Annotated in this window: 103 protein-coding genes (2 of these 103 cut by a window edge); 47 read left to right on the top strand and 56 right to left on the bottom strand. The window is 43.5% G+C overall.

Translation table 11 applies throughout. The features are described from left to right. Positions 1 to 371, bottom strand: the 5' portion of a protein-coding gene (locus IM792_RS06150; protein ID WP_194100962.1) for a DUF4040 domain-containing protein. Its footprint begins 166 nt before the window's first position; only the first 371 of its 537 coding nucleotides appear in the window; it begins with the start codon at positions 369 to 371; its stop codon lies off the left edge, out of view. 125 nt (positions 372 to 496) lie between these two features. Continuing rightward, on the bottom strand, positions 497 to 2,968 hold the full coding sequence (locus IM792_RS06145; protein WP_194100961.1) for an AAA family ATPase: 2,472 nt from the start codon (positions 2,966 to 2,968) through the stop codon (positions 497 to 499). A 259-nt stretch (positions 2,969 to 3,227) separates the two neighbouring features. Here IM792_RS06145 and IM792_RS06140 point away from each other — a divergent pair, with 259 nt between their 5' ends. Beyond that, the gene (locus IM792_RS06140) at positions 3,228 to 3,653 is read left to right on the top strand and encodes a hypothetical protein (protein WP_194100960.1); all 426 of its coding nucleotides are present in this window, start codon (positions 3,228 to 3,230) and stop codon (positions 3,651 to 3,653) included. Between the two features lie 621 nt (positions 3,654 to 4,274). Here IM792_RS06140 and IM792_RS06135 read toward each other — a convergent pair. The 8 genes from IM792_RS06135 to IM792_RS06100 form a co-directional block, all read right to left on the bottom strand. After that, the gene (locus IM792_RS06135) at positions 4,275 to 5,393 is read right to left on the bottom strand and encodes a hypothetical protein (protein WP_194100959.1); all 1,119 of its coding nucleotides are present in this window, start codon (positions 5,391 to 5,393) and stop codon (positions 4,275 to 4,277) included. Between the two features lie 110 nt (positions 5,394 to 5,503). Then, on the bottom strand, positions 5,504 to 6,328 hold the full coding sequence (locus IM792_RS06130) for a hypothetical protein (protein ID WP_194100958.1): 825 nt from the start codon (positions 6,326 to 6,328) through the stop codon (positions 5,504 to 5,506). Beyond that, positions 6,325 to 6,849, bottom strand: a complete 525-nt coding sequence (locus tag IM792_RS06125; RefSeq protein ID WP_194100957.1) for a hypothetical protein — start codon at positions 6,847 to 6,849, stop codon at positions 6,325 to 6,327. The genes IM792_RS06130 and IM792_RS06125 overlap by 4 nt, the downstream gene beginning before the upstream one ends. Positions 6,850 to 6,993: 144 nt before the next feature. Further along, positions 6,994 to 7,140 (bottom strand): J domain-containing protein, encoded by a 147-nt coding sequence (locus IM792_RS06120; RefSeq protein WP_194100956.1) that lies wholly within the window; start codon positions 7,138 to 7,140, stop codon positions 6,994 to 6,996. Positions 7,141 to 7,447: 307 nt separating this feature from the next. After that, entirely contained in the window at positions 7,448 to 7,930 is a 483-nt protein-coding gene (locus IM792_RS06115) for a hypothetical protein (RefSeq protein WP_194100955.1), read from the bottom strand. Beyond that, positions 7,927 to 8,430 carry a hypothetical protein gene (locus IM792_RS06110; RefSeq protein WP_194100954.1) on the bottom strand — a complete coding sequence of 168 codons (504 nt, stop codon included), beginning with the start codon at positions 8,428 to 8,430 and terminating at the stop codon, positions 7,927 to 7,929. The genes IM792_RS06115 and IM792_RS06110 overlap by 4 nt, the downstream gene beginning before the upstream one ends. Before the next feature lie 701 nt (positions 8,431 to 9,131). Further along, a complete protein-coding gene (locus IM792_RS06105) occupies positions 9,132 to 9,395 on the bottom strand; it encodes a hypothetical protein (RefSeq protein ID WP_194100953.1) in 264 nt (87 codons plus the stop codon). A 683-nt stretch (positions 9,396 to 10,078) separates the two neighbouring features. Next, positions 10,079 to 10,465, bottom strand: a complete 387-nt coding sequence (locus IM792_RS06100) for a hypothetical protein (protein WP_194100952.1) — start codon at positions 10,463 to 10,465, stop codon at positions 10,079 to 10,081. Positions 10,466 to 11,129: 664 nt separating this feature from the next. Here IM792_RS06100 and IM792_RS06095 point away from each other — a divergent pair. Further along, a complete protein-coding gene (locus IM792_RS06095) occupies positions 11,130 to 11,768 on the top strand; it encodes a helix-turn-helix domain-containing protein (protein WP_194100951.1) in 639 nt (212 codons plus the stop codon). 49 nt (positions 11,769 to 11,817) lie between these two features. Here IM792_RS06095 and IM792_RS06090 read toward each other — a convergent pair whose 3' ends face one another. From IM792_RS06090 to IM792_RS06070, 5 genes are all read right to left on the bottom strand, one after another. Beyond that, positions 11,818 to 13,686 carry a DEAD/DEAH box helicase family protein gene (locus IM792_RS06090; protein WP_194100950.1) on the bottom strand — a complete coding sequence of 623 codons (1,869 nt, stop codon included), beginning with the start codon at positions 13,684 to 13,686 and terminating at the stop codon, positions 11,818 to 11,820. 7 nt (positions 13,687 to 13,693) lie between these two features. Beyond that, positions 13,694 to 14,368 (bottom strand): hypothetical protein, encoded by a 675-nt coding sequence (locus IM792_RS06085; RefSeq protein ID WP_194100949.1) that lies wholly within the window; start codon positions 14,366 to 14,368, stop codon positions 13,694 to 13,696. A 63-nt stretch (positions 14,369 to 14,431) separates the two neighbouring features. Next, positions 14,432 to 15,262, bottom strand: a complete 831-nt coding sequence (locus IM792_RS06080; RefSeq protein WP_194100948.1) for a hypothetical protein — start codon at positions 15,260 to 15,262, stop codon at positions 14,432 to 14,434. A gap of 56 nt (positions 15,263 to 15,318) precedes the next feature. Then, positions 15,319 to 16,611, bottom strand: coding sequence for a site-specific integrase (locus IM792_RS06075; protein WP_194100947.1), 1,293 nt, complete (start codon positions 16,609 to 16,611; stop codon positions 15,319 to 15,321). Positions 16,612 to 16,895: 284 nt separating this feature from the next. Then, positions 16,896 to 17,660: a hypothetical protein gene (locus IM792_RS06070; protein WP_194100946.1), complete on the bottom strand. Its 765-nt coding sequence runs from the start codon at positions 17,658 to 17,660 to the stop codon at positions 16,896 to 16,898. A gap of 488 nt (positions 17,661 to 18,148) precedes the next feature. Here IM792_RS06070 and IM792_RS06065 point away from each other — a divergent pair, with 488 nt between their 5' ends. Next, the gene (locus IM792_RS06065) at positions 18,149 to 19,183 is read left to right on the top strand and encodes a basic secretory protein-like protein (RefSeq protein WP_194100945.1); all 1,035 of its coding nucleotides are present in this window, start codon (positions 18,149 to 18,151) and stop codon (positions 19,181 to 19,183) included. Between the two features lie 129 nt (positions 19,184 to 19,312). Beyond that, a complete protein-coding gene (locus IM792_RS06060) occupies positions 19,313 to 20,101 on the top strand; it encodes a DUF5995 family protein (RefSeq protein WP_194100944.1) in 789 nt (262 codons plus the stop codon). 94 nt (positions 20,102 to 20,195) lie between these two features. On the opposite strand, the gene IM792_RS06055 is transcribed toward IM792_RS06060, so the two are convergent. Further along, on the bottom strand, positions 20,196 to 21,359 hold the full coding sequence (locus tag IM792_RS06055) for a tRNA amino-acyl synthetase (protein WP_194100943.1): 1,164 nt from the start codon (positions 21,357 to 21,359) through the stop codon (positions 20,196 to 20,198). 85 nt (positions 21,360 to 21,444) lie between these two features. Further along, a complete protein-coding gene (locus IM792_RS06050; protein ID WP_194100942.1) occupies positions 21,445 to 22,146 on the bottom strand; it encodes a hypothetical protein in 702 nt (233 codons plus the stop codon). A gap of 170 nt (positions 22,147 to 22,316) precedes the next feature. On the opposite strand from IM792_RS06050, the gene IM792_RS06045 reads away from it, so the two are divergent. From IM792_RS06045 to IM792_RS06030, 4 genes are all read left to right on the top strand, one after another. Next, positions 22,317 to 23,342, top strand: a complete 1,026-nt coding sequence (locus tag IM792_RS06045) for an SDR family NAD(P)-dependent oxidoreductase (RefSeq protein WP_194100941.1) — start codon at positions 22,317 to 22,319, stop codon at positions 23,340 to 23,342. 78 nt (positions 23,343 to 23,420) lie between these two features. After that, positions 23,421 to 24,230 (top strand): helix-turn-helix transcriptional regulator, encoded by an 810-nt coding sequence (locus IM792_RS06040; protein WP_194100940.1) that lies wholly within the window; start codon positions 23,421 to 23,423, stop codon positions 24,228 to 24,230. Positions 24,231 to 24,351: 121 nt separating this feature from the next. Continuing rightward, a complete protein-coding gene (locus tag IM792_RS06035) occupies positions 24,352 to 25,188 on the top strand; it encodes an SDR family NAD(P)-dependent oxidoreductase (protein ID WP_194100939.1) in 837 nt (278 codons plus the stop codon). An 82-nt stretch (positions 25,189 to 25,270) separates the two neighbouring features. Beyond that, a complete protein-coding gene (locus IM792_RS06030) occupies positions 25,271 to 26,191 on the top strand; it encodes a helix-turn-helix transcriptional regulator (protein WP_194101421.1) in 921 nt (306 codons plus the stop codon). 30 nt (positions 26,192 to 26,221) lie between these two features. On the opposite strand, the gene IM792_RS06025 is transcribed toward IM792_RS06030, so the two are convergent. Further along, positions 26,222 to 27,850 carry an SIR2 family protein gene (locus tag IM792_RS06025; protein ID WP_194100938.1) on the bottom strand — a complete coding sequence of 543 codons (1,629 nt, stop codon included), beginning with the start codon at positions 27,848 to 27,850 and terminating at the stop codon, positions 26,222 to 26,224. A 145-nt stretch (positions 27,851 to 27,995) separates the two neighbouring features. Here IM792_RS06025 and IM792_RS06020 point away from each other — a divergent pair, with 145 nt between their 5' ends. From IM792_RS06020 to IM792_RS06000, 5 genes are all read left to right on the top strand, one after another. Beyond that, positions 27,996 to 28,970 carry a tetratricopeptide repeat protein gene (locus IM792_RS06020; protein WP_194100937.1) on the top strand — a complete coding sequence of 325 codons (975 nt, stop codon included), beginning with the start codon at positions 27,996 to 27,998 and terminating at the stop codon, positions 28,968 to 28,970. A 714-nt stretch (positions 28,971 to 29,684) separates the two neighbouring features. After that, entirely contained in the window at positions 29,685 to 30,242 is a 558-nt protein-coding gene (locus IM792_RS06015) for a discoidin domain-containing protein (RefSeq protein ID WP_194100936.1), read from the top strand. Between the two features lie 28 nt (positions 30,243 to 30,270). After that, positions 30,271 to 33,393: a TonB-dependent receptor gene (locus IM792_RS06010; RefSeq protein WP_228084965.1), complete on the top strand. Its 3,123-nt coding sequence runs from the start codon at positions 30,271 to 30,273 to the stop codon at positions 33,391 to 33,393. 34 nt (positions 33,394 to 33,427) lie between these two features. Then, positions 33,428 to 35,239 (top strand): RagB/SusD family nutrient uptake outer membrane protein, encoded by a 1,812-nt coding sequence (locus tag IM792_RS06005; protein ID WP_194100935.1) that lies wholly within the window; start codon positions 33,428 to 33,430, stop codon positions 35,237 to 35,239. A gap of 189 nt (positions 35,240 to 35,428) precedes the next feature. Then, positions 35,429 to 36,400 (top strand): hypothetical protein, encoded by a 972-nt coding sequence (locus IM792_RS06000; RefSeq protein ID WP_194100934.1) that lies wholly within the window; start codon positions 35,429 to 35,431, stop codon positions 36,398 to 36,400. 67 nt (positions 36,401 to 36,467) lie between these two features. Here IM792_RS06000 and IM792_RS05995 read toward each other — a convergent pair whose 3' ends face one another. The 8 genes from IM792_RS05995 to IM792_RS05960 all read right to left on the bottom strand — a co-directional run bounded on the left by IM792_RS05995 (position 36,468) and on the right by IM792_RS05960 (position 51,672). Then, the gene (locus IM792_RS05995) at positions 36,468 to 37,700 is read right to left on the bottom strand and encodes a DUF4998 domain-containing protein (protein WP_194100933.1); all 1,233 of its coding nucleotides are present in this window, start codon (positions 37,698 to 37,700) and stop codon (positions 36,468 to 36,470) included. Positions 37,701 to 37,721: 21 nt separating this feature from the next. Further along, positions 37,722 to 38,927: a DUF4959 domain-containing protein gene (locus IM792_RS05990; RefSeq protein WP_194100932.1), complete on the bottom strand. Its 1,206-nt coding sequence runs from the start codon at positions 38,925 to 38,927 to the stop codon at positions 37,722 to 37,724. A 24-nt stretch (positions 38,928 to 38,951) separates the two neighbouring features. Continuing rightward, complete coding sequence (locus IM792_RS05985; RefSeq protein ID WP_194100931.1) at positions 38,952 to 40,967, bottom strand: RagB/SusD family nutrient uptake outer membrane protein; 2,016 nt, start codon at positions 40,965 to 40,967, stop codon at positions 38,952 to 38,954. Between the two features lie 16 nt (positions 40,968 to 40,983). Next, complete coding sequence (locus IM792_RS05980) at positions 40,984 to 44,214, bottom strand: TonB-dependent receptor (protein ID WP_228084964.1); 3,231 nt, start codon at positions 44,212 to 44,214, stop codon at positions 40,984 to 40,986. A 704-nt stretch (positions 44,215 to 44,918) separates the two neighbouring features. Continuing rightward, positions 44,919 to 46,544: a RagB/SusD family nutrient uptake outer membrane protein gene (locus IM792_RS05975; RefSeq protein WP_194100930.1), complete on the bottom strand. Its 1,626-nt coding sequence runs from the start codon at positions 46,542 to 46,544 to the stop codon at positions 44,919 to 44,921. Between the two features lie 89 nt (positions 46,545 to 46,633). After that, on the bottom strand, positions 46,634 to 49,864 hold the full coding sequence (locus tag IM792_RS05970; RefSeq protein ID WP_228084963.1) for a TonB-dependent receptor: 3,231 nt from the start codon (positions 49,862 to 49,864) through the stop codon (positions 46,634 to 46,636). Positions 49,865 to 50,021: 157 nt separating this feature from the next. Next, a complete protein-coding gene (locus tag IM792_RS05965; protein WP_194100929.1) occupies positions 50,022 to 50,966 on the bottom strand; it encodes a FecR domain-containing protein in 945 nt (314 codons plus the stop codon). Between the two features lie 67 nt (positions 50,967 to 51,033). Then, on the bottom strand, positions 51,034 to 51,672 hold the full coding sequence (locus tag IM792_RS05960; RefSeq protein WP_347343799.1) for a sigma-70 family RNA polymerase sigma factor: 639 nt from the start codon (positions 51,670 to 51,672) through the stop codon (positions 51,034 to 51,036). 303 nt (positions 51,673 to 51,975) lie between these two features. On the opposite strand from IM792_RS05960, the gene IM792_RS05955 reads away from it, so the two are divergent. After that, positions 51,976 to 52,554 (top strand): hypothetical protein, encoded by a 579-nt coding sequence (locus IM792_RS05955; RefSeq protein WP_194100928.1) that lies wholly within the window; start codon positions 51,976 to 51,978, stop codon positions 52,552 to 52,554. A gap of 153 nt (positions 52,555 to 52,707) precedes the next feature. Continuing rightward, positions 52,708 to 53,628 (top strand): AraC family transcriptional regulator, encoded by a 921-nt coding sequence (locus IM792_RS05950; RefSeq protein ID WP_194100927.1) that lies wholly within the window; start codon positions 52,708 to 52,710, stop codon positions 53,626 to 53,628. A 71-nt stretch (positions 53,629 to 53,699) separates the two neighbouring features. Here IM792_RS05950 and IM792_RS05945 read toward each other — a convergent pair whose 3' ends face one another. Beyond that, positions 53,700 to 55,931 (bottom strand): glycoside hydrolase family 95 protein, encoded by a 2,232-nt coding sequence (locus tag IM792_RS05945; RefSeq protein ID WP_194100926.1) that lies wholly within the window; start codon positions 55,929 to 55,931, stop codon positions 53,700 to 53,702. Between the two features lie 323 nt (positions 55,932 to 56,254). Here IM792_RS05945 and IM792_RS05940 point away from each other — a divergent pair, with 323 nt between their 5' ends. The 5 genes from IM792_RS05940 to hemN all read left to right on the top strand — a co-directional run bounded on the left by IM792_RS05940 (position 56,255) and on the right by hemN (position 62,718). After that, positions 56,255 to 57,880: a glycoside hydrolase family 31 protein gene (locus IM792_RS05940; RefSeq protein WP_194100925.1), complete on the top strand. Its 1,626-nt coding sequence runs from the start codon at positions 56,255 to 56,257 to the stop codon at positions 57,878 to 57,880. A gap of 112 nt (positions 57,881 to 57,992) precedes the next feature. Then, positions 57,993 to 59,183 (top strand): PAS domain-containing sensor histidine kinase, encoded by a 1,191-nt coding sequence (locus IM792_RS05935; RefSeq protein ID WP_194100924.1) that lies wholly within the window; start codon positions 57,993 to 57,995, stop codon positions 59,181 to 59,183. Further along, positions 59,180 to 60,229, top strand: a complete 1,050-nt coding sequence (locus IM792_RS05930; protein WP_194100923.1) for a response regulator — start codon at positions 59,180 to 59,182, stop codon at positions 60,227 to 60,229. Before IM792_RS05935 ends, IM792_RS05930 begins: the two co-directional genes overlap by 4 nt. Positions 60,230 to 60,310: 81 nt before the next feature. After that, positions 60,311 to 61,345, top strand: a complete 1,035-nt coding sequence (locus IM792_RS05925; protein WP_194100922.1) for a 2-hydroxyacid dehydrogenase — start codon at positions 60,311 to 60,313, stop codon at positions 61,343 to 61,345. 5 nt (positions 61,346 to 61,350) lie between these two features. Then, entirely contained in the window at positions 61,351 to 62,718 is a 1,368-nt protein-coding gene (gene hemN / locus IM792_RS05920) for an oxygen-independent coproporphyrinogen III oxidase (RefSeq protein ID WP_194100921.1), read from the top strand. Between the two features lie 60 nt (positions 62,719 to 62,778). Here the strand turns inward: hemN and IM792_RS05915 are convergent, their stop codons facing one another. Beyond that, positions 62,779 to 63,897, bottom strand: coding sequence for an acyltransferase (locus tag IM792_RS05915; RefSeq protein WP_194100920.1), 1,119 nt, complete (start codon positions 63,895 to 63,897; stop codon positions 62,779 to 62,781). Between the two features lie 484 nt (positions 63,898 to 64,381). On the opposite strand from IM792_RS05915, the gene IM792_RS05910 reads away from it, so the two are divergent. Beyond that, positions 64,382 to 64,681, top strand: coding sequence for a septum formation initiator family protein (locus tag IM792_RS05910; RefSeq protein WP_194100919.1), 300 nt, complete (start codon positions 64,382 to 64,384; stop codon positions 64,679 to 64,681). Positions 64,682 to 65,349: 668 nt separating this feature from the next. On the opposite strand, the gene IM792_RS05905 is transcribed toward IM792_RS05910, so the two are convergent. The 5 genes from IM792_RS05905 to carA all read right to left on the bottom strand — a co-directional run bounded on the left by IM792_RS05905 (position 65,350) and on the right by carA (position 69,721). Further along, positions 65,350 to 66,099 (bottom strand): LytTR family transcriptional regulator DNA-binding domain-containing protein, encoded by a 750-nt coding sequence (locus tag IM792_RS05905; protein ID WP_194100918.1) that lies wholly within the window; start codon positions 66,097 to 66,099, stop codon positions 65,350 to 65,352. Beyond that, the gene (locus tag IM792_RS05900; RefSeq protein WP_228084961.1) at positions 66,077 to 67,129 is read right to left on the bottom strand and encodes a histidine kinase; all 1,053 of its coding nucleotides are present in this window, start codon (positions 67,127 to 67,129) and stop codon (positions 66,077 to 66,079) included. The genes IM792_RS05905 and IM792_RS05900 overlap by 23 nt, the downstream gene beginning before the upstream one ends. A gap of 20 nt (positions 67,130 to 67,149) precedes the next feature. Beyond that, a complete protein-coding gene (locus IM792_RS05895; protein WP_194100917.1) occupies positions 67,150 to 67,485 on the bottom strand; it encodes a DUF4288 domain-containing protein in 336 nt (111 codons plus the stop codon). Between the two features lie 55 nt (positions 67,486 to 67,540). Continuing rightward, positions 67,541 to 68,422, bottom strand: coding sequence for a LiaF domain-containing protein (locus IM792_RS05890; protein ID WP_194100916.1), 882 nt, complete (start codon positions 68,420 to 68,422; stop codon positions 67,541 to 67,543). A 198-nt stretch (positions 68,423 to 68,620) separates the two neighbouring features. Continuing rightward, entirely contained in the window at positions 68,621 to 69,721 is a 1,101-nt protein-coding gene (carA, locus tag IM792_RS05885; RefSeq protein ID WP_194100915.1) for a glutamine-hydrolyzing carbamoyl-phosphate synthase small subunit, read from the bottom strand. 290 nt (positions 69,722 to 70,011) lie between these two features. Here carA and panB point away from each other — a divergent pair, with 290 nt between their 5' ends. After that, positions 70,012 to 70,827: a 3-methyl-2-oxobutanoate hydroxymethyltransferase gene (panB, locus tag IM792_RS05880; RefSeq protein WP_194100914.1), complete on the top strand. Its 816-nt coding sequence runs from the start codon at positions 70,012 to 70,014 to the stop codon at positions 70,825 to 70,827. 125 nt (positions 70,828 to 70,952) lie between these two features. Next, positions 70,953 to 71,651 carry an RluA family pseudouridine synthase gene (locus tag IM792_RS05875; RefSeq protein WP_194100913.1) on the top strand — a complete coding sequence of 233 codons (699 nt, stop codon included), beginning with the start codon at positions 70,953 to 70,955 and terminating at the stop codon, positions 71,649 to 71,651. A gap of 98 nt (positions 71,652 to 71,749) precedes the next feature. Here IM792_RS05875 and IM792_RS05870 read toward each other — a convergent pair whose 3' ends face one another. Further along, positions 71,750 to 72,793 carry an NAD(P)-dependent alcohol dehydrogenase gene (locus IM792_RS05870; protein ID WP_228084960.1) on the bottom strand — a complete coding sequence of 348 codons (1,044 nt, stop codon included), beginning with the start codon at positions 72,791 to 72,793 and terminating at the stop codon, positions 71,750 to 71,752. Between the two features lie 163 nt (positions 72,794 to 72,956). Here IM792_RS05870 and IM792_RS05865 point away from each other — a divergent pair, with 163 nt between their 5' ends. Together IM792_RS05865 and purN are read left to right on the top strand one after the other, a co-directional pair. After that, positions 72,957 to 73,448, top strand: a complete 492-nt coding sequence (locus tag IM792_RS05865; protein ID WP_194100912.1) for a lipocalin family protein — start codon at positions 72,957 to 72,959, stop codon at positions 73,446 to 73,448. A gap of 66 nt (positions 73,449 to 73,514) precedes the next feature. Then, positions 73,515 to 74,093, top strand: a complete 579-nt coding sequence (gene purN / locus IM792_RS05860; RefSeq protein WP_194100911.1) for a phosphoribosylglycinamide formyltransferase — start codon at positions 73,515 to 73,517, stop codon at positions 74,091 to 74,093. A gap of 33 nt (positions 74,094 to 74,126) precedes the next feature. On the opposite strand, the gene IM792_RS05855 is transcribed toward purN, so the two are convergent. Both IM792_RS05855 and IM792_RS05850 read right to left on the bottom strand, forming a co-directional pair. Beyond that, positions 74,127 to 74,411, bottom strand: coding sequence for a type II toxin-antitoxin system RelE/ParE family toxin (locus IM792_RS05855; protein ID WP_194100910.1), 285 nt, complete (start codon positions 74,409 to 74,411; stop codon positions 74,127 to 74,129). An 11-nt stretch (positions 74,412 to 74,422) separates the two neighbouring features. Beyond that, a complete protein-coding gene (locus IM792_RS05850) occupies positions 74,423 to 74,671 on the bottom strand; it encodes a hypothetical protein (RefSeq protein WP_194100909.1) in 249 nt (82 codons plus the stop codon). 109 nt (positions 74,672 to 74,780) lie between these two features. On the opposite strand from IM792_RS05850, the gene purH reads away from it, so the two are divergent. The 6 genes from purH (at position 74,781) to rodA (ending at position 82,107) form a co-directional block, all read left to right on the top strand. Continuing rightward, positions 74,781 to 76,307, top strand: coding sequence for a bifunctional phosphoribosylaminoimidazolecarboxamide formyltransferase/IMP cyclohydrolase (gene purH, locus IM792_RS05845; protein WP_194100908.1), 1,527 nt, complete (start codon positions 74,781 to 74,783; stop codon positions 76,305 to 76,307). Between the two features lie 96 nt (positions 76,308 to 76,403). Further along, complete coding sequence (locus IM792_RS05840) at positions 76,404 to 77,426, top strand: rod shape-determining protein (RefSeq protein WP_194100907.1); 1,023 nt, start codon at positions 76,404 to 76,406, stop codon at positions 77,424 to 77,426. An 83-nt stretch (positions 77,427 to 77,509) separates the two neighbouring features. Then, positions 77,510 to 78,340 (top strand): rod shape-determining protein MreC, encoded by an 831-nt coding sequence (mreC, locus tag IM792_RS05835; protein ID WP_194100906.1) that lies wholly within the window; start codon positions 77,510 to 77,512, stop codon positions 78,338 to 78,340. Next, positions 78,333 to 78,848 (top strand): rod shape-determining protein MreD, encoded by a 516-nt coding sequence (locus IM792_RS05830; protein ID WP_194100905.1) that lies wholly within the window; start codon positions 78,333 to 78,335, stop codon positions 78,846 to 78,848. Before mreC ends, IM792_RS05830 begins: the two co-directional genes overlap by 8 nt. Further along, on the top strand, positions 78,849 to 80,849 hold the full coding sequence (gene mrdA, locus IM792_RS05825; protein WP_194100904.1) for a penicillin-binding protein 2: 2,001 nt from the start codon (positions 78,849 to 78,851) through the stop codon (positions 80,847 to 80,849). Then, the gene (gene rodA, locus IM792_RS05820) at positions 80,839 to 82,107 is read left to right on the top strand and encodes a rod shape-determining protein RodA (protein ID WP_194100903.1); all 1,269 of its coding nucleotides are present in this window, start codon (positions 80,839 to 80,841) and stop codon (positions 82,105 to 82,107) included. The genes mrdA and rodA overlap by 11 nt, the downstream gene beginning before the upstream one ends. Positions 82,108 to 82,650: 543 nt before the next feature. Here the strand turns inward: rodA and IM792_RS05815 are convergent. The 7 genes from IM792_RS05815 to IM792_RS05785 all read right to left on the bottom strand — a co-directional run bounded on the left by IM792_RS05815 (position 82,651) and on the right by IM792_RS05785 (position 87,892). Next, positions 82,651 to 83,721 carry an ATP-grasp domain-containing protein gene (locus IM792_RS05815; RefSeq protein WP_194100902.1) on the bottom strand — a complete coding sequence of 357 codons (1,071 nt, stop codon included), beginning with the start codon at positions 83,719 to 83,721 and terminating at the stop codon, positions 82,651 to 82,653. 62 nt (positions 83,722 to 83,783) lie between these two features. Next, entirely contained in the window at positions 83,784 to 84,128 is a 345-nt protein-coding gene (locus IM792_RS05810) for a nuclear transport factor 2 family protein (RefSeq protein WP_194100901.1), read from the bottom strand. Between the two features lie 119 nt (positions 84,129 to 84,247). Next, positions 84,248 to 85,303 (bottom strand): hypothetical protein, encoded by a 1,056-nt coding sequence (locus tag IM792_RS05805; RefSeq protein WP_194100900.1) that lies wholly within the window; start codon positions 85,301 to 85,303, stop codon positions 84,248 to 84,250. 114 nt (positions 85,304 to 85,417) lie between these two features. Next, entirely contained in the window at positions 85,418 to 85,801 is a 384-nt protein-coding gene (locus IM792_RS05800) for a hypothetical protein (protein WP_194100899.1), read from the bottom strand. Positions 85,802 to 85,877: 76 nt separating this feature from the next. Continuing rightward, positions 85,878 to 86,213 carry a hypothetical protein gene (locus IM792_RS05795; protein WP_194100898.1) on the bottom strand — a complete coding sequence of 112 codons (336 nt, stop codon included), beginning with the start codon at positions 86,211 to 86,213 and terminating at the stop codon, positions 85,878 to 85,880. A 61-nt stretch (positions 86,214 to 86,274) separates the two neighbouring features. Beyond that, positions 86,275 to 86,631 carry a hypothetical protein gene (locus tag IM792_RS05790; protein ID WP_194100897.1) on the bottom strand — a complete coding sequence of 119 codons (357 nt, stop codon included), beginning with the start codon at positions 86,629 to 86,631 and terminating at the stop codon, positions 86,275 to 86,277. A 55-nt stretch (positions 86,632 to 86,686) separates the two neighbouring features. Continuing rightward, on the bottom strand, positions 86,687 to 87,892 hold the full coding sequence (locus IM792_RS05785; protein ID WP_194100896.1) for a hypothetical protein: 1,206 nt from the start codon (positions 87,890 to 87,892) through the stop codon (positions 86,687 to 86,689). A 75-nt stretch (positions 87,893 to 87,967) separates the two neighbouring features. Between IM792_RS05785 and IM792_RS05780 the strand changes: the two genes are divergently transcribed. The 3 genes from IM792_RS05780 to IM792_RS05770 all read left to right on the top strand — a co-directional run bounded on the left by IM792_RS05780 (position 87,968) and on the right by IM792_RS05770 (position 91,487). Then, positions 87,968 to 88,537 (top strand): thymidine kinase, encoded by a 570-nt coding sequence (locus tag IM792_RS05780; protein ID WP_194100895.1) that lies wholly within the window; start codon positions 87,968 to 87,970, stop codon positions 88,535 to 88,537. Between the two features lie 127 nt (positions 88,538 to 88,664). Beyond that, the gene (locus IM792_RS05775; protein ID WP_194100894.1) at positions 88,665 to 89,033 is read left to right on the top strand and encodes a response regulator; all 369 of its coding nucleotides are present in this window, start codon (positions 88,665 to 88,667) and stop codon (positions 89,031 to 89,033) included. Positions 89,034 to 89,105: 72 nt separating this feature from the next. Continuing rightward, positions 89,106 to 91,487 carry a PAS domain-containing protein gene (locus tag IM792_RS05770; protein WP_194100893.1) on the top strand — a complete coding sequence of 794 codons (2,382 nt, stop codon included), beginning with the start codon at positions 89,106 to 89,108 and terminating at the stop codon, positions 91,485 to 91,487. A 16-nt stretch (positions 91,488 to 91,503) separates the two neighbouring features. On the opposite strand, the gene IM792_RS05765 is transcribed toward IM792_RS05770, so the two are convergent. Next, positions 91,504 to 91,989, bottom strand: coding sequence for a hypothetical protein (locus tag IM792_RS05765; protein WP_194100892.1), 486 nt, complete (start codon positions 91,987 to 91,989; stop codon positions 91,504 to 91,506). 46 nt (positions 91,990 to 92,035) lie between these two features. Here IM792_RS05765 and IM792_RS05760 point away from each other — a divergent pair, with 46 nt between their 5' ends. From IM792_RS05760 to IM792_RS05750, 3 genes are all read left to right on the top strand, one after another. Next, on the top strand, positions 92,036 to 92,509 hold the full coding sequence (locus IM792_RS05760) for an ABC transporter ATPase (protein ID WP_194100891.1): 474 nt from the start codon (positions 92,036 to 92,038) through the stop codon (positions 92,507 to 92,509). 185 nt (positions 92,510 to 92,694) lie between these two features. Next, positions 92,695 to 93,315: a YdeI/OmpD-associated family protein gene (locus IM792_RS05755; RefSeq protein ID WP_194100890.1), complete on the top strand. Its 621-nt coding sequence runs from the start codon at positions 92,695 to 92,697 to the stop codon at positions 93,313 to 93,315. Positions 93,316 to 93,331: 16 nt separating this feature from the next. Beyond that, complete coding sequence (locus IM792_RS05750) at positions 93,332 to 93,805, top strand: hypothetical protein (protein WP_194100889.1); 474 nt, start codon at positions 93,332 to 93,334, stop codon at positions 93,803 to 93,805. Here IM792_RS05750 and IM792_RS05745 read toward each other — a convergent pair. The 5 genes from IM792_RS05745 to rpsF form a co-directional block, all read right to left on the bottom strand. After that, the gene (locus IM792_RS05745) at positions 93,802 to 94,368 is read right to left on the bottom strand and encodes a PH domain-containing protein (RefSeq protein ID WP_194100888.1); all 567 of its coding nucleotides are present in this window, start codon (positions 94,366 to 94,368) and stop codon (positions 93,802 to 93,804) included. The genes IM792_RS05750 and IM792_RS05745 overlap by 4 nt on opposite strands. A gap of 36 nt (positions 94,369 to 94,404) precedes the next feature. Then, positions 94,405 to 95,115 (bottom strand): monofunctional biosynthetic peptidoglycan transglycosylase, encoded by a 711-nt coding sequence (gene mtgA, locus IM792_RS05740; RefSeq protein WP_194100887.1) that lies wholly within the window; start codon positions 95,113 to 95,115, stop codon positions 94,405 to 94,407. A 119-nt stretch (positions 95,116 to 95,234) separates the two neighbouring features. Continuing rightward, positions 95,235 to 95,678, bottom strand: a complete 444-nt coding sequence (gene rplI, locus IM792_RS05735) for a 50S ribosomal protein L9 (protein ID WP_194100886.1) — start codon at positions 95,676 to 95,678, stop codon at positions 95,235 to 95,237. A gap of 17 nt (positions 95,679 to 95,695) precedes the next feature. Continuing rightward, entirely contained in the window at positions 95,696 to 95,959 is a 264-nt protein-coding gene (gene rpsR, locus IM792_RS05730) for a 30S ribosomal protein S18 (protein WP_095705209.1), read from the bottom strand. Next, complete coding sequence (gene rpsF / locus IM792_RS05725) at positions 95,959 to 96,324, bottom strand: 30S ribosomal protein S6 (RefSeq protein WP_194100885.1); 366 nt, start codon at positions 96,322 to 96,324, stop codon at positions 95,959 to 95,961. The genes rpsR and rpsF overlap by 1 nt, the downstream gene beginning before the upstream one ends. 159 nt (positions 96,325 to 96,483) lie before the next feature. On the opposite strand from rpsF, the gene IM792_RS05720 reads away from it, so the two are divergent. The 3 genes from IM792_RS05720 to IM792_RS05710 all read left to right on the top strand — a co-directional run bounded on the left by IM792_RS05720 (position 96,484) and on the right by IM792_RS05710 (position 97,914). Further along, on the top strand, positions 96,484 to 97,110 hold the full coding sequence (locus IM792_RS05720; RefSeq protein ID WP_194100884.1) for a hypothetical protein: 627 nt from the start codon (positions 96,484 to 96,486) through the stop codon (positions 97,108 to 97,110). Positions 97,111 to 97,159: 49 nt separating this feature from the next. Continuing rightward, positions 97,160 to 97,405 carry a hypothetical protein gene (locus IM792_RS05715; protein ID WP_194100883.1) on the top strand — a complete coding sequence of 82 codons (246 nt, stop codon included), beginning with the start codon at positions 97,160 to 97,162 and terminating at the stop codon, positions 97,403 to 97,405. Between the two features lie 77 nt (positions 97,406 to 97,482). After that, the gene (locus tag IM792_RS05710; protein WP_194100882.1) at positions 97,483 to 97,914 is read left to right on the top strand and encodes a DUF1801 domain-containing protein; all 432 of its coding nucleotides are present in this window, start codon (positions 97,483 to 97,485) and stop codon (positions 97,912 to 97,914) included. A gap of 74 nt (positions 97,915 to 97,988) precedes the next feature. Here IM792_RS05710 and leuS read toward each other — a convergent pair whose 3' ends face one another. Beyond that, positions 97,989 to 100,790, bottom strand: a complete 2,802-nt coding sequence (leuS, locus tag IM792_RS05705) for a leucine--tRNA ligase (RefSeq protein WP_194100881.1) — start codon at positions 100,788 to 100,790, stop codon at positions 97,989 to 97,991. 131 nt (positions 100,791 to 100,921) lie between these two features. Here leuS and IM792_RS05700 point away from each other — a divergent pair, with 131 nt between their 5' ends. After that, positions 100,922 to 101,089, top strand: coding sequence for a hypothetical protein (locus IM792_RS05700; RefSeq protein ID WP_194100880.1), 168 nt, complete (start codon positions 100,922 to 100,924; stop codon positions 101,087 to 101,089). 730 nt (positions 101,090 to 101,819) lie between these two features. Here IM792_RS05700 and IM792_RS05695 read toward each other — a convergent pair. Then, positions 101,820 to 103,145, bottom strand: coding sequence for a DEAD/DEAH box helicase (locus IM792_RS05695; RefSeq protein WP_194100879.1), 1,326 nt, complete (start codon positions 103,143 to 103,145; stop codon positions 101,820 to 101,822). A 277-nt stretch (positions 103,146 to 103,422) separates the two neighbouring features. Here IM792_RS05695 and IM792_RS05690 point away from each other — a divergent pair, with 277 nt between their 5' ends. From IM792_RS05690 to IM792_RS05680, 3 genes are all read left to right on the top strand, one after another. Continuing rightward, positions 103,423 to 104,805 (top strand): pitrilysin family protein, encoded by a 1,383-nt coding sequence (locus IM792_RS05690; RefSeq protein ID WP_194100878.1) that lies wholly within the window; start codon positions 103,423 to 103,425, stop codon positions 104,803 to 104,805. Between the two features lie 18 nt (positions 104,806 to 104,823). After that, on the top strand, positions 104,824 to 106,158 hold the full coding sequence (locus IM792_RS05685; RefSeq protein WP_194100877.1) for a pitrilysin family protein: 1,335 nt from the start codon (positions 104,824 to 104,826) through the stop codon (positions 106,156 to 106,158). A gap of 116 nt (positions 106,159 to 106,274) precedes the next feature. Beyond that, a complete protein-coding gene (locus tag IM792_RS05680; RefSeq protein WP_194100876.1) occupies positions 106,275 to 106,490 on the top strand; it encodes a DUF2945 domain-containing protein in 216 nt (71 codons plus the stop codon). Positions 106,491 to 107,128: 638 nt separating this feature from the next. On the opposite strand, the gene recG is transcribed toward IM792_RS05680, so the two are convergent. From recG to IM792_RS05660, 4 genes are all read right to left on the bottom strand, one after another. Beyond that, positions 107,129 to 109,249 carry an ATP-dependent DNA helicase RecG gene (recG, locus tag IM792_RS05675; RefSeq protein ID WP_194100875.1) on the bottom strand — a complete coding sequence of 707 codons (2,121 nt, stop codon included), beginning with the start codon at positions 109,247 to 109,249 and terminating at the stop codon, positions 107,129 to 107,131. Between the two features lie 22 nt (positions 109,250 to 109,271). Then, complete coding sequence (locus IM792_RS05670; protein WP_194100874.1) at positions 109,272 to 109,652, bottom strand: RidA family protein; 381 nt, start codon at positions 109,650 to 109,652, stop codon at positions 109,272 to 109,274. Then, complete coding sequence (locus IM792_RS05665; protein ID WP_194100873.1) at positions 109,649 to 109,792, bottom strand: DUF6728 family protein; 144 nt, start codon at positions 109,790 to 109,792, stop codon at positions 109,649 to 109,651. The genes IM792_RS05670 and IM792_RS05665 overlap by 4 nt, the downstream gene beginning before the upstream one ends. Positions 109,793 to 109,873: 81 nt before the next feature. Then, positions 109,874 to 111,220, bottom strand: a complete 1,347-nt coding sequence (locus tag IM792_RS05660; protein WP_194100872.1) for an OmpA family protein — start codon at positions 111,218 to 111,220, stop codon at positions 109,874 to 109,876. A gap of 150 nt (positions 111,221 to 111,370) precedes the next feature. On the opposite strand from IM792_RS05660, the gene IM792_RS05655 reads away from it, so the two are divergent. The 3 genes from IM792_RS05655 to IM792_RS05645 all read left to right on the top strand — a co-directional run bounded on the left by IM792_RS05655 (position 111,371) and on the right by IM792_RS05645 (position 114,868). Further along, positions 111,371 to 112,660 carry an aminopeptidase P N-terminal domain-containing protein gene (locus IM792_RS05655; RefSeq protein WP_194100871.1) on the top strand — a complete coding sequence of 430 codons (1,290 nt, stop codon included), beginning with the start codon at positions 111,371 to 111,373 and terminating at the stop codon, positions 112,658 to 112,660. A gap of 169 nt (positions 112,661 to 112,829) precedes the next feature. Then, positions 112,830 to 113,813 carry a glycosyltransferase family 9 protein gene (locus tag IM792_RS05650; protein ID WP_228084959.1) on the top strand — a complete coding sequence of 328 codons (984 nt, stop codon included), beginning with the start codon at positions 112,830 to 112,832 and terminating at the stop codon, positions 113,811 to 113,813. Continuing rightward, the gene (locus tag IM792_RS05645) at positions 113,801 to 114,868 is read left to right on the top strand and encodes a glycosyltransferase family 1 protein (RefSeq protein ID WP_194100870.1); all 1,068 of its coding nucleotides are present in this window, start codon (positions 113,801 to 113,803) and stop codon (positions 114,866 to 114,868) included. Before IM792_RS05650 ends, IM792_RS05645 begins: the two co-directional genes overlap by 13 nt. Here the strand turns inward: IM792_RS05645 and IM792_RS05640 are convergent. Further along, positions 114,865 to 115,343 carry the 3' portion of a glycosyltransferase family 2 protein gene (locus IM792_RS05640; protein WP_194100869.1) on the bottom strand. 217 nt of this gene lie beyond the right edge of the window, so the window shows 479 of its 696 coding nt (coding positions 218–696); its start codon lies beyond the right edge, outside the window; the stop codon is at positions 114,865 to 114,867. The genes IM792_RS05645 and IM792_RS05640 overlap by 4 nt on opposite strands.

Raw genomic sequence — 115,343 nt, 5'->3', positions numbered from 1 at the left:
TCAAACATGCTGTAAGACGTATCTCGCTTATCTAGCAACACTTCAAATTGCTTCCCATTTTGATTGAAGTAGAAAGTGTCGAAATGGGTTCGATCGTAATAAAGGAACCATGTATAGAATAAACTGTGAAATACCAATGAAGCGACTACGCTATTATAGGCGAATGCCTTACCAATCACTCTATAATTAGTGCTATAGTATATGACGAGCCCTATGATAAGATTAACAATGAAGATTGTAGGAACAATTAATAACTCAGCAATAGACACATCTGGTGTTGCATCCATCCACCAAATAAAGGCAGCCAACAAGCCAACATCAATTACAAGTAGTGTAATTAAAGCTTTGAGTAAATGTTTATTAACTTGCACTTAGCTAATATTGGGATATTTCAAGAAATATAACCTTGAAGCAAAAAGCTTTTGCTGTCCGAACTGTGATATCTAACATTTTTACTCCTGTTTGTTAAAATAAACTTAGGCTTTGCATTTGCTATCTATAAGTATTCATTTTCAAGTGCTTTTTTGTTATTAGCACTTTTCATAATAATCTCTTTCTGTTTATCAAGCTCGGCTCTTAATTTATCAGTAAATCGTACTTCCGTAGACCCCAATGCTAAATCAATGAATTCCTGACCCTCCAATTTTGCTAAGTAAGCGATAAAAGCATCAATTCTTTCGATCCGAACTTTGATTCGAGACATGAAATCCTTATCTTGATAATACCTTAGCTCCATGTTAGATGATCTAACTAATTGATTATTTAAGGTTTCATCAAATATTGCACAATCAACGCATATTAAATCAATGTAGGCAAAATTAAAAGCTAGATAATTGAATAAATACTCACCGAGAGCCGTTATTTTAACTGAGTCTACCTCATCGGAAAAAATTTCTAAGCGGTTATTAGCTTCAATTAAACCTTTTTCTAAGAACAATATTAAATGACCTATGCAATCTTCTTTAGCACCGTATGTCGAATCAAAAATTTGAATTAAGTACTTTGCATCTACGAAACCATTTGACTTAGAATTACCACTGCTATTATGTAGAAATTGTAAAATTCTTAGTCCTGTAAAATGTGAACTATTAGCATCATTTCTCAATTGATATAGATTTGGAATCTTACTCTTTTTTTCATCATAGAAAAAACGGTCAGGAATCATCATTGGTTTGATCACTTGATGAACCTGAATATACCAATCCGCATGAGCCGCCATTTCAGATATATTAGTGTATCCAGATGTAATGAAACCCTCAAAAAAATTCAAGGCCATTCTAACGTCACCATGTGTACCATATCTTAAAAAAGAACTTAAAGGGGAACCGTTTTTCTTGAGTTGAGATTTGCAGATCTCAAAAAAGGCATTTAAGACGTTCAAGTCTGATGTATTCTTTATCCCATATTCAAGATCCACATCTGCCGTAAACTTTAGCTGGTCTAAAATGTAGTTGATACGTTTTATAATAACTTCTGGAATTATTGGTGATGATAGATGGTAACCAGGATTCTTGTAAGCATCTAAAACGCCTCGCATTTTTGCTTGATAATATCGCTCCTCTCGCATTGAAACTATAGCAATACAGCTTAATCTTTCCGAAATTTCCACCGCAGTCAAAAAACAAACGTCTTGTAAGTCTTCTGTTAGCTGATCAACGTTATCAATAAAAACTATTAAACCTTTATTTTTTGACTTAATTTTTATACTCAGTTTTTCACAAAATAATTTCGTGTTTTTTGTGTGAGTTAATAAAAAGTCTCTTAATAGGCGCTGATAATCGTCGCTTTCCTCTTTTAACCCTACTAGAATTTGTTTTTTGTAAATTTCAAACTCTTCTTCGAACAAATTCAATAGTTCCTCTCTAGATCCTGCACGAATTTTCGTTTTATCAATGCTTGCTAAAGTTTTTTCCCAGATTTCATTTGTCAGTTCTTCTTTGGTTTGAGACGATGATAACAGACCTATTAAGGCCACTTCTGAATACATCTCTATCTCACGTGGTTTAATATGAAAAAGGAGTCGCTTTAGAAATGTTGATTTTCCAGCTCCACGTCCGCCAAATAAAATTAAGACGTTGTTCAAACCTTGCTGCTGAACAAGATTTGATAACCTAATGCCGAAGGCTCCACCTTGCTTATCATCTGTAAATTCTCTAAATCCAATGTTTTTAAAATATGGCGTTAATGAGTCATGAATAAACCCTTGAACGTCCTTTTGTAAATTGTCGTATTTTCCTTTATTACTAACATAACAGTGGTTCATAAAATTCCGATCATTCTCAGGAATTATGCCCAAATACTTGTTTGCGATAGTTGCGAGTGGACCAGCATATTTATTGCTGTTAACCGTAGTGTTATAACCAATTATACTGTTTTTAGGATAAAATATTTCATGAAATACTTTTTTACTGATCCCGATGTTTTGTGACAAAGAATTATTATTCACAACATTGTGATAGCTAAAAATATTTATAGCTTCGGTAAAATCTTCTATAAAATAATCTAAGCTTTTAATAACAAAGGCCGGTAATTTTTTCCAAGGTTTTTGTGAACTAGAAACTTTAAAGAATATCCATGTGCTCCCATTGCAAATCGCTGCATATTGACATCCTAAATCTTCAGCATAATCTCTAACTTGATAAATTGCGTCTTTAACATATTTTTCTGTTAATATCTGTTCAAGAATTATTTTTTGATAATTTTTATCCGAGTTGCTCTTATTTGGAAGTTCAAAATATTTGCCACTTTTTTTACTTTCAATTATTAACACCGGTTTATCGTTCTTGCCCTTCAATACATAATCTGCTCTGGTTCCGCTTACGATTACTTCTGTGTAAATAGGTTCACTTGGCCACTTCAAAACATCTTTTAGAATACAATCAATAATTTTGAAACGAGTGTCAGATTCATTGAGGCTTCGATTAGAATAGGTGGATTTAAGGTGTAATAATATGTCAATCTCTGTCATGATAGGTTTAACTTGAGAGTTAAAGTTAGAAAAATATTTAGATCATACGAATTACTATTTGCTGTCAGCGAAGCCGCTGCGAGTTGAGGTCAACGTCTGAGTGAAGGGAATCGCAAGACGATCACTCAGAATTTCGCGAATCATTGACGCTACGCTGGAAGTAATGATATCAAATCTTTCTAATATCAAAGTTTACACACAATAATTTATTTCACTGATTAACAGTGTATTATTAATATATTTGATAAAAGCACATATCATGAGTAATTCAGGAACTCCCGCGTCAATTTCAGAAATTGAGAAAGATATAGTAGAAGCTCTCAAAGTGTATCACAGTATGGCGATTAAACTACATAGTATTTATGTTGTGTTGGGTTTGATAGCAATATCATCATCTGTATTTGTTACCACATTTGTTTCAGGATCGCTCCAGTCGGGAGTATACAAAGATGCGTTGCCATACGTTTCATTTGCTGCTACAGCTTCACTTACTTTAATTACTGCTTTTAACTTGGGAAATAAAGCAAACAATTGTAGGAAAGGATGGAGATATCTCCATTACGCATTTGCTCGATATAAAGCTGATATTATAAAATTGCCTGAGTTATTAAAAGCAAGAGATGAGGCAGAAACAATTCTTGGTGGTGTTGACTTTCAATATAATCCTAAACCTACTCCCAACTAATAAAGTATCTGAACTTGCATTTTTAACCAATATGCACTTTCGTGGCTGCGAAGCCGCTGCGAGTTAAGTGAGGGTCTGTGAAGGGAGAGCCGAAAGGCGACTTCACAGATATGCTTCACAAAGTATTGGCGTTGCTTTTGGCTTATAATGCTTGTGTGTTGGGTTTCAAAAGCCATGACAATACTGAAGCCCGAACGATTGCGCAGGCGAGCTTAACAAGGAAACTGCTTGCATTCAAGAGTAATGAAGCGAAGCGTAATGCTATTGGAGGCAGAGAAAAGTTTCATGGAGAACAACTTTGCTTTAGATCAAACCTCGTGACAGATTGCAGAAGCGTTTAGGCTATATAAGCTAAAGACACATTTTTTTCACTGTGGGTATTAGTGTAAGGGTAGAGAAATAAAAATGTGTATGGCTTATGAGTGTTGGGGCAGTGAAGTTTAATGTTTGCGTAGCAATCTTTAAACGTAACAGCATCTGGCATCAGGGTTTGAAAAGCTTAGGCGTTCGTAATACCGATGGACCTGGTGTGGTGGCCTAATCAAGCGACAGGATGTAAGCAGAGCTATCCATAACCTGTTGTAAGCAACCAAAAGCGGGTTGGGGATAGCGTAGCTTATATTAATTTTCCTGGGGATGAAACTGCATTAATCTACCTGATTTGTCTATGCGGAAGGTATAATAATTCCCATTATAATAGTAACCTTGTTCATCATATCTATTGTAAGGCTTATTGGCTTTAAGGCAATTTTCGATTTCAATCTTATGATTACGTATGATTATTTCAATGAGTCTTCGAATATCTCTGTAATGATATTGAAAACTAGTTCCTTGACCTTTGCTTGATCCAGTTAGAAAGAAACCTTTGTAATGGCGCAAATAGATGTGTATGAACCGTTCAAAGTCCCACCATACTGGATGCGTCCAACCCCATACATCAATTACAGTAGTTTCGAAGGACATGACAACGCCCATAAGTTCCTTCCATGAATCATAATTTGATCCTTTAAAAGCATCTAGAACCTTGATAGATATTCCCAGGTGTTTTAATATAAATTCAGTACGTTGGACTCTTCGCTTTTTTAAAGAAGTATTTAGAAGCAGCTTAGCGGAGCTATCATTATTATCAACAAAGTTGTGATAGTATGACCAGATAGTGATAACAACATCATCGTAAACTGTATTGGTTTTATTGTCGTCAAGTATCTTTTTTACTTCTGCCCATGTTGCTTCGTTGGGATGTATTAAAAAATTCAAACACGTGTATCGTTGCTTTTCGTTGGGAAGGAGTGGCAATCCTCGCTCAATCCTATTTGTGAAGTTTAAGTGCTCTAATGCATGAAGTTTACTTGGATTAGATTTAAATTTTATTTCAACTGTGTTAGGTATTTCCTTGATAAGACTGCTCTTGTAAACTTTTTCTATCGGTCGTGAATCAAGGGCTGAAAGCCGGGAAATATCGCGAGCATAAAATCCACTAGTTCTCAACTCTTTATAGAAGGGATTATCTTCAACGACATCCAGCTTTATAAGGCCATCATTATTACTGTTATTGCCAGGCATGATAGCCTCTTCAAGAGTTGCTCGCTCCAATGGTGTATAAATTATTAAACCATGTACTGTTGATCCGTACTTTAGAAAGGCAGACGAGTTGTAGTAGAAATCAAAAATAGCATATCGATCATATTGTCCAACCTGGATATATATATTTTCAATGGAATGGTTTAAGGTTTTAGTCATCCTTAAATATATTGAGAATTATAGGCAAATAAAAAAGTCTAATCACTTACCCAACTTAATTTCAAATATTTATTAAAGCCTTAAAGGTCTGCCCCAATAGGCAGACCTGTTTAATTTATATAAATCGAAGCAGATACCAAATCAAATGTATCATGATCACCCTGAACACACTTTGCGACAATAGAAGTATTGACTTTTGCCAAACTCTGAAACTTAGTTGCAATTTCATTAGTACACTTTAAAGGATAGAATATTACGTAAGCATCACTGCCGACAAACTCACCCTTTTTAATGCTTATAACGATCAGTGTTCCGTTATCAAATGTTTTTACGTCGGTTATAGTACCATCAAACTCATAAGATGGGCCATCAGGTGCAACACTATCATAATCTTCCTTTATCGGATATAGATCACTATAAGCGAAATAAACTTCTTTGCTTTTAATGCTGTCGGATGGGTTTATGTCTTGATATAAGCGTTCGTAAGGTTCGGCATTGTAAACTTCGGCTGTATCAGTACTTGTTCTTTTAGTTGCTTCCTGGGGTGCGATATATTTTGCATAGATCATTTTTTGAATACCACCTGCTTTATGCCAATACTCCCAACCCTGAAATTTATTGAGTTCATCAATGTTGATGTAGCCCATAGTATCAACAGTTATACTGTCTTCTCCATATTTATTCTTATCAACATTTCTGAAATATACAAAGCATGAGCCGGAGCTACCTTTAAGTTCCTTATAAACTGCTTTATCTAACGTTTCAATGTCACCACTGAAGCTATTAATCCCTACTGTGCCATAACTCCATTTAAAGTTGTTTACGGTGAGTGTGCCTTTTGTTTTATCGTATTCAACTAAGGGAGTACCGATGAAAGGTATCTGCTTGCATGCCGACAGGCACACAAGCAGTAGTAATAGCTTCAGTTTTCTCATAATGTTAATCCTAGTATGAATGGTAAGGCCACAAATGAGAGAAGTAGAATTGTTGCTATTATGTTCACCGATAGTGATGTGTTAAGTAATGCTTTAGCCTCCTTGCTGAATTTTGAAACACTCAGCCGCAATATCAAAATCATACCTAAGAGACCGCAAACGGAAGCGATGACATTAAACTGGATCTGGCCACCAGCAAGCGCAGATAGAACAGCAATTACGAAATGAAACCCAAAGCATTTATACAATACGGCTTCATATTTTTCAACAGCTTCTTCTTTTACTGACTCAATTGCAAAAATTTCATGTTTCGAGTCTTTATAACCAAGCTCGACAGCCTTACCATACTTTTTTAAAGCAATTTGCGGTTGTGTTATGGATCGATAGATGTCGCCTTGAATGTGATATAGAAACCCATCATTTGGTGAATGCTTTATGGCTTTACTAATTTCTTCCAATGCTTTCGCCCAATTGCCTTTATTAAACCACTCTTGAGCCCAATAGATGTAATCATTTACCACATCGTGTTCTTCGGTTGGCTTTGATTGCTTTTTAGTCTGTGGCTCCTCCCTGGCTTCTTGTTGTTTCTTTGGATTAAAAAAATCGTAAAGCTGTTTGTCGTAAGCTTCTTTTTTAGAATAATTGCTCAGGATATCATAAGCTTCTTAAATCTCAATAAACTTTTCAGCGAAGAAAGGGTCATTATTATGCTTGTCAGGATGGAATTTTGTAGCTAAAAATTTAAATGCTTTCTTGATTTCTTCAGGATTAGATGGTGGTTCAAGTTGTAAAACAGAATAAAGATTTTTCATTTGTGATAACGTACCATTGTAATCCTTATGGTAGGTTTAGAAGCACGAAAGCGCAGGACTACTAACTTAGCTTGCACTTCAGAGGCCCTAGGAAGCCCGTACAGCAACAAACAAGTCTTCGCCCTACGCTCTCGCGTGGACGTTGAACTCGCTTGTTCCTACTGTACTGAAATTTCCTAGGTTTCTGAATGTAGAACAAACAAAGCTTAACGCTTTATATCTTAATTAAACTATATGTGTCAGATGATAGCTATGTTGATGTTTTCCTCCTTTGTTTAATCACAAAGTTAATTAATGAACATCAGGTTTAAGCGACAGCTTTCAACTTTCTTTTAGCGGTTTTGGGTTTATAAAGTAGTTGCTTGAAAGTGTGATGCCTCAAACCTCTTTCCTCAATGTACTGGTACATTTCACTTGGGCTGTTGACGAACCAATCCGTTCTAACACAATCTTCAATGTTTACAGCAGTGCTGTCCCGGCTTGTTTGCTTGTAAAGCAAGCGTACAAATTGTGTTGTCACCGTACTAAGCTCAACTGATTTACTGATCTGCTCGAACCCAAAATGAATGGCATAGGTATCATCAGTATGATGTTCTAAGCGGATATATAACAATGGGTTTATTAGTTCATTTATGACTGTCCCGATTCCGCTGAACTTATCTTCACGCACTAGCATAAAGCGTAGTTCTTCTTGCTCAATAGAGCCAAGCATTTGCCTGGCTTGCTTTAGAATTTGGGCATAGCTGTCCCTTACAGCTTTGTTATAAGCCGTTAACTGTTGTGTTTTCATCTTTTAAAATTTAGAGTGTTCGGTTTAATTGTGGTTTGATATATTGGGTCTTGGACTTTAAGTACGCTTTCGTAGAATTTAGTGCAGTTGGGCTGTTTGGGTGTATGTATAGCAACTTCATTGTAAGGGTAACCAATCATCATGTGACGTATGGCATCCTCAAATGGGCAGTTATAGAAGTCGTATTCAATTATAAAATCAAATGTAAGCCTGCACTCTAAATAAAAATAAAAATGTGGTGTAATGAAGCTGTGCATGCCAAATAAGCCTTGTGATTTATCTCTGCGGTAGTCACGTTCAAAAATTATCGTGCTATGATTTAGCTGTTGGTACATCAATTTCACCTTTTCAACGATCCGCATGTAACCATCTTCTACAAGCTCATTACGGACTTTTAAGAGGCTGTTTCCATTGGACATACGTTTAGCTTGCACCCATCTTTTGGTGCCTCGAATGTTAGCGATAGGGTTATTATTAACCCTTTCTTTGATCTCTTTCATAATTATTGTGGATTTAAAGTTTGTGAATGGTGAGTTTTCTTGGTTGGTCTGCGGCCTGCGTAAACCGATAAGGCAGTAGTCTTAGCGTAAGTTTAAGAAGAAACAGAGAATCGGATTTTCAGGAACTGAAAATTGATTTGAAGGAGAAGCTGTAAGGCCGATCCACAGAAAACTTTTCGTTTTTATTTCCTGATATGGTGGGGCGATGAATCGTAGCGCCTTACGCGCTCTTAACACTCACATTTTTTTATAAGAAGGCTTCTATATACGTTTTGAAGCTAAATTTACGTAATGGGGGGGCTTTATTTTAGAGTTGGACATGCAGGGTTGAACCCACGGCTTGATTGCTTAAAAGGCTTAGAGGATGGCGCCTTTGATTGAATAATTGTACTAATAGTTATACAAATGTTCTTAAAAGAAAACAATTATTGTATCAATTTATATACGATAACTTAGGGTGCAGCACAGACCTAAACCTACACGTTGAGAATATTATTAATATATATAATTGATATACAATAGTTTATGTTGAATTGCCTACTATCAACGACACAGTAAATAATAGTGGGCATATTTGTTGTAAAAGGGATTACAGTTTTTAATCAATAGTTAGTCCTTCAGATCAGCGAGTGATGTGAAGGGCTTTTTTGTTTTCAGGCCACCTGAAATTTTATTATGAAGACTATTATAGACTCAATTCCTTAATTCGATAGCGATATCTTTTTTAGTTTTAAATAATTTTTAAGGAGCTCACCAAAAGCATTTTCATTAGTTACCATTTTCACTTCTGGTGAATAACCAAGTAGGTTGCAAACTATCTCGTCTACACTCATTCCACCGCGTTGATCAATATGCCTAAGCGATTGACCAAAATTTTGCAGTGCGTGTCGCTCGTTTAACAACTCGTTAGGGATTTCGTCAGGTAAACTGTATTGATCTTTTACGTAGCTCCAAAGTACTTTCATATTGTTTTCGTTAATAGATAATCAATTGATCGTAAAACGAAAATCATTCCATATAAGAATATAGCTTATTTAAGCAGTTAAACTATTATAACTGGGTAATGAGTATGGATTTAATTGCCCGAGATGGGGAATTTAATGAAGGAAAAAAAGCTGCGCGAAGCAGCTTTATAAATTGTTAAACTGAGCTTTCATAGTCAGTTTGAGGCTATACATTATAGGTAGTAATAAGGCCAAGCGAATATAACGATTTACTCATGGCTTCTTTACTTTTAATGAGATAAGGGAGGTGTATATAAAACATTAGCTTGCATCAGCTAATATATTATAAAAGAAAAGACGCAGCCGGCTTTCGCCAGTGCGTCTCATCCTGATGTATATGTATAGTTACCTTAGATTCAACATCATTAAACTGAAACAGTTTTGATATAATGAAAAAGCGCATCCCTTGTACCTCAACGTAAAAGGATGCGCCCAATAGTTAGTAGACAGAGCTATAATACAATAGCTCTTATCTACATTTACGTATGAATGTTCCCAAAAGTTGTAGTGCTGTAATAAAAAAAACGCATCGGAATTTCACAACTCGGATGCGCATTAATTAACTATACAGACCACATGGCCTGATGGATATATAACTCATTTGATAACAATTAGTTTGTACCTCATAAACAAAGAAAGCTGCACTAAGCAGGTTCTAAACTAGCTTGTATTTTATCTAATACTTTTTGCATTCGATATGCTTTGTTAAATTCATCTGCTTCTATCGATTCTATTTGTTTAAAATCTGCAATTTTTATTATCAATAGTACCTTAATCATAAGATAAGCCTTTGTAAGTATATCATCTGCTGATTGAATTCTTTTTAGCAATTGTAAAACGTCTTTTTTACAATCATAATTCAAATAAGGGAACCTGATTTCCACATATAATAATAGATCTGTAATCATATCACTGGTTTCTTGTTCTGATATTATATCAGCTTTATCTTTTTGGTCGATCTGTAAAGAGCTTATTAGCTCATTGGCCTGTTCATTAATATCCACTTGCTGGATATAATCTTCATTTTGCATTTCTTTAATTACTATGATTTTAACGAATTAGATCTTGAGGGAGGAAGCATCTTTCAAGTGACTTAAGCGATTGTAAGTCTGATTCTTATATAGCATAAAGATACCTAAAAATCCTGACTAACGCAACTAAAAGTGAACTTTAATGGGCTGGTTTAAAAGCCAAATGACTTCATTTATGAGCCTCATCCTCATAGAAGTAAGTCGTAAATCGAATAAGGGTCAAACCTTAACCAGGATATAAAAAAAGACAGGTTTTGGACCTGTCCTTCAAGCCGAAAATATTGTGTGCTATCGCTAACAGACATATATAAATATACGCAAAACTTATCGCATTATAAGCTCAAATCTGCTCGAACCAAATGATTTACCTGAAGTGTATCGTAACTATACAGTAAGTAATATATATAGTATAGTTAGTGTACGGATTAGGAAATTTTGATACTCTCATTCAATATATCAGGTACCAATAATCCAAGTTTATTTTTTTCCCTAAGTGTATCGTAACTATACAATATATAAGTAAAAGTAGTTAGCATTCACGTTAGGAAATGATCTGGATTTTTCGTATCTTTATGTTAGATAAGTCGCTATTAATCAAAGATATTCAATCTTAGATAACCTCAAATCCCCAGATACTTAGCCGAAAATTTAATGACAAATTGCTATGCCAAACAACGGACGATTCGTTGCTATGCCTATGTTTTTACAACTACAAAAGGAAAAACTTAAATACTTAGATGCACTTATTTATATAACCATTAGATCATTTAATAATTCAGATACTAACGAATGTTATCCCGCTTATGAAACCATCGCTGAACGCTCAGGTATGGGACGTACTTTTGTTACCCAATCCATCAAAAGGCTTGAAAATGCCGGGTATTTAAAAGTAAAACGCTCTAAAGTGAAGCACGTTTGTAATTCATATTCACTTGAAAAGAAATTGCCCTACTTTGAATGTATACCTTATGAGATATTTGACTGCGACCTTACACCTAATCAAAAAGCCATGTTGATATGTTTAAGGCCATTGTTCGTTGAAGGGTTCCTACAGTGCAGTATGAGTATTGAAAAGATGGCGGAATTGATAGGAGTTAGCTACAGGACTGTTCATGCCCAATTAACTGGGCTGATTACCAAAGGCTACATCGACCGAAAATTCATTATTCATAAGAACAGTGATAAAGCACATCAACGTTTCTTTTTTAGCGATAAAATAGATTGGGTATTTGACTATACTCCCAAAAAGGATATAGTTCAACAATCAGCTCAAAATCTTAAGATTAAATTAAAGATTGCCTAATGTTATTACACATTTTTATTTCTAAGGGTATTAAGCAATAGTCTTCGATCTAAAAATGTGTATCTGTTGAACGATACCTATTGTAAACATACTCAATCAAAATGTAGCCTCGTGCAGACTTGCCTTTTAGCTTGTCGAACTTTTTAAACTTAAAATACTTTTCTATATCCGTAGCCTTAGCTGTATAGTTAATTTGAAATTCATCGAATATCTTTTGTAGGAGTGGTTTAATATCTTTTGATAGATACGGTTGGTTCAGCCAAACTTTATCGTATATCTTATCGATAACAGGTAATTGGTTAAGCCCTTCCTCAATATCCATTTCCTTAATCCTCTTCTTGATCTTTTTGATATCGAAATGCAAACCCTGAATGGATTTATATCCCATACGATCATACGCTTCTAAGACGTAAGGAAACCGCTGCTGTATTTGATGAATTGCATTATTATATATATCAGTGCCCATTATATTTTCAAGTTCTATGACTTGATCAAGAATGTTTACGATGTTCTCTTTTGTATAGCGTATCTCTATATTTTTTAATTTGGCAATATCCTCCTTGGGAATCCTCACAGATTCAGGTATAAGTAAAAAGCTATTAGTATCAAGATAAGCATTTTTAAGATTGGTGGAGTGAGAGTAATAGCGCCTGACACGGTTTTCATTTAGATGGTAATCATACAAGTAATGCGAAAACTTTTCGTCATTTAACATATTATAATAAGGTCGCATACGGCTTATAGCATCTTCAAAGAATGATAGATAGCCTTGATCTATAAACGCGGTTTTGAGTGTACTCATAAGTTCGTAGGCACCCCTGCTATCTTGAAAAGATTTTTGTTCTTCATCTTCATCAACGACATTAACGCACTTGCTCGTGTTATTAATATGAATAATGTTACGATAACTCTTAGTTCGCTCATCATCGATAATGACATCTCTTACCCTACCGATAATTTGTTTAGTATCGGTGAATGGATCTATAATAGCATGTTTACGGTAGCCACAATCACTTATCATGATGATATCAGGATTAGTATGATTCGGTAGGATTATATCAAGACCTGCATTAAAACTAGATGTGAAGAAATTGAATTTTGCAGGTTCATTAAAGTAGTCGCTGGTATTAGTCTGTCCAGTTAGCTTTAACAGATCCATGCTTTCGCCAGAGCAGAAAATTTTGTAATCAGTAAGTTTTAACTCATCAATTATGTTGAGTATGCCTGAAACAGTATTGAAAAAGATTAAATACATATCCAGTGGATTAGCTGCAATGTAATTTTGCAAAGCGCTAGTCACATTGTTTGTATCAATTAATCTAATTGGTGTTAGTGGTCTTTTATCAGGTACAACTTCAATCAATTCAAACTTTTCATTTTTAAATCTGGGATCACTTGGAAGTAATGGAGTAGCAGAAACCAAGGCTTTGTTTTTAAAAGCGAAGAAGCTATCCATCATCTCTGTCATATCTTTTCGATATGAGGCATCTTTGACTAGCTTGTGGCATTCGTCAACCAATAAGAAATAATCATCTTTGTAAACAGCGCTGATTCGACTCAAAGCCCGCATGATCTTTTTTAAACCATAAGGAGTAGTTAACAGCTTTTTACGTTTATTGTCTTTGACAAGATAATTGTAAATCTTATTGACGCTTATAGTGCCGTAAACTGGAAATGTATTGTGATCTGCTGCTGAATCCTGGCTCAGCGATTCATGTTTGCCCTTTATGATAGATATGTTGGGAAAAACAATAATGCTATTTCGCGGTGCCAAAATCTCGCTATGTGTAGCACCCAACCCGCAAACGAACTTGTGAATGATTGAATTTGTAGGTATTGGATATACCTCTTGTATTTCACTGAAGTAAGGGTTACCTGTGTAGGTAACCCTTTTTACATCTATTAATTGATCTTTCATGGAACGTTTACTTTGAAGTATTATCAGCTTCACCTTTATCGCTGTCGTCGTCATTCGGATTCCCGTCGTTAGCTTCGGTATCAGCTTCAGGAACGTCAATGTCTGTAGCAGCAGCGCTTAAATCACCCTCTAATTCAATTAGTTCGTCAGCCAATTCTGTACCTACAGAATCCTCATAATCTTTATAGATATCTTGCAAAGTTTTGTTGGCGCGCTTATAAGTCATTACCAAGGCATCTCTAAAATCTTGGTATTTAGGTGTTTTGTTGATAATATCCCATTCAACTTTAATTATTTCTCTGTTTAATACACCTTTTGCTTGAGTAATGGACTTGATGTGCACGATTTTATCGATGAGCAATTGAGGTTGTATTGTTTTTGGCCCAATGGATTCAGCATGATATAAACTGCCTATTTCTACATCAAAAGTTATATTTTCTATAAATTTATTTCCATCTAAAGGAATCCACTCGCAAACAGCACATGTTGAATCACTGTTAGAAATTTTCATCACAGCGCGTTCACCCGAGGTTTTTCTATAAAAAATGCTTTTGACAATCAAGTACCCAACCCTTGGAGTCATTGAACCCGCATTTACTACTTGAGCCTTCGCAAAATTTACTTTGTTTTGTTCTTCTAAAATTTTTATAAACATTTTGTTTTTTGTTAAGTCAGACATCATTGTCTTGACAAAACAAAGTTGCTCATGATTCGTGGAGCGAGAGGAAATACTGAGATACCACTTTTAAATCAGTTTATTTCCTTGGCTTACAAGCATATCCTTTTTGAATTTGTTCTTTAATAACGTCCGCATGTAGTCTTTAGGTTCAGATGATATGTTGTCAGGCGATAAGAATTCAAATAGGCAGAGGAGATCAAAATAGAAGTTTAGCTGCGCATCGGAAACCAATGTGTTTTCAGATGGCTTAATACTGGTTTCATTAGTAAGATATGGATATAGATACAAGCAAAATTCAATTAATTGTTCATTGTAACGTTTTTTGGGAGATTCAAGATTAGTGTTTGCCTCTCTGCGCAATTTCGTTAAACTCAATTTTAAGTCGTTGCCATCCTGGTCGAAGAAACGATCAATTGTGTTATATTCTATCACTGACAGTGGAACATTGCCGGTCTTTAAAGCCTTAATCAAACTATTACCGATTAACTCAATTAAATTCGCATCTTCGATTTTTGCAGTACTGGTCTGCGTTTTCAAGATCAAACCATTTCTTCTACTTATATCACTTTCTTTAAAAGCTAATAAGTATTGTGCTAACTCGCGAGTACGCTTAGCATAACTATATGCCCAATCATATTCGTAGAGTACCGAATCAATAATATTAATTTTATTAAATACTAAATATAGTAGATTATTTAGGTGGGCAAACAAGTCGTACTTGTTTACAATGGTTTCAAAACCCTGTCTGATAGCGCTTGCTTGTTCATTAGTTGTGCACATCATTAATTCAACTATTAAACCACCGCTATACTTCTCTTGCATTATATCCGGCTCCGTTGACAGTCTATAATATTTCGATAACAGATGATAATCGGGTTTAACTAAGAAGTTGGTCATAGCGCAAAACTAATAATATGATGTAGCAGGACAATATATCCTGCTACTTTAGAAGCTTAAGACTGTTGCGATTTTATCATGTGCTCTAACATGATATTAGCGTGATCAGTTTGATGTAACTTAATGTACTTGAAAAAAGCTTGTTCTGTACGATGGCCTGTAATTGCCATTATAGTTTTTGAGGGCACTCCTTCCAAATACTTGTTAGTAGCAAATGACCTACGCGCAGTATGAGTTGATACCATGGACCATTTCGGTACATCCTGCTCCAATCGAATCCCACCTTTGGTATAGGATATTGTTACTTCAGCATGCATTGAATCAACCAACTTTAGTAGTTCCTTAAGATACTTATTGGTTTTTTGATTACTTATCAGCCTGGGTAATTGATTCAAATACTTGGAAAAGATTTGTTTAACCCTATTGTCAATGGGAATTGCGGTTAATTGCTTAGTCTTGGTTTGACGAATTTGTATTATACTATTAAACATTCGTTGTGGTACAATTTGATAGTAGTCTGAATAACGTACACCAGTCCAGCAGCCAAGTAAGAAATAATCACGTACTATAGCTAAACTAGGCTTAGCTGATAAATCAATGAGTTGAAGCTCATGCAATTCATATTCTGTAAGAAAAACATTATCTGTATCCTCTCGAAAACCTGCAAAGCCCTTTTTTAAAAAACTTTGATTACTGTGTATGCTTAGTTCAAACGCGTCAGCCATGACAGCTTTTAGAAGCTGAATGTACTTACCAACACTATTGTTAGCAAATTGCAAAGTTTTCATGAGATACGTCTTGTACGATTCATAAAACCGTAAATCAAGGTCGTCAAATACTAATTGTAGATTGTTTAGCTGTTGATAGGCTTTAAAATGTTTGAATGCTGTTCGATAGGTTTTTAATGTGTTCTCGGTTATTGGTTTACTACTTTTCAGTTGTACTCTCGTACCATCGGTGCATCTTTTAATAAAGTCTGAGAAGAAATCATTGACTAGCAATACTTCCTCTTTTACTTCCTCTACTGGCTTAATTCTTTTGAAATGTAAATCCAATAGATATTTATAATGGTCCTTAGTAGGAGGTTCGTGGTTATTGTCATTAAAGTAGCGCCGGTAAACGTCCTGGATATCGTTTTTTATAGCATTGATTCGAGCATTTAACTCTGCAACTGAACCATTATCAAGCCCTTTTAAGGCTTTGGCCTTTTCCTTTGACCTATCCCATTGATTTGGGTGTACCTTCTCGTTAAGGTAATATTTAAACGATACCGGGTGATAATAGATTTTTGCAAAAATAGGACTTGGAGCATTTGAATTTGGGGATTTCAAATATATATTGACTTCCATAATAATCGTAAAACGTTGATTGATTGATCAATTCCATACCATTCTCGGGGGACAGTACGGGGGACAGTTCAACCGCTATTTTGAGGTGTTTTACAGACTTTTTGCTAATTGATCTTGCGGTTATGATTTTAACAACCCTTTGTAATGCACTGATAATCAACGAGCGAAGTTGATAGAGGCGTAGCACTGAAAATCCTTGTGTCGCTGGTTCGATTCCAGCTGGCACCACACCGAAAGCCTCTTAGAGAAATCTGAGAGGCTTTTTTGTTATATAATAATCGGCTTTACACTCTATTTCGCAAATACACTGAATCTATGATATATGTTTTTGAGATCTTAACAAGCGTACTGTCTTTATCCATAACTCTAAGTCCACTCACAAAACAACTATCGCATGGAGGATAGTCGAACATCGTAGCATAAAGAAAATGGTATTCTCTTAGATACCGAAACATATCTTTTGTTTTCTTAAACTGCATCTTAGTACTCGCACTATCAATTTTTTTTATATTAGCTAAGGCCATCTCCTTAAATACTTTTATCCCTACTTCATCATATTTAAAAAGGGTGTCGTGCCCAATATTAATAAATGTAACAGAATCAAATTTACCTTTATTCGATTCGTATGTTATTATTCGAGTATAAGGTAAACCGGGTGCATCCTTAATATCCTCAATGCTCCGATTTATTTCCGCAATAAATGGATCTATTTCAGGTGAATCATTCGATTCATCAATCGTCACAATACTGCCTAATGCTAACATCAAATTCATAATCAACACTGTTAACAATAAAGCAAATATTGTCTTCTTGGCATTTGTTCTTGTAATAATCCAATATCCAAATAATGCAACCAGTAAATAAAAATTAGTGAAGCAATTTGCTATAAAACGAAAGGTATAGTCTTCATTAGTGATAAATAAGTCATTGAAAAAATAAGTAAAAAAGATACCATACAATGCAGTGATAAACACATATGACAAAACATCGAGATAACCTTGTCGGGTGGATTTGATAATTTTTCCAACGATGTATATAATTGATGCCATTAACACGGTAAAACCAAAAGTGGTGACTAACAACTTTACAATTCCGAGATATGGTGTTGGTCGCAATACAAATAAAAAAACGCCTACAATTATGCAATACAAAAGTATCTGTGTTATACGATTTGTTGCATTTTGACTGTAGTGAAAGTCAAAAAACTTACGCGACGAATGGAAGACTACCATCAAGATACTAATCCAACTAATTACTTGGCTTAATTTTATACGGTTTAAAAAAGTATTTAGAAATTTAATTTGTGTCATTTATTTGTTTCACTTATCGTGTTAATCAGAATAATAATAGTTCTTCAAATCATCTACAATTTATAAAGTTTGTTAAATAGTGTTATAGCTTTTTTAATATCCGGCTTCGATTTATCATTAATCCCACTTGTGGCCATCAATAAATGCTCCCCCCTCCAAAGCAACACCCTTTTTACAAAACCCTATCTCTGCATACACTATCTTTAGGGCAATTAACTATGCCTCACATGATAAAACGTATTACCACATTTGCATTTTCTGTGCTGCTATCGGCAGCAACTATGGCTCAAACTACCGCACCGGCGCAAAACGAAAAAGCGCCGCAGCGCATGCGTAACCAGCCACGAACGTTTACCTTAACGGTTGTTGATGCCGCCAAAACCAAAATTGATACCGCCAAGCTTGGCGCGGCTTTCAGGAGTGTGTACCCGCCGTTCGCTGTGGCTGATGGGTACCGCACCAAACGCGAGGTAACCATGCGCATTATTGATACCGCTAAAACTTTCACCATGAAAGCTGTACCCGGCGAAATTGTGGCGAACGGTAAATGGCTTAAAAACAAAAAGAACCTGGCCGCTTTTCAGCAATTGCTGAATGATGCCCTGCATAAAAACTGGACATCGGTTGATACCATTAAAAAAGATGGCTACTCGCTGGTGTTCATCAACAAAAACTCAAACTTCGATGCCACCATCCAAAAGAACCTGATAGAAACCTATTTTGAGGTTTACCCCAAACTGGTGAGCATGTTTAACGATAAGGCCACGCACGATGTGGTTTTTGTGACCGATACGGCCTACAACGGCGTGGCCGAAGCATCAGGCAACCGCATTTTGTTTGCTACTAAGTACATGAACAAGTTTCCGTTTGATGTTGACGTGGTAACGCACGAGGGCATGCATTTGGTGCAGGGCTACGGCTACAGCTACGGTCGCGATTTGGTGTGGTTAACTGAGGGCATTGCCGATTTTGTACGCTATAAATATGGCGTTGACAATGTAGGGTCGAAATGGTTTCTGCCATCGTTCAAGGCTAAGGACAAAGGTTACCGCGACAGCTACCGTACCACGGCGCGCTTTTTTGAGTGGATAGACCAAAAGGTTAAACCGGGTATTATTATGCAGATTGACAAAGAGCTGAGAAACGGCACCTTTAAGGATAGCACCTGGAAAGATCTGTCGGGCAAAACGCTTGATGAACTTTGGGCAGCCTACTCTGCCGATCCGGTTCTGCATTTAATTTACAGCAGCAAAAACGTATAACAAAAACCTATTGAGTTAGCGGCCCGGGCCGCTAACTCAATATCCTGATACTTCCCCCTCCTGTCATCTCTCCCCTCAATAGATCGGTACGCAAAACGATACATAGGTTATTATTTTTTTTTACTAACTATGTATATGACATTGCCAACCACTGTAGATGAGGTACTTATCAGCTTAGATAGCATTATTAACGATTGCCGAAACCGCGATAGCCGTGCGGGTTACTTTGCCGTGCTGTACCGGCAAATGACACTGGCCGTAAAAATAGGCATGATCAATGGCGCATTTGAGGATGCCCGCAGAATGGAGCGGCTGGATGTGATCTTCGCTAACCGCTACATCAGCGCGTGGCATGCTTATAATAGCAAGCAACCTTGCAGCAACTCGTGGTGCGCGGCGTTCGATGCCTGTAATACAACCAACCTGATAGTTTTACAGCACCTCATATTAGGCATAAACACCCACATTAACCTCGATCTGGGTATTGCCGCTGCCGAGTGTTGCCCCGGTGATAGCATCGGTGAGCTCGAAAATGATTTTAATAAGATAAATGATGTAATAGCCGAGCTGAGCAACAACATACAGGAAAAGCTGAGCCAGATATGGTTCCCCTTGCGCTTGCTCACCAAAATAAGCAATAACCGCGAGGATGCCATACTCAACTTCAGCATCGGCATAGCACGTAAGGCGGCATGGACAAATGCCTTGTTGTTAGCCTATCAGTCATCCCCCGATAAAGAGCAGCATATTAAGCTGATGGATGATAAGGTATTGCTGCTGGCCAATAGAATAGTCAGTCCCGGCTTTTGGGTGAGCTTTATATTGAAGCCCGTGCTGTGGATGGAAAGCAAGAGCGTAAAAAACATTATTGATATCCTACGAAAAGAAGACACCAAAGCAGCCCGAATATTGGAGTGATCTGTGGGTATTATTTATGCCTCTTTTCTCGCAGAATCATTTAATCTGTAAATAAAAGCGAATATGAGTGCTATATGTCACGAAAAATAGAAAATCATCTGAAGATATCGAAATCACTTAGCCTGTCACACATACGAATATGCCTTTCAAGGAGCTCCTCATAAGTCAACAGTTTTATATCATTAAAATCAAAATCTTTTTTTAGCTGCTCAATTAAATCTAAATGATCCTCTTTTTCACTTTTCGATCCCATAAACAAAGTATACTCATAGTTATCGTATAATCTATTCAGATATTTGCTGATATATTTAAGATTATTAGAGTTTTCAGATTCCATGTAAGATTGATATCTCTTAACCTGTCCAAAACTCTTTTTCGCTTTGCTAATAAAACGTTCATTACTTCGAATGATTTTCTGCGACCAGCGCTTTACTTCGAAAATTTCTGGTGATCTCAGGGAGTATTCGTGTGGTGTATTTATAAAGTCGGGAATATCTATTTTATTTCCCAATTTATATAAACGGGGTTCGTAAATAGGCTTTGAGTAATTTTCACCTAATAACAACGTATTATTGTTTTTAAGGAAGTCGTGCGTTTCCTTCTCCATATATTTAGATGGATTATAAGTTGCCCGATATATGTGTTTCTCAAACTGCTCGTTTCTTTGGTTTAACAACTGAGCATCGCTATTTGCCCATATATAATTGAGCCGTTTTGATTTTACATTAACAAAATCTTTTGTAAGAACCTTTAATCTATAATATGAAATAAACGCCTTTCGGTCATTGGGGTGATAAGTCAATGTTTTAGGATCTAATCCTATTAAATCTAAATCGTTAGCAAGAGAATATCTCCATTTCTTTATTGCTGATTTAATTGCGGTCCGGAGTTTTAAAGGATTTGTGGGGAAATCACTTACTACCTGATCAAAATCTGCCCTAACAGCACTGGATTGTTTATCATCATCTTCAATTAATAATATAGGTAGGGCTCTTAATTGAAAATTTTTAGATGAATATATATGTTCAGAGTTTCTAAGCCAACTCACAATTTCATTTGCGAAACTTACATTGACTTCCCAATCTGTAATAATAAAATCAATGTGTTTTTGCCCTTCAACTACTCGTTCTAAGAACTCTTTAGCCAAATTAAAATCATTGTATATATGTAGATCCTCCGATTCACAAAATGGCTTAAACCAGGCCATCGCCTCACTTTTATTAATCGCAAATCTTTTAGAGATATAAACAACCTGCATTTCAGCTTCTTTTCGAATCTAAAATAAAAGAAATTCAGGTCATTGGCTTTTACTTTGTGGAACTCATAGTTGGTCTAATAAATACTCAAATCGAGACATTGACATTCTTTCCACTTTCACTACTTGCCGGATCGTTCAGCCTGTAAATAAAAGCGAATATGGCAGCTGTTGCCACCACGCCGAAAAAATGCCATAAAAAGTGCGTGCCGATGCTCACCCACTGCCATTTATCGGCCACCCGAAAAAACAGGGCTACAGCGAATGAGAGCAGCGATGCCGCTACCAGTCCCGCGTTTCGCCATTGCATCCTATTAAGTAATAAGGCCAACGGCAGTACCACCATTACTACCATTACACCATAGTTAAGGCTGATGGCTAATTGAATATCCCGCAAGGGCATAAACATGCGGATGCCGGTTACCACGCCTATAAATATCAGTAAGGCCAGCATGCCATAATACCATTTGCCTAAAAGCTTGTGCCAAAAGTAAACGCTCGCCATAAGGCATAGCAAAGCGATGGGCACCCAATCCATGTAAATAAAAATTCGCCACTGGCGCAGGCCGTGGTAAATGGTACCGCCAATACTGGCAATAAGCAACAGATAAGTGGCAACACTCAAAAAGACATGCTCCCTGTTAAACCCCTTTAATTTTATAAGCCAATAAACAGCCGGAATAAAAAACAGTGCCGCCGTTATCATGTTAAGCGGTTCGGGCAGGTAGTGATGCAGATCGGTTTCAGTATAAAGCATACCGCCATCGGCAGGGCGTAGTTGAAACGGCATATACAAGTTTTGGTTGATAACGCTAAGATATGCTTAATGTTTACGACGTCATTATCAGCCAAATGTCAGGAAACACACCGCCTTTTAAACAAAGCACATTTCGCCTTCTCAACAAAGCAAACATTTTGATTTCAGGCATACATTTGTCTTAAATAAAAACATATCATCCTATGGAAAACATAACAAATAATTACAACGGCGCGCTACAGCACCCTGTAGGTTCAGGCTTTGATGCAGCATCAACAGCGGCCGATGTTGTAAAAGGCATTGACCTTAGCGGCAAAACAGCTATCGTAACCGGTGGCTACTCGGGCATTGGTGTTGAAACCGTAAAAGCCTTGGCCAACGCGGGCGCACAGGTATATATACCTGCCCGTACTCCCGAAAAGGCAAAAAAGAATTTAGAAGGTATACCTAATGTAACCCTGGTTGAACTTGACCTGATGGACCCGGCATCTATCGACGCTTTCGCGGATAGCTTTTTGGCAGAGAACAATGCGTTACACCTGCTGATCAACAACGCGGGTATCATGATGGCACCATTACGCCGCGACGCGCGCGGATATGAATCACAGTTCTCAACCAATCACCTGGGGCACTTTCAACTTACGGCGCGTTTGTGGCCTGCCTTAAAAAATGCTGATGGCGCGCGTGTGGTCAACGTATCATCATGGGGGCATCATATAGCGGAGGTAAGTCTGGACGATCCGAATTTTGAAACCAGCGAATATGATCCTTCAATTTCTTATGGTCGCGCTAAATCGGCCAATGTATTGTTTACAGTTGAGCTGGATAAACGCGGACAAGCCAACAATGTACGCGCCTATACCCTGCACCCGGGCGCTATATTTGATACCGACCTGAGCAGGGATGTGCCTAAAGAGGCCCTGGAATCATTCGGGGTTTATGATGAAGATGGCAATGTTAAACACGACCCTTATAATGGTTTTAAAAATGTGGAGCAGGGCGCTTCAACCACCGTATGGTGCGCTACCAGCCCTAAGCTGGATAACATTGGCGGCGTTTATTGCGAAAACACAGAGATAGCCGAAATTGATACCGAATGGAAAGGCTTTGATCCTGAACACTTCGCTATAACCAAAGGGGTAACAGCACAAGCTGTTAACGGCGAAACCGCCCAAAAACTGTGGACACTGAGCGAGCAATTAACCGGCGTTCAATTCAACGCGGATTAATCCTCATTCTTTAAAAAGGGAACGCATTTATTCGTAGCCGGATAAATGCGTTTCTTTGTATAAAACATAGCTATCAATATGTCGATATACTGGAGCTCACCCAACGAGATCATGCTGCCCTGCATACAGGAGAAGTATTTTAAGCAGGAGCTCATCTCCGGCGATCATTCGTTTGGCCGCATCATATCCGGTGAGGTAAACGTGCTTATTGCCGAAAAAACGCATGTGCTTAACGCGGGCGACACCTTTTTTTGTCCGCGTAACCAGTTGTGTACCTTCATCAAAACATCAAAGGATGGCAAGCCTTACAGCTCCATCATGATCAGTCTGCGGGCCGAGCGGTTGAAGGATTTTTATACCCGCCATAACATAGCGCCGGTACCCAAACATCATCACGGCATCAGGCAATATAATAATCACCCTTTGCTGGAGAGTTTCTTCGGCTCCATACTGCCCTATTTTGGTTTGGATGGTGAGATACCGCCGCCTATCGTCAGCGTAAAAATTGAGGAGGCGATAACCATACTACGCACCCTCGACGCGGATATTGACCGCTGCCTGGCCAACTTTTCGATACCCGGTAAAATTGACCTGCCCGATTTTATGGAGAAGAACTTTATGTTTAACATGCCGCTCCAAAAATTCGCTTACTTTACGGGGCGCAGCCTCACCACCTTTAAAACCGATTTTAAAAAGGCATTCAGTATTAGTCCGCAACGCTGGTTAACCCAAAAGCGGCTGGAGCTGGCCCATTACCAGTTAAGCGAACAAAAACGTAAGCCCGTTGATATTTACCTGGAGGCGGGTTTCGAGAATCTTTCTCACTTCTCGTTCGCGTTTAAAAAGCATTTTGGCTACGCGCCAACATTGGTTACGGGCACATCCTGACCTGTAAAAAGATAACAGCCGGGGGCGTTTCTCATTTAGGCTACAAATGTCCCCATTTAGACTACAAGCGGGCAAACATATAAGCCCACCTTTGTTGTATTAAAACTTAAAATATCAATTTATGGAACATTCAAATAAAGTATGGTTCATTACCGGCGCATCACGTGGTTTTGGTCGCGTTTGGGCCGATGCCGCCCTTAAACGTGGCGACAAGGTTGTAGCTACCGCCCGCAAGCTGGATAGCATTGCCGAACTAAAAGATAAATATGGCGACAACGTTTTAACCCTCGAGCTCGACGTTACCAATACCGAGCAGGTTAAAAGCACCATCGCGCAAGCACACGCGCATTTTGGCCGTTTGGATATTGTGCTTAACAATGCCGGCTACTCGCTGGTAGGTACAATTGAAGAAGCAAGCGCCGAGGATGTTAAGGCTATGTATGATACCAATATATTCGGCCCGCTGGCGGTGATACAAGCGGCATTGCCTTTACTGCGCGAGCAAGGTTACGGCCACATAATGGGTACATCAAGCAACCTGGGGCATGTTACCCTGCCGGTTATTGGTTACTACGCTTCATCAAAATGGGCGTTTGAGGCCATACACGAAAGTTTGGCCGAGGAGGTGAAAGCCTTTAACATTAAGGTTACCATTATTGAGCCGGGCGCTTACGCTACCGAATTTGGCAGCCAAGATTCGCTGAAATTTGCCGCCGGTATGGATATTTATACCGACTATAAGAACCAGTTTTTTGAAAGCCTGAAAAACATGGAACGCGGCGACCCGAACGCTACCCCTGATGCCTTGTTTAAGGTGGTTGACTCAGAAAACCCGCCGCTGCGCTTTAACCTGGGCGCCAATAACCTGGCATGGACAGAGGGCGCTTACAACCAACGCCTGGCCTCGTGGCGCGAATGGCAGGATGTAGCCGTATCGGCACAAGGGCAGCCTAAGTAAAACCCACACCGTACTTGATTAAACACAAATGATAACCGATATTTAAACATAATATCGGTTATCATTTTATTGGTTTTTGATGATGAAGAAAGAAGATAACATTCCGCATAAATTTGAATCGCTGGCTGATGCTTACCGGGCCTTTGGCCTGGCCAAACCAAAGCACCCGCTTATTGGGGTATTGAACGGTCCTGACGATATTTCGCCCATGCTGGTACCGCACCAAAACCATGTGCTCAGCTTCTACAAAATATCGTACAAGCCCAAGCTGGGCGGCAAGCTTAAGTATGGCCAAAGCTATTACGATTTTGATGAGGGTGGCCTGCTGTTCGCTTCGCCGGGGCAAATTATAGGGGCTAATAATAACGATGCCAGTGTGTGCTCGGCGTTTACACTGCTTATTCACCCCGATTTCTTTTTGGGTTACCCGCTGGCCAAAACCATTAAACAGTACGGCTTTTTCTCGTACTCGGCCAACGAAACGCTGCATTTGTCGGAAGAAGAAAAGGCAACCATTATGTCCATATTCATGATGATCGATACCGAGCTGAGCAGCCGGATAGATGATTTTAGTCAGGACGTGGTGATTGCCCAGATAGAGTTGCTGCTTAACTATGCCAACCGCTTTTACAAGCGCCAGTTCATTACCCGCAAACCGTTGAACAATGACTTGCTGCAAAAGCTGGAAGACCTGCTGAACAACCACTTTGACAATGAGAACGCGCTAAGCCGGGGCATACCCACCGTGGCCTACCTTGCCGAACAACTCAACCTAACACCAAGTTATTTAAGCGATATGCTGCGCTCCCTTACCGGACAAAACGCCCAACAACATATACACGATAAGCTGATAGAAAAGGCCAAGGAAAAACTATCAACCACCAACCTATCGGTAAGTGAAGTAGCCTACGCGCTGGGGTTTGAGCATTCGCAATCGTTCAGTAAGCTGTTTAAAACAAAAACCAATCTGTCGCCGCTGGAGTTTAGGCGGGCGTTTAATTGAAAGGGGTAGATTGACTTATTCATTTGGGGCTTACTTTTCAGATGCTATTTTAGTAGTTTGCTCAACAGCGACTGCATGATCAATAATATCTATTTGAATTCCATATTTTAGATAATCATAAAAACAAACCATTTTTCTAATGTCTGTATTCTTCTTGTTGTCTTCATTATAATTATCTTTTAAGAATTCAAGTAATTCGTCCAAATCTATATTTTCCTTTTTTAGAAATGGAATATAGTAAAGAGCGTGTTTATTGCCATACTTGGTAACTAAATCAGCTATTCCTGTGCAATTGTCCTTTATTTCTGTATGCTTTCTAAGATAAGTGATACTTTTAGGATAGTATATTTTAACAGTGTTCTCTTTAACTGCTTTAACAACCTTCACACCATAATTCCCAGTTTCGAACAATTGACCGTTATCGTCAAGTTCACCACTTTGTCTTAGATATTTATATAGCGGTAAATAAGTATTTCCTTTAAATAACTTTGGCAATACATCTTTTATAACAATTTCCGCATCCCATCCTTTGTTATCATGGATGATGTCTTCAAAAATATTGTCGTTGGATATACCAATATATCCCTGCTCGGAATATAAATTTGCAACACCCACACCTATTACAAACTGAACATCATCATCGTCTTTAATATTGTCCAAATCCCCGACCAGCATAGTTTTAACTGGATTATTTGTTTTGATTAGCTCGTAAACAGCATTACGGCATTTCCGTAGCACCTTAATTGGCAATCTTTGTTTAAGACTTGCTAACACCTTATACAGTGGTAGAAATGAATTAAGCTTAATATGTTTGATTGGCAGGGGCATACGCTCAATAACTATATTCCCGTCGAGCATTTGCATATCTTCAACGTCAGGTGACCATTCTACAAATATTAAACGGTCACGTAACTTTTCGATATTACTGTTATCGACACATTCTACAATCGAGTTGAGAATACTTATAATATTCGAATCAGATAATGAGTAACCTAAGAATATTATAGGATGTTCGGCAAATATGGTAAATAATTTTGCTGCAAGAAATTGGTTTTTTTTATGAAAGGAAACATAATCTTCAGTAGTGACTACTATGCTTTCAGGTTGACCAACTGTCCCATGAATTTTATATATCTCACCAATTGCAGTATTATCAGAAAACAACAATTGATTTTGACCGATAAAAACTTCAAAATCTTCAAGCAAACTGTTCGTAAACTCGTCCCAATTAGTTGTTATCACACCATCTATAACTGCTGAGCGCAGCAAATCGATTTCTTCATTGTAATCATTATTGAGAACAGCCATTTCGCTTACAAACTGTGCTAATTCAATTTTGAAAGGCTGTTGTACACTTAATTGCGCTTGTCGACTAAATTTCTCCCTGTTGGCTGCAAATGTTTCTGACGTCCACCAAATCTTATGAAAATGTTCCGCTAAGATACTTGCGAGTTTTGGCAAGTCACCCTCAACTTGAGATGCATAAAAGCCAAATTCATATGGAAGCTCTAATCGTCTTGAAAATGCGGACAATAAATCATACCAAGTAGGCAAATTTAAATACCTGCGAGACAAACCAGATCCAATAAAAAGGTAAGGGCTTGTGTTAAAAAGGTCTAAGTGAGATTTAAACTTTGCACTAAAATGAACAATGCTCATTATCTTCTAAAGTTGATTAGTTTAAACATACATATTTTTAAAACCTTAAACAACGCCCTCTTTAATATGTATACCATATTCTAATTCAATGCTGTCCGAAATTCCAAATCTCACCCCTCCTTCCTATCTTCGGATAATGAAGCCTATGTTAAAACATCTGATAATTGCCGTGTTGCTTATAGCTGACCTGTCCTGCTTTGCGCAGGATGCCCGCACGTTGATAAAAGAAGGCAGCGAACTGGCCGATAAAAAACAATACACTAACGCCATCGAAAAATACAAGGCGGCCCTAACCCTGGAGCCCAACAACAGCACCGCCAACTACCAAATGGCCTTTAGCCTGAATGCGGCCGGTAAGGCTAAGGAGGCTATACCATACGCGCAAAAAGTAACCACATCAGATGCTTCGGCGGCGGTAATATCATCGGCTTACAGCCTGATGGGTAACATTTACGACAAAAGTGCGCAGCCCAAACCGGCGATCGATAATTACCTGCAAGCCATAAAAACCGATTCGGCAAATTATAAGCTGCATTATAATTTAGCACTGGTTTATTTCCGCGCCCGGCAATATGCTCAGGCGGAAAAAAGCGCACTTAAGGTATTAGCCCATGAACCCAAACACACAGGCAGTATACGTTTATATGCCCTGGTAACCTTTCACCAAAACAAACGGGCACCGGCGTTATTGGCGCTCTGTTATTTCTTATCACTCGATCCCGATGGCGCCAGCAGTGCCGAGGCTTACGGCAACCTGCAAAGCATCCTTAAAGGCGGTTCGCTTAAAATTGCCCCCGGCGAAAAACCACCCGTTATTGACGCCCAAACCCGTGAGCTTAACCAGGCGATAGTTACCGCGGTAAGCACTGTTGATAAAGGCAAACAAGCCCCGGCAGCACTCTTGAGCAAACAACTAAGCGCGGTATTTACAAACATAGGCGGCATTACTCAAAAACGATCAACCGACGCGCCGTTCTTTAACCATCTGGCCACACACTATGCGCAGCTGGCACAAAGCAACCGCATGCCCGCCTTTGCCAATTATATAAGCCAAAGTGTTGATAAGGCGGCCGCCGCGTGGGTAAAAGCACATAGTGCCGAGATGAGCGGGGAGTGGTAAATGCGCTTATTCTATTTAAAATACCCGCTCGGCTGTTTTGAGGACATTAATATTTGGCATTAAGCCATTTAATTAATTTTATATAGATGCAAAGCTGAATTTATATTCAACACAGCATTTGTTTAATATATTATACATCATACATTCGTCCAATCAACTAAAACTCACCGGTGTTATAACATTACGGGTGTTACAAAATTGCCATTTTCATAATTTGCAATAAATTATTTCGTAAAACACTGATTTACCCGCCTCATTTTTCAGAAGTTAAGATAATATCAAAAGAAAATTAAATTTTTTGATAAATCGCTTTACCTTTTGTAAAAACAATTATTTATATTTACCGATAACGACGATTAAAACATGGAAAGTGCTGGTTGTTAGATAAAACGTTTTAATTATATCGTTACTAAAATTCTAACTTTTATCATTTAATTAATTTAAACCGGCATGCCTATGGCAAAACACTTGACCTATCTACCCCTACCGACGCTGACAGTAACACGACTGAGTAAACCTCAGTTATCTATATAGTTACTGCGTCGATAGCAAAAATTTTAATGATGTAATTATTGGTACCGAAGGCCTTAAAGCCTTTGTATCAAAGCATAATAATAACGTGCCTTTTTAGGCGCGCTGGTAACTTTTTGTGCCTTTTTTACGGGGCATATTTCTTCTAAACAATTAACTATTAAACTTTTAACAAATTAACTTATGAATCTAATGAAGTTAACCAGCCGGGCATTTACCATGCTATGCCTGTCGTTGGTGATCTGCTCGGGATGTAAGAAGGATGAGGCCAGGCATTATGACCTGTTGCCACCTGATCCGGAAGACGTAACCAGCACGGCTACCATAACGGTGAATTACGATAACTCGGGCGGGCCTACCGCTAATGAAGGATCGCCAAAGGTTATTGACGGGGATCTTGACTCTAAATTCCTGAATAACTACAACGCTGCAATGTATATGCAGTTAGGTTTTAACAAGGCGCAATGTGTTACTACTTACACATTAACATCAGCCAATGACGCGCCTACCCGTGATCCAAAAAACTGGACCATAACAGCATCAAACGACGGCGAGAACTGGGTAACACTTGATACACAGACCGACCAAGCCTTTGCTGCCCGCAGAGAAACAAAAACATACGAGTTTGAAAACGGCACAGCTTATACCTATTACCGCATGAATGTTACCGCCAATGGTGGTTCAACACTATTTCAGCTGGCCGAGTGGCGTGTGATCGCAATCCCCTTATTAGATCAATAATTATCACTATTAAACTAAAAAAGAAATTATGTCCCTAAATCGACTCTATAATATTCTGAGTGCCGGATTGAAAGATGGTAAGCGCATAGCATTCATAATGGTATGTATGCTTATGGCCTTTAAAGCAAGCGCGCAAGAGCAAATACTACAGGTTTCAGGTACCGTTAAGGATGAATTTAACGTAACCCTTCCCGGTGTAACCGTTACCAACATGAACAGCAATAAAGCCGCCATGACTGATGTTAACGGTAAATTCAGCATCCAGGCTAAACGTGGCGATTCAATCTCGGTAACCTACGTAGGTTTTAAACCATATACTACAGCCGTAAAAGATGTTATTAATATCACTGTTACCTTGCAAGCCGCATCAAACAGCTTAAATGAGGTTGCGATCGTAGGTTTCGGTCAGCAAAAAAAATCGAGCCTTGTAGGCGCGCAATCAAGCGTCAACCTGGAGGATATTAAACAACCCGTAGCAAACCTGAGTGCTACATTAGCAGGCCGCATAAGCGGTTTGGTTGGTGTACAACGATCAGGCTTACCCGGCCAAAACAGTGCCGACCTTTGGATACGCGGTATATCTACCTTCAATGCTAACAACTCAGCAGCGCCACTTATTGTGCTTGATGGAGTACAGGGTCGTGATCTTGACAACATTGACCCGGAGGATATATCATCATTCACCATATTAAAGGATGCTGCCGCTACAGCAGTTTACGGTGTGGCCGGTGCAAATGGTGTTATATTGATAAATACCAAAAAAGGTAACACAGGCAAAACCAACCTGATGTTCAACTACAACCAAGGTATTACTCAATTTACCAAACGCCCCGAGCTTACTGATGGTGTTACTTACATGACTTTACGTAATGAGGCTGCTTTGGCGAGCAATCAGTCTAAACAATACAGCAATAATTATATTAACTCAACTATACTGAATGAAGACCCCAACCTATACCCTAACGTGGATTGGATGGACGCTTTATTCAAAAATACCTCACAAAACCGCAGAGCGAATTTTAGCGCCCGTGGTGGTAGCGAAAATTCTACCTATTACATTTCGGCGGCTTACTATGATGAGGAAAGTTTGTTAAGAACCGATGCTTTACAGAGCTACAACGCATCAACTAAATTTAAGCGTTATAACTTTACATCAAACGTTACCACCAACTGGACAAGTACTACTAAGTTCGAGTTGGGTGTTCAGGGTAACATTCAAAACCTGAACTACCCTGGTGTAAGCCCTAATGATGCTTTTTCTAATGTAATGCAAACCAACCCGGTTTTATACCCGATCATGTATCCGGGTAATTTTGTTCCGGGTATTAGTCAAGCAGGTGCGCAGCCAAACCCTTACGCGCAGATCACTCAAACAGGTTACCAAAACATGTTTAGTAACCAGGTATTATCAAATGCCAGGTTAACACAGGATCTGAAATTTTGGGTGCCGGGTTTAACATTTTCAGCCCTATACTCATTTGACGTATTTGGCTCACACACCATAGCACGTACCAGAGAGCGCAGTAGCTACAGCATTAACAGGGCAAATCCTTATAATGCGGACGGCTCTGCAAACCTGACCATTGTTAGGCAAGGACGCGATGAATTAGGCTTTGCAAGAGCTAATGATGCTAACCGCCAGTTTTACACCGAGGCATCATTAAACTATGACCGTACTTTTGGAGAAAAACATCACGTAACCGGTTTGGCTTTATTTAATCAACGCGAAAGAACACAGGCTTTTGCGAATGATCTTACCTCATCATTATCATATCGTAGCCAGGGTTTAGTTGGCCGTGGCTCATACTCTTATGATGATAAGTATTTTTTTGAAGCAAGTTTTGGCTACAATGGTTCAGAAAATTTTGCTCCAAGCAAAAAATTCGGTTTCTTCCCGGCATTTGGTGTAGGCTGGATATTGTCAAAAGAGAAATTCTTTGAGCCTTTGAAAAACACATTCCAATACTTTAAGTTACGTTACTCTGATGGTTCAGTAGGCGATGGTGGTAACGGCGGCAGAAGGTTTGGTTTCTTAACCATAATAAATACCGGTGCTGGTGGCTATACCTTTGGTAATGGCAATGGCAATACAGGCTATGGTGGCACTGCAATATCTGATTATGGCACTGAAGTTCAATGGGCTAAATCACATAAAAGGGATTTAGGAATTGAATTTTACACCTTAAATTCAAATTTGACCGTAACTGTGGATCTTTTCCATGAAAAACGGACAGACGTATCGCTTCCAAAAACCTTCCTGCCTGATTTAATAGGCTTAATTTCTAAACCTACAGGTAACGTTGGTGTTTTAACTAACAAAGGTATTGACGCTACAGTGCAGCTTAACCCTACCAAATTAGGTGAGTTTACATTAGATGTGCGTGGTACCTTTACCTACAATCGTGATAAGGTAATTGAAAATGCCCAGCCTATGCAGCCTTATCCTTATATGGAACGCCGCGGTGTTAACTATCTGTCAACATTTGGTTATGTTGCTGAAGGCCTTTTCCAAAGCCAGGCAGAAATTGATGCTGCACCGAACCAATCAACACTGTTAGGCACTGTTAGACCGGGAGATATCAGGTATAAAGATTTAAATGGGAACGGAGTTATTGACCAATATGACCAAACCCGCATTGGTAATGGTGATGTGCCTACTACCATATTTGGTTTAGGCTTTAACTTACAATATAAACGTTTTTATGTTGGCTTATTCTTCCAAGGCACCAGCGGCGCTCAAAGGCTGTTAGGTGGCGATGGTATAATCCCTTTTAATAACAGTACCGGTGCTGAACGTAGTAACCTTTTTGCTATTGCTGAGGACCGCTGGACACCTGAAAATCCTAACCCGAATGCTTTTTACCCACGTTTAGCGTATGGTAATGCCGCTAACAGAAATAACTCTGTAGCATCAACGTGGTGGGTTAAGGATGTTGATTTTATCCGCCTGAAAACAGCAGATTTTGGTTACAACCTGCCACAAGGCACGCTTAAAAGCATAGGTATGAAAAGCGCGCGTATATATGCGCAAGGTTACAACTTACTATACTGGAGCCCTTTCAAATTATGGGACCCTGAACTCAACACAGGGAATGGTACTGCTTACCCTAATACCCGAACAATTACTTTAGGATTACAGGCTAACTTTTAAGCATACTTAGAAACAAAGAAATATTTTAAGCAATATGAAAAAGATTATATATGCAGGTTTGATTTTGCTGGTAGGCATGAGCTCCTGCAAAAAATATCTGAGCCAGGTGCCGGATGATGTACTTACAGAGGATAAGATATTTAACACAAGAAATAATACAGATAATTTTTTGGCGAATATTTACAACTCTATCCCTAACGAACTACAGCAACGCTTTACCGGTTCTGAAAACTCAGGCCCATGGATCGCAGCATCTGATGAGGCTAAATATACCTGGGATTTTAATTATGCTAACAACATGATATCAGGTACCTGGAGAAGCGATGACGGCAGTGTAGCTGTTTTTTGGGCAAATTACTACCGTGCCATACGTAATGCTACTTACTTTATACAACATATAGAGGATGCGAACCCATTAGAACTTGATCAAACTGTTAAAACACGCTACAAAGCTGAGGCGCGTGCATTAAGAGCCTTATATTACTTTTGGTTACTACGTACCTATGGCCCGGTGCCAATTATTGGTGAAGAGGTACTTGATGTAAACGCTCCTATAGAAACCTTGCGATTGCCGCGTGCGCCATTTGATCAGGGCATTGATTATGTGGTTAGCCAGTTAGATACGGCTTATAAATATCTGCCGGTAAATCCAACATCAAGCCAGTGGGGCAGAATGACCAAAGGCATGTGTAAAGCGTACAAGGTTGAAGCCTTGTTATACAAAGCCAGCCCGTTATACAATGGCAATACGGAGTATGCCGCATTAAGAAACGCTGATGGCACACAGCTTATAAGCCAAACTACCGATGTTACAAAATGGGCAGCAACAGCTACCGCGGCTAAAGAGTTTATAGATGAGTTTGTACCAACCACCTACAGCCTCTACACTGTATCAAACAGCGACCCGTTTACAGCTGCTTATTTGGCATGCCGCAATGTGGTAACTACTGATTGGAACAGCGAGTGGATATTTGCCCGTTCAAACAGCGGCAGTTATTCACAGTATGATCGTACACCTAAACACGTAGGTTCACCAGAAACCAATGGCGGTTTTCAGGGTGCAGGTTCATTGGGTGTAACACAAACCATGGTTGATGCTTATTTTACAGCTAACGGCCGCTCAATTGATGATCCGGCATCAGGCTATGTATCTACCGGTTTTACAAGCTACCAAGCCCCTATGGATGATGTATCAAGAAGCATTTACAGCCAATGGGCAAACCGTGAGCCGCGTTTTTATGTAGGTGTTACTTACAATAACAGCGCATGGCTTAACAGGTTGGGTGACAACGCCGCATTGATCACCAACTTCTTTTACAATGGTAACTCAGGCAGGGTACATAGTATATCAGACGTTTCGCCAACAGGTTACTGCGTACGTAAAAACGTAACTAACGGTGATGGCGCCAGAGGTATGGTATTATTAAGATTAGCCAATATTTACTTAGATTATGTTGAAGCGCTTAACGAGTCTGACCCGGGTAATGCTGATATATTAACGTACCTTAATATGATCCGTCAGCGTGCCGGCGTACCACAATATGGCAGTACAGATCTGCCTGCTCCTGCTGGTCAGGCTGCTATGCGCGAAGCTATCCGCAAAGAGCGCCGTGTAGAGCTTGCTTTCGAGAGCGTTCGCTTCTTTGATACCCGTCGTTGGAAGATAGCCGAAACTACCGATGGTGGTCCGTTCTATGGTATGGATATGAGCAAAAATGATAACACTTTTTATAATAGAGTATTGATTGAAACGCGCTCATTCCGTAGAGATCGTGATTATTTGTTTCCGATACCGAACAGTGAGATGTTAAATAACAATAACTTAGTTCAAAACCCCGGATGGTAAATTAAACAGGCTGCCCGTAATGCTTATGGTTACGGGCAGCTTAATTTTATAGTTAAGCTGTAAGAACAGTTAATTTTTTTTTCAGAACACGGCTATGCGTAGTGGAAAACGTAAACCGTGTTCTGTTTTTTTAAGAACGATTTTCTATCTTGACAACAAACCAATTATAAATTATACATCTGCAAAAAAATGAAGAAAGCATATTTAGCTGCCGTAGTGCTGGGCCTTGCCGCTACAGTGGGTTGCAGCAAAAAAACAACCGTTACACCAAGCAATAACAATAATACCGGAGGCGCAAACATTGAACCTGCCGATGCCCCTGCCCTTACCTGGCAGGAACATTGGTTTGAGCATGCGCAAAACCTAAGCCGTATATCATATGATGATAATGTGGTTATTTACTACGATAAAGATGTTCGCCGTGATATTGTATGGCCTAAAACCTATATGGCACAAGCATGGGTGTACACCAAAAAAACCTATGGTGCATTTGGCGATGATCCGCGTTTATACGCCGTATTTCATTCAGGCAAATACTCTGGTGGCCACCCATCAACCTATATGGATGCCAGCCACGATTACCATAACGTTACCGATTGCGGATCGGGCGACATGAATGCCTGGGTAAGCGGCGCGGGTAACGATATTGATCTGGCCACGCATGAGATAGGCCACATTGTTGAAGGCGCCGCTAAGGGTGTGCATGGCTCGCCGGCATTTGCTATTTGGCATGATAGTAAGTGGATGGAAATATACCAGTACGATGTATACCTCGGCCTTGGCCGTAATGATGATGCCGTACGCTGGCATAACCTGAAACAGCAAACCACGGATGATTTTCCGCGCCAGGGCACACATTGGTACCGCGACTGGTTTTACCCTATTTACAGCGAACATGGTAAAACCAAAACGCTTACAGGCTTTTTCACCCTGCTATCAAAGTACTTCCCTAAACGCACGTACAACAATGGCAAGCAAACCTATCCTGAATACTCTCGCGATCTGAACTACGGTGAATTTATACACTTTTGGAGCGGCGCTGCCGGTGCCGACCTGAAAGAGCTTGCCCTTACCGCCTTTGGCGACAAGGATGAGTGGGGTAATGATTGGCAGGCTCAATTAGACAAAGCCAAAACTGATTTTCCGGATATAAAGTATTAAGCTACCTTATCATGAAAAACAAAAAAACCGCCGGTTAACTCCGGCGGTTTTTTGTTTTAAATAACTATCAATCTAAGGGGCGTTGTTTTAACCTTACGGCGCTTATTCGCCAGAAGGTGCCGTCGCAACAGCCTTTATTTTCAAGGTTACCCACAAAGCCTAATGATACCTGCTGGGCCGAGGTAAGCGTAAAACTTATTTTATGCGTACCGGTCAGGCTTGTTTTGGCATAACCTAAAGAGGATGCTATATTCTCGATATCCGGAATGGTTGTGCCCGCGGCGGCAACGGTATAAAAGTTACCGTTTTGTGTACAATCGGGTATATCCATCTCCAGGGTATAAACACCGGCCGGCAGGTTAACGGTTTGGTATATTTTACCGTTGGTAATGGTGGTCATGTTATCTGTAGACCAGCCGGCCTCCATGGCCAGCTGCGGCCCGCCAAACCAGTAATCAACACCCCCAAATTTCACACCCGGCGATTGGGTAAAGTTTAACACGGTGGCATTAGTTATCCAATCTTTAGGGATGCCCCACCTGTCGCCACGCACGCTGGTTTCAAACGGCACTTTGGTATTGCTGAGGTATTGCGAGGTTACCTCTTTTGATATACCCACCTGTACCGGCGCGGTGTAAAAGGTATCAATACTGGTTGCTTGCGGCAAATACAGCGTACGGTACGTTAATGATACCGCACTCGATGCCAGATCACTAAACACCGTTTTATCTTCATCAATAGGCACCCTGATGGTTTTTTCGCCGGTGGTTGATTGATAGGTTATTTCGGTAGCAATGGGCCCTGCCGAGAGATCGATAGGCAACCATTCTACTTCGGTATTGGCACCTAAAACCGCCGCGCCGCTTACCACACGGTTACTTAAGGAGTTAATGTAACGCGGCCCATACACCTGCCCAACTGCATTAACCGCTACCGAGCTGTTGCCATCGGCATCATAAGTGTATATCGTAAAGTTTTTGATGCCTTCCTCAAGCGGGAATACGCGCTCGAACAATCGCGGATCAGTAGCCATGTTTATGTCATACATTACCGAATCCTTGCCGCTGTTCCAGAGTATCTTCATCCTGGTGATCTTGGGGTCGGCTTTGAGCATAGCGCTGATCTTGATACGCTCGTTGCCCGACAGGAATTTAACCGAATCGGCTTTGCCGGTGTAAATGATCTCGCCGCCCTCCTTATATTTCTTGAACTCATCCCATTTTGAGCAGGAGAAGGTTAGCAGGGAGATACTCACCGCTGCCAGCGCCATTTTTATTTTATGTTGAAGTTGTGGTTTCATAAATTTTCAGTTTTAATAAATTTAAAGCGTTGAACCATAAACCTCTAACTCATTGATGCTTTGCGCCGTGCCGCCCGCCCAATTCTCGAGGCAGCGTATACGTATGTAGCGTACCTTGGGCGCGTTAAGGTCAACCTCCCAGCTAAAGCCCGCCGCCGCGGTAGCCTGATCCTCGGCATTATCATTACCATAGGGCAAGCCCGATGGCTTTTTAACTTCGTAGGTACCCATTAACGTCCAACTGGCATCCAACGCGCCGTTGAGTGACGGACTTGACGAGCCGTATATCTCGAACCTGCGCATGGTTGACAGGTAGTAGAACCTTGTCCCTTCGGGGAAAGGCCGTATCCATATACGGCTTATTTTGGCTGATACACCGGTATCAAACGTAATCATGTGTGGGTCGGGGCCGCCGGTTACCTGGGCGGTAAAGCTTACATATGGCCAGCCTAACAAGCCATCCCAGGCATACTCCAGGCGGGCGCCGTTGGTTACCTGCGGCGCATCGCCCGGCAAAACATAACCCCTGAATTTTGTAGGATCGAGCTTGGCCTCGTAAATAGGCTTAACATTCTGGTACAAGGTATCAGAGCTGTTACCCCATTTATCCTTAACATAAATAGCGAACTCCTGCGTGGTGGTATCCAACCCCCTGATTTTCGATAGTATCTCATCAGTACGGGTGTACACGCTCTTAAAGTTATCTACCTCAAACTGGTTAAAGGCGTTGCGGCGCATTACTATAATGGCCACGTTATCGCGCGTTGGGTTCAACGCGCTCAGGTTATAACCACCAAAGGCATTGAGCACCTCAATGGTTTTAAACACCTTTTTAAACGGCGCCTCCAATGGTCTTATCTTAACAACCACGGGCGATGATAATACCTCGCTGCGGCTTACCGAATACAGGCTTACCTCATGCTCGGCAGTATCGGCAAAGCCCTCAACCGTAAGTGTATCTTTGTAGTACGATGATTTGGTTTCGCCCATTTCACCGTTTGATAGTTTGTAAACCGCCTTTACGTAAAGCAGATTTTTATCATTAGGCAGCTTATAAGTGATCCGGGCCTTACCGGCCAAATTTTCAACACTTACATTGCTTACCACCTGCGGCACCGAACCATCACCGCCCGAGGGGGTTTTAAAATCAAGGTCTTCCTTACAGGCTGCCAGCCACAGGCCCATTACTGCTAAGGCTATATATCTTATTGATCTGATCAATTTCATAACTCAACTATTTAATATTAATACTTACCATCCCGGGTTTTCAACCAGCTTAGGGTTACGCCTTATCTCGTAGTTACCAATAGGCCAGAAATAATCGCGCGGGGCGATGAAGGTTTGGCCGAATACGGTACGCTCAATATTGTAGCTCTCGGTGGTTTTACCCAGTATGCTAAAGCCGGTAATATCCTTATTCAGCTCCTCGGCTGATAGCTTCCAGCGGCGCAGATCCCAAAAGCGTTGACCCTCAAATGCCAGCTCTATCATACGCTCACGCTGAATGATTGACCGCAGGCCATCCTGTGTACCATACTTGCCCGGGTTGCGCGAAAAGTTACTCCACGATTCAACCACCCCACGTAAACCGGCACGCAGCCTCACCCTGTCGAGGTACGATATCGCCATGGGCGATGCCGGTTCAACCTCGTTCAGGGCCTCGGCATACATCAGGTATAGGTCGGCAATACGTATCTCAGGCCATGGGTAGGCTTTCCAGGTCGGGGCGTTGTTACTATTGGTTGTTGATTCCCAATGCACCAGCTTTTTTATAAAATACCCGGTTTCGTTCCAATTGGTAAAGTGCCCAAAGCCGGATATCTGCGCATTCTTCATCTGCACATACATGCCGTTAACATCGCTGCCGGTGGTGGTACCATCCTTCATGTACCAGCGGCCGCCATCAAAACCCAGGTCGGCATAAAAGCGGGGTTCCCTGTCGTAATTAAGGCGCGCGGTGGCAAAGCCGGGTTCAATGTAAAACTGCTCGGTAGTAACAGCAGTACGGGTTTGGGTATAGTTGGTAAAATCAAGCGTTTTATCCTCCTCAATAGGCACTCCGTTCTTACTATAGAACATTTTGGCTATTTTGATAGGCGCCGCCCAAACACCCTGTAGCTGAAACCTATCTACATTACTGCCACGCACCAGCGGTGGCATACATAATGCTTCGTTCACGAAATAGCTGTTTGATAAGCCCCAAACCACCTCGGTGCCCCACCTGTCGGTTATAGCGTTACGAATGTTGAGCTGTGTTTTGGTTTCGGCGCTCAGGTTATAAACATCATTACGATACTCGTACAAGGCATTGCCATTAGCCTCGGCGGCATCAATAGCGGCCTTGGCGGCATCGCGAGCTTTTTCCCATTTGCTTTGATCAATGGTTGCGTTGAACAAAGCGACGCCATCCTTATCGGTAAAGCCGGCAAAATCACTGTTACCATTAAACAGCGGGCTCGCGGCCATCAACAGCAGTTTGGCCTTTACCGCCAAAGCTATCGACTGGGTAACACGGCCCAGCTCCTTATTCTCATCCACAATACGTGGCGGCAGTTTGGCAACAGCGGCATCCAGCAGGTTTGATATGTAGGTAACGCACTCATCAACCGGCATACGTTTGTAGTACAAGTCCTCGGGCGCTGATGATTCGGGCGCGTTAACATCAATAATAGGCACCGGGCCATACATCCGCAGTAAATAATAATGATAGTAGGCCTTCAAAAATTCTACCTCGCCTATCCATCTTTCCCTTTCTGAGCGGCTTAGGTCGGGCACCTTGGTTTCATCCTTTATATTCTCTAAAAAGATGTTGCAATGGCGTATACCCCTAAACATAACCAGGTAGTTGAACCTGCCGTCGCCGCCTTTAAGGTCGCCGCCCCATTCGTTAAACAGTGGCCTGTCCTTATTTTGTTGCCCCTGCGCAATGCGGAACGCCGGGTGCCAGTGTGCCTGGTCGCTTTGCGGTAGCCATATCTCGTCGCCGCTCATCATACCCGCGTTAAACCAACCATCGCCATTTTTAGGCAGGTACGAGTAGCAGGTGAACAGGTATTTTTCGGCCTCGGTACGCAGCTTAAAGGCGTTTTCAATAACGGCCACATTATCGGGCACTATATCCAGATATTTTTTACAGGCCGATAAGCCCGACGCTATGGCAAATAAACCTGCAACAGCTATAAACCGGCTTTTTTTGCCATATATTACCCTGCTGATGCCTTTTGCAAATGCACCGCGGGCGTTGTTAATATTTTTAAGTGTATTCATTGGTTGTTGCTGATGGTTAAAAGTTAACTTGTACCCCAAGGTTGTAAAGCGATTGCAGCGGATAGTTTAACCCATTGCCCCGCATCTCGGCATCCCAAAGCTTAAATCCACTGATAATGAACAGGTTGGTGGCCGAAAAATACAGGCGCGCCCGTTGCATCTTTACTTTCTTCAGCTTATCAAAGGTGTAGCCGAACTCAAAATTTTTGAGGCGTAAAAAGCTGCCGTTACGCATCCACCAGGTTGATATTTCGTTGTTATTATCAATACGATAGGTGCTCAAACGAGGCCAGAAGGCGTACATATTAGGGTTACTTTCTGACCAGTAATCATTAGCCACGGCTTGCAGCAAACCGGTTTGGTAGCCACCACTCTGGTAAAATGGCTGTATTTGCGCCGAGTTGATAAAGAATGAAAAACGTGATGAACCCTGGAAATAAAAGCTCATATCAAAATTCTTGTAATAAAAGCTCGAGCCAAAGCCGTAAATTATTTCGGGTTGGGTTGGGTAACCGATAGGCACACGGTCATCACTGTTGATGATGCCATCCTGGTTAATATCACGGTACTTGATATCGCCCGCCCTTAAGTTGGTATTGCCAAATTGTACCGGCGAGTTAGCTACTTCCTCATCATCAGCAAATAAACGCTCGGCAACGTAGCCCCATGTTTGGTTGATGGAATATCCCTTGCGCGACAGGTAAGCCAGATCGCTTGAGTAGGGCAGCTCGTCTATCCTGTCGATACGTGTAGTGGCATAAGTAAATGTACCACGTGCGTTGATAGAGAAATCACGGGATAGGTTGACCTTGTACGTGCCCGACATATCAACACCCTTGGCTGTAACCCTGCCAAAATTGGAGAATGGTATGGCCATTAAGCCCGCGGCGTTATCAATGTTTGATATAGGTTGCAAAATGTTTGAGCGATCCTGCTTATAAGCATCCACTATCAGATCGAACGAATTAGCAATGCTCAGATCCACACCCAGGTTTATTTGTTTTGAGCGCTCCCAGGTAATATCGGTATTGGCATAACGGGCTATTGATACACCATCGCGATAGTAAACCGCCGTACCATCATTACGGCCAAAGGTTGAGCCGAAGGCCGGATTGTTAAGATTAACGTTAGACATGTAGAAGAACCGCTCGTTAACGCTGCCGATAGCATCATTACCCACTATACCGTATGTGCCACGCAGTTTCAAGTTTGATACCACGCCGCGTATCGGCTCAAAGAACTTCTCTTGTGAGATGCGGTAACCCAAACCTATTGATGGGAAGAAACCCCAGCGGTTGCTCGCGTTAAAGCGCTCGGAGCCGTTATAACCAAAGTTGAACTCGAGCAAATAACGATCATCATACCCGTACGAGAAACGACCCGATACACCCGCGTTACGGGCAGGCAGAGATTGTATCACATCCGAAGCATTGGCGTTCTCATAACTCGACATGTAGGATACGAGCATACCGCCAAAGGCGTGTTTATTTTTAAATGTACGGTTGTAATTAACCGAGCCTTCCAGCCAAAACCTTGAGTCAATCTCTTTGGCATCCTGGTTATAATCCAAAAACTCACGACCAACAGGCTGCAATGAATTGGCCGAACCATCATTAAGCGCGGTTAAGCTGTACGATTGATCCTGCGGGTTGATGGTAGCCGAGTAGTAGAACGGCACATAGCTGCGGTTTACCCTGTAAAATGATATACGGCGCAAATAACCCATAGCGCGCGCGGTTAAGCCCGGTGTTAAGCCACCCAGATCCTGCTTAAGCTCCAGCTGCGGTTGCAGGTTTGATGTTTTGTAAACCTGGTAGCCCTTTACCATTTCGGCATAAGGGTTTACGTACATGGTTGAGCTAAGGCTCAGATCGGAGTTACGGGTTTGTGCAGAACCGAACAGCGGGTGCTCAATAAACGGCAGCTTTGATGCCGGGTACACCGCCGGGAACATTACCGGGTTAGCATTAAGCGCGTTACGGAAGGTTTGCTCACCGCCCGATATACGTACGCCACTTTCATTAAACCCGCCTATAGGACCCTGATAATCATCAAACTGGCCATACATGCGCACAATAAGTACGGTGCTTTTGGTTACGCTAAAATCAACGTTTGAGCGTATGGAGTAATTTTTAAGGTTGATGTTGGTATTAAAATCATTAATAGGCTCAACCTTTAATATGCCGTTATCCTTATTATAAGTACCGGCTATGTAATACCTTGCACGGTTTGAGCCACCGCTGATGTTGAGGTTATAGCCCTGGTTTATGGTATAGTTTTTTATCAATTGCTTTAACCAGTTGTTGTTAGGATACAAATACTCATCCTCGCCCGCGCGGGTGCTGTTTATCTTGTTTTGAGTGTAGGGTTCAATACCGTTAACGTTACGGGTTAGCACGGCTTCATTACTCATGTTCATGTAGGTAATATTGTCGGCAAACTCATAGTCGCGGGTATTGCGCGATAGCCTGTTCTCAACCCTGAAGTTGAACTGCGGCGCGGCATCCTTACCCATTTTGGTATTGATGAGCACTACGCCGTTAGCACCACGCGCACCGTAAATGGAAGCGGCGGCAGCATCCTTCAGTACCGAAAAGTCAGATATATCATCGGGCTGCAAGCGGGCCATATCGGTTGATGATGATTCAACACCATCGATCAGTATCAGTGGGTCCTGCTTACCAGAGCCGAATGTGGACAGGCCACGGATGTAGAACGTAGAGTTATCAGTACCTAAACCCGGCTCGCCACTGCCCTGAAAGGCAATGATACCGGCCACCCTGCCCGCCAAAGCGTTGGTTAGGTTGGATGATGGGGTTTTCAGATCCTTAACATTCACCGTGGTGATGGAGCTTACCAGACTGGCCTTTTTTTGCGTGTTACCAAAACCGGTTACGGCAACTTCCTCAAGCGATGTGGTATTTACCTCAAGCGTAACCGTAATGTTTATGATGCCCGCGGCGTTGGCCTTATAGTCGGCAAGCATGATCTGCTTGGGTTTGTAGCCAATGGTTGAGTAAACCAGCGTGGCATTAGCCGGTGCCGTTAATTTGTAGCGGCCCAGGTTATCGGTATTAGCGCCCTGTCCGCCCCCCTTTACCGTAACGGTGGCAGCCGGAATGCCGCCAACGGTATCCTGCACTATGCCCTGTACGGTTACCTGTTGCGCTTTAGCAAACATGGCCGTTAACAGAAACAGTAGCAGGATGGGTAGCTTTCTTAAAAAACGAAAGTAATTTTTCCTCATATGTTTACAGATTGATTTGGTTAGTGATCGAGTGGTTATTGGCTTGCGCGATAATTTCGATGGTATCGCGGGAGAGCTATGTTCAAGGTGGCATCATCGTTTAAATAATAAGGTCTGTATAAAATAAAGCCCGGAATACTTTGCCAAAAAGTCCCTACACCACAGCACATACCGGTTCCACAACGGGCAATAGGCATCCCATTCCGAATTATAATTGGTATAATCAGTTATTAAAACCGGTAGGCTCGCGAATAATAGAATGCAGGCAGCCGGTGTATCTAATCGGTTATTACATCATTGCTCAGCCAATGCCACAAAAGCTTGCTGAACCAGCGTTGACTAATAACCCGATGAGAGCAGATAGCACTTAAGCCTAAGTACAGATCTTTCCATGAAAAAATGATTTAAAAGTTGGTTATTACAATTGATTATGAACCAAATATATATGAATATTTTTAATTGTAAAAAAAACAATAAAAAATATTTTTTGGAATAATTTACAACTACAATCGATTGCGTTTAGTTTAGATATATGCTAAAACGAGTAACTTTAAGTTCATATACCTCAATAAAAAAGTTAAAATCTTCCATTTTAATTGTAAATAGTACGTTTATTAAATTAAAACAGAGTCAAAACATCGTACATAAACAAAAAAGGCAGCCCTGTAAACAGGACTGCCTTGCACTTAAATGATAAGGTATAATTAATAACCCGGGTTTTGTTTCAGGTTAGGGTTGTTAGCTAACTGTGTTGATGGTATAGGGTATATCTCGCGGTTAGGATCATTGGTCGGGGTGCGGTGATCCCACCATGTACCCTGATTAAAACGACCGAACCTGATAATATCCGTACGGCGTCTGCCTTCAAAAACAAACTCACGGCCTTTCTCTGCCAAAAACTCATCTAACGTTAACGAGGCTACGGTATATTGCGCCTGTGCCCAATCAGCATCAGTAAAGGCACGCTTGCGGCTGGCATTTACCAGTTCAACCGCCGCTTGTGTTGCAACGCCACCGTTTTTACGCATCAATGCTTCGGCCTTGTCAAAATAGATCTCCGTTAAACGATAGATCATAAAATGATTTTCGCGGTAGTTAGCATCACTTTGGCGACCGGTTTTGTATTTATTGAAACGGGCACCGCTGTTCTCCTCACCCTTGGTCATGCCACCTTCGCCGGTGGTTTCACCCTCGGTTGCACGACGGATGTAGTTCACGTAAACCAATGGCTTACCATTATACTCCTCAGTACCTAAAATTGGCTCGGTAGTACCGTATTTATATTGCGGACCAAACAGGAACCACTCACTTTTACGCAGATCGTTAGCGGCATAGGTATCAAAAAATGTAGGGATAACTACGTAACCGTTGTTACCGGCATAGTTAACATCAAGCGCGGCGCTCATGTTGCTGAAACCAAACAGCGGAATCCAATCCCACACGAAACCACCTTTGTTGCTGTATGCATATTGAAATAATGCTTCGGGCGCGGTGCGGTTGGTGTTGGCAAAGGTTTCGGTAAGGTTTGGCGCCAGGCGTGGCGTACCAGCCACACCACCAGCTTCTCCATTAATAATTTTATCGCAAGCGGCAATACACTGATCCCACATTGGGGTTTCTGCCCATTTTTCGGCATTCAGGTAAAGCTCGGCAAGCATGGCGTAACCACCGGTTTGCGCTACACGGCCGGTATATTCGGCAGAGTATTTAGCCAGCTGAGGCACGTAAGTTTCCAACTCAGTTTTTATAAAGTTGAACACCTCGGCACGCGGCGCTGTTGGCGGGTTAGCCGGTAAACCTACCTGTGTAACAATTGGAATATTGCCCCACAGGTCCATCAGTTTTATGTAATGGAAAGCGCGCAACACGTGCAGCTCAGCCAAAATGGTATTCACCTCAGCTTGTTGCATGTTGATGGCGGCGTAATCCAGCTTCTCGATATCCTCAATGGCGGCGTTGCAATAGCCTACACCAGTCCACATACCGGCCCAGGCGTTACGCATACGGCCCTCATTGTCAGTCCAGCTATGGTAGTGCTGACGGATGTGGTCGCCATTATCATAAGCGTGACGGCCCTTTTGCGGCCAGGCCACCTGATCCGAACACATTTCGGCATGGTAGTAATAACCATCGCCACGTATAGGCGCAATCCACGATTGCATGTGCGTCATCGGCCTTAGCGCGGCCTGCAATACCTCGGTACGGCTTTTATAAAAGTTTGATTTGTATAAGCTGTTGTAAACCGTTTCGTCGAGCTTGGTACAACCGGCGCCCATTATCATGCTAAGGCACAGGCCGCCGTAGTATATTACTTTTTTATATGTATTCATTTTTCTTCCGTTTTTTCAGATACGGGCAAAGCGATATGGCCTTGCCCGCAGTTGATATTTAATTACTTACTATTTGGGCTTGCTGAGGGTTAAAAACCTACGTTCAAGCCAAGCGTCCATGAGCGGGTACGCGGGTAAAAACCACGCGAGTCAACACCGGTATTAAAGCCGGTATCTTCCAGTTCGGGATCAAGACCTTTGTAGCCGGTAAGCGTTAACAGGTTGCGGCCGCTTACATAAAAGCGCAGGTTACGCAGGTAAGGTGTTTTCAGCTTAACATTGTAGCCAAGGGTGGCGTTATCAAGCTTAACAAAATCACCTTTTTCCAGATAGTAGTCTGAATATTGAGGCACATCATTCAGGGCGGCATGGCGGGTGAACGCGCTGTTGAAGATGTTATTTGGCAGATATTTTTTGTTGCCGTAAAATACCTCCTGAAGGTTCAATATATCAAAGCCGAACTTACCACGCAGCATTACCGTCAAGTCGAAGTTTTTGTAACGGAAGCTTTGGCTGATGCCCAGGTTATATTTAGGCACGCCATTACCTATAATGGTACGGTCGTTCTCGTTTATCTGCGATGCAGGCACCCTGCTGCCGTCAGCCTTGTAAAATAACCAGGTTCCGTCATCAGCAAAACCCGCGAAGCGTTTGCCATAGAAGTTACCTACTTTACCGCCTTCATCTAAACGGATGGCTGGGCCCATAGCTCCCGGGTTAGGGATATCGGCAAATTGCAGGTAAGTAGCCTTGAACTGATCGTTTGATAATTTAGCCAGTTTGTTTGATTGCGAGCTGGCGGTCAGGTCAATATTCCATTGAAAATCTTTGTTTTTGATAGGCACACCGCTTATAAGTATCTCCACACCCTTGTTGCTGATGGTACCAACGTTGGTATACAAGCTGTTAAGCACAAAGGCCGGTTGCTGCGCGGCATAGCTGTACAACAAATCGCTGGTATTGCGCGAGTACACATCAATAGCACCGCTTAAACGGTGGTTAAGCAATTCGTAATCTAAACCAAAGTTCCACTCGGCTTTTTTCTCCCAGCGCAGGTTAGGGTTAGGGTTACGTGAAGGGCCGTAGGTTTGGTAGTAAACGCCATTTTGCGGATATACACCACCGGTGCTCAGCGTAATTAACGATTGATAGTTAGGGATGCCCTGGTTACCGGTAACACCGTAACCAACACGCAGCTTCAGGTTATTGATAACGCTGATGTTTTTTATGAAATCCTCCTCGCTCAACGTCCAACCAACAGATGCCGCCGGGAAGTTACCCCACTTGTTGTTGGCGCCAAAGCGTGATGAACCCTCGCGACGAAGGATGAACTGCGCGAAGTATTTGCTATCGAACGAGTAGTTAACACGGCCGAAGAAAGCGATAAGGGTATTATCCTCCTTAAAGCTACCTACACCCGGCCTTGGTAACGCGGTATTGGTAATGGCGCTACCTGCACCCAGGTTCCAATCCAAAAAGCCATCGGTAGTAAAACCGTTGTTGTTGGCGCTGAATGATTCGAGGGTTGAATACTGGTAACTGTAACCTGCCACCGCTGTTACGCTGTGCTTATCCCAGGTTTGATCAAAGTTAATGGTAGGTTCAAAGGTTTTTGTCCAGGTAAGGTTGTTGCCTTTACCTGCGTAACCCATACCCTGGTATGAGGTACCCACACGCTGATCCCAATCATTCATTGAGCGGAAACCACGGTCGTTAAAATTATCGCGCTGGTATGAACCGAATGCGCTTACCGAAATTTGCTTGGTAGCGTAGAAAGTGAACTTAGCATCGCCCGAGAAGGTTTGCTGATCGCGTTCGCTCTCGCGGGTAAATAAGCGTGAGTATGGGTTAACACCCTCCTGCACCTGGTAAAAAGTACCATCAGGTTTGTAGATAGGCGCGGTTGGGTTCCATACCACAGCCTGCTCAAAGCTATCGGTACCACCGCCAAGCAGGTTAGCCTTGTTCATGTTAGCGGCGAGGTTTACCTGTAAGGCCAGCTTATCATTCATACCACGCTGGTTAATGTTCAGCCTGCCACCAAATTGCTCGCGGCTGTTCTCTTTAGCTATACCCTGAAAATCATTATAATATAATGATGCACGGTAGTTTGATTTTTCTGATCCGCCTGATGCTGAGAAGTTATGGTACTGGCTCAGGTTCTTTTTGTTGATCAGCTCATTATACATATCTGTTGAAGCGCCAAGATCAGACGTTTGCGGGATAATACCCTCGCCTATACGTTGCCTGAATTGGGCTGCCGACAGAAAATCAGGTTTCTTATCAACATAATCGCGCTGGAAGTAGGTATTGTAATCGTACTTAGGGTCGCCGCTTTTACCTTTTTTGGTGGTGATCAAAATAACACCGGCGTTACCGCGTGTACCATAAATAGCCGCCGCCGAACCATCTTTCAGCACGCTGATAGATTCAATATCATCCTGCTGTAACAGATCGAGGTTACCGCCCGGTATACCGTCAATAACAATAAGCGGAGTAGTTGTACCGGTTAACGAGGTTACACCACGCAATTGTAACGATGCACCCGCGTTAGGGTTGTTACCTTGTGTTTTGGTGATATTCAAACCGGCAACCTTACCTTGAATAAGCTCCATAGGTGAGCGTATACCGCCTTTGTTAAAATCTTCAGCCTGTACTGATGCTACCGCCGATGTGATCTCGCCACGTTTTTGTGTACCGTAACCTACAACCACTACCTCGTTAAGGGTAGCCATATCGGCCTTAAGTACCACATTAAGCGTAGCTGACTGATCGCCGCTAACGGTTATGCCCTGGAAGCGCTGTGTTTTAAAGGTTACATAAGTTACCTCAATGGTGTACACACCCGGCGCTACCGATATGGAGTATTTACCCTCACCATCACTGGCCGTTGAACGATTTAGCTCAACCACACGGATGGTTGCACCCGGTAATGGCATACCCAATTCGTCAGTAACTGTACCGCGAATGCTGCTTTGTTGCTTGGCAGCCATTTCGCGGTTGGTCATGGCGCGAACAACTATAACACCATTTACATCAGCATAGGTTAAACCTTTGGGCGTCAATAAATGATCGAGCACCATATTAACGGGCTCGTTGTTAAAGTTATATTTTGAGGCCCTGAACTGTTGTACCAGTTCCCTGTCATACGCGAAATTTAGATCGTTTTGCGTTTGAATTTGTTTAAGAGCATCCTCAAGCGTGCCTTTATTTATGCTGCCTGATATTTTTTTGCTCAGCTCCTGACCGTTGCTGGCTATGGCCGGAACCATGAGCGACGTAGTGAGCACTAAACTTATCGAAACAAATGTGAGTTTCATTGCTTTGATGATAAGATCGTTACTTTGATTACTAATAAGTCGTGATTTATTCATACATTGTATGGCTTTAGTTTGTGAAATGAATTATAAGCGTTAAGCCGTTGCAGCGGCTTACTATGGAAGGCTTTGTTGCAGCAGAGCCTTCTTTTTTTTGAGTCTATCGGCTAAATTCTATAGTGTCCCTCCTGTGTTTAATTTTTAAATGATGTATTGATGCCAGCACCTCGGCAGCCTTTTCGGCCGTGAGCGCGTTTGGCATAGTAGCGGTATAACGGCCTTTGGTTACGCGCTTATCGGCAGCTATAACCTTTACCCCATAGTAATTCTCCATGGCCAGGGCCACTTCATTAAAATCATAATCCTTAAAAAGTAGCTTACCATCGCGCCAGGCGGTAACATCTTCGCCAAAGGTTTGCACATCACTTTTACCGGTAAGCAGGTTGTAGGTAACACGCTGCTGCTTGATAAGCATAGCCAGATCGTGCTCAGTATCATAAACCCGCACCTTGCCACGCAGTACCGATACCGAAAGTTTGTTAAGCTTTTTGTAAGCCTTAATATCAAAAGCGGTACCTAACACACGGGTGGTAACATTGCCGGTATGTACATAAAATGGTGCTTTGGGATTGTGGTGTACATCAAAAAAAGCCTCGCCCTCAACCAGGTCTATACGGCGCAGGGTGTCATAACCATCGTACACACGCAGCTTTGATGCAGCGTTAAGTATAATTACCGAGCTATCGCCCAAAGTTAGCTGCCTGCGCTGGCCAATACCGGTAACATACTCCTGGTAGTTTAGCTGCGCGGATGCGTTGCCCGGCTTCAGTTTATCCATACCCAGCCATAAGCCTGCACCTGCCACCACAACTATACTGGCGGCAACCTTAAGATAGAAATACAGCGAACGCACCTGGTGCCGCGGTTGCAGCTGCGGCTCAATACGCTGCCATATTTTTTCTTCCAGCAGCTTTTCATCGCTGCCGGTAAGGTTTACCTGTTTTTGTTCGCCAAGCCTTTGGTACCAGTCGTCAACCTGTTGTTGCTGTGCCGGGGTAGCCTTGCCTTTGAGGTAACGTTTAAATATCTTCCTGATTTTTTCCATTATCTATACATCCATATCCATGGAAATAGATTTTGGTACCATACCAAGTACGTAAACTTTATATTAATTAATTATTAACTCCAAAAAGCAGATAGGCAATGGCCGAGCATATAGCCAGATCATTTTGCAGGTAACGGCTAAGGCTTACACGCAGGCGTTTCATGGCCATGGTAAGCTGGTTTTTTACCGTTTGTTCGGAGAGGTTGAGTTGAGAGGCAATATCGGCAATGGACAGATCGTACTGCCGGCTGAGGTTAAATATAAGCTGCATGCGCTGGGGCATCAGGTTAACCTCGCTGTTGATAACCTCCTGTAGCTGGCGGGCATCATAGGCCGATTCAATATGTGGGTCAAAGGTGATATCAAACCATTCGGGAATGGAGGTAACCTGCGCATCATAAGCAAAATACGATACGATGCGGTACTTAAGCGCCGTGTGCAGATAGCGCTCCAGATCATCAGCCGATTCAATGGTGATGGCATTACGGCGTTTCCATAAGGTTACCATTACTTCCTGCACCATATCCTGCGCGGCATCATCATCAATACGCTTGCAGGCCGATATGTACAGCGCTTTCCAATACTTTTGATAGAGCTGCTTAAAAGCGATGGTATCATCATTTTGTACCGCCGCGAACAGCTCATTAAATTCAGTATTAGGGATTGCGATCACGGGCGCAAAGGTATCGCTTTGTAAATTATACACTAAGGCTTGTTGTGTTAAATTACCGTTAAGAAAATTTTTTAATACCGCCATCCCATCATTTTATAACGTTTTAGCCCGGTGATTACGAATTGCTGACACTTTACGGAAAAATTGGTTAGCCAAACCGGATTTTAGGAATTGCCCACCCTGCCGGGCCGGTATACCTTTGTACCGTCAATAAATAATTGGCATAGCACAATTGCTAATAAAACCAGGTAATACGCGGCGGCCGGCACCGCAACATTACCTAAAAACAAAGCCGATCCCATTAAAAAGGAGAAGCAACTAATAGAAGAACACAAAATGAAAAATTTAATTAAACTAAGTGCACTGACACTTGCATTCGTATCATTATTAACAATTTCTACTCAAGCTCAGGATGGTGGCTCAAAATCAACCACAACAGGTTCAGGTATACGCTTAAGCGTTGGCCCCGATTTTGGTTTGCCTGTAGGTAGCTTTCACGATAGCTTTAACTGGAGCTTAGGCGGTTCGGTTCAGGCTGAATTCCCTATCCTGAAAGAGCAACTTTATGTAACCGTTAATGGTGGTTTTCAAAACTACTTCGCTAAAGAAATTAATGGCGTAACCGGCGAAGATCTGCAACTTATACCAGCTAAAGCAGGTTTAAAATACTTCCCGGTAAGTAACTTTTACGTACAGGGTGAGGCCGGTGCCGCTTTCTTAACTAACAAAAGCGATGTTGGCGCAACCAAATCAGCAGCGTTTGTTTACGCGCCGCAGGTAGGTTACCTGTTTAACGTTGGCGGTAACAACTACCTTGATGCCGGTGTACGTTTTGAGGGCAACAGCAAATTTACCGACAATGGTAAAAGCAACAACCTGTTTGCACTGCGTGTAGCTTACACTTTTGGCTTATAATTCTCGCTAAACTAATACCTATGAAAGGAGAGCCTGCCGATAAAACGGCAGGCTTTTTTTGTGAGCCGTGACATTACTTTAACCCAATTATGAATTTTCTGTTACCATTATTTTGCCCAAAGCCGCTTCTTTTGCTACCTGTAATATTTATATATGAGTAAACTCTACAAAACTGATGCGATAGCATTAGACAGGCAACCGGGCATATACCATCAGTCCGAAACATTGGCTGTGCCGAGGTTACCCAAGCACTATGTAAGCAGCCCGCTTACGCTATCACGCCTCGAATTTACTGAGGCTCTGCCTGCTGATCTGTCGCTTATTGACCACCACCTCATTTTTATTTTTCAGGGACACGGCACCGTTGTAGCCCGCGACCTAACCTACGACCTGCATGCAGGCAGCATTTTATTGTTACCGCCGGGACATATACCTGATTTCACCCTTGCATCGGCTGATCTGCGGGGTTACCGCCTGTCGTTCGGGCCGGGATTGTTGCGTAAGGGCTTGGTAAAGCAGGCCGGTATTGAGGAATTGCTCAGTCAACGTGAAAAAGCCGCGCCGCAATGCGAGTTACAGCCCGACAGGCAGCATGCCATAAAAGAGCTGTTTATTAAACTGGAGAAGGAACTGGCATTGCCCAAGCAATTTCAGGCCGAAATGATACAGCTAACGTTTATTGAACTGCTGCTGCAAGGCTACCGCTTTTGCCATAACCAACCCGCCGCCGAGCTGCACGAAACCCGGGCACAACAACTCACCCGCCAGTTCGCCGCTTTGGTTGATGCCCACTTTTTGGAGATGCGCACCGTACAGGAATATGCCGACCGCCTTTTTGTAAGCCCTAAGTATTTAAGCGAAGTAATTAAGGCCGAAACTGGTATAGGCCCTTTGCATCATATTCATCAGCACTTATTTCGCGAGGCGCAGTACTGGCTATCAGCCGCGAAATATACGGTTAAAGAGGTGGCGGATAAACTGGGCTTTGATACCCCATCGCACTTTAGTCGCTTTTTTAAACAGTATACAGGCCATAACCCAAGCAGTTACCAATTGGCTGCCGAGGCTGTATAACATCAATACAAGTAAAAATCACAAACTGACACATACAAAAGGGGCTCAATAATTATTGAGCCCCTTTTGTATTAATTGCTGAAAGTGTAAACCCCGCCGGGTTTGGTTTTTAAGCTGTATTGTTTACCAATGGCTTTGCCGCCATACTTTAACACGTTAGGTAAACGCAGTTTACAATCGCCACCTGTGGTTGATTTGATGACCAGCCGGGTTAGCTTACCCGCTTTCCATTGCATATCGGATATTTCGAAACCACCACGGGCGCGTAAACCTTTTATGCTGCCTGTTTGCCAGGCTTTTGGTAAGGCGGGTAATAGCTCCAGCGTACCGGTTTGGCTTTGCAAAAGCATTTCGGCAACACCGGCTACGTAGCCAAAGTTACCGTCAATCTGAAAAGGCGGATGCGCGCAAAACAGGTTGGCATAAATACCGCCGCCCTCGTTATAATCCACTCCCGATCCGCCCACCAGCGTAATAAAGTTATTGAGTATGCGATAGGCGTGGTCGCCATCGTGCAGGCGTGCCCAAAAATTCATCTTCCATGCCATTGACCATCCGGTTGATTCATCGCCCCTTGCTTCAAGGCTTACACGGGCGGCCTTGGCCAGATCGGGCGTGGTGCTGATACTTATTTGCCTGCCGGGATGCAGCGCGAATAAATGCGAAGCATGCCTGTGCTTATCCTGCTGATCATCTCGGTCGGTTTCCCACTCCTGTAGCTGACCCCACTTACCAATTTTAGGTTTTAGCAGATGCGCGCGCATATCAGCCACATGATCGCGGTAAGGTTTATCAACACCGAGCACATCCGCGGCTTCAATGTAGTTGGTGAACAGGTCATAAATAATTTCCTGATCATAAGTAACGCCATCCTCATGCGGCCCATGCTCCGGCGACCAGCCGTCAGGCGCTACCAATGTACCATCGGGGCGTTTTTTCAGGTGATCATCCCAAAATTCTACTATCTCTTTTATTATAGCGTAGCCAAAGTTTTTAAGATAGGCTTTATCTCTTGTAAAGGCGTAATGCTCCCAAATATCCTGCACGTACCAGGCGCTGCCGGGGGTGTTCCATAAAAAGCTTTCGCCGCCAAAAATATTGTTTTCGGTCTTCACCGTCCAGCCGCGTACGCCGGGGTATTGCTCTTTGGTGTTATCCTTTTTAACCTCGCGCATGCTATTAATGTAATCGAGGTACGGGAAATGGCATTCGGCAAGGTTGGTAGGCTCGGCCAGCCAATAATTCATTTGTATGTTGATGTTGGAGTGATAATCGCTGCGCCACGGCGGGTTGTTGCTTTCGTTCCATAGTCCCTGTAAGTTGGCAGGTAAGCCACCCTTACGCGATGAACTGATGAGCAAGTATCGGCCAAACTGAAACAGCAGGCTCTCCAACTGCGCATCAGGTGTTTTTTTGTAATTGATAATGCGCTGATAGGTTGGCAAAGCCGCGGTTTTCGCATCGCCCTTACCCAAATCAATAGCTACCCTGCTGAACAACTTTTGATAATCAGCCAAATGATCGGCCAGCAACTGCTGATAGTTTTGTTTCGCAGCGGCAGCCAGCACCTGCTTAACCTTACCTTCGGGAGCTTCGCCGCGCCATTTGCTGGCACGCTGGTTACTGTAATCGGTAGCTGCCGAAAGTATGATGGTGAACGAATCGGCATCCTTAATATTGATCTGCGTACCGCCCTTGCCATCAGGCCCTACCACCATATAGCCCGAGCCTTCGGTTTTAACCTGTAAACCGGCATAATAAGCCAGTCCGTTTTCAAGTTTTCCGCTAAAACGCATGCCCATATCGGCAGGCTCAACAACACTTTTGTGGGCATCGTTTAATTTAATAATACCATTGTACGCGCCTTTTCTATCAGCCGTAAACCGCAGCACCATCACCTTTGCCGGGAAACTGCAAAAGTACTCACGCTTAAAGTTTATCCCTTTATCAGTATAGGTAATTTGTTGTGTAGCCCTGCTCAAATCCAATTGCCTGCGATAATTTTCGGGCTGGCCGGTACCCTTCAGACTGATAAACAGGTCACCAAAGGCCTGGTAAGCGCCGGTTTCCTTTTCGTCGCCCGTCCACAAGCTTATTTCGTTAAACTGTATATGCTCCTCGGTAACGCCGCCAAACACCATACCACCAACACGGCCATTACCCATAGGGTAAGCTTCGGTCATCCAGGCGGTGGCGGGCTTATCATCCCACAACAATAAATTAGCATTGGGCGCGGGCTGCTGGGCATAGGTTAACTTGCAGGCCAGCAATAATAAAAAGCTGTAGAGTATTCTTCTTATCATACTTATTATCAAGAATTACAATGGTTTATTCAGCTCAATTATACATTTTTTTGGCATACGGATGATGCACATTTCGGCGGCATTTTATTCCGCTAAGCTATCCGCCTTAAAAATTGCCACTTTAACTTAATCAATAGCCAGTATTGCAGAATGCCGAAAACAGCGCTTACCTGCCCTATCCGCATCAATTAACACAAACGTTTGCGTAGCTTATGCAAACGTTTGTGTTGATGTTTTTTTGGCTATGAGCCGCCATCCTCTTTTTTTAGTCGTGCTTTTGGTTCATATTTATTAAAACACAATTAACCCTTATTTAACTACCTATGCGCCAAACTATACTATCCATCCAGTTTTACCGGTCAATATCAAAACTTGTTATTATTATGTTGATGGCGAGTAAAGCATCAGCCCAAAACATTACTGTTGATATTAAAAAAGGTGAGCAATGGTACGGTGGCGTGGTTAACGAGGCGCATACCATGCCGTTTAAGGATGGTTATAGTTTTGACCTGTTCGCTAATACGGGCACCAACCAGGCAAGCCCGCTATTGCTATCAACCAAAGGGCGATATGTGTGGAGCGATGAGCCTTTTAAGTTTACGGTAAGCGGCGGAAAATTACTGATATCAGGCAACAGCCAACCTGTCGAGATCGACTCCACAGGGCATAATTTAAAGGAAGCATTTATCAATGCCAATAAAAAACACTTCCCCACAAAAGGCAAACTGCCGGATACCTTGTTGTTTAGCCGACCGCAATATAACACCTGGATAGAACTGGTTTACAACCAAAACCAGGCCGACATACTTAAATACGCGCATGATATTGTTGCCAACGGTTTCCCTACCGGGGTGCTGATGATTGATGATAACTGGGCCGATTACTATGGCCGGTTCGATTTCAGGAAAGACCGCTTTAGCAATGCTACCGCGATGGTTGACAGTTTGCACAAAATGGGCTTTAAGGTGATGCTATGGATAAGTCCGTTCGTATCGCCTGATACGGAGGTTTTCCGCGAATTATTAGGCAAAAAGCTATTACTGTACAGCGGAGATCAAAAAACCAAGACCTGGAACGAGGCTACCAACCCGGCCATCATCAGCTGGTGGAATGGCTATAGCGCCGTGCTCGATTTTACTAATCCGCAGGCTAAGGAGTGGTTTAAGGGCAGGCTCGATCACATGGTGAACACCTACCACCTGGATGGTTTTAAGCTTGATGCAGGTGATGCCGATTTTTATCCGGCGGATGCTATCTCGTTTAAAAAAGTTACGCCTAATGAGCATAGTCGCCTGTGGGGCGAGATCGGGTTGAACTACCCGCTTAACGAATACCGCGCCATGTGGAAAATGGCCGGCGAGCCGCTGGTACAACGCCTGCGCGATAAGCAACACACCTGGGTCGATCTGCAAAAATTGATACCGCATATCACGGTGGCCGGTTTGCTGGGCTATAACTTTACCTGCCCCGATATGATTGGCGGCGGCGAGTACGGCTCATTCATCGGCAAGGATAAACTGGACGAAGAATTGGTGGTTCGTTCGGCACAATGTTCGGCGCTGATGCCTATGATGCAGTTCTCGGTAGCGCCATGGCGGGTGCTGAGCAAGGAGAACCTGGCACTGGTAAAACAAGCTGTGGAGATCAGGAAAAAACATACGCCTTACATTATGCAGCTGGCCAAACAATCGGCAGCTACAGGGCAGCCCATAGTACGCAGTATGGAATACCAATTCCCTGATCAGGGTTATGCCGAAGTGAAGAGCCAGTTTATGTTGGGCGATAAATTGCTGATAGCCCCGGCAGTATCAAAAGAGCAAAAGAAAACCATATACCTACCCAAAGGCAAATGGCGCGATGATAAAGGCAAAACCATAAAAGGCCCCGCCAAAATTGAGCAGGATGTACCGCTTAACAGGCTGCCGGTTTTTGAGTGGGTGGGCAAATAGGCAATAGGCTCAGCTAAAAAAATGATCGCCGTCACTTTTCGGGTTGAGCATCATCATTTGAGGATAGGACTGTGTATTATGATATTTGTGAGCAATATCATATTTTAACCGCATGGAGAACGCTGCCTTGCTAAACGCTATCATTCAAAACGCTATTGACGGTATCATCACCATTGATGAGCGTGGCAGGGTGGAATCAATCAACCCGTCGGCATGCAAGCTTTTTCAGTACGAGCCCGAAGAAGTGGTTGGCCGCAACATTGCCATGCTGATGCCCCCGCCCGACAGGGAACGCCACGATGATTATATTCACCGTTACCAGCATACCGGGCAGGCGCACATCATAGGCATTGGGCGCGAGGTGCAGGGTTTGCGTAAAAACGGCACTATATTTCCATTTCGTTTGGCGGTGAGCGAGGTACAATACTCGGGGCGGAAGATATACACCGGCTTTATACATGACCTTAGCCGCGAAAAGCAAGCCGAAGACCGCCTGCGCGAATATGCCGCTAACCTTGAGCAACAGGTGGAGGAACGTACCCTATCGCTCAAACAAACGGTTGATGCCCTGCAAATAGCCAAAGAAGAAGTAAGCCAATCGCTGGAAAAGGAGAAAGAACTCGGGCAGTTGAAAAGCAGGTTCGTATCTATGGCCTCGCACGAGTTTCGTACCCCGTTGAGCGCCATACAACTTTCGGCCGTGCTTATTGAAAAATATGCCTCGCAGCTCGAAAACCCTAATATTACCAAGCATATCAACAAAATAAAGGGATCAATAGGTAACCTTACCAGCATCCTGAACGATTTTTTGTCGTTGGAGCGATTAGAGGCCGGAAAGGTGGAACCCGTTTTTACACCTTTTGATGTGGTGAAGTTTGCCGAAGAAATTACCGAGGAGATGCAGATGATAGCCAAGGAGGCGCAAAACATTGTGTATCAGCATACCGGCACCACCAGTTTAGTAAGCCTTGATCAGGGTTTGTTGCGCAATTGCATTATCAACCTCATCAGCAATGCTATAAAATACAGCGGCGAGCATACGTTCATTGAATTTAATACCGAACTGACCGGCGATCAGCTCATCATCATTATAAAAGACAACGGCATCGGCATACCCGAAAGCGACCAGAAACATTTGTTCGAGGCGTTTTTTAGAGCGCATAATACAGGTAACATACCCGGCACGGGGCTTGGGCTTAACATTGTAGCGCGCTATGCCGCATTAATGAACGGGCAAATAGCCTTTGAAAGCAAGATAAACCAGGGTACATCATTCACATTAGCATTTCCGGTACGAGTATGACAACCATATTAATAATTGAGGATAACAACGACATAAGGGAAAGCACCGCCGAAATATTGGAGCTTAGCGGCTACAAGGTTCTGCAAGCCAGCAATGGCAAGGCGGGCGTTGATCTGGCCTTTCAGCACAAAACCGACCTGGTGCTGTGCGATATTATGATGCCTGAGTTGGATGGCTATGGCGTGTTGTACATGCTGGGCAAAAACGCCGATACGGCGGGTACACCATTCATTTTTTTGACAGCTAAGGCCGAACGGGTTGATTTCAGGAAAGGGATGGAAATGGGTGCCGATGACTACCTCACCAAGCCCTTTGATGATATTGAGCTGCTGAACGCCATTGAATCGCGCCTGAAAAAGAAACAACGGCAGGAAGAATACTATAATCAATCGATAGATAAATTGGAGAAACTGGCCAGCGGCAGCGGGCAGGGTTTGGCCGAACTGAAAACCATGATAGCCGGGCGCAAGGTGCGGCAGATCAAAAAAAAGCAGATACTTTATTATGATGGCGATACCCCGCAAGGCCTGTACCTGGTGCTTGAGGGCGGTGTAAAAACCATTAAAATGGCCGAGGATGGCCGCGAATTACTCACCGGGCTTTACAAGGCCGATGATTACCTAGGCATACATGCCCTGCTGCTTGATGAAAGCTATACCGATACCGCCGAAGCGGTTGAGGATTCGGCAGTGTGTTTGTTGCCGAGGGATATGACCATTAACCTGCTCAATAAATACCCGGATGTGGGCCAGCAATTCATCCGCATACTGGCCAATAACGTGCGCGAAAAAGAGGAACAGCTGATAGAACTGGCTTACAATTCAGTACGTAAACGCTTGGCACAGGTGCTTATCCGCCTCAGCAAGCAATCGGCCGACCCGGCGCAGTTCAAAATATCTCGCGATGAGCTGGCAGCTATGGCCGGTATGGCTACCGAAACCGTTAGCCGTACACTTACAGATTTTAAGGAAGAAGGCTCGATAGAGAAAAAAGGCAGCCAGGTAACCATACTGGACATAAACCGCCTGATAAAAATGAAAAACTGACGAACATCATTTTTTGTACTGACGGCAGGCATGTTTTAGCTGATGTCACCCGGCTAACTTTGTTGCAAAGCATTTAGCAAAATGAAAGTTGTAGCCTACAGTATAAAAGCTTTTGAGAAGGAGTTTCTGGCAAAATCCAACCAAAAAAAGCATGATATAACGCTCATATCAAACCCGTTGAGCATTGAAACGGCCGCCTATGCCGAGGGTAAGGATGCCGTGGTGCTGTTCACCAATGATGATGCCTCAGCCCCGGTGATCAACAAACTGGCCGATATGGGCATTAAATACATTGCTACCCGCTCAGCAGGTACCGATCATATCGATAAAATTGCCGCGGGCAGTCGGGGCATTAAGCTGGCCAACGTACCTGTATACTCACCACAAGCCATTGCCGAACATACCGTAGCGCTTGCCCTTGCATTAAGCAGACGTATTACCGTGGCCCATAAGCATAGCCTTAATTTTGATTTTAAGCTGGACGACCTGATAGGCTTTAATTTTTACGGCAAAACCATAGGCCTGATAGGCTTAGGGCATATCGGCCTGGCAACGGCGGCTATTTTTAAGGGTTTGGGCTGCCGGGTTATTGGCTATGATGTTAACAAGCCCGCACGCCTGCCCGATATTGAATTTGTACCGCTGGATGAATTGCTGCGCCAAGCAGATGTTATATCACTCCACGCGCCGCTTACTCCGGATACCTTCCACATCATCAACAGCCAAAGCATCGCCAAAATGAAACCGGGTGTTATGCTGCTCAATACTTCGCGCGGTGGACTGATCGATACCCCGGTGGCTTTGCAAGGCCTCAACACCGGGCAAATAGGCTATTTAGGTTTAGATGTTTATGAAAACGAAAAAGGTTTGTTTTTCCAGGATCACACGCATGATACATTGAAGGATGCTTTGCTTACGGAGCTGATGTCGCGCCCGAACGTGTTAATTACCCCGCACCAGGCATTTTTAACTAACGAGGCCCTGCAACAAATATGCGATCAAACCATTAAAAACCTCGATTTGTGGCAGCAAAACAAATGTACCGGCAATGCCTGTGCCTGCGCCAACAGTTGCCGCGCCGAAGTGCAGCCCATTAAAAACATAGCTCGAATGTAATTGCCATGCCCGTACCCGAAGCATTAACCGATAAATACAATGTTGCAGCGCCACGCTACACCAGCTATCCTACCGTACCCTACTGGAATTTATCACGTTTTGACGTGACGGATTGGGAACGCACGGTAAAGGCATCATTTGTACAAACCAATAATACCGATGGCATAAGTTTGTACGTGCACCTCCCCTATTGCGAAAGCCTGTGTACCTACTGCGGCTGCAATACCCGCATCACCAAAAACCACGGTGTTGAGCTGCCTTATATTGAAGCCGTGCTGAAGGAATGGGCCATGTACAAAGCCCTATTTAATGATCAGCCCGTATTACGCGAGATACATTTGGGCGGTGGCACCCCTACCTTTTTCAGCGCGCAAAATTTGCGGGTGTTGATAGATGGCTTATTTGATGGAGCCGCAATACATCCTGATGCTGAATTTGGCTTTGAGGCGCATCCGGGTAATACTACTACTGAACATTTGCAAACGCTGTTTGATCTTGGTTTTCGCAGGCTGAGTCTGGGTATACAGGATTTTAACCCGAAGGTGCAGTTCATTATTAACCGCATACAAAGCTTTGAGCAGGTAAAAAAAGTGACATACGAGGCACGTGCCATCGGCTATACTTCGGTAAATTTCGATTTGATATATGGCCTGCCCCTGCAAACCTTAGAAAGCATGGCCGATACCCTGCAACAAGTTGCTTTGCTGATGCCCGATCGTATAGCCTTTTACAGCTACGCCCATGTGCCGTGGGTAAAACCCGGTCAGCGCCGCTATACGGAGGGTGACCTGCCGGATGCCTATCTTAAACGTAAGCTTTACGATATGGGCTGCGAGCTATTTTGCAAAATAGGCTATCACGATATCGGTATGGATCATTTTGCGCTAAGTACCGATAGCCTTTACCATGCCGAACAGAACGGTCAGCTGCACCGTAATTTTATGGGCTATACTCATCAGTATACACAATTACTTATCGGGCTGGGGGTATCATCCATAAGCGATTCGTGGTATGGTTATGCTCAAAACGCCAAAAAGGTGGAGGATTATATGACGATGATCAATGCCGGGCAACTGCCATTGATCAAGCTGCATAAACTTACTGACGAAGATATGCTGCTGCGTCGCCATATACTCAACATTATGTGCAAAGGCCAAACCTGCTGGAACCACCATACCCACCACTCTGCCGGACTAATAAACAGTATTGAACGACTCGAACCTTTGTTTGATGACGGCCTGATAGAACTGAACTCCTGGTGCCTTAAGGTTACCCCGCTTGGCAAACGCTTTTTACGCAATATATGTATGGCCTTTGATGAAAGACTGTGGCAAAACAAACCCGCCACCCAGCTTTTCAGCATGAACGGATAACGTATACAACCCCAACAATTAACAATCAGAGTGGCCGGGATATTATTCCGGCCATTTGTACTATGCCTTTTGCGCGCGGCGCTTTAACCATGCCCGTACTGGTTCATCATACCATTTTAGCGCGGTGTAAGCAACGGTTATTGATACCACAAACGTTAGCAATGCAAACGGTATAGCATGGCCGAAACTCATGCCTTTATCCTTACTTACCCAACCCGTGTAAACGTATATAAAAGGGTAATGGGTGATATATAATGGATACGACAGATCGCCCAGAAACTTGCTGATGCCCTTACCTGCCTTGCCATGCACCTGTCCGCTGGCACCCAAATAAACTATCAGCGGGAACACAAAAATTATAGCGAACGATTCGTATAGACCGTTCATCCATAAATTCTCGGTGCCGCCAATGCGTGGTATGGCCAGGGTAACTATCAGCAGCGCGCTGCACCATAAAAAAGCGTTTTTAATATAGGTGGGTTTAGTGATGCGCGATAATAGTAAGCCGCCGAAGAACGGGAACAACATACGGGTAAAGCCAATGCGCATTTGCTCGTAATTGGGTGTCCAGCCGCCAATAACATCTCCGGCAGGGCCGGTTACCAGGTAATGCACCAACAATACCGCCGAGGCTATCACCAGCACCCATAACGCGCCTTTAGGCAGCTTGCGCAGGCCAAGCGCATATAAAATATTGGCTATGTATTCAAAAAATAACGACCATCCCGGCCCATCCAGCGGGTGCATCTCCTGCCAGCCGCGGATATCCCACGATAGCGGGACGGGTATCAGCGTGAAGCCTACCAGCATTACCACCAACAATTTCCAAACAGGTACGGTATGTATATCGGGCCACAGCGGCGAATCAGACGAGTAAAAGCAAATGGCACCGATGATCATGCCCACAATAACCATGGGTTGCAATCGCGCCAACCTGCGCCTGAAAAAACCGCCGATTGTGAGCGTAGTCCAGCGATCATCATAAGCGTAGCCGATAACATAGCCCGAAAGCAGGAAAAAGAAATCGACCGCCAGGTAACCGTGGTTGATTATCATATCAAACTTACTGGTAGCATGCGCCTCGCAGATATGGAATATTACCACAATAAGCGCCGCCACGCCGCGCAGTCCGTCAAGTATTTGGTAATGGGGTTTGGTTTGTAATTGGTTAGATTGCATGAACCAAATTTAACAGAATGGTTGAGAAATGAGGAATAAAGGGGTTTTTAATACGTGCAAAAAAAGCTGACTGACGATTTTTAACAGCACTTTCACTGCTCATGAGTACAATGATATACTCACTTGAATCGTTAGTGGTTGTTACTTTCTTTTTTGCAGAAAAAAGAAAGTAACCAAAGAAAAACTGCCGGCTGTTTAATTTTCTATGAAAGCCAGTGTTTCTTTAGTGCTACCCGAAAATTAAGAGGCCGGAATTGTAGCGTATTCATGGTTTGTGCTTAAACTTTTGTGAAGATGCCTTCCCTTTAGAAGAGGATTTAAGGAGAGGTAATAGAAATTCGCTGATTTATTTTTACTTCTCTTACACCCAGCGCATTCCAAAAACAGCTAAACATTATGCACGCATGTTAATTAGTTAATAATGATATTTGCATCCGTCAAAAAATATAGATAGCTTTAGATGAATATTATAGCGCCCGAAAAAATGAAACGTCTTATTGCCTTGTTCAGCAACAAGTTCTTCCTGGTAACGGTTGCTTTTGTGGTGTGGATGATATTTTTTGATACCAACGATCTGCTTTCGCGCTACGAGTATCACCAGCAACTGAACAAGCTGGAACAGGAACGCGACTTCTACAAAACCGAAACCGACAAGGTTACCAAAGACCTTGACGAACTAAACTCCGACCCCCGCCACCTCGAAAAATTCGCCCGCGAAAAGTATCTCATGAAAAAAGAGAATGAGGATGTTTACATGGTAAGTAAAGAAACCAAAGAGGAGTAGTTTTACTCTCTACTATTGTAACTTTTGTCATTTCGATCGAAGTACGAGGAGAAATTTGTCGCCTTAATAACCTCACCCCGACCCTCTCCTAAAGGAGAGGGAGCTAAAAGTCCTTATACAAAAGCACAAACCCTAAATAACCTATTCTACCGGCATCAGAAATGCCCGGAGTAGCACAGTCCCTGCAAAAACACACCCTTTCACCGGGCAGGGCGTAGCCGGCGATTTTTGTTTCTTTTGATCGCTCAAAAGAAATTGAGGACAAGTAATGAAGATGCTGTGCTTTTACGAGAGGATCAAGCTTTAAACCAAAGGTTGTACTTTTATTATCGTTAGTCTGCTCTTGGGCGCAGAGCCCAGTTACTTTGTCTTAGACACAAAGTAACCAAAAGTCAAGGCAGAAAAAACCTTCCGCCCACAGTCCATACACCCTGGCCCGGTTTTCTGCCAGGCCGACGCGCTTTTTGTTAACCTATTTTTTGTCATTTCGAACGAGGTACGAGGAGAAATCTGTCCGCGTTCATACCATAGCGTTAGATTTCTCGCTATCGCTCGAAATGACAGTCTTTATAATAGATCATTTTTTAAAGTCCTCCCCCTCGGGGAGGATTAGGTGGGGTTGTACGACAGGAATTTCTCGCTATCGCTCGAAATGACAATGATGAGAATTATATCCCTAACACCTGCTTTAACTTAGCATACCCTGTTTTACTTACCGGTATCTTGGCGCCCGATTTCAGGATGGCCAGGTGTGAGTCCTTTTCGTAGGGGTCTATACGGGTTATCTCGGCAACGCTTAGTATGTATGAGCGGTGTACACGTACAAATTGCGAACCATCAAGCGTTTGCTCAAAAAAGCTCATGGTTTTGTTTTTGAGGTATGCGCCCTCGGCGGTTATGATGCTTACGTAATCATCATCGGCTTGCAGGTACAAAATATCACGTACCGGGATTATCTTAACCTTGGTACCGGTTTTTACTACGATGCGCTCGTGCTGGGCATGGCCCTGGGCAACATCTTCCAGCAGCTTCTCAGTTTTGGCGGCAGGTTTGGCATCCGCGGCAGATAGGGCCAGGTATTTTTCAATTGCCTTGCTAAAACGCTCCTTACTGAAGGGCTTTAACAAATAATCAATAGCATGTGCCTCAAAGGCCTTAATGGCATATTCATCAAAGGCGGTGGTAAAAATTACTGATGGCGGTTGGTCAACCAGCTCGAGCATTTCAAAACCGGTTATTTTGGGCATCTGCACATCCAGAAATATAAGGTCGGGTTTGTGTTGTTGAATAGCTTTTAAACCTTCAAAACCATCGCCACACTCCTGTATAAGTTCTATCTGATCTTTAAACTCAAGCAAATACTCCATTACAACCATCCGTGCCAATGGCTCATCATCAATAATTAATGCGCGTTTCATCCTGTGGTACCTTTATAATGGTTGTAAATATATTATCATTTGCATGAGTTTCCATCAAATCGTTACGGGCAAATAACAAATATAACCTACGTTGCACGCCACGCAGCCCAAAACCGGTACCCTGCTTAGGGCGCGACGTTTGCGGATCGTACGGATTTTGCACCATCAGTACCAAGTAGTTATTATCCATTTCGCCACGTATGCTGATGGTTACCTGGCCGGTAGTATCATACAAACCAAATTTTATGGCATTCTCCACAATGGGCTGCAACAGCATGGCAGGCATAATGGCCTCGCCGCAGGTACGGTCGCAGCTTATTTCGGTTTGCAGGCGGTGGCCAAAGCGTACCTTTTCTATTTCGAGGTAAAGGTTAAGGTGCGCCAGCTCCTCATTCAGGGTAATACGTTGCTGATCATCCTTGCGCAGCGTACCGCGCAAAAAGTCGCTCAACTGATGTATCATCTTCCGCGCCTGATCGGGCTTAAAGCCTATCAGCGCGTTAATGGAGTTAAGGCTGTTGAACAAAAAGTGCGGCTGCAATTGCTGGCGCAGGTTATATAACTCCGCATCGCGGGCCAGGCTTTCGGCCTCGTTGCGGCGTTTCTCGGTTTCTTTTTGATCGAGCTGCGAGAACCATATAGCGCTCAGCATGGCCATCCAGCCTATAGCCAAAAAGTTAGTGAACAGGCGGATAATGAGCGATTGCTGCAAAAAGTTAACATACACCTCGCCCGGTTTTAGCAGCGGCAGCAGGTAGCGTACACCCGCGGCGCAAATAGCGGCTAAGGCCACACACCAAATAAACAGGTTAATGTAGCTGCCCCTACCCGGTTGATAGTAGCGCAGGTTGTTATTAATTAACCAGCAGGCACCGCTAAGCAGCAACGAGCTGCCCACGCCATCAATTATGGCCATATACCAATCAAACCCAAAGCTATGTATAACATAGGTTTGCAATGCCGCCCAGGCAACGCCACCTATGGCAATAGCCAGGTAAGCCCGTGATATTTCTGATTTAGAGATAGCCAAAACCGTGCGCCCTTATATTATTAATTGTTAATTGCTAACAAAGCCGATCTGTGGTGAGCCCAGGCAATGTACAGGTCGGCATCAGGTGCCTCGTGTATCTGGTAATGCAGTTCGGCACCATCGGTAAGTCCGTTTATGGGGTTTACCTCGGTAACATCAACAAACTGCCAGCGTACCATTTGCTTTTGGGCATTGGTGAAACTGTCCTGAATATCAACACCTATGCTGTTGGCCTTTTTAAAGGCGGCTTGCTCGTTATCGGCATTAATAAGGCGTAATTGCTCGTCAAACTGAGCGGGATGGTTGCCATCGCCGCTAATTATCCTGAAGATAAGTTTTGTTACGTACCAGTTCATGTGGGTAAATGGTTTGTTGTGTGTATTAATTGTGAGGTTAGTTGGTATATATCAATTAGTAGCTGCGTATCTCGATGCCGGCAAATATGCTCACACCTTTAATGATCAGCACCTTCTCGTTAGTAATGGTGGTGGTATGGCGCATGCGCTTATCATCAACCCCGGCAAATATGGCCGATACATCAGATATTACATGCCAGTGCGGCGGAACGATCAGCTTGGTACCACCAAACACCTGGGTTACCTCTATCATAACGTGGCCATGTATGTCGGCTTTGGTAAGGTCTATCTCGCTGCCACCAAATATGTTAACGATCTCGCCACCACGAAAATCCTTCGAGAATACTATCTTATCCACACCGCCAAATACAGCGGTAGCGTCCAGTATATCATCATTATATATCTTGCCTTTTACGGTGAAAGGCTCGCTTGGTGCTTCGGCTTTGGGCTGCTCGGCAGTGGTGGGTTGTTCAGCATCGGGCGTTACGCGGTAATCAACTACCGGGTCGGGCGTAAAGGGAGGCGGGGTGCCAAAGTCAACAGGTTGTTTACGGCCACCGTTTCGTAGTTTATCCCATTCGGCGGCATCGTGCCTGTTGCCTCTGCGTAGTATCATCCAAATACCAAATACAATGAATGCTACCGGCCATATCACGCCATCGGCGTTTACATTATAACTATCAAATGCTTCGTTGGCCATAAAAGCTAAACCTAAACCCACCAGTATAAACCAGGCTGATTTGTGGAAGTTGCTGCGTGTACCTATATATATGCCCGGTAGTATTAAGAACCACATTGGCCAGCTAATCAACCAACCCGGGAATAAAACTATATTTAGTTGTTGGATGAGCATCACACCACCCAGCACCAGCAGGATCACGCCGGCGATGGCCTTGCCGTTACGTGGTCCTTTTTTATATTCTATATTATTGCTCATGTTAGTTTTCTCTACAATTATTTGATGATATAAAACTACTATAACATTTATAACAGGCAAACACCTATTGGGTAGCATAAGGTAACTACTCGGTAAACACGGTAATTTTGGCGGTGAAAATTCCGTAAGCTAAAATCAGGGGTATAAAAAAAGCGACCGGCAATTAACCGGTCGCTGTATATTTTACGTTGGATGATACTATTTCATCAGGTCGATGAAATCATCAAACAGGTAGCGCGAATCGTGCGGGCCTGGTGACGATTCAGGGTGATATTGTACCGAGAACGCTTTTTTATCTTTTACACGGATACCTTCTATCGATTGATCGTTCAGGTTAACGTGGGTGATCTCAACTTTGTCTGATGATCTTACAGCCTCGGGCACTACACCAAAACCGTGGTTTTGTGAGGTAACCTCGCAATGATCCTTAATGATGTTTTTTACCGGGTGATTTAAGCCGCGGTGACCGTTGAACATTTTTTTGGTCGGGATATCATTAGCCAAAGCCAGCAATTGGTGACCAAGGCATATACCGAACATTGGTTTATCGGCAGCCAATATCTCTTTTACGGTTGCAACCGCGTAAGGCATGGCCGATGGATCGCCGGGGCCGTTTGATATAAAGTAGCCTGTCGGGGCAAAATCCTGCTCCATTTCGGCAAAGGTTGTTTTTGCAGGGTATACCTTAGCGAATACATCACGATCGGCAAAGTTGCGCAGGATGTTCTTTTTAACACCCAGGTCAAGCACGGCAACACGGTAAGGCGCGTCCTCATTACCAAAGGTATAAGTTTCGGTAGTTGATACCTGTGATGATAACTCCAAACCATCCATTGATGGTACTTCGGCTAACTTGGCTTTCAGTTCATCAACATTCAATATCTCTGATGAGATGATGGCATTCATGGCACCTTTATCGCGTATGTGGCGCACCAGCTGGCGGGTATCAATATCTGATATACCTACAATGTTTTGCTCCTGAAAATAATCCTGTATTGATTCATCGGCCTGTTTACGGCTGTAGGCAATGTTGTAGTTTTTACAAACCAAACCAGCTATTTGTATCCTGCCTGATTCAACTTCCTCGCCGCTGATGCCATAGTTACCTATGTGGGCGTTGGTAGTAACCATAATTTGACCGAAGTAAGATGGATCGGTAAAAATTTCCTGGTAGCCGGTCATACCGGTGTTAAAACAGATCTCGCCGGTGGTGGTGCCGATCTTTCCGGCAGCTTTGCCATGAAAAACTGTACCGTCAGCCAGTAATAATACAGCCGGTAGTTTGGTGTAGTTGGTCATTATAAAATAAATTAAATGATTTAAAAACCCGGTTTGCCTGGTGCGACGCGCCGATAAAACTTATAGAATTAATGAAGTAAGGCACTTCCATTTTCACGCCGCAAAGATACGGCAAAGCAGTGTAATTTTAAAGTATGTTTTTGTATTTTTTAATATTTGAATAATGGCTTGTTAACACCATGTTAACCACGCTCAATTACCAAGCAATTAGCGGTTTGCCTTAACATTGTATTCGGTGTTGAAAAAGCGCTTTACAATTACATACCTTTGCCATCAAATTCAGCAAGCTCATGTCTGTTAACAAAGAGATAAAACGCGTAACCACCCGCACCGTACAGGAGATGAAGATGAGGGGCGAAAAAGTATCAATGCTTACCGCTTACGATTACTCCTTAGCCACCATTGTTGATGATGCCGGGGTTGATATTATACTGGTAGGCGATTCGGCCTCGAACGTAATGGCCGGCCACGAAACCACTCTGCCCATAACGCTCGATCAGATGATCTATCATGCCGCATCAGTAGTACGTGCCGCCAAGCGCGCGCTGGTAGTGGTCGATCTGCCTTTTGGCTCGTACCAGGGTAACTCAAAGGAAGCCTTAAATTCGGCTATCCGTATTATGAAGGAAGCGGGCGCGCATGCTGTAAAAATTGAAGGCGGTATTGAAATAGCCGAATCTGTTACCCGCATACTGGCAGCTGGTATACCGGTTATGGGCCATTTGGGTTTAACCCCGCAATCGATATACAAATTTGGCACCTACACCGTAAGGGCCAAAGAGGAAGCCGAAGCGCAAAAGCTGCGTGAGGATGCCCTTAAACTACAGGAGCTGGGCTGCTTTGGCGTAGTGCTCGAAAAAATACCCGCCCTGTTGGCTAAAGAAGTTACCGAGAGCCTGAGCATACCTACCATTGGTATTGGCGCAGGCCAGCATTGCGATGGCCAGGTATTGGTGATACACGATATGCTGGGCATTAATAAAGGCTTTAAGCCACGCTTTTTACGCCAGTACGCCAGCCTGTACGATGTGATGAACGATGCCATAAAAAGCTACGTTACCGACGTAAAATCGGCAGATTTCCCTAACGAGAAGGAACAATATTAGGCAGTTGATAGTTATTACCGTAGTTCATGGTTCATAGTTAATAGTTCATGGCAGCTCTATTCAGATTGCACTAAATACTATGAACTATTAACTATGAACCATGAACTCAATATCATTAGCAAAACATGAGCGAACCTATTACCGATTACGATATATTATATGAGGATAATCACCTGATTGCCGTTAACAAGCGCGCGGGTGATATTGTGCAGGTAGATGATACCGGCGATGAACCATTGGATGAAAAGGTAAAGAAATACATCGCCAAAAAATATAATAAGCCTAACGGCGCATTTTTAGGCGTGGTGCACAGGTTAGACAGGCCAGTGAGCGGCGTTATACTTTTCGCCAAAACCAGCAAGGCTTTGGACAGGATGAACCAACTGTTTAAAACCCGCCAGATACGCAAAACCTACTACGCTGTGGTACGCAACAAACCCGAACCCGAGTACGGCGACCTGGTACACTGGCTGGTAAAAAATCAGCAGAAAAACGTTACCAAAGCCCATGGGCATGAAGTGCCGGGCAGCATGCGCTCCGAACTGCATTACCGCTTGGCAGGCGAGGCTAATGGCTATTATTTGATTGAGGTGAACCCCATAACCGGCAGACCGCACCAGATACGGGTACAGCTATCAACCCTGAATTGCCCCATAGTAGGCGATAATAAATATGGCTATCCGCGCGGCAGTTTGCGTAAAAGCATTAGTCTGCATGCCCGTAAACTCCAGTTCATCCACCCGGTAAAAAATGAGCCTGTTGAAATAAAGGCCCCGCTACCCAAGGATGGCTTTTGGGATAAGTTTGCGCATTTGATGGAATGATTTAGTCCATGGACTATGGACCATAGACCATGGTCGCTATAAAACAAAAATGCCTCATTGATTACATGAGGCATTTTTGTTTTATAGCAGTTTACCGCCTACTTCAAACTCGCAATATCGATAACGAAACGGTAGCGGACATCATTTTTGATCATGCGTTCGTAGGCTTCGTTAATGTAGTCGATGTTGATCACTTCCACGTCAGACACGATGCCGTGCTCGGCGCAGTAGTCAAGCATTTCCTGGGTTTCTTTAATTCCGCCAATCATGCTGCCTGCAATGCGGCGGCGTTTGCTGATCAGGTTAAAGGCTGATACCTGTGGCGCTTCCGGCGGTATGCCTACCAATACCATGGTGCCATCAAGCTTCAGCATCTGCAAGTAAAAATCATATTCGTGCTGTGCCGAAATGGTGTTCAAAATAAAATCAAAAGTATTAGCAACCGCTTTTACCTGCTCCTCATCCTTAGTTACTACAAAGTGGTGGGCGCCCAGCTTAAGTGCATCCTCCATTTTTGAGGCTGATGTGCTCAGTACGGTAACCTCAGCGCCTAATGATGCCGCGAACTTAACCGCCATGTGGCCTAAACCACCCAGGCCAACTACGGCAACCTTATGGCCTTTACCAATTTTCCAGGTCATTAACGGCGAGTAGGTGGTAATACCGGCGCAAAGCAGCGGTGCTACACCTTCCAGTGGTAACTTGTCTGATACGTGCAGGGCGTATTTCTCATCGATAACATATTGATCAGAGTAACCGCCGAAAGTCGGGGTGCCATCTTTGTAAGTACTGTTATAGGTGAACGACAGGTGATTATCGCAATATTGTTCCTCACCGGCCTCGCAGCTTGGGCAGTGGCGGCACGAGTCGACAAAGCAGCCTATACCGGCAGTTTCGCCAACTTTGAATTTGGTAACCGCATCGCCAACCTTAACTATTTTACCTACAATTTCGTGGCCGGGCACCATCGGGAATATTGATCCGCCCCATTCGTCGCGTATCTGATGAAGATCTGAGTGGCAAACACCGCAGTATAATATCTCTATCTGAATGTCATTAGGGCCAACCTCTTTACGGTCGAACTTAAAAGGTGCCAGCGGGGCACTTGCCGCATTAGCAGCATAAGCTTTTGTTGCAATCATAATAAATGGTGATGTAGTGGTTAAATGTGAAACAAAATTACAGGCGTATGTTTAGGTAAAGATAATTCAAAAGTAATATTTACGTTCTGCAAACAGCGGCGGCCATTAATTATTTGATAGCCAACAGCCGGTATATTTTTTTACTTTTGAGCGCATAAACACAATGAAGCGATCGGCCATATTATTCATAGCAGCATTTTTTGTGATCTCGCTGTACAACTCGTGCAAAAAGGATGATCCTACCAATATACGCAACCTGTTTACCGCCGGGCCGTGGGAGCTGGCATCGTTACAGGTTTTTAACTACGTAGGTACCACCCAGGGCGAAACCGATACGCTGAATACTGATTGTGATGTAAAGCAGATATTCCGTTTTAATGCCGATAATACCTGTACTTATGAAAATTACAGTTGCCTTGATCAAACGGCGACGGGCACCTGGTCGTTATCGAGGGACAGGCTGTATTTAATATCAGATATAACCTGTCAGGATACATCAGCATCAGGCAGTATACAGCCTTTTACCAATACCAAGATATTGAACCTTGGCCAGTACTCCATGGTGCTGCAAACCGGCGATTTTCAGGAAACCAACCAGCCTAACCGCGTGCGCCGCGTGGTGCAGTACAGCTTTATAAGGCAAAGAAATAACTAAGTATAGCAAACAAGTTGATCAAAATTTTATATTTGAAGTAATTGTAGAACCCCAAATACCCTGCACTTGAAAAAACGTATAGCTATTTTCGCCTCCGGATCAGGTTCAAACGCTCAAAAAATAATGGAGCACTTTAAGCGCCACAATGATGCCGAGGTTGCCATTATACTCACCAATAATCCGCAGGCTTACGTTTTACAACGGGCTGATAATTTTGAGATACCATCGCACGTATTTAACCGCCAGGAGTTTTACGAGGGCGATGATGTGATACGTTTGCTAAAAAACCTTAACGTTGATATTATAGTACTGGCCGGTTTTTTATGGCTGGTGCCGCAATCATTACTAAAAGCTTTCCCTAACAAGATCATTAACCTGCATCCGGCGCTGTTACCCAAATACGGTGGCAAAGGCATGTATGGCGATAATGTGCACAAAGCCATCTTGGCAGCGGGCGAAGAAGAATCGGGGATTACCATCCACTTTGTGAACGAGCATTTTGACGAAGGCGAGGTGATCCACCAGTCCCGCTTTAAAATTGAACCCGGCGATACCCTTGAAATAGTAAAATTCAAAGGCCAGCAACTGGAGCACCACCATTTTCCGCGCGTGGTGGAGAATTTGCTGAAGAAGATGAAGAGCTGAGGGTGTGAGTTGGGAGTGGTGAATAGTGAGCTTTCAGGCCAGTAATGAACCATGCACTATTTCATACACAACTAATTTGTTGCCATCTATTTTAAAGGCAATTACCCAATCATTAAAATGCGAGCAGGAATAATCGCTTTCCAAAAATACTTTATGATTGCATAAAGTGTATTGCACGTTTGGTACAGCTAACCTTTTAATTGCTTCTTTGAACTTTAGGGCATAGCGGGCGCCACTTCCTTTTGTGTTTTGTGATTCAACAAACCTTGCTATGCTATCAATAGCGGTTAAAGCTCTTTCAGAGATTATTGCCTTCAAAACGTTAATACCTATTTATCGTCGTCTGAATATTTAGAAAAAGCCTCGTCAATATCAATGAATTTATCGTCCTTATGTTTCTCAAAATAATGCTCCCATTCTGCACTGGTTGCGGGCCGACCAATGCCAAATGCCAGGGCATCAGCATCAAGTTCAATAAAATCAGGCTGCATCTCGGCCTCTAAACCGAGTTCTTTAGCCAATTTTATCAGCAGATCGGTTTTGGTTTCCGAATCAGATTTTATGATTACAGTGGTCATGACACTAAATTACTAAAACTTTTTAATACTGATTTAATTTTTGTTTGGCCGGATAACCTAATTAAGGCTGCTAATCACTACCTTTGCGGCTTAAAATTCGCAGTAGTACATGAGCAATCCCGTTCAAATAAAAAACGCTTTAATTTCAGTTTATTACAAGGATAATCTTGAGCCCATCATTCACGAATTGAACAGGCTTGGGGTAACCATTTACTCAACCGGTGGTACCGAAACTTTTATTCGTAACCTTGGTGTTGATGTAGTAGCTGTTGAAGACCTTACATCTTACCCATCTATACTGGGCGGACGTGTAAAAACCCTCCACCCAAAGGTATTTGGCGGCATTTTAGCCCGCCGCAGTTTTGAAAGCGACGAACAACAACTTGCTCAGTACGAAATTCCGGAGCTTGACCTGGTAATTGTTGATCTGTACCCGTTTGAAGAAACTGTACAATCAGGCGCCGGTCAGCAGGATGTGATCGAGAAGATCGATATCGGCGGTATATCACTGATCCGCGCGGCCGCCAAAAACTTTAAGGATGTGGTTATCGTAGCCTCAAAAGACGATTACGGTACTTTGGAGAACATCCTGAAAACACAGGATGGCCAAACCAATATTGATCAGCGCCGCGCCTTTGCACGTAACGCGTTCAATATTTCATCGCACTACGATACCGCCATCTTCAACTACTTTAACGAGGAAGAAGCATTACCGGTATTTAAGCAAAGCATACAAAGCAGCCAGGTATTGCGCTACGGCGAAAACCCTCACCAAAAAGGTACTTTTTACGGTAACCTTGATGCCATGTTCACCAAGCTGCACGGCAAGGAGCTATCATACAATAACCTGGTTGATGTTGACGCCGCCGTTGCCCTGATAGATGAATTTACCGAGCCAACCATCGCCATATTAAAACATACCAACGCCTGTGGCGTAGCTACCCGCTCAACAATTAAAGAGGCGTGGATAGATGCCCTGGCTTGCGACCCGGTATCGGCATTTGGTGGTGTAATTATAGCTAACGACGAGATTGACGCGGCTACAGCCGAAGAAATAAGCAAACTGTTTTATGAGGTGCTTATAGCCCCTGCCTTTACTGATGAGGCCGTAAGCATACTACAATCAAAAAAGAACCGCATTATATTGGTTCGCCAGCGTACCGAGCTGCCTGTCAAACACTTTAAAACATTGTTGAATGGTGTTATTGAGCAGGATAAGGATGCCGTTATTGAAGGCCCTGAACAAATGAACCCGGTTACCAACCGTAAGCCAACCGAGCAGGAGCTGAAAGACCTGTACTTTGCCAACAAAATTGTTAAGCACACCAAATCAAACACCATAGTTTTTGCCAAAAACAACCAGTTAATGGCAAGCGGTGTGGGTCAAACCTCAAGGGTTGATTCGTTGAGGCAGGCGGTACTTAAGGCTAACAGCTTTGGCTTTGATCTTAACGGCGCGGTAATGGCATCTGATGCCTTTTTCCCCTTTCCGGATTGTGTGGAGCTGGCTGCCGAAGCAGGTATTACAGCAGTGTTGCAACCGGGTGGTTCAATAAAAGATCAGGACTCGATAGACATGGCTAACCAGAAAGAAATTTCAATGGTTACCACAGGTGTACGCCATTTTAAACATTAATTAACGTAACACAATAATCATCGTAATTTGACGCTTTAAAGTACAGCTAAATTAGTGTAGTTTTATAACCCGCAAATTATTTGAAGCATATAGCAAATGGGCCTGTTTAACTTTTTTACCCAAGAGATCGCCATAGATTTAGGAACAGCGAATACGCTGATCATACATAACGATAAGGTTGTTGTTGATGAACCATCAATAGTAGCTTTTGACCGTAAAACCAACAAGGTTATTGCCATTGGGCGCCAGGCCATGCAAATGGAAGGTAAAACCCACGATAATATACGTACCATACGTCCGCTTAAGGATGGCGTTATTGCCGATTTTGATGCTGCCGAGTACATGATACGCGGCATGATCAAAATGATCAACTCGGGCAAGGGTTGGTTCTTCCCGTCGTTGCGTATGGTTATCTGTATACCATCGGGCATTACCGAGGTTGAAAAACGCGCGGTACATCAATCGGCCGAGCGTGCTGGTGCCAAAGAGGTTTACCTGATACACGAGCCAATGGCAGCCGCCGTAGGTATAGGTATTGACGTTGAGGAGCCTATGGGCAACATGATCATCGATATAGGTGGTGGTACTACCGAGATCGCCGTTATCGCCCTTTCAGGTATCGTGTGCGATCAGTCTATCCGTGTAGCCGGTGATAACTTTGATGCTGACATTGTTCAGTACATCCGTCGCCAGCACAACATCATGATAGGTGAGCGTACCGCCGAGAAGATCAAAATTGAGGTTGGCGCGGCATTGCCTGAGCTAACCGACCCTCCGGGCGATTTTGCTGTTCAGGGTCGTGACCTGATGACCGGTGTGCCTAAGCAGATCATGGTATCATACACCGAGATAGCGCATTGCCTTGACAAATCTATCTCGAAGATTGAAGAAGCTATTTTAAAAGCCTTGGAGATCACCCCTCCTGAGCTTTCGGCAGATATTTACCAAACCGGTATTTACTTAACCGGTGGTGGCGCCTTACTACGCGGTTTAGATAAGCGTGTGGCCGCAAAAACCAAGTTACCAGTTCACGTAGCCGAAGATCCGCTGCGTGCCGTTGTTCGCGGTACCGGTACCGCCCTTAAAAACATAGGTAACTTTAAATTTTTAATGCAATAATTTAGTGAGTGGCGAATGGTGAGTAGTGAATTGCTTACCATTCGCCTCCTATTATTCACCATTCACTACTCACCATTCACCATATGCGTAATCTGCTGATATTTATCACCAAGTATAGCGCATTTTTCCTGTTCCTGATATTTGAGGGTATCGCGTTGTATGTTTTTATAAACTATAACGATTTTCAGCGGGCATCATTCATCAACACCAGTAACGAGCTTACGGGCAACCTGTACCGTAACATCAGCAACGTGAATGATTATTTGAAGCTAAAGGAGATAAACGATAGCCTTGCCCGGCAGAATGCCTTACTGCGCAATCAGCTCATGTCATCATTATATATTGATACCGCGGGGCACCGTAAGGTTAACGATAGCGTTTACAAGCAGCAATACACTTACATTGAGGCGCGTGTTATCAACAACTCGGTAAACAAGCGCATGAACTATATTACCATTAACAAGGGCAGCCTTAACGGTATTGGTAAAGGTATGGGCGTTATAGCCGATGGTGGCGTGGTTGGTATTGTGATGCAGGCATCGCCACACTTTTCAGTAATACGTTCGCTGCTGCATAAGGATACCCGCATCAGCGCTATGCTGGCTAACTCAAAAGAAGGCGGCTCATTCATGTGGGCTGAGGATATGGACCCGCACAAGGGTTTGTTATATGATGTAGCCAACAGCGCGCAACCGCATTTGGGCGATACCGTGGTTACCGATCAGCACTCGCTGTTCCCTATCGGAGTGCAGTTGGGCAGGGTAAGTAATCTTAAACCAAAAACAGGCGGTTTCTTTTTGAATATGGAAGTTAAGCTTTCGGTTGATTTTAGCAAGCTGGAATACGTGTACGTGATCAACAACAAATTCGCGCAGGAGCAGCAGGGACTGGAGGCCCTACAAAAAGATGAGTAGGGTTATATTCGCTAATTTCATCCGGTTTGTGGTGCTGGTATTTATCCAGGCATTTCTGCTGAAAAACATTACAGTTTACGATCTGGCTGTGCCGTACCCATACATCCTGTTTGTGATGTTGCTGCCTTTTGAAACACCTAACATCCTGCTTTTCCCACTGGCTTTTTTAATAGGATTAAGTGTTGATGCCTTTTATGATACGCCCGGGCTGCATGCCGCGGCAACCGTATTGCTGGCCTTTGTACGTGTGCTTTTCATCAGCATAACCGTACAAAAAGATGGTTTTGATAACGACCCTGAGCCTACACTGGGCGGCATGGGTTTCAGGTGGTTCTTTACCTACTCGGCCGTACTTACGCTGGTGCACCATTTTATACTGTTCAATCTGGAAGTTTTTAGATTATCAGAGATGGAGTACACACTAAGCCGCTTTTTAATGAGTTCTGTATTTACAGTATTTTTGATGTTGATTACAGGTTTATTATTTTTCAGGAAGAAAAGGGCGTAAATGAACAACAGTTTTTTTGAACGCAGGTACATTATAGCGGCAATTTTTATAACCTTTATGGTTATACTGCTTGGCCGCCTGTTTTATATTCAGCTTGTTGACGACCGCTACCTGTATTTTGCCAATAATAACGTTATCCGTAAAAAAGTGCTGTTTCCGGCCCGCGGCCCCATACTTGACCGTAAGGGAAAAATACTGGTACAGAACGAACCGGTGTACGATTTGATGGTGATCCCCAAACAGGTACAACCTTTTGATACCCTTGAGTTTTGTAAGCTGATAGGTATTGATATGGAGGGTTTCCATAAACGCTTTGAAAAAGCCAGAGGCCATTCAGTGTACCTGGCATCAATATTTGAAAAACAAATGTCGGTATCGTTATACCGCTCATTGCAGGAAAAACTTTCAGACTTTCCCGGCTTTTACGGGCAATTACGCTCGGTACGCAGTTACCCTGATTCAGCCGCCGCGCAATTTTTGGGTTATACCGGCGAGGTTAGGGATAAGGATATTGAAAAATCGGGCGGCTACTATCGCCTGGGCGATTACATCGGCATTACCGGTGTCGAAAAGGCTTATGAGGATGTGCTGCGTGGCCAGCGTGGCGTGGAGAACCAAATGGTCGATTCGCGCAACGTACCCAAAGGTCGCTATGCCAATGGCGCTTATGATACCGCCGCCGTTGCCGGCGAGAGGCTGATATCATCTCTCGACCTTAAAATTCAAAAACTCGGCGAAAAGCTGATGCGCAATAAGGTAGGCAGTATTGTAGCCATTGAGCCATCAACCGGTGAGATATTGGCCTTTGTGAGCAGCCCAACGTATGATCCGAACCAAATGGTTGGTCGTGAACGTGGCAACAATATGGCCCGCATGTACCAGGACCCATACAACCCGCTGCTGATACGCCCTATACAAGCTTACTACCCGCCGGGATCATCATTTAAACCGCTGGATGGTTTGATAGCTTTGCAGGAGGGTATCATCAATCCGCAAACCACATTCTTTTGTCCGCATTATTACATGGCAGGTAACCACCGTGTAGGTTGCGAGCACTTTGACGGGCCTACTAATTTGAGTAAGGGCATAGCCATGTCGTGCAACACTTACTTCTGTAACGTGTTCGACAGGCTGATCAACCGGAACGGGCCTAAACGCACCCGCCAAACGTTTATCGACTGGAAAGCCAAGGTAAACAAATTCGGCTTTGGCGTTAAATTGGATGTGGACTTACCGAACGAGAAAAAAGGTAACGTACCCGCTCCTGAACGATATGATAAAATATTTGGCGAGAACCGCTGGCGTTCAAGCTCTATTATATCCTTAGCTATTGGGCAGGGCGAGTTGTTAGCCACACCATTGCAATTAGCCAATATTGAATGTACCATTGCCAACCGTGGCTTTTATTATCGCCCGCACCTTATTAAGGCCATTGGCGATAAACAGATCACCAAAAAAGAATATACCGAACGCAACTTTGTAGGTGTTGATGAACAGTATTTTGAACCGGTTATTGATGGTATGCAGCAGGTGGTTGAACACGGTACGGCCGTTGGCGCACGTATACCGGGCATAGTAATGTGTGGTAAAACCGGTACGGTGCAAAATCCGCATGGTAAAAACCACTCTATATTTGTGGCCTTTGCGCCAAGGGATACCCCGAAAATAGCTATTGCTGTGGTGGTTGAGAATGCCGGTTTCGGGTCATCATGGGCGGCACCTATTGCCAGCTACATGGTTGAAGAATACCTGCGCGATACCATTACCAAGCCAAAAGCCCAGGTTGAATATATTATGAATGCCAACCTGTTGCCGCCACCAAAAGGCAGCAAGGTAAAGGAAGCTAAACAAACCAAAGCCGATAGCCTGAAAAAGGCCAAAGCCGACAGCGCCGAAAAACCTCAGCCTGTTTTAAAATCGGTAAAGCGTAAAGCTAAAAAGCAGCCATCGGCAGTATACTATGCTAACCAGCCGGCAGTAAGGAGGGACGATGAGCAGTAATGAGCGCGGCTTTTTCCGTAATATTGATTGGATAACCATACTGCTTTACCTGTGCCTTTGCACCATTGGCTGGTTTAACATCCACGCCGCGGTGTATGATGAGGAGCATCGAAGCATGGTTGACCTGAGTACTAACTATGGCAAGCAATTCGTATTCATTGCGGTATCGCTGGTGATGGCCATGGTTATCCTCCTGCTTGATTATCGCTTTTTTAGCGCGCTGGCTCCGCCGTTTTATATTGTTACTGTACTGCTGCTGATACTGGTATTGGTGGTAGGTCGTAACGTGGGTGGTAACCAAGCCTGGATTTCGCTTGGCGGAGGTTTCAGGCTCCAACCGTCGGAATTTGCCAAGCTGAGCACCGTATTACTGTTAGCCAAATACCTGAGCGGTACCAATGTTAAAATAACAGATACCGAATCGTTTTTTATAACGGCAGGCATCATTATACTGCCTATGGCGCTGATCATGCTACAACCCGATACCGGCTCAACGCTGGTGTTCTTCTCGCTGATATTTGTGCTTTACCGCGAGGGTTTGTCGCCCTACTTTTTGATCATTATCGCGCTTTCGGCTACGCTATTCATCCTCTCGTTATTGGTTAACCAATGGCTGCTGGTGGCGGGTATAGCGGTAATTGGCGCGTTGCTGGTTTTCTTTAACCTGCGCAACCGCAAGTTCATATTCGGTTTGCTGGTATGGATAGTAGGCTCGTTAGGGTTTGTACTGGCTGTAAAGCCGCTTTACAGCAATGTGCTGCAAAGCCACCAGCGTGCACGTATTGATGAATTGCTGGGTATTACATTTGATCCACGTGGAGCGGGTTATAACGTAAATCAATCTAAGATAGCCATAGGCTCGGGCCAGTTATGGGGTAAGGGTTATTTGCAGGGCACACAAACCAAATACTCTTTCGTTCCTGAACAAAGTACCGACTTTATTTTTTGTACCGTTGGTGAGGAATGGGGCTTTGTAGGCTCATCCGTTGTTATTGGCCTATACCTGTTTTTGCTATTACGAGTGATACAAATAGCCGAGCGACAGCACATGGCCTTCTCCCGCATTTACGGCTACGGAGTGGCATCCATCATCTTTTTCCACGTGCTCATCAACATCGCCATGACCATCGGCCTGATGCCTGTTATAGGCATCCCGCTGCCCTTTATCAGTTATGGTGGTTCATCATTGATCAGTTTTACTTCGCTGCTGTTTATATTGCTTAAGCTGGATTCAAACAGGACTGGATATACTTATTGAGATTTAAGTTGTTATTTCGAACTGATAGCAAGAGATTTCTACGCGTTCGACCCCTCCTAAATCCTCCCCGAGGGGGAGGACTTTAATAAAAGCTTTAATAATTATGTCATTTCGACGAAGGAGAAATCTGTACACGTTCATTAGCCGAGCGATAGATTTCTCCTCGTACCTCGTTCGAAATGACAAGAAATATATCAAAAAAAGCGCGGTGGCCTGCCGGAAAACCGGGCCAGGGAGTATGGCCTGTGCGGATGAAGGTTTTTTCCGGCTTGATGTTTGGTTACTTTGCATCTAAGGTAAAGTAACTGGCCTCTGCGGCCAAGAGCAGGCTGGCGATGGTTAAAAGCACAATCACCTAACAATAGCACTATCTTAAAACCGCTTCATTACTTGTCCTAAATTTCTTTTGAGCGATCAAAAAAGACAAAAATCGTCGGCTACGCCCTGCCCGGTTAGAGTTTCTACTTTGGCAGGACTTGTGCTACTCCGGGCATTTCTGATACCGGTAGTATAGAGTATTTACGGTTTGTGCTTCGGGTTTTATTATTTAATCTTTTGAGCATCCTTCCTCCAACTCTGCTTCAACATATTAGATATCAAATCATCAAAACTCCAGCCTATTTTTCGTGCAGCCAGGGCGGTTAAGCTGTCCTGATCGGTACGATGGGGACGGGAAGCGCCGGTCATGTTGGGTTTCATGTTGAGGTCGAATAAGAAGTTTTCGCCCTGGGCGTTAGCACGGCAATCGATACGTATGGGGGCGCGGCTTTGTACTAATTTGGCCGCCAACTCGCATTGCTGACAGAGTTGTATCATGGCCTCGGTCTGTAGTTCGGAATCATTCAAAACCTCGCTGTTGTGTATCACGGCTACGGTGCCGTTGTATGGCGCTATCCCGTTGGCATGGTTAAAACGCCTTACCGGCGGTAACGACCAATGTTGATCTTTTTCCAACACCTCGCCATCAATAACATACCCGCCGGGAGGCATCACGGTAATGGTAACCTCGGTACCCGGCAGAAATTCTTCTGCGTACAGGGCATCGCCATAATCACCGGAACTGAACATATCCGCAAGTATATCGGTAAGTTCTGTTGGAGTATTAACCAGGTAAACCCCCTGACTACCCCTGCCGCGAATGGGCTTGGCCACTACCGGGTAACCAAAGTTCAGTTTAAAAGTATCGGCATTATTGTGTGTGATCAGTACTGATCGGGGTATGGGCAGATGGTTGTTTTTCAGCAACTCGTTAGTAACCAATTTATCATCAAAAATATCTACCTGTTTGGGTATCTGCCCAACAACAGCGATGCCTGCATCAATAAACTTTTCGATAGGGTGCCCATCGTACAAAACAGTGTTGAGCCATATGGTGTCAGCGCCTTTATTTATGGCCGCCTGTATACCTTCCGCCGTGTCGGGGAAAACCCAGTCGAGATCCGCCTCGGTGCCTGGTTCATCAGCAGGTGATATTACATCGATGTTTTGTTTACGGAGGGAGTAGGCAATATCGGCGCCGCTATCGGCATAGCCTCCCGGTTTCATGGGTTTAATAATTCCGTTACGTGCCGGTGGTGTTTGTGTTTGATAAATTACTGCTACTTTTTGCTGCATTAAATAGGGATAGATGAAAAGGTAGATGTTAAAGGCTGTAAGCCTTGATGCCAAAATCACAATTACGCCTCGATAACAAAAGCCTTTAGTTCGGCCATTTTACCATCGCGAAACCGCCATACATCGCAATAGTCATAATGGATCATGGTGCCTGCTTCATCCTTCATGCTGATCTTGCCTATGGCGGTAACAAAGTCGCCCTCGGCTATCAGTTGCTCTACCATAAACTGTGGCGGCTCAATGTAAGCCTTGGCCATATATTGCCTCACGGCTTCCTTACCGTGCAGGGTTTGGTCGCCTACAAAAGTCCATTGGGTGTCATCGGTACAGTATTGCAGAAAGCCCTCATTATCGCCCGCGGTAACGGCGGCGTTGGCTTGTTCGAGTATTGTTTTGTTGTTTGCCATGTAGATAAAACAACGCCCGATAGGATGCACTTGTTTTATTTGGCAAAAAGCGGTTGCGGCGTAAAGTATTAAATAAAATGAAGGAGGCTATTTAAATTGATAATAGCCTCCGCCATTTATTATCTTAATATAAGCTTTCTTATGGTTTCGTTATCCGAAAAATAAATGGTGCTTTCATCTTTAGAGAGGGCCAAATAATTTGCAAAAACGTAGGCGTTTTTACCTACCCCATCCGGCGACGAAAACTTACCGTTAAGGCCAACAAGTTTGGTTAGTTTATTATTTGAAACGCTCACAATTTCACCTCCCGAAACCATATAAAGTGTCCGGCTATCTTTTGTGGCTACAAGATCAGTTATCTCCCTAAAGTTAATATCACGGAAAATTTGCGTGAACACACCACTTTTGGTAAGCTTATAAATATACTTACCGCGTGTAACAAGGTATTTAACGCCATTGTTACCGCAGTACATCCGTGTAATGGCCGATGCTTCCCGGCTCGGGGTGTTCAGTGAATCTAAAGGTGGGGTATAGGGGTGACGGCCCGCTACGCCATTTACAATTTCGGCGCTTTCAATAAATCCCTGCCTCAAGCCTGATCTGCCGGTTACATAGCGGTCGCCGCATATTTGCAGATAATCGCTGAAGGGATCTTTACTCAAACTATAATATACATACGTATAGTAGTTTACCTGCGCGGCAGGTGTCAGTAATTCGCCGTTGGGTTTTAATATCCACAGCCTGTGCAGTGATTCGGGCGAAACAGCTATGCTTGTTAAAATATTAATCGATCCATCTTTTGAAAAGAGCACCTTTTCGGGATAGCGCAGCCGTTGCCCATCAGCAGCGGCCGGTATGCTGATCGTTGTAACAACACCATCAGGTGTAACCTTACGTATGGCATCATTAAACAGATCGGCAACGTACAGGTTGCCATCCTCGCCAATATCAATGCCGTAAGGATAATGAAAACGGGCTTGCGAACCGGTACCATCTACAAACCCATCGGTATTGTACTGCCCCGCAATGGTTATTACAGATAATGGAGGTACGCTGGCGTTAGTTGTTAATTTGCCTGAACCAGCATCATTACTTAATGTCGGCTGCTCGCTTTTTTTACATGCCCCAATAAATAATAAGGCACTTAAAAGCACTAATTGAACATACTTTTTCATGGGAGTAAATTTGGTATGGAATAAATTGGTAAGTCAAATTTACACCCTGCCTAATTGGCTTTACTACACAAAATATGGACAAACAATATAGCTTAATACGTTACGGTAATGGGCTTACTTCAACCGATAAATATCCTCGCTCTTAATATAATCCTTACGACTAATGGTGTAGATGATATTGTCGTTTTCATCCTTGATCAAGCCAACGCTCTCGTCATTAGCTATCGGGAAGTTGATTTTGTAGCCCCGGCCATCATCTAACTTAATACCGTAGGTTTCTACTCCATTAGCGATGTTGACGGCGTTTTGCGAATAGCTTAGCGTTGTGGCTTTCTTGGTGCTATCGGCTATGCTAAAACTCTTGGCCTCGAAGGTAATTTCCACTTTCTCGCCATCCGGGGTCATGCCTTTCCACTTACCGCGATAAGTATCCGACCCGCTACAGGCTGTTAGCAACAAAGCAAATAATCCTAAAAAGGATAATACAATAGATTTCATATTTTATTTAGTGTAAGGTTAAGAATTAATGTATTACAATATTATTATGCGCTATTTTACAAAAACTCTTTAGTAATTACTTAACGTGTGCTTTTTTAAAAATGCCGTTGTTCGATATTTTACTTGCGGGCATTTTATTCTTAGGATAAAAAAAGTAACTGGCGATACCTACTACGGGGCGGTTATGAACGATCTCAAACGGCGACTTAGGGTAATAAACATCTCCTCTTTTACGAATAAACTCCTGAACTAAAATATACTCGATAGATCTGTCATCTCTCTCAACAACTTTGATGTCGCCTTTTACAAAAGCCTGCTTGTTCGGAAATGATCTTACATTGCTGCTTTTGTCAATACCTGATATTATTAAGCTGTCAGCATTTTCTGACACATCAGAAAATTTAAAGTCCATATCATATGTTTCAAGGGGCGATCCTAATGTTATTAGATAAGTTGCCGTTCTTAAACTAAGATTACCTATTTTCTGAACGTTTGTGCTTAAGGGAGTCAATAGGGTCTTTATCTGAAAAATCCGGAGGATCACTAATATCAACCATCTCAATAAATGATGAGGTAGGTCTTTTTATAATATGTCCTACGGATAAAGCCTCATCGCAACAACTTATAGTTTCATTTGAGTCGGCAATTATTAAGCGCTCCTGAATACTTCCGGTTATTCCTCCACTATCGTAGGATACAATAGATATAGTTAAATTGCTATTTGGAATTGTTTGAGTATATTTCTCAATTATCTCGCGTTCATCGCACGATTGGATCAATACTGATACAACCAGTATTAAACACATTGAAACAAGCTTTTTGAGCTTCATGATAGGTTAGGTTCGTTTTCTAATTAAACCTAAATCTACAATAAATAATAAATATTTACGCGTACCTTCTTTTCAGCAAAGCATAAAACTTTTCGGTAGTTGTAGCTTTGGCTTGCCAGTTGTTTTTGGTTACGTAGTTGGTGGTTAAAAAGCGTTCGGCTTCGGCAAAGCTGTTAAAGCGGTTCAGTATATCAATGGCTTCGCTGTAGGCCAGGCTGTAACCGTTAAATAAGTCCTGCACGTAAAGCAGTTTGTCGTTCAGGGTAATGGCGGCTTTCAGGTCGCTTATTGGCGCGCCAACAGGCGGGGCGCTTTTTTCGGCCATTTGTACCGATATACGCTGGTTTATGGTGAATACCTGCTCCTCCTTTTTATCATCAACCGCTATGGTTTGGGCTACAACAACAGGTGGCACTTCCTGCACGGCAGGTTTTACCGGTTCAGGCTCCGGCTCAACGGCAACGGGTGGCGCTGGTGGGGCAGGTACAAAAACAGGCGTTTCGATTTTTGGTTCCGGCTGATCAGCCTCAACCTCTATCACCTCGTCTTCCTCAAATAATTCAGGTTCCTCAGCAGGTTGTTCCTCATCGTCCCAGTTATCATCGTTATCATCCATCACCAATTCGTGGCGTATGGTGCCATCGGCATCAATGGTGGTATGGTCGTCGGGTTGTGCTTCTTCCTCGTGGTCAATAAACGGCGCGGGTTTTGGCGTGTCCTTTAGTTCGTTGGTTACAATGGGCCTTAGCTGCTGTACCACAGGCTCAAAAAACTTTTGCTCGTGCACCTCGGTCGGTTTTGGGGCAACGGGTTTAACCGGCTCCGGTTCAGCATCGTCAATTGGTTCCGGCTCTATAATTTCAACTTCGGGCTCAGTTATTTCGGGTTCTTCTGTTATTTCAGGTTCTTCAACAGGCTCGGGTGGCAAAAATTCGGTGGCCTTAGGCTGTTCAACCTTTTCAAACGCGGGGATTGTATTTTTTTCAGCATTAAAAACCTGCTCAAAGGCAGGTACTTCAATATGCTGTTCAATATTTACCTGCACAGGCTGGTGCTGCGGCAGGGCAGGTTTTTCGTTAACTATCTGTGCGTTAATTTTGCGGAGGATATCGGCATGATCCATCAAAAAATGGGCATTGGCCACAAACAGCTCCAGTTCAAGCTCGTTAAGTTGTGATGTATCTTTTTTCAGGTAATCGTATTGTTCGTTCAGTTCGTTTAATATAGCGCCTATCTTGTTAAATACATCCTGTTGCTTCATAGCTTGTTATAAATAATACCTATCAAAAATAACATTAAATTCTGATATTAGTTTCCAATTTAACTGTCAAAAAGCGTGTTTAACGAGGAAATATTCAAGCGTAAGAACGAAACCGGGGGAAGTATTGAAGTGATCTGCGGATCAATGTTTTCGGGCAAAACCGAGGAGTTGATGCGCCGTTTAAACCGTGCGCGCATAGCCAAACTCAGCGTGCAAATATTTAAACCCAAGACAGATACACGCTACGATGAGAACGCCGTTGTATCGCACAATATGCAGAGTTTTCCCTGCGTATCTATTGACAATTCGGCCTCCATACTGCTGTTTTATAATAACGAGCAGGTGGTGGCTATTGATGAGGCACAGTTTTTTGATACCGAACTGGTTGAGGTTTGCAACACGCTGGCCAACCGTGGTGTGCGCGTAATAATTGCCGGGCTTGATATGGATTTTAAAGGCCGTCCCTTTGGCCCCATCCCTGCACTGATGGCCGTGGCCGAATCTGTAACCAAACTACATGCTGTTTGTGTTAAGTGCGGTAACCCGGCATCGTTCTCGTACCGCCTTGCGCCAAACGAGGAAAAGATAATGCTTGGCGAAACCGAACACTACGAGCCACGCTGCCGACACTGTTATTTTAGTTAATTGATAGTTTTTATAGCCTCAATTTAAAACAAAAAGCCCCCTGTTAATTGTTATAAGCTGTAGTTAAGCATTTGTGAGTGATGATTAACGCCTGTAACATTAATTAAAGTATTTACTGTTTTGAACCATGGCTAAAAAGGTATTTGTGATCGAAGACGATCGCGACATTCGCGAAACTATTGTTTATGTGCTTGAAGAAGAAGGGTTTGAGGTGCTATCTTCAGAGAGTTCAAAACTGCTCCGATCCGTTGATACCGAAAAGCCCGACATTATTTTGCTCGATAACTGGCTTACCGAGTGGAAAAGCGATGCCAGCGGCCAGCAACTTAGTAAGGAGCTTAAAACCAACCCGGCAACAAGCCATATACCGGTTATCATTATATCGGCAGTAAGTAATGTTAAGGAAATTGCCGAGGCCGGTTTGGCCGATAGCTACCTCATGAAACCCTTTGATGTTAGCGAACTTGTTAACCTTGTAAATAAATTTACCGCGTAAAGGTTAGCTTAACAAACACCTGCATGGCCGGTGTAAAATGTATATATTAGCCGATACAATTACTATTGACCGATGAACAGCCAACAGTTGCTGGATATACTTTCACTATCAGACAAAGCGACCGCGATATATACTTCTGAGGATATTATTATTGAGTTTGCCAATGAGGCCATGTTAGGCTTTTGGGGCAAGGATAGTAGTATTATGGGCAAGCCCATGCGCCAGGCCGTGCCCGAATTGGTAGGCCAACCCTTTCTGGATATTTTACGGAACGTTTGGCTCAGCGGCGATACTTATATAGATACCAACGCCTATGCAGAGTTATTGGCTGATGGCAAGATGCGCGGCTATTATTTCGATTTTGAATACCGCGCTATTAAGCACCCATCGGGCGAAATGCGTTGTATTTTGCATACCGCCGTTGATGTTACCGAGCGGGTATTGCATCAGCAGGAAATAATAGAAATTAGGCAGCGCGAAAAAGACCTGGGCGATGAACTTGCCGCCACCAACGAGGAACTCTCGGCATCAAACGAGGAACTGGTATCAACCAACGAGGAGCTAAAGGAATCGTACGATAGTTTGCAGCTTTTAAACCAATCGCTTAGCGAAAGCGAGGCCTGGTTTAGGGAGATGGTTAACCAGGCACCGGTAGCCATTGCCGTGCTTGATGGCCGCGAGCTGATCATTGATACCGCTAACGCCTTCATCCTGCAAATATGGGGCAAAGGCCCCGAGGTTATTAATCAGCCTTTGCACATTGCCTTGCCCGAGTTGCAAGGGCAGCCGTTTTTGCAGATACTGGATGATGTGTATGCCACCGGTGTGCCGTTTTTTGGTAGCGAGGTAAAAGCATCGCTGGTGCGCCAGCGTGGGCTTGAGGATGCTTACTTTAACTTTGTTTATCACCCTTTAAAGGATAGCGGTGGTGATACCGTGAGCATTATAGTGGTAGCAACCGAGGTTACCGACCAGATATATGCCCGCCGCCGTGTGGAGCATAGCGAGCACCGCCTTAACCGCATGGTTATGACCTCGCCCATAGGCATGACCATTTTGAAGGGCCGCGAACTGGTTATCGAAATTGCCAACCAAAACATGCTCAACATCTGGAACCGTACAACCGACCAGGTGACCGGCAAACGTATACTCGAAGTTTTCCCTGAGTTGATAGGGCAACCCTTTCCGGATATGCTGCAACGCGTGTTTGATACCGGGCAGCCATTCGCGATGGACGAGATAACCGCCGATGTAGGCATGGCCGATGGTACCATTGTGCAATACCACCTCGACTTTAGTTACGACCCACTGTTTGATGCCGATGGCAATGTAGAGGCCATACTGGCTACCGTGAATAACATTACGGATAGAGTTGAAGTGCGCAAGCAAATGATGCATGAGCAGGAGCGCAGTCGCTTAGCGGTAGAGGCATCACAACTGGGTACCTTTGATATGGATATTGCTGAGGGTATATTGGATTGGGATGATCGTTGCCGTACGCTGTTCGGCGTATCGCACAATGGGCCGGTTACCTATGAGCACGATTTTGTGATGGGCTTGCACCCTGATGACCGTGAGCGGGTGCAACAGGTTATCAACCTCTCGTTCAGCAAAGCCGCCAGCAATGGTAACTACGATATAGAATACCGCACTATTGGCTTTGAGGATAAAAAACTGCGTTGGGTAAGTGCCAAGGGCAAGGTATTTTTTGATGAGCAGGATCAGCCTGTACGCTTTTTGGGTATTGTGCTTGACATCACCGACAAAAAGGAGGACGAGCAGCGCAAAAACGACTTTATAGCCATGGTAAGCCATGAGCTGAAAACGCCGCTTACATCGCTCAAGGCCTACATACAGGTACTACAGGCAAAGGCACTCAAGGCCGAAGATAAGTTTGCCGGTGGCGCGTTGGATAAATCGTTACTACAGGTTAACAAGATGAATACCCTTATCAAGGGTTTCCTGGATGTGGCACGCCTTGAATCGGGCAGTATAAATCTGGATGTTGAACAGTTTGATCTCAACGTGCTAATAAAGGAAGCGGTTGAAGAAGCGGCCATCACTATGGATTCGCACGATGTTATTTTTAACGCGCAGCAACCTATCCAAATTAATGCCGACCGTGAAAAAATAAGCCAGGTACTTAATAACCTTATCAGCAACGCTACCAAATACTCGCCGCGCGGCAGCGATATCGAGATAAATAGCTACAGCCATGATAATGTTGCGGGTGTTTCTATAACAGATAAGGGCATAGGCATTGGGGCTGATGATATTGAAAAACTGTTTGACCGCTTTTACCGGGTAAACAGCGCGCATACAAAAACCATAGCGGGCTTTGGCATTGGGTTATACCTTTGTGCCGAGATCATCAGGCTACATAAAGGGCGTATTTGGGTAGAGAGTGAAAGTAGCCGCGGAGCTACTTTTAAATTTGAGATACCACTTACGTAATTATTTACGTAAGTGCTTACATATTTCGGTTCTTGAAGTAAAATAGCACGTTACGCAAGCTATCCAACTTTTCGGGCTCCATATTTTTTACGGGGATAGATAGTACCGATGCCATGGTATCAACATCACCACCTTTACGGTCGTTATAAGTTTGTACTATAATATCAGCATCTGCCGTGCGTAACTTAATGGTTCCGCTGGTTACGGTGCCCAGGTAATCCATATCATCCAATCGCTGTAAATGGAACGAGAAATACTCCTGCTTACCGGTTTGATAAGTTCGCCGCATCCGGATGAACGCGTTTGAACTTAGGGTGAGTTCCCACTTTTTTAGTTTGCCCGAGGCGTTGGCATCATAGCATTGCGTAAAGCAGCGGTTGCTCCAGCCCAGCATTTTAAGCTCGGAGGCATCAGGGTCAAAACCATAATTAACGTTACTGGCAAGCATAAACAGGCCGGTAACCATGTACTTTAAACGCCCGCGCATATGTGGTTTTAACATGACAACAAAATCCGGTATCTAATTTAACAAATTAATAAATTTGCACATGCAATTTTCCGAAAATTCGAGAGTGTGGATATATCAGTCGAACAGGCAATTATCTGATGCTGAAACGGTTGATATTCAAAAAAGTTTAACAGAATTTACCAACATCTGGACGGCGCACAACAACCAGCTTAAAGCCGGTGCCGAAGTACGCTACAACCGCTTTTTAATATTGATAGTTGACGAGGAACAAGCCGGTGCCAGCGGATGCTCCATTGATAAGTCGGTACGCTTTATGCAGCAGCTGGAGCAGGAATATAACATTAACCTTTTTGACCGTTTTAACATGGCTTATCGTGATGGTGATGCTATACTATCGGCCGATCGTGCCGGGTTTGAGCAACTTATAAAACAAGGCACCGTGAATACCGAAACCATCGTATTTAACAACCTCGCCAAAAACGTTACCGAACTAAACACCAAATGGGAAGTGCCGTTTAAAGCAAGCTGGCACGCGGGGGTTTTTAGTCATTAGTCAGTTGTCATTAGTCATTGGTTAGCTGTCATTGGCCAATTGTCATTAGGTGTTTTTTATTTAGTTATAGATTTCGCTTTACTATCTATTTGTTATCTTTATTTATGGCAATGGTCAGTTAAAATGACGATTGACTGATTACCAATGCCTGATGACAACTGACCAATGACTAATCACTAATCCCCATGCCCAGCTACGACCCACGCATTGACGCCTATATTGATAAGTCGGCTGATTTTGCAAAGCCTATTTTGCTGCACCTGCGCGATTTGATACACCGTACCGTGCCCGAAATTACGGAAACCACCAAGTGGAGCATGCCGTTTTTTGATTGCGATGGCCCGGTATGTTACATAGCAGCATTTAAGCAGCATTGTGCTTTCGGGTTTTGGAAAAGCGGGCGGTTGAGCGATCCGTATAAGATATTGGACGAAGAGGAAGGCAGCGGCGCGGGTAGTTTCGGCCGCATAGCCAGTATTGCTGATTTGCCTGCTGATGATATACTGATAGAGTATATTGCCGAAATGGTTTCCATAAATGCGCAGGAAGTTAAGAAACCCGCTGCCAAAAAGCCTGTAGTAGCCAAGGCACCTCAGCCAACGCCCGAAACACCGGCCTACTTTATGGAGCTGCTGGCCAAAAACCCGCAGGCTATGGATGTGTTCGAAAAGTTTAGTCCATCAGCCAAAAAAGAATACATCACCTGGTTTGCCGAAGCCAAAACCGAGGCCACCCTGCAAAAGCGATTAGAACAGGCCATTGAATGGATAAGCGAGGGCAAGCAAAGGCACTGGAAATATAAATAATAGTCTACTTTTACACATGGCATTCGGACGAAACAGCTTTCACTTTACATCAAACCTGGCAATGGCTGATGTTAGGCAAAGGCTCCGCAATAATACACTCATTAAAAAGACTCTGATACGCGAAAAAACCAATAAGGCATTTATCGGCACTGTTGATGCTAATGGATTCTATATCATATCATCATCAGCCCTGGGAGTAGCCTGTACGCTACGTGGCCAGCTAAGCCGGGGCAACGGAAAGAATAATACCCACATTGATATTGAAACACGCACACAGCGTGTATTTATTTGGCTATTGGCTGTATGGATGGTAGTTGTAACCGCGGCGGCCATTGTGCCCGGTTTGCTAAAGACAACCTATAGGTTTACGCCCATGCCTTTTGTATTGTTGATGTTCGGGGCGGCTGCCTTCAGATTATTTATACATGGAACGTATATTATGGCTCGCAATAAGGCTATCAATCAGTTTAAGCAGGTACTTACCGCTTAAGCTATCTGCTGCTTTATTATCAGGTTATAAACGGCGCGCACATCAGTTATAAACTCAAGCGTGGGTGCCTGGGGGCGTTTAGTGCCGGGCCAATTACTCTGACCAAAAATCGATGGAAAGGAATTGTTGCTGTTAAAGGTGATGGTGCCGCTGCCATCTTGTTTTTCAATGATGCTGATATCTTGCAGGCTTTTAATATTCAGCGTAACCGTTTGCCCTTTGATGCCACCATTTTTAATAATGACGCGTTTATCGGTAACGGCATATAACGTTTTTCCACGTTTATAGCTGTCGTAAAAAAATCGCCCAACCGTAATGTATAATCCTGCACATACAAAGGGTATCCCGAAAAAAAGTAGAAAGTATGGAGCCCCAGACATAAAAACACCCACAAACCAAAAAATAGCGAACCCTGCCCAAAAAATACTGAAAGGAATAAACAAAGCATCCGACTTACGAAACTGAATACCTGCTTTGGGTTTACCCACCCATAGCTGTTTTTCGCCGGGTAATATTTCGGCCTGTATTTCATGGCTCAGGCTCAGGTCGGTATTGATGATCATGATAAGGTTAAGTTTTGTATGCTACTAATATATGTTTTAAAAACTCAATGGCCCCAGTCTGCGCATATTTTTTCGTATCAGATACTGGCGGTGGCGCACATACCTGCTCGGCTTAGTGGCCGACCATTTTAACGGGCTCGGGAAGATGGAAGCTATTGCTGCCGCCTGCCTTTGTGTTAAATTTGATGCCGATTTATTGAAGTAGGCCTGCGCCGCGGCTTCGGCACCGTAAATGCCATCGCCCATTTCAATTACGTTGAGGTAAACCTCCATAATGCGCTGCTTGCTCCAAAATACCTCTATCAGCACCGTAAACCAGGCCTCTAATCCCTTCCGTAAAAACGAGCGACCCTGCCACAAGAATACGTTTTTTGCAGTTTGCTGAGTTATGGTGCTGCCACCTATCAGCTTTTTACTGTGCATGTTCTTGTCAATGGCTTTTTCGATAGCATGCAGATCAAAGCCGTGGTGTTCTAAAAACAGCTGATCTTCGGCAGCTACGGCGGCGCGCTTCATATTGTCGGATATTTCGTCAAAATCCTTCCAATCCTTGTCTATCTTCCAGGTTTTACCGGCATCCTTACGCTCAAATCCTCGCTCTATTATCAGCCACGTAAACGGCGGGTTAACGAATTTGAACAGCAGCACGCCAAACAAACTCGCGCCTACAAAAAATATAAAAGCCAGCTTAACAATGCGCAGCAGCAGGCGCACTATACTATTTTTAACAACACGTTTACGCTTCATAAAAAAAGCAAATTACAAAACAAAGGGTGCCCGGTAAAATACCAAACACCCTTTGTGTAAATTATTATGAGTATCCCTTTTCAAAGCCCTCTCCTTTAGGGGAGGGTTGGGTGGGGTACTTACTCAGCTACTACCTCGAAAGGAACTTTAACCTTAACTTCTTTGTGCAGGTTAACGTTGGCTACATATTCGCCAAGTACTTTTGGTTCCTGATCGAAAGTGATACGACGACGATCAACCTCGAAGCCTTCTTTTTTCAATGCATCAGCAATTTGGATAGTGTTGATAGCACCGAAAATTTTACCGGTTTCTCCGGCTTTAGCGCCAATGGTAAGTTTTACACCTTCCAGTTTAGCGGCGATAGCGTCAGCATCTTTACGAATTTTTTCTTGTTTGAACTGTGCTTGCTTCAGGTTTTCAGCTAAAACCTTACGTGCAGATACAGTTGCTAATATAGCATAACCCTTAGGGATAAGGTAGTTACGGCCATAACCTGGCTTAACGCTCACTACGTCGTCTTTATCGCCCAGGTTTTTTACATCTTGTTTTAAAATAAGTTCCATTACTTGTTACCTCCTGATTATTTTAATGAATCTGTAACGTAAGGCAACAAACCGATGTGGCGTGCACGCTTAACAGCCTGGGCTACTTTACGCTGAAACTTTAATGAAGTACCTGTTAAACGGCGAGGTAATACTTTACCCTGATCGTTAACAAATTTTAAAAGGAAGTTAGCATCCTTGTAATCGATATACTTGATACCGTTCTTTTTAAAACGGCAGTATTTTTTACGGTTATCCTCCACTTTTGGAGCGGTAACGTATTTAATCTGATCGTTTGCCATTAGCCTGCTGCCTCCTCTGTTTTAGTTTTCTTTTGATTGAAAGCACCGCTACGTTTCTTCTCGTTGTAAGCAATGGCGTGTTTGTCCAATGCAATGGTCAGGAAACGCATAACGCGCTCATCACGTCTGAATTCAACTTCCAATTTGTTAATTAAATCACCCGGAGCCTTGTATTCAGTTAAGTGATAATACCCTGTTGTTTTCTTTTGAATAGGGTACGCTAATTTTTTCAAACCCCAATTATCCTCCTGGACAATTTCGGCTCCGCCATCAGTTAAGATCTTAGTGAATTTGGCAATCGCCTCTTTCGCTACTTCTTCTGACAGCAACGGGGTAAGAATTACTACGGTTTCGTACTGTTGCATTTGTTTGTTAATTTGTTATCTTCCCGCTATTAACGGGGCTGCAAAAGTAATAAGTTTTTTTCAATCAATCAAATATTCAATAAGTTAATAATCAGTTATCGCTGCTAATGTTATATTTGCGGTATATTAAAGGAATACAATAACCTGAACTGAATCAAAATGAAAAAACTATTACCCCTGCTGCTGGTGATCCTATCAGCGTTTGCATTTTCGGCATCGGCACAAACTGAAACAAAACCAGGCCCTGCCGAGCAAAAATTATTAGACTCATTATGCAATGCTTTAAACAAACTTGATCTGAGTGCTGTAAAAACAAAACAACAAGCTACTGAACTTTTCATGAACACCTTTTCATCATATGCTGATCAATTAATTGATGTTGCAACGGAAAAAGGCGTAAATCCGGCCGATCAACCGGCAATGCGTACAGTGGGGCAGTCTATAGGTATCAGTTTAGTAAAACAAAAATGCCAGGGATTTATTAAATTATCCATGATTATGGCAGGCCAGCAAAACGAACAGGAAACTGGTTCAAAAACCATAACGGGCACATTTAAACGTGTTGATGTTAAAGGCTTTAATTATATTGTGATATCAACTCCGGGTGGCGAACAATCATTTTTGTGGTTAAGGCAATTCCCGGGGTCTGAAAAATTCATGACCGGTGCTGCTACAAAATTCGCAGGCAAAAAACTAACTATAACTTCTGAGGAAATTGAGGTTTACCTGCCCACTGCCAAAGGTTATTACAAAGTAAAAGAAATTAAAGGCATCGATATACTGTAATAAATTCAGCGGCAATTTTGCATGTTTGTGTTATAGGAATTTAAAAAACATGCAAACGCAACTATATAATAATAACGATATCGAATTGCGCCATTCAGGCATTATCATCAATACCGTATTGCTTACTCCCGGTGAGGACGACGACCTGGAAGGTGATTGGGATGATGAGGACGACGAAGTGTTTGACGACCTGATGGGCACAGGAAACGATTTGCACCGCATACGGCAGGAAAACAACTGGGACGAGATAGACGAGGATGACGACGATCACCTGCCCGATGATGATCTGCAATAAATATTTCTAAATCAGCCATTTGCTTTTTAAATTGGGCACGGGTAAATTAGTACCACGTTAAACCTAAAGAAAAGCAAATGGCTATTCCACAATCAATACTGGATTATAACGATCAGCAAGACTCTGCCGACCGGGAGATATGCCACCTGCTGGCCAATGAAATTACAGCAAACCTACCCGAAGCCGAATCAAAGATATGGCATGCGCACCCGGTTTGGTTTCTGGATGGTAACCCCGTTGCCGGTTATAGCAAACTGAAAGGTAATGTGCGATTACTGTTTTGGAGCGGACAATCATTTGACGAGGCCGGTTTGCAAAACGAAGGCAAATTCAAAGCCGCCGAAGCCCGCTATACCTCAGCATCACAAATAAACACTACCGACCTTAAACGCTGGCTCGCCAAAGCCCGCGATATACAGTGGGATTATAAGAATATTGTGAAGCGCAAAGGAGTTTTGGAGAGGTTACCCCTCCCTAACCCTCCCCGAGGGGGAGGGAATTCTATATAACTATTTTCACTTCAAATAACCCCATAACCCCGCAAGAACGCTTATAGTTTATTCCTCTCTCCTACGGAAAAAGCTTACACCACAATATTTACTATACGTCCTTTAACTACAATGAGTTTTTTAGGGGTTTTACCATCAAGGTATTTTTGCACGTCGGCGTTTGCAAGAACCAGGGCTTCAATATCTTTTTGATCAAGACTCAGTGATATACTCAGGTTCATTTTGGTTTTGCCGTTTACCGATATCGGGTAGGCAAACTCATCCTCAACCAAATATTCGGGGTTAAATGTTGGATATGCAGCGTACGATAATGTACCGGCGGCATTGCCCAGCAGCGTCCAAAGCTCCTCGGTGATGTGCGGTGCGTAAGGTGCCAGTATGATCACCAGATCCTGCAATATGGCGCGCTTGTTACACTTCAGGTCGGTAAGCTCGTTCACAGCTATCATGAAGCTTGAAACTGAAGTATTGAACGAGAAACGCTCAATATCTTCTTCCACCTTGCGAATGATCTTGTGTAGCGATTTCAACTCGGCTTTGGTAGGTGCCTCATCTGTTACGCGGAAATTCCATTGTTCATCATGGAATAAGCGCCAAAATTTACGCAGGAATTTGAACACGCCCTCAATACCATTGGTATTCCAGGGCTTGCTTTGCTCCAGCGGACCAAGGAACATCTCGTACATACGCAATGTGTCGGCACCGTACTGGTTTGCTATGTCATCCGGATTCACAACGTTGTAATAACGTTTTGACATTTTCTCTACCTCATGTCCGCAAACGTATTTGCCGTTCTCCAAAACAAATTCAGCGTCGGCAAATTCAGGTCGCCATGCTTTGAATTTATCTAAATCTAAAACATCATTTTTAACAATATTCACATCTACGTGTATTGGTGATGTTTTATGATCTGCCAGTAAGCCGTGTGATATGAATGTGTTAGTACCACGGCCTTCGGCATCTATCAGGCGATAAACAAAGTTACTCCTGCCTTGAATCATGCCCTGGTTGATCAGCTTCTTGAAAGGTTCTTCCTCAACTACAAAGCCGATATCCTTTAAAAACTTGTTCCAAAAGCGACTGTACAGCAGGTGCCCGGTGGCATGCTCGCTGCCGCCAATGTACAGGTCAACATCTTTCCAGTACTCAATGGCCTCTTTTGAGGCGAATTCCTGGTCGTTATGGGCATCCATGTAACGGTACCAGTACCAGCTTGAACCTGCCCAGCCAGGCATGGTGCTTAGCTCATACTCACCCTCCGGGTGTTTCCAATCTGTAGCACGACCTAATGGCGGCTCACCGGTTTCGGTTGGGAGGTATTTATCAATTTCGGGCAGTAATAATGGCAACTCGGTTTCGCTGATCAGGTATGGTAAACCATCTTTAAAATATACCGGCACCGGCTCGCCCCAATAACGTTGGCGACCAAAAATGGCATCACGCATACGGAAGTTTACCTTGGCTTTGCCCGCGCCCACTTCTTCCAGCTTGGCAACTACGGCAGCGGTAGCTTCCTTATAAGCTAATCCGTTTATAAAATCGGAGTTGATGTATTTGCCTTCCTTGGTCGGGTCGGCTTCGGTTTCAATATTTTGTATGTCGATAATGGGTACTATCGGCAGGTTAAAATGCTTGGCAAACAAATAGTCGCGCTGGTCACCCGATGGAACGGCCATTACAGCGCCAGTACCATAACCGGCCAAAACATAGTCGGCTATCCAAACCGGTATTTTTTCGCCGTTAAGCGGGTTAAGCACATAGCTGCCCGTAAATGCACCCGATACGGTCTTGGTATCGGCCATACGGTCAAGCTCACTTTTCTTTTTAGTTTGGGTGATGTAGGCCTCAATGTCAGCCTTTTGCTCGGGCGTGGTCAATGCCTCCACCAACTCATGCTCAGGGGCTATCACCAAAAAGGTAACACCAAAAATGGTATCAACACGGGTGGTGAAAACCTCTATATAGTCAGCAGTGATCGGTGATTGGAGAGTCGTTTTATCGATACCAAATCTCACACTCGCGCCTGTGCTTTTGCCTATCCAGTTGCGCTGCATTTCTTTAAGCGGTTCCGGCCAGTCAATGGTGTCGAGGCCTTGCAGCAGGCGTTCGGCGTAGGCCGTGATACGCATGCTCCATTGCATCATCTTTTTTTGCTCAACAGGGTAACCGCCGCGCTCGCTAAAGCCATCTTTCACCTCGTCGTTAGCCAATACAGTACCCAGGGCGGCACACCAGTTAACGGTGCTTTCGCGCAGGTAGGTAAGGCGGTATTTTAATAATTCTTCCTGCTGTGTTTTGTAAGGCAGGGCCTTCCATTCATCGGCAGTAAAGGTCAATGTATCTTCATCGCTCACGGCATCAATACCTTTTGAGCCCGATGTTGCAAAGTGCTCAACCAGTTTCTCAATGCTTTCGGCCTTACCCGCGGCTTTGTTGTACCACGAGTTGAACAGTTGCATAAATATCCACTGCGTCCATTTATAATAATCGGGCGAACTGGTGCGTACCTCACGGCTCCAGTCGAACGAGAAACCTATCTGATCCAACTGGCGGCGGTAGGTAGCAATGTTATCTTCGGTAGTAACTGATGGGTGCTGTCCGGTTTGTATGGCGTATTGCTCGGCAGGTAAACCAAACGAATCATAACCCATTGGATGCAACACGTTAAAACCACGTAAACGTTTGTAGCGCGCAAAAATATCCGACGCGATATAGCCCAGCGGGTGACCAACATGCAGCCCCGCCCCCGATGGGTAAGGGAACATATCCATTACGTAATACTTAGGCTTTGTGCTGTTGTTTTCAACCTTAAAGGTTTGGTTGTCGGCCCAAAACTGCTGCCACTTCTGTTCTATATCTTTAAATTGATAATCCATATACCTGTACTCCAAAAAATGCGTTGCGAAAATAACAAAGTTTGCCCATAACCGACTACTAAAAGGTTGATTAGGTTGATTAAGTTGATTGATTGAGTAGTATTTAGCCTTTTATGGCTTAAATTTGAGTAATGAGTAACCATCCTAAAAACTACCGCCCCCTTCGCCCCGAATGGATACCGGCTGCCTATCGGGAAGATAAGGTAAGTAATGAACCTATTGTACCGCTTGAACGGCCGGTTGTAAGTGGGTTTAGGAAGAAAGAGCTAAAAAAGGGGTTGGTTAAGAAGTTAAGGTAGATGAGTGTTTGGTGCCTTGAAGAAATGCTTGCTAAACCCCTCCCTAACCCTCCCGAGGGAGGGAATTGTTACCAACACGATAAAACCAAAGCACAAACCGTAAATAACCTATCCTACCGGCATCAGAAATGCCCGGAGTAGCACAATCCCTGCCAAAGCACACCCTTTCACCGGGCAGGGCGTAGCCGGCAGTTTATCTTTGGTTACTTTCTTTTTTCTGCAAAAAAGAAAGTGACAACCACTAACGATCATAAAGTACATCCTTGTGCTCATGAGCAGTAAATTTGCTTTAATTGAGTGGTTGTGCTTTTAGAAAAGAGCTGTGCTTTTATTATCGTCAGTCTGCTCTTGGCCCAGAGGCCAGTTACTTTGCCTTAGACACAAAGTAACCAAAAGTCAAGGCAGAAAAAACCTTCATCCGCACAGGCCATGCTCCCTGGCCCGGTTTTCTGCCAGGCCACCGCTCTTTTTTTGAAGAACATAATTATATTAAAGTCCTCCCCTTTGGGGAGGATTTAGGAGGGGTTGTACGAGGAGAAATTTGTCGCTTTGCAATGAACGTGTGCAGATTTCTCGCTATCGCTCGAAATGACAGGTGGGATAATCCTCTATAAAAAAAGCGTCCTTGCGAGGTACGAAGCAATCTCTTTAGGACATTCCTTAAGCCAAATCGCTCGATGATTGCTTCGTACCTCGCAAGGACGCGGTGGAGAAATTATTGTAAAACCCTTTACCCTCTTTTACCACCTCCAGGCCTGGCACCGCTTATGCCGCTGCTTCCGCCTTTGCCTTTGTTGGCTCCTCCGCGGTTATTGTTGCTGCGGCGCTTGTTGTTGCGCTGCCTTTCGGCTGATGATGGTTTGTTGTGGTTTGGCTGCTTTTTCAGATCGTTCAATATGCGTTGCTGGCTGGTAAGCTCCGGCAGCGGGTAAGGGTGCGAATCGTTAACAGGTACTTTTACAGCTATCAGCTTTTCAATATCCTTCAAAAATTCCTTTTCTTCCTCATCGCAAAAAGAGATAGCCTTGCCGCTTGCTCCAGCACGACCGGTACGGCCAATGCGGTGTACATAGGTTTCGGGTATGTTAGGCAACTCATAGTTGATCACAAAGGCCAGCTCATCAATATCAATACCACGGGCGGCAATATCGGTAGCTACCAGTACACGTGTGGTACGGGCCTTAAAGTTGTTCAGGGCACGCTGCCTCGCGTTTTGCGATTTATTGCCGTGGATAGCCTCAGCAGTGATACCAACCTTGTTTAGGTCTTTCACCACCTTATCGGCACCGTGTTTGGTGCGGGTAAATACCAGGGCGGTGGCTATGGTTTTATCCTGTAGTATAAAGTTCAGCAGGCTTTTTTTATCGCCTTTGGCAACAAAGTACATTTCCTGCTGTATGGTTTCGGCGGTTGATGATACCGGGGTAACCTCAACACGTTCGGGCTTGTTCAAAATGCTATCGGCAAGTTGCTGTATCTCCTTTGGCATGGTGGCCGAGAAGAAAAGCGTTTGCCTTTTAGCCGGCACCTTGGCAATGATCTTCTTAACATCGTGCACAAAACCCATGTCCAGCATACGGTCGGCCTCGTCCAGTATCAGCATCTGTATATGGTCAAGGTGAATAAAGCGCTGGTTCATCAGGTCCAGTAATCGGCCCGGAGTAGCTACCAATATATCAACACCTTTTTTCAGGGCATCAGTTTGCGGGTTTTGCGATACACCACCAAAAATCACCAAATGCTTTAAGCCGGTATGTTTACCGTAAGCGCCAAGGCTATCGCCAATTTGAATGGCCAGCTCACGCGTTGGTGTAAGTATAAGGGCCTTAATGGTTTTTTGTTCGCGGTGTTGCTGGCGTTGCTGGTAAAGCAATTGCAGCGTAGGTATTGAAAAGGCCGCTGTTTTACCTGTACCTGTTTGGGCACAGCCTAACAGATCCTTTTTTTGTAGTATGATGGGTATTGATTGTGCTTGTATGGGGGTAGGTTGAGTATAACCCTCGGCTTGTAACGCCTTTAATATAGGGTCAATTAAATTAAGTTGCTGAAATGACATTTATTATAAATTATTTGCTGGCTGTGTGCTTTATCTGAGCCATTATGGAGGCTATACGCCTGTAAGCGAGCGGGTGTGTAAATTTTCACAAAGATACAATTAATTATTCAACAACTCATTAGCGCTTTATTAGCATAAAAACACGATATTTCTTTACTGTTAGCTGTAACGTATTTTTTATTATAGCGTCTATTAAAGAGTGAGCAAGCTTTTGTGTTAAAATTCCCGTGCTTTTTAATTATATCGATATATTTATATTCTAATTAATCAACTGTTTATGACCTCACAATTAATCAAGCATTTATCGTTAAGTGTTGCGGGGCTGCTTTGTGCCCTGTGCACCGTAGCGCAACCCAAGCTACCCGAAGGCTACTTTTGGAAAAAATTGCCTAACGGCCTCGAAGTAGTAGTAATTGAGAACAGTAAGGTGCCCCTGGCCACCATCGAGATCGCTGTAAAGAACGGCGCCTACACCGAAGGCCCGGAATACAGCGGCCTGTCGCACTTATTTGAGCACATGTTTTTTAAGGCCAATAAGGATTATCCTGATCAGGAGAAATTTTTGAAACGCACGCAGGAGCTGGGCGCCATTTGGAATGGTACTACCGATGTGGAGCGTGTTAACTACTTTTTCACCTTTGATCGCGACAGCCTGAAAGCCGGTTTAAAATTCATGAACGCGGCCATCCGTTTCCCGATATACCGTGAGGAAGATATGACCAAGGAGCGCCCGGTGGTTGACGGTGAGTTTCAGCGTGCCGAAAGCAGCCCATACTTTCAGCTTTGGTACGAGGAGCAAAAGAAATTGTGGGGCGACCTGGTAACCCGCAAAAACCCGATTGGCGACCACGAGGTGATCAACACGGCCACTCCGGCAAAAATGATGACTATTAAGGATAAATACTATTTCCCGAACAATAGTGTGCTGGTTATTTGCGGCGATGTTAAGCACGATGCCGCCTTTACCCTTGCCGAAGGCATTTTTGGCGATTGGGCCTCAAGTGGTTTTGATCCGCATGTTAAATACCCTGTACCTCCGTTTAAGCCGCTTACCAAGGATGAATTCATTGTAAAGGAATCAACCATAGCCAAGGCGCCTTACATGATGTACTCATGGCATGGACCGTCATACCAAACTGATTCGGCCGCTACTATTGCTGCCGATATATTCTCAACCATTGTGGGTCTGAACTCGTCAAAACTACAGCAGGCATTGGTTGATAAGGGTTTGGCGTCGTCGGTAGATGTTAACTACAGCACATGCAAATATGTAGGCCCTATTACTGTTAGCATTGAGCCAAGCAGCCCTGAAAAGATAAAGGAATGCCACGAAGTGCTGATGAAACAGATAGCCATGTGGGATAAGGCCGATTACTTTACCGATGAGCAGCTTAAGGATGCCAAGGCCATTATGCTGCGCAACAGCCTTCGCCGTAAAGAAAAACCATCATCATTAGCCAGCCAGCTTACCTACTGGTGGTGTACCGCTACGCTGAACTACTTTACCGACCTGGATGACAACTACCAGAAAGTAAGCCGCCAGGATATCAAGAATTATATTGATAAATACATCATCGACAAACCAAAGGTAGCAGGCGTTATACTGCAACCCGAAGTAAGTAAACAATACAATGTAGCTTCGTTTTTTGTAGCTAAGTAAACCCTAAATTTTATTACGATGAAGAGATACATATTCGCGATACTGCTTGCTGCGGCAGCAATATATACACAACCGGCATCGGCGCAGGACGAGGCTTACGAAATGATGGTGAGCGGCGTAAAAGTAATTGTACAGCCTACCAAAAACGAGATTGTTGAGGTGCAAACCGTTATTAAAGGCGGTGTACAAAACTATCCGGCATCAAAAATCGGCATTGAATCGCTGGCCATGACAGCCCTTACCGAGTGCGGTACCGATAAGCACGACAAAAACAGCTTTAAAAACGAACTGGATAAAGTGAGCGCGCAGGTGTATGGCTATGCCGCCAAAAACTATTCGGTTATACGCATGAATTGCCTTAAGGGTGATTTTGATACCGTTTGGCCTTTATATGTTGAGGCCATGACCGAGCCTAAGTTTGATGCAACCGAGTTTGATCGCATCAAAAAGGTAGCCATTACCCGTTTAAAGTCAGAGCAATCACAACCCGACGCGGCCATTGATAAATTTGCCGACAGTATTGCCTTTAAAGGCCGTAACTATGCTAAAGATCCATCAGGCAGTGTGCCTATTATCAGCAAGCTTGGTCCGCAGGAAACTAAGGCTTATTATGAGTCGGTATTCACCAAATCGCACCTATTGGTGGTGGTTGTAGGTAACCTTGACCGCGCCATTATTGAAAGCAAGGTAAAAGCTATGTTGGGCGGTGTAAAACAAGGCGCGCCATATACCTTTAAAAAGGAATTCTTCCGTCCGTTGAAAAATTCGTTTAATGCTGAGTCGCGCGATCTGGCAACCAATTACGTAGAAGGTTTAACCAGCGGTCCGCTACCGGGCATGCCTGATTATGATGCCTTTAGCGTAGCCATGCGTATTTTCGCTAACCGCCACTTTTTGGATGTACGTACCAACAACGGCCTGTCATACGCGCCGCAATCATGGTTCAGCGCGGGTGCTACATCAGCAGCACGATTCTCGGTATCAACCACTCAGCCTGATAAATATATAGCCGTATTTGACAAACTGGTTGACAAGATAAAAACCGACGGCTTTAAACCCGACGAAGTAGCTGATATGAAGGTTACCTACCTTACCGGCTTTTACTATAAAAACGAAACCAACAGCGCGCAGGCATCTTCAATGGTATCAAACGAGGTATTGTTCAATAACTGGAAACGCTCGTTAACCATGGTTACCGATGTTAAAAAGCTAACGCTTGACGAGGTTAACAACGCATTCCGCAAATATATTGGTAACACCATTTGGGTGTATCAGGGCGATCCTAAAAAGGTAACGCCTATAATGTTTATTAACGGCACGCTTAAAAAAGGCGATAACCCGGTAAGTCACTAACACATCTCACTATCCGAAAAAAAGAGAATGCCCGTGAAAGCGGGCATTTTTATTTTGTACCTGTCGGGATGTAAAACCATATGCGCAATGGTATTGTTGCTCAATAAACATCAACCATGAAAAAAGGCGACACCGTACACTGGAACTGGGGCAGCAGCGAAGCTGAGGGCAAAGTTGAAAAGAAACACACCGACAAAGTACAGAAAACCATAAAAGGCAGCAAAGTAACCCGCAATGCCAGCAAGGATAATCCTGCTTACGAGGTTAAGCAGAAAGATGGTGGCAAGGTATTGAAATCAGAAAGTGAGTTGAAGAAGGGTAAGGCTTCTTAAAGCCTGTCCGAATGGGAGGTTTAAAAAATAAAAAATGTCATTTCGAACGAGGTACGAGGAGAAATCTGTCGCTTGATTATGAACGCAGATAGATTTCTCGCTTACGCTCGAAATGACAAGATTAGATAGAGCGTTACTAAGACCCGATCAATCTTTTGGAACAGTTTGTGAACCCCTCCCTACCCTCCCCAAGGGAGGGAATTAATATTACTTCATCAAGCAAAAGCACAAACCGCAAATAACCTATCCTACCGGCATCAGAAATGCCCGGAGTAGCACAAGCTCTGCCAAAGTACAAACTTTCACCGGGCAGGGCGTAGCCGGCGACTTTTGTTTCTTTTGGTCGCTCAAAAGAAATTGAGGACAGGTAATGAACTTCGCTTTATTGAATGTTTATGCCTTATTTCAGAAGTTGTGCTTTTACCATCGTTAGCCTGCTCTTGGGCGCAGAGCCCAGTTACTTTACCTTAGATGCAAAGTAACCAAACATCAAGGCAGAAAAAACCTTCCACCCGCAAGGCCATACTCCCTGGCCCGGTTTTCTGCCAGGCCTACGCGCTTTTTTATATTTAAAGTTTTTATAGAAGTCCGCCCCCTCGGGGAGGATTTAGGAGGGGTTACACGAATAATGTGATACCCTACGATATCTTATCCCACGATAGCCCTGCATTTTTTGACTGTGTGGCCTGGTGGAGTATTTGGTTTTCGGGGTTGATGAGTTGGGGGTCTTTTTCGAAGATCTCCTCAACGCACTTGCGTACCTGTATCAGCAGTTGCTGATCTGTGGCGAGGTTGGCTACCTTGAGGTCGAGCACACCACTTTGCTGGGTGCCTTCAATATTACCGGGGCCGCGAAGTTGCAGGTCGATCTCTGATATTTCGAAACCGTTATTGGTTTTCACCATCGTATCCAACCGTATGCGACCATCATTACTCAGCTTGTTGCTGCTCATCAGTATACAGTACGATTGCTCGGCACCACGCCCTACCCTGCCCCTTAACTGGTGCAATTGCGACAGCCCGAAACGCTCAGCATTCTCAATGATCATTACCGAAGCATTAGGCACATTAACGCCCACCTCGATCACGGTAGTGGCTACCATAATTTGTGCAGTGCCTTTAATAAATTGCTGCATCTCCGCTTCTTTTTCAGCAGCTTTTATTTTACCGTGTACGATGCTTGTTTGGTATTTCGGCCGTGGAAATTCCCTTTGCATCACCTCAATACCTTCTTCCAGGTTTTTAAGGTCGAGCTTTTCGCTCTCCTTTATCAGTGGATAAACCACATACACCTGGCGTCCTTTGGCAATCTCATCCCGCATCATACCGAACATGCGCAGGCGCTGGCTCTCGTAAAAATGTACGGTTTCAATAGGTTTACGTCCGGCGGGTAGTTCGTCAATTACGGATACATCGAGGTCGCCGTACATGGTCATGGCCAAGGTGCGGGGTATTGGGGTGGCCGTCATTACCAACACATGCGGCGGCACTATATTTTTGCGCCATAGTTTTGAGCGCTGCTCCACACCAAAACGGTGCTGCTCGTCAATTACCACAAAACCCAGGTTTTGGTATTGTACGGCATCTTCAATAAGTGCATGGGTACCTATCAGTATCTTGAGTTCGCCGTTGAGCAGGCGCTCGTGTAATACTTTACGTTGCTTTTTCGGGGTCGATCCTGTCAGCAGGTCAACCTCAACCAAACCCTCGCCTACCAGACTTTTAATGGTTTGGTAATGCTGATTGGCCAATATCTCGGTAGGTGCCATCATACAGGCCTGAAAGCCGTTATCAATGGCTATCAGCATACTCATTAGCGCTACTACGGTTTTGCCGCTGCCCACATCACCCTGTAGCAAGCGATTCATTTGCACGCCACGCTGTGTATCTATCCGCATCTCCTTAAGTACACGTTTCTGCGCATTGGTTAGCGGAAAGGGCAGCCTATCGTTATAAAAACCATTAAAGTACTGGCCAACCTTATCAAATATATTACCCTTAAACTTTTGGGTGCGATGCAGCTTGTTCTTCAACAACTTGTATTGTAAAAAGAAAAGCTCCTCAAACTTCAAACGGTTCTGCGCTTCGTTCAGTTTATTGGCATCATCAGGGAAGTGCATTTGCCTGTAGGCTTCCTGCCTGTCCATCAACCGGTATTTGTTGATGATGTATTGGGGCAGGTTTTCTTGTAGGTGGCGAGCCTGTTCCTCTATCAGTATAGCGGTAAGTTTTTGTATGCCCTTGCTATCTAAGCTGAACTGCTTTAATTTTTCGGTAGAATTATAAGCGGGTTGCAGGGTTAAGTTGCCCTGCCGTTTGATGGCCTGCGGCGAGTACTGCTCCATCTCCGGGTGCGACATTTGCGGGCGCCCGTTAAACATACCCGGCTTGCCGAATATAATATAGGCCTTGCCAACACGCAAACTTTTATCAACCCAGGTAACACCCTGAAACCATACCAGCTCAATGGGCCCGGTATCATCCTGCGCTTGTACTACCAGGCGTTTGGTGCGCTTTTCGCCGATGATCTCTTTACGAAGCAACCGCACGATCACCTGCACATAAGGCATTTCAGGATTTATATCCTTTACCTTATAAAACCGGGTACGATCAATATACTTATACGGAAAATACCGAAGCAGATCGGCATAGTTGAATATAGCAAGCTCCTTTTTAAGCACTTCGGCACGTGCCGGGCCTACACCTTTTAAATATTCAATAGGCGTTTCAAAAGGGGATGTGCTCCTGCTAAGTTCCAAATAATGTAAATTGTATTAAGTGTTATGCAACCAATGCAACTACCGATATTTCAACATTCACATTTTTAGGCAAAGCGGCAACCTGTACTGTTTCGCGTGCCGGGAAGTTGTCGGTAAAGTATGAGCCGTACACTTCGTTAACAGCGGCAAAATCATTCATATCCTTTAAAAAGATGCCTGTTTTAATAACGCTGCTAAAATCGGCACCGGCTTCGGTTAGTATGGCTTTCAGGTTTTCCATTACCTGTGTAGCTTCGGTTTTTACATCATCAAGCACCAGCTCGCCGGTAGCGGGGTTAAGGGCTATTTGGCCCGATACAAATAAGAATCCGTTAGCTTTTACGGCCTGGCTGTATGGGCCAATTGGCGCTGGGGCATTGGTAGTGTTTATTATAGTCTTCATTTTTTGAGTATAAACCAGTCGATAATTTTCCAGATGATACCACCGGCAAACATGATGATGGCTATGGCATTAATAATATGCATCACCTTTAAATTAAAGTTTGTTGGCCTGTTCGGGTCTTTTTTCCGGAAGAAGTACATAGGGCAAATTTAATAAAAAAAGAAGGCTCCGGGTTATCCGGAGCCTTCGATATGATCTTTTAAAATTGATCTTTCAGAAAATTATTTGCTGAATTCAACACGACGGTTTAATACACGTCCTTCTTCAGTTGAGTTGTCAGCAACCGGGTTAGTTTCACCGTAACCTTTTACTTTCAGTTTTTTAGCTTCAACACCTGAGTTAACTAAGTAAGTTTTTACTGAATTAGCGCGGTCTTTAGATAATTGCATGTTGTGAGCAGCAGTACCTTCTGATGAAGCGTAACCTTTAACAGTTACAACAGCACCTGATGAACGCAGATCTGATGAAGTAGCGTCAAGAGCCGGGTAAGCTGAAGTTCTTAATACTGAGCTATCAAATTCAAACTGAATGTTTGAGTAAGCAGTAGCAGTATCAGTTGAGTCAGCTTTAGGGAATACGATAGCGCAACCAGCACCGTCAACCACTGTACCAGCAGGAGTGTTAGGGCATTTGTCGAACTGATCAGATACACCGTCACCGTCTGAATCTTTTTTCAGGTCGCTAACTGCGGTTTCAACTGATGATACACGGCCTTTAAGGGCTTCAACTTCCTGACGTAAAGTTTCGTCATAAAGTTCGTCATACATCATAGCAACTGGGTTAACCCAATCCAGGTTCGGTTTTGATTTTGAACCTAAAGTGAATTCTAAACCAGCGTAACCGTAAGAATATTTATCACGTGTAGGATAACCTCTTTTGTAACCGTCAAAGTTATCACCATCAACAAAGTTTACAGTGTAACCTAAGTTCAGGGCAGTTACGTCGCTTAAACGGAACTTAACACCAGCACCTACAGGGATAACTAATTCTTTGATGTAGCTATCATCTGAAGTGTATGGCTGTAATTCACCACCTGCTGTTGCAGTAGTTTGTGGTTTGTACATAGCTAAACCGGCACCTGCATTCAGGAAGAAGTTAACTGAATTTTTACGATGTGCGAAATCGATGCTACCGAAGTTCCACTGACCACCTAAAGTAGCAGACCAGAAACGGGTTTCGAATTCTTTTTGAGTGTAAGTTGCAGGATCTGCATTCTCGATGTCATTGTTGTTACCACCAACTTTACCACCGTGGATGTCTAAGATCAAACCGAAGCTGTGTGATAATTGCTGACGGAAAGAGATACCGTAGCCTAAGTTAAGATCAGATTTAAGGTAGTCGTTAGTACCACCCAATGCGCTGAATGGTGAAGTAACACCACCGTTGATACCGATGCTAAATTTTCTGTACTGACCTAAACCACCAAATACTTTGGCAGTAGTAGGTTCTGTCGACGTTGTAGAAGCTGAGTCTGTTGAGGTTGAATCTGTTTGTGCGAAAGCCACACTCACAGCCATCAAAGAAGCGAACGATAACGCGACTGTTTTCTTCAATGTAGAATAATTCATAGTTTTAAGATTAAACGATTTTAATTGTGATTTTTTTCAAAAATACTAATTATGTTTGAAACCATAACCAAATTTTGTTCCAAAAATCAATTCCATAACGCCTGTAGCCCAGTAATTGTTTTAGGTAATTGAAATTTTAACTTCTGCGGCATGAAATATCTACCCATTGATAATGAGTTATTTATAAATAATAGAAAAAGTTTCGTTTCACGATTAAAATCCTCATCAATAGCTATTTTTCACTCAAATGATGAGTTTCCAAGAAATGGTGATGCAACACATATTTTTAAGCAAAACCCCGATTTTTTTTATTTATCAGGCATCGATCAGGAACAAAGTATACTAATATTATTTCCTGACTGTCCTAATATCCTATACAAAGAAGTACTGTTTTTAAGACAAACCAACGAGCACATTGCCGTTTGGGAAGGCCATAAATACACTAAGGAGGAGGCTCGCGCCACTTCGGGCATACAAAACGTGTATTGGCTAAGCGAATATGATAATATATTACATAGTATCATTAATTACGCCGACAATATTTACCTCAACACTAACGAGAACGACCGCTACCTGCATACCGTACCCTACCGCGATATGCGCATGATAGCCGATCTGAAACAGAAGTACCCTTTGCACCAGTACCAGCGCTCGGCAACCGTACTGCGCGATCTGCGCCCGGTAAAGGCAGACATAGAGGTGCAGCTCACCAAAAAGGCCTGCGAAATAACCCGCGACGCTTTTGTACGTGTACTTAAGTTTGTAAAGCCCGGCGTTACCGAGTTTGAGATAGAAGCCGAGGTTACCCACGAGTTTTTACGCCAGCGCGCAACCGGGCATGGCTATAACCCGATCATCGCATCGGGCAAAAATGCCATTGTGCTGCATTATAATGATAACAACCAGGTTTGCCACGATGGTGATGTGATATTGTTTGACTTTGGTGCCGAGTATGCCAACTACAATGCCGACCTGAGCCGGTCAATCCCGGTTAACGGCCGCTTTACCCCGCGCCAGCGCGATGTATATAATGCTGTGCTGCGTGTAATGCGCCAGGCTACCCAAATGATAGTGGCGGGCACGCTATCGGCAGAGTACCATGAGGAAGTCGGCAAGATCATGACCGGCGAACTTATAGGCCTTGGCCTGCTCAAAAAACATGAGGTTGATAAGCAGGACCCAAAGATGCCTTTATATAAAAAGTACTTTATGCACGGCACCTCACACCACCTGGGTATTGATGTACATGATTATGCCAGCCGCTATAAACTATTTGAGGCAGGCAACATCCTCACCTGCGAGCCGGGTATATATATACCGGAGGAAGGCCTGGGCATACGCATTGAAAATGACATATTGATAACTCCCGATGGCAACATCGACCTGATGGCTGACATTCCGGTGGAGGCTGATCATATTGAGGAAATCATGAATAGTTAATGTATATATAGCATGAATAGTTAATGTATATATAGTAAGTATATAATGTGGGAGATCTGTCGCCAACGCAATAATGCCGGCAGATTTTTCTGCTACATCAATAAACATAACGCTCGTGATAAAGCGTTATTAACTCTGTAAGTACATCGCTGCTTAAATATATTCAGCATTGAGCAACACTCCATACAAACATATACTGATATGCCGTACCGATGCCATTGGCGATGTGGTGCTCACCCTGCCTATGTGCGGCTACATAAAGTCGGCCTATCCTGATGTTAAAATATCATTCCTGGGGCGTACGTATACCCGGCCGGTAATTGAGGCCTGCCAGTCGGTTGATCAGTTTATTAATTATGATGAGTTGCTAAAGCTGCCCGCAAAACAGCAAGCCGCGAAACTTAAGGCGCTAAATATTGATTGCGCCATTCATGTTTACCCTAACAAACAGGTGGCACGGTTGATAAAAGCCGCCGGTATAGCAACGCGCATAGGCACCACCAACCGCGTATTCCATTGGTTTACCTGTAACAAGTTGGTAAAGCTGAGTCGCAAAAAATCTGATCTACATGAGGCGCAGCTCAATATGGTATTGCTAAAGCCGCTTGGCCTGCCGGTACCGCCCCTTGCTGATGTGCACAAGTATTACAACTTTGAGCCAACGCAAGCCTTACCCGATGATGTTATGGCGATGCTCGCCACAAATAAATTCAACCTGATATTGCACCCCAAATCGCACGGTAGCGGGGTGGAATGGCCTTTGGATAAATTTGAGGAACTGATCAATTTATTACCGGCTGATAAGTTCAACATCTTCATCAGCGGATCGGAAAAAGAAAAAGCACTGCTGGCTGACTGGATAAAAATATTGCCTGCTCATGTAACTGATGTTACCGGTAAAATGAATTTGTATCAATTTGTGAGTTTTATACACCATGCTGATGGTATGCTGGCTTCGGGTACCGGGCCGTTGCATATTGCCGCGGCATCAGGCATTAACACGTTGGGGCTATTCCCTTGTGTGCGGCCGATATACCCGGGCAGATGGGCGCCCCTTGGCGAACGTGCCGGATATTTGGAAAGCGATTCGGAGAATTTAAATAGTATAACGCCGCAAGCCGTGGCCACACATATATTACAATGGCGCAAATAAGCAAACCACGGGTATTAGTTACGTTAGATGCCATGCGGTACCCTAACACCGGGCTTTTTCATTTTGGCCGCAGCCTGGGCAAAGCATTGCTGAGGCACGTAAATAATGAGTTCGACCTTGATTACTTTTTATACCCCGGCACAACTGATTTTGACAGCGACCCGGTACACCGCACCTATCTTAAAAAGTATAACAAGTTTTTTTTCATCAATAAAAACAAGGTCAATCTGTTTCACTTTACCGATCAGTTCTCTCGCTTAAAGCCTAAAAAAGTATGGAGCGGTAAAAAGATACTCACCATACATGATATTAACCAGGTACACGAAAACCTGAGCGCCGAGAAGTTAAAGACCTACCTGCGAAAGCTGGGCGAACGCATATATAAATGTGAGCGCATTATCACCATATCTGAATTTGCCAAGAACGATGTACTTGCCTACTTTCCGGATATTGCCGACAGGATACAGGTAGTTTACAATGGTGCCGACAGGCTTACGGTACCGGCTGGTCATCAGCCAAAATATAAACCAGTGGGCGAATTCATGTTCGCTATAGGTATTGTATCGGCCAAAAAGAATTTCCATGTGTTGCCGCCGCTTTTAGTGGGGAATAATATGCAGCTGATCATATCGGGTATTGAAACCCCTTACCGCGATCAGGTTATTGCCGAGGCTAAAAAGTTGGGCGTGAGCGACAGGCTTATACTTACAGGCCCCGTAAGCGATGCCGATAAGGCATGGTATTATGCCAACTGCAAAGCCTTTGTTTTTCCATCAATAGCCGAGGGTTTTGGTTTGCCTGTAATTGAGGCCATGCACTTTGGCAAACCTGTATTTGTGTCAACCAAAACATCATTACCCGAAGTGGCCGGTGATGCCGCCTATTACTTTAATACTTTTGATGCGGAGGATATGCAGCAAACGCTGATGAACGGGTTGCACCATTTTGAGCAAAACAATCAGGCAGCTTATGTAAGCCAATATGCCGAACGTTATAATTGGGATGATACAGCCAAACAGTACCTACAGATATATCGTGAGTGCCTTAACGTTTAGGATTTACCCCTGAGCTTACGCAGCATAAACCTCAACCAAAGCTTAAAGCCATAGTTTTTAAGGATGAGGCCGGGTTTATCCTTTTCAAACACCGCATCCAGCGATTGGCCCGAAACACCTGTGTGGCTAAATTTGGCTATCACCTCATCTACATAAGTAAAGTGTAGTTGCTTATCGCCAAAGCAAGCCATATTTAAAGCGAAATCGGCAGATGATCTGTACTTGAGGTTATAGCTATGCCGCTTAAAAACCACGCTCGGGTAAATGATGGACTGCTGTATTATACCATGCTTGGCCAAATAATAATCAGACACGGGGCCAAGCGGCTCCAGCCCACGGGTAAGTACACTACCATAGTAAACGGCGTTATCATCATTTAAAACAGCAACCATATCGCTAAAGGCGGGCAGCAACTCATCATCGGCACCTAAAAAATACACCCAGCGGCCGGTGGCTTGTTTAATACCTTTATTCA

Source organism: Mucilaginibacter sp. JRF, from assembly GCF_015223065.1.
Classification (GTDB): Bacteria; Bacteroidota; Bacteroidia; order Sphingobacteriales; family Sphingobacteriaceae; genus Mucilaginibacter.
This window is presented reverse-complemented; position numbering and strand designations above follow the sequence as displayed.

Excerpts from the sequence above, each read along its gene's own strand:
- IM792_RS06145 (WP_194100961.1), bottom strand. The coding sequence starts at position 2,968 with ATGACAGAGATTGACATATTATTACACCTTAAATCCACCTATTCTAAT.
- IM792_RS06140 (WP_194100960.1), top strand. The coding sequence starts at position 3,228 with ATGAGTAATTCAGGAACTCCCGCGTCAATTTCAGAAATTGAGAAAGAT.
- IM792_RS06135 (WP_194100959.1), bottom strand. The coding sequence starts at position 5,393 with ATGACTAAAACCTTAAACCATTCCATTGAAAATATATATATCCAGGTT.
- IM792_RS06130 (WP_194100958.1), bottom strand. The coding sequence starts at position 6,328 with ATGAGAAAACTGAAGCTATTACTACTGCTTGTGTGCCTGTCGGCATGC.
- IM792_RS06120 (WP_194100956.1), bottom strand. The coding sequence starts at position 7,140 with ATGAAAAATCTTTATTCTGTTTTACAACTTGAACCACCATCTAATCCT.
- IM792_RS06115 (WP_194100955.1), bottom strand. The coding sequence starts at position 7,930 with ATGAAAACACAACAGTTAACGGCTTATAACAAAGCTGTAAGGGACAGC.
- IM792_RS06110 (WP_194100954.1), bottom strand. The coding sequence starts at position 8,430 with ATGAAAGAGATCAAAGAAAGGGTTAATAATAACCCTATCGCTAACATT.
- IM792_RS06105 (WP_194100953.1), bottom strand. The coding sequence starts at position 9,395 with ATGAAAGTACTTTGGAGCTACGTAAAAGATCAATACAGTTTACCTGAC.
- IM792_RS06100 (WP_194100952.1), bottom strand. The coding sequence starts at position 10,465 with ATGCAAAATGAAGATTATATCCAGCAAGTGGATATTAATGAACAGGCC.
- IM792_RS06095 (WP_194100951.1), top strand. The coding sequence starts at position 11,130 with ATGCCAAACAACGGACGATTCGTTGCTATGCCTATGTTTTTACAACTA.
- IM792_RS06090 (WP_194100950.1), bottom strand. The coding sequence starts at position 13,686 with ATGAAAGATCAATTAATAGATGTAAAAAGGGTTACCTACACAGGTAAC.
- IM792_RS06085 (WP_194100949.1), bottom strand. The coding sequence starts at position 14,368 with ATGATGTCTGACTTAACAAAAAACAAAATGTTTATAAAAATTTTAGAA.
- IM792_RS06080 (WP_194100948.1), bottom strand. The coding sequence starts at position 15,262 with ATGACCAACTTCTTAGTTAAACCCGATTATCATCTGTTATCGAAATAT.
- IM792_RS06075 (WP_194100947.1), bottom strand. The coding sequence starts at position 16,611 with ATGGAAGTCAATATATATTTGAAATCCCCAAATTCAAATGCTCCAAGT.
- IM792_RS06070 (WP_194100946.1), bottom strand. The coding sequence starts at position 17,660 with ATGGCATCAATTATATACATCGTTGGAAAAATTATCAAATCCACCCGA.
- IM792_RS06065 (WP_194100945.1), top strand. The coding sequence starts at position 18,149 with ATGATAAAACGTATTACCACATTTGCATTTTCTGTGCTGCTATCGGCA.
- IM792_RS06060 (WP_194100944.1), top strand. The coding sequence starts at position 19,313 with ATGTATATGACATTGCCAACCACTGTAGATGAGGTACTTATCAGCTTA.
- IM792_RS06055 (WP_194100943.1), bottom strand. The coding sequence starts at position 21,359 with ATGCAGGTTGTTTATATCTCTAAAAGATTTGCGATTAATAAAAGTGAG.
- IM792_RS06050 (WP_194100942.1), bottom strand. The coding sequence starts at position 22,146 with ATGCCGTTTCAACTACGCCCTGCCGATGGCGGTATGCTTTATACTGAA.
- IM792_RS06045 (WP_194100941.1), top strand. The coding sequence starts at position 22,317 with ATGGAAAACATAACAAATAATTACAACGGCGCGCTACAGCACCCTGTA.
- IM792_RS06040 (WP_194100940.1), top strand. The coding sequence starts at position 23,421 with ATGTCGATATACTGGAGCTCACCCAACGAGATCATGCTGCCCTGCATA.
- IM792_RS06035 (WP_194100939.1), top strand. The coding sequence starts at position 24,352 with ATGGAACATTCAAATAAAGTATGGTTCATTACCGGCGCATCACGTGGT.
- IM792_RS06030 (WP_194101421.1), top strand. The coding sequence starts at position 25,271 with ATGAAGAAAGAAGATAACATTCCGCATAAATTTGAATCGCTGGCTGAT.
- IM792_RS06025 (WP_194100938.1), bottom strand. The coding sequence starts at position 27,850 with ATGAGCATTGTTCATTTTAGTGCAAAGTTTAAATCTCACTTAGACCTT.
- IM792_RS06020 (WP_194100937.1), top strand. The coding sequence starts at position 27,996 with ATGTTAAAACATCTGATAATTGCCGTGTTGCTTATAGCTGACCTGTCC.
- IM792_RS06015 (WP_194100936.1), top strand. The coding sequence starts at position 29,685 with ATGAATCTAATGAAGTTAACCAGCCGGGCATTTACCATGCTATGCCTG.
- IM792_RS06010 (WP_228084965.1), top strand. The coding sequence starts at position 30,271 with ATGTCCCTAAATCGACTCTATAATATTCTGAGTGCCGGATTGAAAGAT.
- IM792_RS06005 (WP_194100935.1), top strand. The coding sequence starts at position 33,428 with ATGAAAAAGATTATATATGCAGGTTTGATTTTGCTGGTAGGCATGAGC.
- IM792_RS06000 (WP_194100934.1), top strand. The coding sequence starts at position 35,429 with ATGAAGAAAGCATATTTAGCTGCCGTAGTGCTGGGCCTTGCCGCTACA.
- IM792_RS05995 (WP_194100933.1), bottom strand. The coding sequence starts at position 37,700 with ATGAAACCACAACTTCAACATAAAATAAAAATGGCGCTGGCAGCGGTG.
- IM792_RS05990 (WP_194100932.1), bottom strand. The coding sequence starts at position 38,927 with ATGAAATTGATCAGATCAATAAGATATATAGCCTTAGCAGTAATGGGC.
- IM792_RS05985 (WP_194100931.1), bottom strand. The coding sequence starts at position 40,967 with ATGAATACACTTAAAAATATTAACAACGCCCGCGGTGCATTTGCAAAA.
- IM792_RS05980 (WP_228084964.1), bottom strand. The coding sequence starts at position 44,214 with ATGAGGAAAAATTACTTTCGTTTTTTAAGAAAGCTACCCATCCTGCTA.
- IM792_RS05975 (WP_194100930.1), bottom strand. The coding sequence starts at position 46,544 with ATGAATACATATAAAAAAGTAATATACTACGGCGGCCTGTGCCTTAGC.
- IM792_RS05970 (WP_228084963.1), bottom strand. The coding sequence starts at position 49,864 with ATGAAACTCACATTTGTTTCGATAAGTTTAGTGCTCACTACGTCGCTC.
- IM792_RS05965 (WP_194100929.1), bottom strand. The coding sequence starts at position 50,966 with ATGGAAAAAATCAGGAAGATATTTAAACGTTACCTCAAAGGCAAGGCT.
- IM792_RS05955 (WP_194100928.1), top strand. The coding sequence starts at position 51,976 with ATGAAAAATTTAATTAAACTAAGTGCACTGACACTTGCATTCGTATCA.
- IM792_RS05950 (WP_194100927.1), top strand. The coding sequence starts at position 52,708 with ATGAGTAAACTCTACAAAACTGATGCGATAGCATTAGACAGGCAACCG.
- IM792_RS05945 (WP_194100926.1), bottom strand. The coding sequence starts at position 55,931 with ATGATAAGAAGAATACTCTACAGCTTTTTATTATTGCTGGCCTGCAAG.
- IM792_RS05940 (WP_194100925.1), top strand. The coding sequence starts at position 56,255 with ATGCGCCAAACTATACTATCCATCCAGTTTTACCGGTCAATATCAAAA.
- IM792_RS05935 (WP_194100924.1), top strand. The coding sequence starts at position 57,993 with ATGGAGAACGCTGCCTTGCTAAACGCTATCATTCAAAACGCTATTGAC.
- IM792_RS05930 (WP_194100923.1), top strand. The coding sequence starts at position 59,180 with ATGACAACCATATTAATAATTGAGGATAACAACGACATAAGGGAAAGC.
- IM792_RS05925 (WP_194100922.1), top strand. The coding sequence starts at position 60,311 with ATGAAAGTTGTAGCCTACAGTATAAAAGCTTTTGAGAAGGAGTTTCTG.
- hemN (WP_194100921.1), top strand. The coding sequence starts at position 61,351 with ATGCCCGTACCCGAAGCATTAACCGATAAATACAATGTTGCAGCGCCA.
- IM792_RS05915 (WP_194100920.1), bottom strand. The coding sequence starts at position 63,897 with ATGCAATCTAACCAATTACAAACCAAACCCCATTACCAAATACTTGAC.
- IM792_RS05910 (WP_194100919.1), top strand. The coding sequence starts at position 64,382 with ATGAAACGTCTTATTGCCTTGTTCAGCAACAAGTTCTTCCTGGTAACG.
- IM792_RS05905 (WP_194100918.1), bottom strand. The coding sequence starts at position 66,099 with ATGAAACGCGCATTAATTATTGATGATGAGCCATTGGCACGGATGGTT.
- IM792_RS05895 (WP_194100917.1), bottom strand. The coding sequence starts at position 67,485 with ATGAACTGGTACGTAACAAAACTTATCTTCAGGATAATTAGCGGCGAT.
- IM792_RS05890 (WP_194100916.1), bottom strand. The coding sequence starts at position 68,422 with ATGAGCAATAATATAGAATATAAAAAAGGACCACGTAACGGCAAGGCC.
- carA (WP_194100915.1), bottom strand. The coding sequence starts at position 69,721 with ATGACCAACTACACCAAACTACCGGCTGTATTATTACTGGCTGACGGT.
- panB (WP_194100914.1), top strand. The coding sequence starts at position 70,012 with ATGTCTGTTAACAAAGAGATAAAACGCGTAACCACCCGCACCGTACAG.
- IM792_RS05875 (WP_194100913.1), top strand. The coding sequence starts at position 70,953 with ATGAGCGAACCTATTACCGATTACGATATATTATATGAGGATAATCAC.
- IM792_RS05870 (WP_228084960.1), bottom strand. The coding sequence starts at position 72,793 with ATGATTGCAACAAAAGCTTATGCTGCTAATGCGGCAAGTGCCCCGCTG.
- IM792_RS05865 (WP_194100912.1), top strand. The coding sequence starts at position 72,957 with ATGAAGCGATCGGCCATATTATTCATAGCAGCATTTTTTGTGATCTCG.
- IM792_RS05850 (WP_194100909.1), bottom strand. The coding sequence starts at position 74,671 with ATGACCACTGTAATCATAAAATCTGATTCGGAAACCAAAACCGATCTG.
- purH (WP_194100908.1), top strand. The coding sequence starts at position 74,781 with ATGAGCAATCCCGTTCAAATAAAAAACGCTTTAATTTCAGTTTATTAC.
- IM792_RS05840 (WP_194100907.1), top strand. The coding sequence starts at position 76,404 with ATGGGCCTGTTTAACTTTTTTACCCAAGAGATCGCCATAGATTTAGGA.
- mreC (WP_194100906.1), top strand. The coding sequence starts at position 77,510 with ATGCGTAATCTGCTGATATTTATCACCAAGTATAGCGCATTTTTCCTG.
- IM792_RS05830 (WP_194100905.1), top strand. The coding sequence starts at position 78,333 with ATGAGTAGGGTTATATTCGCTAATTTCATCCGGTTTGTGGTGCTGGTA.
- mrdA (WP_194100904.1), top strand. The coding sequence starts at position 78,849 with ATGAACAACAGTTTTTTTGAACGCAGGTACATTATAGCGGCAATTTTT.
- rodA (WP_194100903.1), top strand. The coding sequence starts at position 80,839 with ATGAGCAGTAATGAGCGCGGCTTTTTCCGTAATATTGATTGGATAACC.
- IM792_RS05815 (WP_194100902.1), bottom strand. The coding sequence starts at position 83,721 with ATGCAGCAAAAAGTAGCAGTAATTTATCAAACACAAACACCACCGGCA.
- IM792_RS05810 (WP_194100901.1), bottom strand. The coding sequence starts at position 84,128 with ATGGCAAACAACAAAACAATACTCGAACAAGCCAACGCCGCCGTTACC.
- IM792_RS05805 (WP_194100900.1), bottom strand. The coding sequence starts at position 85,303 with ATGAAAAAGTATGTTCAATTAGTGCTTTTAAGTGCCTTATTATTTATT.
- IM792_RS05800 (WP_194100899.1), bottom strand. The coding sequence starts at position 85,801 with ATGAAATCTATTGTATTATCCTTTTTAGGATTATTTGCTTTGTTGCTA.
- IM792_RS05795 (WP_194100898.1), bottom strand. The coding sequence starts at position 86,213 with ATGGACTTTAAATTTTCTGATGTGTCAGAAAATGCTGACAGCTTAATA.
- IM792_RS05790 (WP_194100897.1), bottom strand. The coding sequence starts at position 86,631 with ATGAAGCTCAAAAAGCTTGTTTCAATGTGTTTAATACTGGTTGTATCA.
- IM792_RS05785 (WP_194100896.1), bottom strand. The coding sequence starts at position 87,892 with ATGAAGCAACAGGATGTATTTAACAAGATAGGCGCTATATTAAACGAA.
- IM792_RS05775 (WP_194100894.1), top strand. The coding sequence starts at position 88,665 with ATGGCTAAAAAGGTATTTGTGATCGAAGACGATCGCGACATTCGCGAA.
- IM792_RS05770 (WP_194100893.1), top strand. The coding sequence starts at position 89,106 with ATGAACAGCCAACAGTTGCTGGATATACTTTCACTATCAGACAAAGCG.
- IM792_RS05765 (WP_194100892.1), bottom strand. The coding sequence starts at position 91,989 with ATGTTAAAACCACATATGCGCGGGCGTTTAAAGTACATGGTTACCGGC.
- IM792_RS05760 (WP_194100891.1), top strand. The coding sequence starts at position 92,036 with ATGCAATTTTCCGAAAATTCGAGAGTGTGGATATATCAGTCGAACAGG.
- IM792_RS05755 (WP_194100890.1), top strand. The coding sequence starts at position 92,695 with ATGCCCAGCTACGACCCACGCATTGACGCCTATATTGATAAGTCGGCT.
- IM792_RS05750 (WP_194100889.1), top strand. The coding sequence starts at position 93,332 with ATGGCATTCGGACGAAACAGCTTTCACTTTACATCAAACCTGGCAATG.
- IM792_RS05745 (WP_194100888.1), bottom strand. The coding sequence starts at position 94,368 with ATGATCATCAATACCGACCTGAGCCTGAGCCATGAAATACAGGCCGAA.
- mtgA (WP_194100887.1), bottom strand. The coding sequence starts at position 95,115 with ATGAAGCGTAAACGTGTTGTTAAAAATAGTATAGTGCGCCTGCTGCTG.
- rplI (WP_194100886.1), bottom strand. The coding sequence starts at position 95,678 with ATGGAACTTATTTTAAAACAAGATGTAAAAAACCTGGGCGATAAAGAC.
- rpsR (WP_095705209.1), bottom strand. The coding sequence starts at position 95,959 with ATGGCAAACGATCAGATTAAATACGTTACCGCTCCAAAAGTGGAGGAT.
- rpsF (WP_194100885.1), bottom strand. The coding sequence starts at position 96,324 with ATGCAACAGTACGAAACCGTAGTAATTCTTACCCCGTTGCTGTCAGAA.
- IM792_RS05720 (WP_194100884.1), top strand. The coding sequence starts at position 96,484 with ATGAAAAAACTATTACCCCTGCTGCTGGTGATCCTATCAGCGTTTGCA.
- IM792_RS05715 (WP_194100883.1), top strand. The coding sequence starts at position 97,160 with ATGCAAACGCAACTATATAATAATAACGATATCGAATTGCGCCATTCA.
- IM792_RS05710 (WP_194100882.1), top strand. The coding sequence starts at position 97,483 with ATGGCTATTCCACAATCAATACTGGATTATAACGATCAGCAAGACTCT.
- leuS (WP_194100881.1), bottom strand. The coding sequence starts at position 100,790 with ATGGATTATCAATTTAAAGATATAGAACAGAAGTGGCAGCAGTTTTGG.
- IM792_RS05700 (WP_194100880.1), top strand. The coding sequence starts at position 100,922 with ATGAGTAACCATCCTAAAAACTACCGCCCCCTTCGCCCCGAATGGATA.
- IM792_RS05695 (WP_194100879.1), bottom strand. The coding sequence starts at position 103,145 with ATGTCATTTCAGCAACTTAATTTAATTGACCCTATATTAAAGGCGTTA.
- IM792_RS05690 (WP_194100878.1), top strand. The coding sequence starts at position 103,423 with ATGACCTCACAATTAATCAAGCATTTATCGTTAAGTGTTGCGGGGCTG.
- IM792_RS05685 (WP_194100877.1), top strand. The coding sequence starts at position 104,824 with ATGAAGAGATACATATTCGCGATACTGCTTGCTGCGGCAGCAATATAT.
- IM792_RS05680 (WP_194100876.1), top strand. The coding sequence starts at position 106,275 with ATGAAAAAAGGCGACACCGTACACTGGAACTGGGGCAGCAGCGAAGCT.
- IM792_RS05670 (WP_194100874.1), bottom strand. The coding sequence starts at position 109,652 with ATGAAGACTATAATAAACACTACCAATGCCCCAGCGCCAATTGGCCCA.
- IM792_RS05665 (WP_194100873.1), bottom strand. The coding sequence starts at position 109,792 with ATGTACTTCTTCCGGAAAAAAGACCCGAACAGGCCAACAAACTTTAAT.
- IM792_RS05660 (WP_194100872.1), bottom strand. The coding sequence starts at position 111,220 with ATGAATTATTCTACATTGAAGAAAACAGTCGCGTTATCGTTCGCTTCT.
- IM792_RS05655 (WP_194100871.1), top strand. The coding sequence starts at position 111,371 with ATGAAATATCTACCCATTGATAATGAGTTATTTATAAATAATAGAAAA.
- IM792_RS05645 (WP_194100870.1), top strand. The coding sequence starts at position 113,801 with ATGGCGCAAATAAGCAAACCACGGGTATTAGTTACGTTAGATGCCATG.